We start from the raw sequence: 115,343 nt of genomic DNA, 5'->3' as shown, positions 1-115,343 counted from the left end.
TGTTCTCCGTGGTCGTGCCGATGCTGCGCCCGACCGTGGCGTACTGGAGCGTGCTCTGCGCCTCCGGCGTGCTGATCTGGCTCTTCCCGCTGATCTACGCGCTGACCCAGGGCGGCCCCGGTGACGCCACCATGCTTCCCGAGTACCTGGTCTTCCTCACCACCTTCCAGTTCCTCGACCGGGGTTACGGCTCGGCCATCGGCATCGCCCTGTTCGTCTTCGTCGCCCTGATCTCGGTCTTCAGCGTGCGGCACATGTTCAAAGAGGGGACCCGGAAGCCGCGATGAACCGGCGATACTCCGCCCAGATCGGGCGCTACCTGTTGGTCTTCGCGTTGGTGGTGGTCGCGGTGGCGGCTCTCTACCCGCTGCTGTTCACCGTGGTCAGCTCGCTCAAGACGCAGACCGGGTTCGCCCGCGATCCGCTCGGACTGCCGTCCGGGATCACCTTCGACAACTACGTCGAGGCGTTCAAGCGGATGAACATGCCCCGACTGCTGCTCAACTCGATCATCACCACGGTCGGTGGGCTGGTGCTGTCGGTGCTGGCCGCGATGCTCGTCGCGTACACCGTGACCAAGCTGCGTTTCCGTGGCGGCAAGCTGGTCTTCCTGTTCATCATCGTCACTCTGACCATCCCCAGCCAGGCGATCATCTACCCGCTCTACCAGACGGTGCTGGACCTGGGCATGTCCGGGGAGTACCAGGGCCTGATCCTGGCGTACGCGGCCTTCGGTCTGCCGTTGGGCACCTACCAGCTCGCCGGCTACTTCCAGCAGGTGCCCGACGAGTTGATCGAGGCGGCCCGGGTCGACGGCGCCGGACACTTCACCATCCTGTTCCGGTTGCTCGCCCCGATCGCCACCCCGGCGCTGGCCGCCCTGGCCATCTTCAACTTCGTCTGGATGTGGAACGACCTGCTGCTGCCGCTGGTCATCATGGGCGGCTCGGACTCCAAGACCCTGATGGTCGGCGTCTCCCTGCTCAGCGGCCAGTACGACGTGTCGGTGCCGCTGGTCAGCGCCGGCCTGATCGTGGCCCTGCTGCCGGTGCTGATCATCTACCTGGTGTTCCAGCGGCAACTCATCTCCGGCGCGCTCGCCGGCTCCGGCAAGTGAGCGACCCGGTGCACCGCCCCGACCCGGATACTCCTCATCGTTCGGACACGGGTCACGCCGGTCCCGTCCCCGATCCCGGCACCGGATCGGGAACGGGACCGGCCTGCGGGCCAGGCACGCAGGTGTGTCACCTGTACCGCCTGCGCCCGGGGGCGGAGGCCGAGTACGAGCGCCGGCACGCCGAGTTGTGGCCGGAGATGGCCGCCCTGCTCGACGAGGCGGGGATGTACGACTACCACATCTACCGGCACGGTCTGCTGCTGATCTGCGTGCTGCGTACCCGGTGGGGCTTCGACCACGCCCGTCGGGTCACCGGCGCGTCGTCGGTGCAGGCGCGCTGGAGCGCCTCGCTGGCGCACCTGTTCGCCGAGATCGCCGACGCCGACGGTGAGCCACTGTGGGCGTACCCGGTGTTCCACCATCCCGGCCGTCCGCTGGCCGGCTGAGCCCTCAAACGCCGGTGCGCCGGATCGCCCGTCCTCGGGCGATCCGGCGCACGGTGTTAACAAGGGGCCCGTGCTCTACCGCAGGCGTTAATAAGGTGCCCTTCCTTACACCGCGTACGCGACGGAGCCGTCGGCGCGGTAGGGGATGCGGGTCAGCGGGCGGCCGGTGAGGTCCAGCGGGGTCTCGTCGGCGAGGTCCAGGGTGACGCCCAGGCCGGGCGCCTCGGGCACCGGCAGGAAACCGCCCTGGCGGCGTACGCAGGCGCGGGCCGGGCCGTCGGCGAGGGTGTCGTCGAGAGGGGAGTACTCCTGGGTCACGAAGTTGGGGATCGCGGTGTCCAGCTGCACCGAGGCCATGGTGAGCAGCGGCCCGAGGCAGTTGTGGCTGACCACGGCCGCGTGGTACGACTCGGCCAGTGCGGCGATCTTGCGGGCGTGGCTGATTCCGCCGGCCAGACCGAGGTCGGGACGGACGTACTGGGCGCCGCCCTGGGCCAGCAGTTCCTTGAACTCCCAGATGGTGTGCAGCCGTTCCCCGTTGGCCATCGGCACCCCGAGCGCCCGGCGGGTCACCTCGGCCTGGCTGCTCACGCTGTCGATCTGGATCGGGTCCTCGACCAGCAGCGGATGCAACCGGCCGACCGCCGGCACCACGGCCTCGGCCTGCAACGGGGTGAGCTTGCGGTGCAGTTCGATGAGCAGGTCGACGTCGGGGCCGACGGTGTCCCGGACGGCGGCGGTGGTCGCCTCGGTCTCGGCGACCAGCCGGGCCAGCGACAGGTCACCGTAGTTGGCCGGCAGCGGGTCGAACTTCACCGCGGTGAACCCGTCGGCGGCCGCCGCGGCAGCCTGCTCGGCGAGGGCCTGTGCGCCGGTGCCGGGCAGCAGCAGGTGCAGCCGGATTCGGTCGCGCACCCGGCCGCCGAGCAACTGCCAGACCGGCACCTCCAGGCGCTTGCCGAGCAGGTCCCACAGGGCCAGGTCGATCGCGGAGACGGCGGCGGTGAGCACCGATCCCCGGAACGGACCCATCCGGTAGAGGTGGTGCCAGTGGTGCTCGATCCGGTTCGGGTCGGCGCCGAGCAGGTACGGGCGGAACGTCTCCACGACCGCGTGCACGGCACCCGGATAGCCCCAGCAGGCGGACTGTCCGACGCCGACCAGCCCGGTCGACGTGTGTATCGCGACAAAGTGCGCGTCGCCCCGCACCACCGACTCGACGGCAGTGATCTCCATGCTGCCCCCAAATTAGAGACCTATAACGGCCACAAACTTGCTCCTGCACTCTTCCATAGCATGACGCCCCTGGTCTAGGCTCCAATCCGAACGAGCCGGAATAGGGCTCTAAATCTTCAGGGGGTGTGATGGGTCTGCCGGACGACTACCGGGCGATGGCCCGGATCCGCCGGTTCGAGGAGCGGCTTACCGCCCTCAAGGACGCCGGCGAGATCCCGGGCTCGATCCACCTGTGCAACGGGCAGGAAGCCATCCCGGTCGGTGCCGCGCGCACACTGCGCGACGGTGACTACGTGACGGCGACCTACCGGGGGCACGGCTGGGCGCTGGCCCGCGGCGTGGACATGGCCGGACTGTTCGCCGAGATGATGGGCCGCGACTCGGCCGTCAACGGCGGCCGGGCCGCCTCGCCGTACCTGTCCGACCCGGGCCGCTGGTTCGTGGGGGAGAACTCGATCGTCGGCGCCGGGGTGCCGATCGCCACCGGCGCCGCGCTCACCGCGCAGCGCACCGGCAGCGGTGCGGTCTCGGTGGTCAGCATCGGTGACGGCGCGATGAACCAGGGCAACGTGCACGAGGCGCTCAACATGGCCGCCGTGCTCGATCTGCCGCTGGTCCTGGTGGTGGAGAACAACGTCTACTCGGAGATGTCCCGCATCGAGGACATGGTCCGCGTCCGTCAACTCGCCGAGCGGGCCGCCGGGTACGGGATCCCCGGCCGGGTCGTCGACGGCAACGACCCCGACGCGGTCGCCGAGGCGGTCGGCGAGGCGGTCACCCGCGCCCGGGAGGGCTCCGGTCCGTCCATCGTGGAGGCGATGACCGAACGCCTCGTCGGTCACTACAGCGGCGACGCGCAGCACTACCGGCCGGCCGGTGAGGTGGCAGCCGCCCGGGAACGCGAGCCGCTGGCCCGCATCCGTGCCGCCGCCGACGCCGACCTGGCCGCCCGCCTCGACGTCATCGACGCCGAGGTGGCCGCCGAGGTCGAGGCCGCCATCGCCGCCGCCCGCGCCGTGCCGTACCCGGACCCGGCGACCGTCAAGGAGTACGTCTATGTCTGAGTCGTTGCGGTACATCCAGGCCGTCAACGCCGCGCTCACCTGGGCACTGGACAGCCGGTCCGACACCGTCTACTTCGGTGAGGACGTCGCCCTGCCCGGTGGCCCGTTCGGCGCCACCAAGGGCCTGCACAAGCGGTTCGGCTCCGAGCGGATCTTCGACACCCCGATCTCGGAGACCGGATTCCTCGGCATGGCGCTCGGCGCGGCCATGACCGGCCTGCGGCCGATCGCCGAGATCATGTACGCCGACTTCACCTTCGTGGCGATGGACCAGATCGTCAACCAGATCGCCAACATCCGCTACTCCAGCGCCGGCCGGTGGAAGGCGCCGCTGGTGATCCGGATGCAGCAGGGGTACTCGCCGGGCGCGTGCGCCCAGCACTCCCAGTCGATCGAGGCGTACCTCGCGCACACCCCGGGTCTGCGGGTGGCGCTGCCGTCCACCCCGGACGACGCGTACCAGATGTTGCGGACCGCCGTGGTCAGCGACGACCCGGTGGTGGTCGCGGAGGCCCGGATGCTCTACCCGACCCGCGGTCCGGTCCGCACCGACGCGCCGGTCGAGCCCGTCGGCGGGGCCCGGGTGGTCCGCGACGGCCGGGACGCCACAGTGGTGGCCTGGTCCCGGATGGTCCCGGCAGCACTGGCTGCCGCAGACGAACTCGCCGCCGAGGGCATCGAGGCCGAGGTGATCGATCTGCGCTGGCTCAACCCGCTGGACTTCGAGACCGTCGGCGCCTCGATCTCCCGCACCGGCCGGCTTGTCGTCGCCCACGAGGCGAACCTGACCGGTGGGTTCGGTGCGGAGATCGCCGCACGGGCCGCGTCGGAGTGCTTCACCGACCTGCGTGCCCCGGTCGCCCGGGTGGCCGCGCCGGACGTGCCGATGCCCGCCGCACCGGCGCTGCAGAAGGCCGTCGTACCCGAGGCGGCGCACGTGGTCGAGGCGGTCCGGCGGACGGTCAACCGGTGACCGGCGTCGCCCCGGCGGCCGGCCTGCTCACCGGCCGTCGGGTGGTCGTCGTCGGCGGTGCCTCCGGCATCGGGCTGGCCACCGTGCGGGCCGCTGCCGCGGCCGGCGCGGCCGTCGCCGTGCTCGACGCCGACGCCGCCGGTGCGGCCGACGCCGCCGAGCAGGCCCGAGCCGCCGGGGCGACCGCCTGCGCCCATCCGGTCGACGTGACCGCCGAGGCGCAGGTGTCCGCGGCACTCGACGCGGTCGCCGCCGAGCTGGGCGGAATCGACGCGGTGCTGCACGTCGCGGGCGTCATGCGAGGTCAGGGCACCGAGCTTGCCGACCTGCCACTGGAGCTGTGGCAGCAGGTCATCGCGGTCAACCTCACCGGGCCGTTCCTCGTCGCCAAGCACGCCGTACGGCACCTCGGCGGCGGTGACGGGGTGCTGGTGCTGGTCGGCTCCAAGGCCGGCGTGCTGACCGGATCCGGATCGGTACCCTACGGCGCGAGTAAGGGAGGACTGCACGGCCTGGCCCTGACGCTGGCCCGGCACCTCGGTCCACAGGGGATTCGGGTGCACACCCTGTGCCCCGGCGACATCGACACCCCGCTGATGCGGCGGTCGCTGGACGAGGCGCGGGCCAACGGCGTCAACGGTGCCCAGGTCGCCCGGATCGAGGCGGCCCTGGGCCGCCCCGAGGACGTGGCGTCGGTGCTGGTGCTGCTGGCCTCGCCGGCCAGCGCCGGCATCGCCGGCACCGTCTACACCGGCTGAGCAGCCCGACCGGCAGACAGGGCGACGACGTGGAGGCGGCAGCGTGATCGGGATCATCGGCCCGGAGGACTCGATCCGGCTCGTGCAGGAGGTGGCAGCCGGGGAAGGCCGCGCGGAGGAGGTGAGCGTCCGCACGTACACCGACCCGGAGCAGGCCCCCGAGCTGGCTCGCGAGCTGGACGACGTGTGCCAGGTGCTGCTGTTCACCGGGCGCATCCCGTACAGCTTCGCCGCCGCGGCCGGTGGGCTGCGCGCCGAGATCGACTACATCCGGCACGCCGGGATCGACCTGTACCGCACCCTGTCCCGGATGCTGCTCGCCGGTGCCGGCCAGCTGCCCCGGGTCAGTGTGGACACCATCGAGGCGGACACCGTCCGGGAGACGTACCACGACATCGACCTGGTCCCGCCCACCGAGATCCTGCCCATCGCCGACTCGTCCGGCCTGTTGCTGTCGTCGTTGGCCGAGGTCACCGCCTACCACCGCGAGCGGTACGAGTCCGGAGCGGTCGAGGCGTGCCTGACCTGCCTCGGCGCGGTGCACCGGGAGCTGCGCGAACGCGGGGTGCCGGTGTGGCGCGTCGAGCACACCCGCGCCTCGGTCCGCGACGCGTTGCGCCGGGCCTGGCTCGCCGCCGAGGTACGCCAGTCCCGGGCCACCCAGATCGCGGTGATGATGATCGAGGTGGCCGAGTCGGCCAGCCGACCGCAGGACCCGTACCAGGCGGAACGACAGCGCCTGCGGCTGCGTGAGGCGTTGCTGGAGCACGCCGAGCGGATGCGCGGGCGACTCAACACCATCGACGACCGCACCCTGGTCATCACCACCACCCGGGGCACCGTGGAGAGCGCCATCGCCCGGCACCGGGCCGGACACGCCTCTCTGCTCACCCTGCGCGGGGTGGACGGGGAACACACCGTCGGCTTCGGCGCCGGCACCACCATCGCCGCCGCCGAGGCCAACGCCCGCCAGGCCCTCGCCCTGGGCCGGGGCGGCGGCGACACGCACGTGGTCTTCCCGGACGGCGAGATCTACTCCACCCGGGGCAGCGCGGTCAAGCAGCGGCTGCGCGAGACCGCCCCCGGCGTGCTGCGCGTCTCCGAGCAACTGCGTCTCGGGCCGCTGTCCACCCGGCGGCTGCTGGAGGCGCTGCACCAGATGGACCCGAACCAGGTGACCGCGCGAGGACTGGCCGACGCGTACGGGGTGGAGGCCCGATCGGCGCGCCGGCTGCTCAAGGCGCTGCGCGCCGCCGGGTTCGCCGAGGAGGTCGGGGTGCACGTCAGCACCGGCGCGGGCCGGCCGCAGACCGTCTACCGGGTGGCCCTGCAACGTCTCGTCGGCGCGATCGGGGCGGACGCGTGAGATTCGAACAGACCTGGCTGGTCACCGCCAGGTTCGCCGCCGACGCCGCCGTGCGCCGCGAGCCGCACCGGGCCGCCCACCTGGCGTACGTGCGGCACCTGCTGGCCGACGGCACCGCCCTGATCGCCGGAGCCCACGCCAACCTGCGCGCCTCCGTGCTCGTGCTGCGGGCGGCCGACGCGGCGGCGGCCCGCGCCCTCGTCGAACACGATCCCTACTGGCGCAACGGGGTGTGGACGGCCATCGACGTCGTCGACTACCTCGCCGCCACCCCTTGAGTCCCTCGGGAGGTCATGATGTCGTACCGTCCGTTCTCCGGCGTCCGGGTGCTCGGCGCCGAACACGCGCCGTTCGCGGCCACGCTGCTGGCCGAGGCGCTGGGGCAGGGCACGGAGCCGGTACGGCTCACGCCCGACCCGGCCCTGCCGGAGGGCGGCTTCCGGGTCGAGGTGCCGGCCACCGGGGAGATCCGGATCGTCGGTGACCCGTTCGCCGGGCTGATCTACGGCGTGCGGGACCTGCTGGGCCGGGCCACCCCGGACGGGCTGCCCGTCGGGACCTACGACAGCGCCCCCGGGCTGCCGCTGCGCACCCTCTGGACCTGGGACCACTCCACCAACTGGGACCTGCGTCAACTGGGCCTGCAGGAGATCGGCGCGCTGAACCCGTACGCCAAGGGCGCCGACGCCTTCGGTGCCGACTACCGGCGGCTGGTGGACTTCTGCAGCGCCGAACGCATCGGCGGGATCGTGGTGTACGGGCTGCTGCGCGACGCCCACGGCGGCGTCGACGCGGCCCGCGACCTGTGCGAGTACGCCAACGCCCGGGGTGTGCGGATCATCGCCGGGGTGGGCATCAACGCCTACGGCGGCGTCTACTTCGACGGCCGGCACCGGTACAACCTCGCCACCTGGCTGCGCCAGCGCCCAGACCTGGCGGCGGAGCTGCCGAAGAAGGTCGGCTTCGACATCGACGAGTTCGGCGACCTGCACTTCCCGGCCAGCGAGTACATGATGGCCGCCTGCCCGTCGCAGCCGGAGAACCTGGCCTGGAACCGCGACGCCATCGACTGGCTGCTGGACACCCTGCCGGTCGGCGGGATCAACTTCGAGACCGGCGACTACGGCAGCTGCGCCTGCGCGCGCTGCACCGCGCACACCGGTGGCGAGCGCACCTCCTGGTCGTACGAGGCGATGCGGTCGGTGTATCCGACGCTGCTGGACACCGCCCGGCGTACCGGCCCGGCCGGGGTGCCGCTGCGGCACCTGGTCGAGGTGTACTGGGACAACATCTTCGACCTGGACGCGCAGCGTCCGCTGGCCGACCTGCCCGACGACGTGGCCTACCAGTACTGCATCAACCGGGGCTTCTGGTACGACAACCGGGAGCGGCTGACCGCCGAGCACGTGGCGGCGCTGCCGCACACCACCAACGTGCTGCGCACCCACGCCGGGTCGCAGTGGAACCGGCAGCGCCACTCCTGGGTGCCGGAGATGTACACCGACATGGCGACCCGGACCGCCGCCGCCGGCATGCGCGGGCTGACCATCTTCGCCGAGGCGTCCGCGTACCACCCGACCAACGAGGTCAGCTACCTGGCGTACGCCCGGTTCTCCTGGAACCCGGAGCTGGCCTGGGCCGACTTCTGGCGCGACGAGGTGGCCCCCCGGTTCGGCGGTTCGGCCGAGGCGGAGGCGTTCCGCGACGGCGCGGCCCTGCTCGACGACCCGGCGGCCGACGCCGACGCGCTGGGCAAGGTGCGCGGCGACGCCCTGGCGATGGTCGCCGCCACCAGCGGCGAGGTGCAGCGACGCTGGTTGTGGCTGGCCGAGCGGGCGGCCCGGCACGCGCACTCGGCCGGATAGACCTCTGTCGTTTGACGTATGACGTTTTCATAGTTAACTTTCGATGGCTGGGTTGCCCGGCCGGCGCCACCACCATGCCGGCGCGGCCGGGCCCGCTCGGGCGCACGCCCCGGGTGAGTCCCCGATCGAAGGAGTCGGCCATGAACGTCATCGGTGAGGCTCGTCCCGCCTCCCCACCACGCCGCAGATGGCGGTCGGGACTGGCGGCGGTCGCTGCCGCCGTCCTGACCGCCGGCACACTCGTCGCCGTGCAGGCCGCCCCGGCCGCCGCGGCGACGCCTGACACCAACGCCTGGTACGTCCTGGTGAACCGCAACAGCGGCAAGGCGCTGGATCTGTACGCCTCGGCGACCGGTGACGGCGCGCGGATCAGCCAGTGGACCCGCAACAACGGCGCGAACCAGCAGTGGCAGTTCGTTGACTCCGGCGGCGGCTACTACCGGATCAAGTCCCGGCATTCCGGCAAGGTCCTCGACGTCTACAACTTCTCGACCTCAGACGGCGCCGCGATCGTGCAGTGGTCGGACCACAACGGGACCAACCAGCAGTTCCGGTTGGCCGACTCCGACGGCGGTCACGTCCGGCTGATCAGCCGGCACAGCAACAAGGTCGTGGAGGTGCAGGGCGCGTCCACCGCCGACGGCGGCAACATCGTGCAGTACGCCGACTGGAACGGCGCCAACCAGCAGTGGCAACTCGTCCGCGTCGACGGCGGGGGCAGCACACCGCCACCACCGACGGGCGGTACGGGCTGCGGCAAGGCGCCCACCCTGAACAGCGGCACGCACACGATCTCCAGCGGCGGCAAGAGCCGGTCGTTCATCCTGCGGGTGCCCGCCAACTACAACCAGAACAACCCCTACCGGTTGATCTTCGGCTTCCACTGGCGTGGCGGCACCATGCAGGACGTCTCCTCGGGCGGGACCAGCGGCGCCGCCTGGTCCTACTACGGCCAGCAGGAACAGTCGAACAACTCGGCCATCCTGGTCGCCCCGCAGGGGCTCGGCAACGGCTGGGGCAACGCCGGCGGTGAGGACGTCGTCTTCGTCGACGACATGATCAGGCACATCGAGAGTGCCCTCTGCGTCAACCCGCGCCAGCGCTTCGCGCTCGGCTTCAGCTGGGGTGGCGGCATGAGCTACGCCCTCGCCTGTGCCCGGGCCGACGTGTTCCGGGCCGTTGCGGTGATCGCCGGTGCGCAGATCAGCGGCTGTTCCGGGGGTTCGCAGCCGATCGCGTACTTCGGTCTGCACGGCATCTCGGACAACGTGCTGAGCATCGGCCAGGGGCGGTCGCTGCGCGACACCTTCGTCCGCAACAACGGATGCACCGCGCAGAACCCGCCGGAGCCCGGGGCCGGCAGCCGGACCCACATCACCACCGCGTACTCCGGTTGCCGGGCGGGTTACCCGGTGCAGTGGGCCGCCTTCGACAACGGGCACATGCCCGGCCCGGTGGACGGCACCTACGCCGAGAGCGGCGTCACCACCTGGACCAAGGGTGAGATCTGGCGGTTCTTCGCCCAGTTCTCCTGACCTGCGCCGGCCGGCCGCCGCCACCCGTTGCACGACGGGTGGCGGCGGCCCGGTCGTCGATCAGCGCTGGAGCCGGGGCACCTTGCCGGAGCCCTTGCGGCGGACCAGCCACGCCTCGGTGATGTGGGTGAACATCGCCTCGGCGGCACCCTCGGGGTCCCGGGCGGCGATCCGTTCGTAGATGCGGCGATGCCCGCGGTTGGACGCCACGCACAGCGAACGCTGGGTCCGGCCCATGTAGCGCGCGGTGTTGACGACCTGGCTCTCCAGCGACCGTACGACGCCACGGGCGATGCGGTTGCCCGAGGCCTGCATGATCACGTCGTGGAAGGCCCGGTCGTGGTCGTGGTAGGCGACCTGGTCGTCGACGAGCTCGTCCATCCGGTCCACCAGGGCGCGGAGCCGGTCGAGGGTCTCCTGGTCGGCCTGCCGGGCGGCGACGTGGGCCATGTCCGATTCCAGCAGCCGCCGGGTGACCACGAGGTCGTCGAGGATGGCGAGGCTGTCGTCCTCGGCGATGGTGGCCGCCAGGACCAGTTCGTCGAGCATGTCCCACATCGACTGCGGGGTGACCATCGTGCCGGCACCCTGGCGGACCTGCACCAGGCCCTTCTCCTGGAGCACCTTCACCGCTTCCCGCACCACGGTGCGGCTCACCGAGAAGGTCTCGCAGAGGACCGGTTCCGGTGGCAGGGCCGTGCCGGAGGGGTGCACCCCACGGACGATTCGCTGCACCAGCTCGGCGGTGACCGCCCTGGCGAGGTTTGTGGGTCGCCGGACCCAGGCCGGGGTCACGAGGCCTTCGAGGGTCGTCTCCGGTGGCGTCATGTCCCCTCCGATTTGCTTTGCCGTGGCACGACGTCCAAGAGATCAGTGTACGTCCCGCCTGTTGACCATCAGACGTCATACGAGTTACGTTCCATCGATCGATTGTCGGCGTGGCGGCCGGGCCGTCAGCCAACCCCGTTCAGAGGTGAACAACGATGAAACAGCGCGCGTTATGGTCAGCCGCCCTTGTTGTCGGACTGGTGACGATGGCGGGCTGCGGAAGTGCCACCGGATCGGGCAACTCCTCCGGCGGCTCCGCAGACAAACTGGTGGTGTGGGACTGGAAGTCGGGCGAGGCTTCCGCCGCACAGTACCTCGACAAGGCAAAGGCCGACTTTGCCAAGAAGCACCCCGACGTGACGGTCGAGTTCGTCGCGCAGCCCTTCGACCAGTACTACACCCTGCTCGGTGCCGCGATCCAGGCCGGCAAGGGCCCGGACGTCATGCTCTTCAACGGCGGTGGCCAGATCCGCGACCGGGTGGACGCCCTGGTGCCGCTGGACGAGTACGTGGCCGAGGACAAGCAGCGGCTGGCCGGCTGGGACGCCTTCACCTCCGACGGCAAGACCTATGCCGGCCCGGTGACGTTGCAGGGCCACCCCATCTACTACAACAAGGCGCTCTACGCCAAGGCCGGGCTCGACCCGGCGACGCCGGCCACCACCTGGAGCAAGTTCCTCGCCGACTGCACCGCCATCGCCCGGGCCGGCGCCAAGTGCTTCGCCCTGGGCAACAAGGAAGGCGTGGGCATCCAGTTCTGGCTCTCCGCCCTGGGCTCGGGCATCCTCACCGCCCAGGAGTACGACGACTGGATCGCCGGCAAGCGTGACTGGAACTCGCCGAACGTCAAGCGGGTGTTCGCGCTCTGGAAGGAGGCCGGCGAGGCGGGCCTCAACAACGACGGTGCCAACTCGACCGCCATGTTCAACGACTCCTTCGCCATCTTCCAGTCCGGCAAGGCCGCCCACATCATCGGACTGATGTCCGACGTGGGGCACTGGAAGGACTTCAACGAGTTCCTCACCCCCGAGAACCTCGGCGTGATGAGCGCGCCGGTGGTCACCGAGGGCACCACGCCCAGCCTGGCCTACGACGGCGGCATCGGGTACGCGGTCGCGAAGTGGACGAAGGACCCCAAGATCGCCGCCGACCTGGTGCGCTCCCTGACCTCGACCGACGCGCTCAAGGCGTTCTACGCCGACGCCGGCGCGGTCGCGGCCGACACCACCATCGACGTCTCCCAGGGCGGCGCGGCCGTCGCCGGCATCGTCTCCGAGCTCAAGGGCGGCAAGCCGGCCCTGCACGTGGCGCTCTCCTCCAAGACGATCGACCTGATGGGGCGGCTCTCCCAGCAGCTGCTCAGCGGCTCGATCACCGTCGACGAGGTGGTGAAGCAGTTGGCCGCTTCCGACCAGGCGGGCTGAGCGCGTGCCGATCGGAAACACGCAGCCGTCGGTCCGACCGGCTCTGGCCGGTCGGACCGACGGTCCGGCGGTCGACCCCGCCGCCCGCCGCCGCCCTGCGCGCCGCGCCGGCAGCGGCGGCGGCCTGCGGGCCGAGCGCCTCGCCCCCTACATCCTGGTCGCACCGGCAGTACTGATCATCGTGCTGCTGCGGCTCTACCCGCTGCTGCTCGGCGTCAACTTCTCCTTCACCGGCGACGGGACACGCAACGGAACGGCGGTGGGCATCGACAACTACCGCGAGCTGTTGACGGACCCGCTGTTCCGTACCGCGTTGGGCAACGTCGGGTGGCTGGTGCTGCTGCTGCCGGTGGCGGTGGCGATCCCCGGGCTGCTGGCCACCTTCATCTACCTGCGGGTGCCCGGTCACCGCGTCTACCGCAGCGTCTACTTCTTCCCCGCGGTGCTCTCCCCGGTCATCGTGGGCGCGATCTTCAACCTACTGCTCGCCTTCGACGGCCCGGTGAACGCCGTCCTCGGCGCGGTAGGCGTCCCGCCGACCGACTGGCTGGGCAACCCGGACATCGCCATGTTCGTGGTGGTCGGGGTGCACGTCTGGGCCACGTTCGGCATGTCCCTGGTGGTCTTCCTGGCCGGCTTCGCGACGCTGGACAGCGCCCTGCTGGACGCGGCCCGGGTGGACGGAGCGTCGCTGCCACAGGTGATCCGGCACGTGATCATCCCAGGTCTGTCCCGGACCATCCAGTTCGTCTTCGTGACCACGATGATCGGGATGCTGACCTCGATGTTCGGCCTGCTCTACGTGATGACCAGCGGCGGCCCCGAGGGCTCGACGTATCTGCCGGAGTACTACATCTGGATCCAGCAGGGCCAGATGAACCGCCCCGCCCTCGCCTCGGCGGCCTCGACCGTGCTCTTCGTGATCATGCTCGTCGTCGGGCTGTTGCAGATCCAACTGCTCAGGCGGGCGGGGAAGGAGAGCTGATGTCCCACCTGCGACGCGGGCGATGGCTGATCGCCCTTCCGATGTCGTTGCTGGCCCTGGCGACGATCTACCCCCTGCTGTTCACCGCCAACGTGGCGATGAAGACCCGACGCGACTACATCCTCGACCGGTTCGCCCTCACCGATGCCCTGCGCTGGGAGAACATCAGTACGGCGTGGACCAGCGTCGGGATGGGCCGCTACTTCGTCAACTCGCTGGTCGTGGTGACCTCGTCGGTGATCCTGCTGCTGCTGCTCGGCTCGATGGCCGGTTTCGCCCTGAGCCAACTGCGCTTCCGCGGCTCGTCGGCGCTGTTCCTGGGCTGCCTCGCAGGCCTGTTCGTGCCGTTCCAGGTGATCATGGTGCCGCTGGCCCGGATCATGGCCGACACGGCGCTCATCGACACGTACCCGGGGCTGATCCTCGTCTACGTGGCGCAGTTCCTGCCCTTCACCGTCTTTCTGATGACGAGCTACTACCGGGGCGTGCCACCGGAGATCATCGACGCGGCCCGGATCGACGGCAACAGCATCTACGGCGCGTACCGCCGGATCATGCTGCCCCTGGGCACACCGGCGCTGCTGTCCGTCGGCATCCTCAACGCGCTGTTCTGCTGGAACGACGTACTCATGTCGTTGGTGATGATGCCGTCGGCCGAACACCGCACGCTGATGGTGGGGGTGACCTCGCTGCGGGGGCAGTACTCCGACGACATCCCCACCTTCGCGTCCGGTGTGCTGATCGCCGCCATCCCCGTACTGGTGGTCTACCTCTTCCTCCAGCGCCAGATCGCCGACGGCGTCGCCGCCGGCTCCACGAAGGGTTGACATGCGGATCACCGGATATCGGACGCTCACCACTGTGCAGGAATGGGGGCGCCCCGTCGGCGACGCCAACGGCGTCTTCGCCGACGGGGTGGTCCCGGTGCCGATCGTCGTCGTCGACACCGACGAGGGCATCCGCGGAGTGGGCATCGGCCCGTCCGTGGAGATCGAACGGATCTTCGCGGCGATCGACGGCGAGGATCCCCGCGCCGTCACCACGCTCTACGACCGGATGCTGCGGCACACCTTCAAGGCCGGGCACGCGGGCCCGGTCTTCGGCACCATCGGCGCGCTCGACACCGCCCTGTGGGACATCAAGGCGCAGGCCGCCGGTGAGCCGCTGTGGCGGCTGCTCGGCGGCCGTGACCGGCGGGTCCCGGCCTACGCGTCCGGTCTCGACATCGGCCTCACCGACGACGAACTGGTCATGGCATACCAGGAGTACGCCCAGTACGGCCTACGGGCCGCCAAACTCAAGGGCGGCCTGGACATCGAGCGTGACCGGCGCCGGCTGTGCCTGATCAGGGACGTGCTGACCGAGGCCGGTCAGGGCGGCAGGCCGGGTCTCATGCTCGACGTCAACGAGGCGTGGACCCGCAAACAGGCGGTCCGACACGTCAGCGAGATCGAACGCGTGCTGGACCTGATCTGGATCGAGGAACCCGTCCGACGCTGGGACGCCGAAGGTCTTGCCACGGTCGGCCGGGGCATCCGCGCCTCGGTCGCCACCGGCGAGAACCTCACCGGGCTCGAACAGTACCGCCCGTTGATCGCCGCCGGCGCGGTCGACATCGTCCAGACGGCCGCCGTCTGGGGTGTCACGCACTTCCTGCGGGCCTCGGCCCTGGCCCACGCGCACGACCTGCCGATCAGCCCGATCGGCAACAGCCCGGTCGGGCTGCTGCACGCGGCGACCTCGGTGCCGAACCACCTGACAAGCGAGCTGCAGGATCTGCGTCCACCGGTCGGCCTCACCGTCGACCTGCACGTCGAGGACGGTGCCTTCGTCCTCGGTGACTCGCCGGGGCTCGGCATCCACGTCGACGAGCGGGTGATCGCCGCCGCCGGCCGACGTCCGCAGGCCCACCCGGGTGACAGCCCGAACGTACGGCCGGAGCAGGCCGGACGCCGCCTGCTGGCGGAGGCCGACGGGGTACCTCCCCATCGGCGGTGGCCCGTCGCGGCACCCACCCCAGCGTCCCGTGACAACCACGAGCCCGACGGACAGATCCACCGGACGGTGGCGTCATGAGCGTCCTTGCCGCTGCGGCCGACGGTGCGGCAACGGGGCTGCGGCGCTCGGCGCTGGTGGCAGTACGGGTCTCGGTCGGCAGAGTTCATATCATGGGAATTCTCTACCGAATAATGGGATGGATGGTTACGGTTGCGGTAGTCGATCGAGGGGATTCGTGCATGCCGGCCGCGCCGAACGTCTACACCCACGGACACCACGAGTCGGTGCTGCGCTCACACCGGTGGCGTACCGCCGAGAACTCGGCGGCGTACCTGCTGCCGCACCTCGCGCCGGGCACGTCGGTGCTCGACGTCGGCTGCGGACCGGGCACCATCACCGTCGACCTGGCCGCCCGCGTCGCACCCGGACGAGTCACCGCCGTCGAGATCACCGACGACGCACTCCAACTCGCCCGCACCGAGGCCGACGCCCGTGGTCAGGGCAACATCGACTTCGCGGTCGCCGACGTGCACGCGCTGGATCTCCCCGACGGTACGTTCGACGTCGTCCACGCCCACCAGGTGCTTCAGCATGTCGCCGATCCGGTCCAGGCGCTGCGCGAGATGCGCCGGGTCTGCCGTCCCGGTGGCATCGTCGCCGCGCGGGACAGCGACTATGCGGCGTTCACCTGGTTTCCTCGCGTGCCGGCGCTCGACGATTGGCTCGCCCTGTACCAGCAGGCCGCCCGCGCCAACGGAGGCGAGCCGGACGCCGGGCGGCGTCTGCTCTCCTGGGCGCACGCCGCCGGATTCACCGACGTCAGGGCGACGGCGAGCACCTGGTGCTTCGCCACGCCGGAGGACCGGCAATGGTGGGGCGGGATGTGGGCCGAGCGGATCCTGAATTCGGACCTGGCCCGACAGGTGCTGGCCGCAGGCGTCGCCGCGGCGCAGGACCTACGCAACATCTCGGATGGCTGGCGGGAGTGGGCCGAAGCAGCGGATGCCTGGTTCGCCGTGCTGCACGGCGAGATCGTCTGCCGGGCCTGACGGAGACGCTCGCTCGGCCAGGACATGCGTCGTCGACCCCAGTCGCTGGCTGTGAGGCGGCCACCGACAGAAGGGTCACGCCGACGCCCGGTCGTGCCGAGGTGCGGTCCACCCTCATCCCGGGACAGGGGTGCAGACGATCAGTCGACCACGGAGCGGACGATCTCGGCGATTCGCCTCTCAGTGACGGCATCCACCGTCTCGAAGTACCACGCGGCGGGCATCAGCCCACCGTCCGCGCCGCCTGCCGCGCGGAAGGTGGCCTTCTCGGTGATCGCGAGGTTCAATCGTTCGTCCATGCGCAGCGTGATGAGCGCGGGTGTGCTCGCCGACTTCGCGTAGGCGGGCATGCCGTACCAGATGCGCGGTTTCAGGGTTGGGGCCGCGGCCATGATGATGTCGTGCACCCGCTGCATCGTCGAACGGGTCGGCTCGTCCATCTTCGAGATCCTGTCGACCACCTGCGTCAGGTTCTTTTCGTCCTTCGACGACATGTCATGTCCTTTCGTCTGCCGATGTCGGGCACCGGCGGTATGAAGTCGGCGCAACAGTGCGCCGCACCCCACCCGGACATGTCCTGAACTGCTCAGGTCTCTCCGCGATGATTCACGTGGTCTGTCACGTGGAAGCGCAGTCGGTGGCGGACCACCGCAGTCAGGCTAACGGATCCGCCGCGGCGTGGTCGTCCGGGTCTGCCTCGGACAGGGCGCCACGGAGCATGACGGGGGATCCGGAACCCCACGTCGAACGTACCGATGGGCGGATGAGGCCCCGCCTTGCAAACGAACCTGCGGCTGCGGCTGGACACTGGTAGCGGCCACAACTACTGGAGCGGCCGTTACCAGGAGGTCCGGAGTCAGCCGCTTCGACGGTTGCCGTACTGGCGAGGACTCTGCACCGTGCCGGAGCGGCCGTGGACGCGGCTCGGGGTACCCCCGGTGTGGTTGGCGGTGGCCTTGCCCTTGGACCGGCGTGCCGCGCGGTTCTCGAAGGGCTGTGGCTGTTCCTCGGTGTCCGTTTCGGCGTCGGCGGTGGGATCGGCGTCGCTGGTGGCGTCGGTCATGGGTGTCTCCTCGTGCTGTTTCAGGACTGGGCTGTATCGCGGCGGGTCTGGAAGCGTGGCCGCCGCGATACGCAGACGGTAGCGGGCAGGCTGACCCGAGTCGGGACCGACTGCCCGAGTAAACCATCCAGGCCGGTCGGGAGCCGTCACGTCGCGCCGCCGGTCTGTCAGGCCGGCTGCCGCTGGCGTCCGCAGGCGAGTTGAAGAAACATGACGCAAGGTGTCAGGTTTTGGGTGGAGCATGGGTTCATCGGTCGGCGCCGGTGATAGGCGCGGACCACGGCACAGATAGATGCGGAGAGACAAGGCCTCCATGCGCGAAACCCCACAAGATCTCGAAGAACTCCAAGCCCTGCTTGACGCCTCCCTCGCCCGCTCCACGTCTCACCTTCGCTCGATCATCAACTCCGCGCGCACACTGAACGCGGAGCAGCTCACCCAGGTCCTCACCGGCATGTGCACGCTCGCTCTGTCCAGCGTGACAGCGAAGGGTGAGCCGCGGATCAGCGGTGTCGACGGGCACTTCCTGCGAGGCAAGTGGTACTTCGGCACGGCGCCCGACGCCGCCAAGGCGCGCCACCTCGCGGCGCGGCCCGCCGTCAGCGCCGCACACATGCGCGGTGAGGATCTCGGCGTCTTCACGCACGGCACGGTGGAGATCCTCAACCCCCGCAACGGCGACCAGGCCAGGGACTGGCCGGACGTGCTCGCGTACTTGAAGGACTTCTACGGCGACGACCTCTTCGACTGGGACAACGACGTGGTCTACTACCGGCTGCATCCGCACTGGATGACCGTCTATGCCCCAGACATCGCAAAGCTCACCGTGACGTCCAAGCCCTGACCCACAGCACGGTCTCGCCTTCGGGTGGGGTGCTGGTGATCCAGGCGGGGGGCCGCCCTTCGTAGGGGGCACCCCCTCCGCGTCGGCGCGGCTACAATGAGCTAAACATTCTTGAGCGTCAATGTATATGTGGGACTGTCGATGACCGCTACCCGAGCGGAGGATGCGTCCGCCGCAATGCCCGACCCGGGTCGGGCCCGCACGCTGGATGAGCTGGTCGCAGGGCTGCGGTCGTTGAAGGTCTGGGCGGGAAACCCGTCCTACGAATGGATCACCGGCCAGGTCAACAACGCGTGGCGGGCCGCCGGTCGCCCGACCGGCGAGTTGGCCAAGCGGCCCACGGTCGTGGACTGCTTCAAACCCGGTCGGCGGCGGCTGAACACCGACCTCGTGACCGCAGTCGTGCAGGCACTGCACCCGGACGAGGGGTACGTGCACCAGTGGCGCCAGGCGCTGCGGGTGGTCGGCGGGGAGGCCCTGGCCGCCGTCGTGGTGCAGGTCCAGGACAGGCTTCCACCCGACCTGGCCGGGTTCACCGGTCGTACCGCCGAACTCGATCAGCTCCGCCGCGCTCTCGGCCGCAACGGCGCGGTGGCGATCTCGGCGATAGAGGGAATGGCCGGCGTCGGTAAGACCCAGCTCGCCATTCACGCCGGGCATATCCTCATCCGGGAACGTCAATTTGATCGGGCGCTTTTCGTCAACCTGCGCGGATTTCACCCCGACCCCGCTCGACCTCCAGCGGACCCGGCCGCCGTCCTGGACGGCTTTCTGCGGCTGCTCGGTGTACCGCCGCAGCGCATCCCCCACGCTCTCGAGGCCCGCACCGCGGCCTACCGTGACCGGCTCGCCGGTACCCGCACCCTGATCGTGCTGGACAACGCCGCCGACCTCGACCAACTCCGCCCGCTGCTCGCCGAGGTGCCCGGCTGTCTCACCGTGATCACCAGCCGGCGAAGCCTGTCCGACCTGCCCTCGGCCACGCAGTTGGTGATCGACGTGTTCGCAGCGGACGAGGCCGTTCGATACCTGGCCCACGCCGCTGGCCAGGTCCCGGTGGGCGACGATCGCACCGCTGCCGCCCGTATCGCACGGCGCTGCGGCTACCTGCCGCTGGCGCTGGATCTGACGGCCGGACACATGCGCGCCACACCCGACTGGACCCTCACCGATCACGCCGACCGGCTCGACGAACGCCACGACCAGCGACGCCTGGAAACCGGTGTCGAGCTCGCCCTCGACCTGTCCTACCACCGCCTGCCCGCCGACCAGCGCCAGCTGCTCCGGTTGCTCGCGCTGCACCCCGGGCAGGACAGCGACGCCTACGCTGCGGCTGCCCTGACCGGCGCCGACATCGAGGTCACCCGTGCCCATCTGGACCGCCTGTGCCGCGACCACCTGCTGCACCAGTCCAACGCGGGCCGGTACACCTTCCACGACCTCGTCCGCACGTACGCCACCACCCGAGCCCACGACGAGGTCCGCCCACGCGACCGTCGCGCCGCCCTGACCCGCCTGTTCGACTACTATCTCGCCACGGCCGCCTCCGCGATGGACGCTCTGCACCCCGCCCAGGCGCATCTTCGACCCCACGTCGCCCCGTCCGGTACCTGCGTCCCCGAGCTGACCGACCCGGACACCGCCCGCATCTGGCTCGACACCGAACGGCCAGCCCTGGTCACCGTCGTGGCCCACGCCGCCACCCACGACTGGCCCGCCCACGCCATCCGGCTCTCCCGCGTCCTGGTCCAGTACTTCGCCGGTGGCCACAACAGCGACGCCATCACCGTCCACAGTCATGCCCGCCGTGCCGCCAGCCGCATCGACGACGTCACCGAACAGGCCCACGCCCTCGCCGACCTTGGCGTCGCTTACCTCTGGGGCGGCCAGCACCAAGCCGCAGCCGAACACTTCACCGAGGCTCTACGCCTGTTTGAACAGACCGGCGACGCTCCCGGGCAGGCCCGGACCCGGACCAACCTCGGCATCGCCGAACAGCGGCTCGGCCGCTATCGCGAGGCCGCCGCCCACTTCGCGCAGGGCGAGATCCTGCACCGGCGAGCCGGCAACAAGGTCGGTCAGGCCCGCACGCTGACAAACCTCGGCGACATCGAACAGAAGGCGGGTCGGTACGGCGAGGCCGCCACGCACCTGCGGCAGGCGCTCGCCCTGTTCCGAGAGACCGGAGACCGGGCCGGCGAGGCGGTGTCGCTTGTCAACCTCGCGGAGGTCGACACGCGGTTGGGCCGGCATGGGGCGGCCGCCGAAAGCCTGGCCCAGGCGCTTGTCCTGTTTCGTCATGCCGGCCACCGCAACGGCGAAGCCTGGACGCTGGATGGGCTGGGCACCCTCCACGCTGCTCGCGGCGAGCCCGCCAAGGCCGCCGAGTACCACCAACAGGCCCTGACGATCCTGCGGACGACCGGCGACCGGCACGGCGAGGCGTACGCGCTCAACGGCATCGGCGAGGCCGCGCTCGCCGCAGGCCACCCCGCCGACGCTCATCGCCATCACACCGCCGCGCAGCGGATCGCCGCCGAGATCGGTGCCCGCGACCAGCAGGCCCGCGCCCACACTGGGCTGGCCAATGCCCACCGCGCCCTCGGCCATCTCGACGAGGTCCGTGCTCACTACCACCACGCCCTCGCCATCTTCACGGACCTCGGTACGCCCGAGGTCGACCAGATCCGCGCCTGCCTCGCCGCCCTCGACAACGCCGGCATCCACACCTGAGCGAGATCCCCGGGAAGCCCGCCCGGTGGCTCCCAACCCGGGGATCTCGCGTTACGGGAGTGGTCGAGAATGACCGACCCCCCGTGGGTCAGGTGGTGCAGGGGGAGCCGTTCAGCGTCCACCCCACCGGTGGCGGGTTGGAGATGCCGCTATTGCCCAGGAAGCCGAACGACGTGGAGGCGCCGGGTGCGAGCGTGCCGTTGTGGCTGAGGTTCCGTGCCGTCACCAACGCGTTGGACTGCGTCACGTTGGCGTTCCAACTGCTGGTGATCCGCTGCCCGTTCGTGAACGAGAAAGTCAGAGTCCACCCGTTCACGGGAGTGTTGCTGGTGTTCGTGATGGTCACGTTGCCGGTGAAGCTGGCGGACGCCGCGTTGGAGTTGGCTGTGTAGGCGATCCGGCAGGCACCGTTGCCTCCGGTGGGCGAGGGGGAAGGGGATGGTGGTGCGGGGTTGCCGTCCACCGCGGCCTTGGGAAGTCCGACGAAGATGTCAGCAGCCTGCCGGCCAAGTACGGCGACATCCAGCTCGCACGAGACATTCCACATCGGCTCGAGACGTAGCGTGACGCAGTACTCCTTCGCCGGCTGAAGAACATTCGCGGGGAGACTGTGGGAGTAGAACGACTCTGCCGGGTTGCCCACGCCGACGGCTTCGCAGAAGCGCAACAGTGAGGTGGTGTGGCTGACCCGCCAACTGTTGCCGAAGACCCCGTACAGGTCGGCGAAGGAGGGCGGCACACGCAGGGGGTCGCCGTTGCTGGCTTCGAGGAAGTGGGGGTCACCGTTGTGGTTGCCCAGCAGGCCGCGCACCGCCGGGGTCTCGGAGCCCAGGCTGATGCCCAGGTTCACGTACGGTACGGTGCCGGCGATGGCGGTGCTGCGGACGAGGTTGCCGGACGGGTCCCTGAACGTGTAGACGTTTCCCACCCGGTCGATCGCCACTCCGGTGGAAAGCAGCAGTGATTCGCCGGAGGGCAGGTTGGTGTCGACTCCGTTCACGACCAGACGGGTCCCGGCGCACACCGCCAGCCTGGTGTTGCCCATCCGCACGCCGACTGACTGGTTCATCGATGCGTTGGGCCAGGTCGGGGCGCCAGACTTCTTGCGTGTCTGCACCTCGAACGTGGTACCGGCCCGTGCCTCGACGAAGTCACCCGTAGCCTGGAAGTCGTAGTACGTACCGGCGAAGGTGTACTGGTGAGTGTCGCCGACGGCGACGGCGGCCCTGCAGCCCGCCAGCTCCCGATTCTTGGCTGCCTGGTTGATGATGAGGGCTGGCGCCGGCGATGTGGGGGTCGCACTCGGTTTGGCGAAGTTGAGGTTGTTCCTCTCCTTGCTGTAGCCGACGTCTTTGCATTCGGGCGCCTTCGGACTGCCGTCGACTATCGTCGTGCGAAGGTTGAAGTCGGCCTCCTTGTTGAAGACGGCTGTGGATCCGTTGCCAAAGCCGAACACGTTGAACTCGACCTGCGTCCATCCCGGTCCCGCCTGGTCCGGCAGCGGCTCCCCTGGCACGACGTGAAGGACATCCGAACTGGACGTCGAGGCGGCGTTCTGGTTCCCATCGTTGAACGTGACCACGTCGACGACGGTGTCCGCGCCGATCGTCTGCGTCTGCGCTTCCAGCTTGAAGCCCGGAAGTGCGATGTTCCTGATCGGTACGTAGGGAAGCGGGCCCGCCGCCCTCTCGCGCCTCAGCCAGCAGTGGACCTCGCCGTCGTCCGGGACCTCAGTCCAGTCGTTCGGGCAGGGCTTGCCCTGGCTCGCATCCGGGTTGTAAGCCAGCAACCAGTAGTCGATGTAGAGACGGCTGGGTGGCTCATTCGGAACGGTTTGCGGGGTGTTGGCGAAGATGAACTGCTTCCAGCCCTCACACAGCGCGGGAGTCGGTGAACTGGCGCACTCCCTGACCTTGAGGCGGTTGGTGTTGAGCTGGAGCGTGTAGCTGTTCGCCATCACCGGCCCGCTGGTCGGGGAGGAGTTCACCGTCAGCAGGTCCTTGTCCTTGACATCCTCGAACGTGCCGGTCGCCCTGGTGATGTCACCGGCATCCGCGGGTCGCTCCGTCACGATGCCCATCCCGGTGCCACCACCGATGTCCCTCCGCGCAGCCGGTACACGGTTCGGGGACATCGGGATCGCCGGCTGGTCCACGCACGCGGTCTCCCGCCACACCACCTTGGGATAGGTCGCGTCGAAGCACCCGTCCAGCGATGGCCGCGGGGCCTCGACGATCTGCGCATGCCAGGCCAGGAGATTCTCCTGCGTGGCGGGTTGCTCCGCTTCACTGCCGGCGTGGACGACTCCCATCGTCAGTAGGACAGCCGCGATCGTGGCGCCGACCAGCCCGAGTTGTGCTCGACGTTTTCGCGGTAGCAATCTCAGCATCGTTTCCTCCCCAACGCTTGTGAAACCGCCTGGCGCTCGTCTGCGGGCGGGTCTTGCTGAGGAGGGTCGCGCGGTGGGGGACAGGGTGGGGAAATCCCATACAAACCCATAAACGCCTTCGTGGTGCTGGCACTCCCCGCCATGTGACGCACGGGAGGCGGGTGCGGCGGGCTGTAATGATGGGCCGATGATCCATTCGTTTCATCTCGCACTGCTTCCGCCGGCCTTGACCTTGCGCACCCTGGGTCGTGGGCCTCGGGCGGCTGGGCTGCGGCATGCCGAATGTTTCCCGCTCATGCGACTCGGTTCCCCGGTGCTGTCGGTGGAACGGATGCAGCTGCGACGCCTGGCGATGTTCGCCGAGTGGGACGATGAATCGGCGTTGGAACGGTTCCTCGCAGACGACGCGCTGGGACGGCGGCTCGCCGCCGGATGGCATGTGCGATTGCAGTACCTGCGGCGGTACGGCGAGGTGGCCGCGCTCGCCGGCCTACCGGTGCAGGCGGGCCGGTGGGATCCGGAGGAGCCGATGGTGGCCGTCACCCTCGCCCGGCTCAAGCTCTTCGAACTGCCCCGGTTCCTGAAGTGGGGGCGGCCGGTCGAACGCCTGGTCGCCAGCCACCCTGGCGCCACCTTCGCCACCGCAGCGATGCGCCCGCCCCACACCTTCTCCACCTTCACGATCTGGCGCAGCGTCCGCGAGATGACCGACATGGTCCACGGCCGTAGCGCCGTTCCACAGGCTGACACGCACGCCGTCGCCATGGTCGAACAGAATCGTCGGGACTTCCACCACGAGTCCGCGTTCATGCGATTCCGCCCGTTGTCCGAACACGGAACCTGGGAGGGGCGCCGGCTGCTTCCCTGAGCGACTCGGGAGCCAACGGTGTCGGGACCGGCGCCGTGGTGCGACGCCGGTCCCGATCAGAGGTGTCACTGGCCAGCTGTGGCCGGTCAGGCCGCGCTGAACCGCCACTGCTGGTTGGTGCCACCGTGGCAGGTCCACTGCAACAGTCGGGCCCCGTCCGTGGTGGCGGCGGAGTTGACGTCCAGGCAGAGCCCGCTCGGCACACTCTTCACCGTGTAGACCCCGGAGGTGCCGGTCGGGGTGGCGGTGAACTTCTGTTGGTTGCTGTTGTTGCAGGTGGCCTGCTGGAGGAAAGCCCCCGCTGTGGTGGAGCCGCCGATCACCTCGGCGCACTTGCCACTGTGCACCGCCTTCAGGTAGACCGCGCCATTACCGGCGTCGACGGCCTGCCACTTCTGGTTGTTGCCGCCGGTGGACGCCCACTGATGGATCTGCGCCCCGTCGGCGGTGGAGACACCGTTGACGTCCATCAGCTTGCCGCTGTGCTGCGCGGTAAGCGTCCAGGTCTTGCCCGCCACCCCGTCACCGGGAGGAGGGGTGACCGGGCCGCCGGTGCCGACCCCGGGGCCACCGAAGGTGTGCGAGTCGAGGTCGAACCAGTTGTTGCCGCTGCCCTTGAACACGAGATACAGGGTGTGGGTCCCGGCCAGGGCGGTGACGTTCACCGGTGCTGTGGACTGGTAGTTGTCCCAGCCGCCGGTGGCGGGCACCGGCGTGGTGGCCAGCAGGGTGCCGGTGGGTGAGCCGGCCCGTAGTTCGATCGTGCCGCCGCCCGACGGCGACGACAGCCGGTAGCTGACCGTGTTGATCCCCGACAGGCTCATCGGGGTGAACGCCACCCAGTCGTTGTTGGAGATGTCCCCGATGCGCTTGCCGCTCTGCGCGCCGGCCTGTTCGACGATCCGGGTGCCGGACTGGCTGCTGTAGTACTCGGCCTGCTTGTGCTTGGGCTGGAGGATCACCTGCGCGTGACCGGTGAGCGGCGCCGCGCCACCCGCACCGCCGTTGTCGGTGTAGCGGGCGTTGAGCACGTAGAACAGGTTGGCGCCGTCGGGGTGCCCGCCGAGCAGGTCGGTCGGGATCGTGCCCGAGCAGCCGGGATAGTCGGTGGTCTCGTGGGCGTGGTCGTCGTGCCCGAGAGCCGGGTTGAGGAACACCTTGGAGCAGTCGATCGCCGCGCCACCCGGGTCGGAGACGGAGATCTGGTACGAGACCTGGTCGCCGAAGGTCAGCATGCCTCCGTTGGCCGGGGTGGTGATGGTGACCACCGGAGCGGTGTTGCCGACGGTGATCTGTACGTTGGCGAAGCCGCTCTTGCCCGAACTGTCGGTCACCTTCAACTGGGCGGTGTAGTTGCCGTTGCTGGTGTAGACCTTTGACGGGTTGGCCGCCGTCGAGGTGGTGCCGTCACCGAAGGTCCACTGGTAGCTGAGCGTGTCGCCCGGATCGGGGTCCATCGACCCGGCGCTGGAGAACTGCACGGTCAGCGGGGCGTTGCCGCTTGTCGGCGTCCCGGTCGCCTTCGCGATCGGGGTACGACCGCCCTGGATGTAATCGATCCGGTAGAGACCCGAGTCGCTGTTGCCGCCACCGAAGTTGGTCCCCCACTCCAGCAGGTACAGCGAACCGTCCGGGCCGAACTCCATGTCCATCGGCTTGTTGAACCGGGTGGTCGGCAGGAACGGGTTGGTGCGGGTGACCGCCGTGGCGGAGTCGAAGTGCACCTCCTTTATGTAGTTGCGGGACCACTCGTAGAAGAAGTGCACGCCGTCGTAGTAGGGCGGGAACTTGGTCGCCGACGGGTTCGCCGCGTTGTACCGGTAGACCGGTCCACCCATCGGCGCGGAGCCGCCGGAGCCCAGCTCGGGGAAGGTCTGCGAGGTGCCGTAGCCGTACCAGATGTTGGGTGCGACCACCGGCCGGAGGCTGGTCAGGCCGGTGTTGTTTGGCGAGTTGTTCACCGGCGCCGCGCAGTTGAACTTGGCGCCGACCGCACCGGTGTCCGGGTTGTACGGCGCGTACGGCTGGTTGTCACCGTGGCAGAACGGCCAGCCGTAGTTCCCCGGCGCCTTGATCACGTTGAGTTCGACGAGACCTTCGGGGCCACGGTTGGTGGTCGGGGGATTGCGGTCGGGCCCGTAGTCGGCCAGGTAGACCCAGCCGTTGGACGGATCGATGGAGAAGCGGAAGGGGTTGCGGAAACCCATCGCGTAGATCTCCGGGCGGGTCTGCGCGGTGCCCTGCGGGTAGAGGTTGCCCGACGGGATGGTGTAGCCGCCGCCGGCCGAGGGCCGGATCCGCAGCAGCTTGCCACGCAGGTCGTTGGTGTTGCCGGCGGTACGGGCGGCGTCGAGCATGTGCTTGCCCGACCGCCAGTCCAGCGGGGCGTAGCCCTGCCAGTTGGGGTCGAGGTTCGGTGCCACGTCGTCGCCGGTGCCGATGTAGAGGTTGCCGTCCGGACCGAAGTCGATGTACCCGCCGGTGTGGCCGGGCTCCGGGTAGGTCCGGTCCCGGTACGCCGGGATGTCGATGATGGTGACACCGCTGGACATGTTGAGCGTGTCACCGGTCAGCGTGTATCGGGACACCCGGTTGACGTCCGTGCTGCTGCTGGCCGGTGAGTGGTACAGGTAGACGTACCCGTTGCTGGCGAAGTTCGGGTCCAGGGCCAGCCCGGTGAGCCCGTCCTCGCCGCCGGTGTAGACGCTCAGCGTGCCGGCGGTGACGGTGCTGTTCGTACTCGGCTTGAAGATCTTGACCTGGCCGCCACGTTGCACGTAGAGCACCCGACCGTCGGGTGCTACCGCCAGCGACATCGGGTCGACGGTGTTGTCGTCGAGGGTGCGCTTCTCGAAGTTGCCCCAGACGGTGCCACCGCAGTCGCCGGGCTGGTTGCCGGCGGCCCACTTGACGCCACCGAGGACGTGGTTGCGGAAGTGGGTCTCGCTGTAGGACGCGATGGCGTGACCCATGGCCGTGGCCCAGACCCGACCGCCGCCGACGCTGCGGCACCAGGAGATCGGGTGGTCCGGGCCCATCGCCCGGGAACCGGGGTTGTACGTCCGTTCGTCGGCGGTCACCAGCACGTGCACGTCGCCGCGCGGGTTCTTGTCGAAGTTGTACCACTCCTCGCTGCGGTTCCAGCGGTCCGGCAGGCTGGCCGTGGACGGGTGCTTCTTGTCGGCCACGATCGCGGTGCCGGGCAGCACGCCGGGGGAGTGCTCGGGCATGTGCGCGCCGGCGTTGATGGTCTGGTCCCACCACGGGTATTCGCCCTCGATGCCCATGTCGGTGGCGTTGTGGATGGCGACGATTCCCTTGCCGGAGGCGAGGTAGCCCTCCACCGCCTGGCGTTGGGCGGCCGAGGTCCAGACCATGCCGGAGGTCTGGAACATGATGAGAACGTCGAAGGTGGCCAGGTTGGCCGGGGTGAAGACGCTCGAGTCCTCACTGTGTACGAGCTCGAAGTTGTCGGCTGCCGCCTGCTGCTGGAACATCGACACCCCGGCGGGGATCGAGTCGTGCCGGTAGCCGGTGGTCTTGGTGAACAGCAACGCCCGGAAGGCGGGCGCCGCCGACGCCGGGTTGACCAGCGCGAGCGCCAGTAACAGACCCAGGGTCACACCGATGATTGTTGTCTTACGACGCATTCCGTCTCCTCTGTGGCGGTGCGGGGCGGTGTGGGGCGGGGCAACTGTGGTGCGACCACGGAGCCGGTCACCGGTCCGGGCACGGCGCAGGGTGCCGTGCGGTGGGCGCGAGCCCGGTCGCGTCGTCGTGCCTGGCGTCGCCCGGTCGCACGGCCGGCGGTCACGCAGCGTCATGCCGGATCGGTTGCCGTCCCGTGGTCGGGAGGGCCGGAGCCGGAAGCTCTATATATGGGAAGTCGTTGATGTTAACGACAACATCTGGAGCGGTGTGGTGCGGTAGCGCGCGTCCTGAAGGTGCCCGTATGCACGCTCACCTGGGCGGCAGGATGATCGAAAGCCGCTGCCAGGTAGGGGATTGCGAACTCATACCCGAACATCTATCTTCATACGTGTGATGTTTCGGTTGTGTCAAGCGAAAGTTTGAGCACGACCACAGGAAGTGCCGTGCTCGGCGACGAAAAGGGTCGGGTTGCCAGCGCGGAAGTGCCCTGTGTGCCGCCGACGCACCTTGACTCTGACTACTATCCGTGAGGAATTCCGACGATGCCAGATGGACACCCCGGTGCCCTGCTCGCCCTGCGGGGCATCAGCAAGTCCTTCCTCGGCGTCGGTGTCCTGCACGAGGTCGACCTCGACGTCGCGGCCGGCGAGGTGCACGCGGTCGTCGGCGAGAACGGTGCCGGCAAGTCCACCCTGATGAAGATCGTCTCCGGCGGGTACGCCCCGGACGCCGGCACCATCACCCTGGCCGGGCAGCCGCAGGTGTTCGGCAGCCCACGCGACGCCCAGCGGGCCGGCGTCGGCATCATCCACCAGGAGTTCAACCTGTTGCCGGAGCGCACCGTCGCCGAGAACGTGTACCTGGGTCACGAGCCGGTACGCCGCGGCCTGGTCGACCGGCGTCAGATGCTCGCCTCCACCCGACGCCTGCTGGACTCGATCGGCGAGACGGCCCTACCCGCCGACGCGCCGGTCGGACGCCTCAGCGTCGCCCAGCAACAGGTCGTCGAGATCGTCAAGACGCTCGCCCTCGACGCGCGACTGATCATCATGGACGAACCCACCGCCGCGCTGGCCGACCACGAGGTGGCCCTGCTCTACCGCCTGGTGCGCCGCCTCCAGGAGCAGGGCATCGGCATCCTCTACGTCTCGCACCGGCTTACCGAGGTCTTCGACCTGTCCAGCCGGATCACCGTGCTCAAGGACGGCCGGCGGGTGACCACCGTACCCACCGCCGACACCACCGCCGACGAACTGGTCCGGCACATGGTCGGGCGGGAACTGTCCCACTACTACCCGCCGCGAGCCACCCCGCAGGACATCGGCGAGGTCCGGCTCACCGTCCGCGCGGGCGCCAACCGCAAGCTGCGCGACATCGACCTGACGTTGCGCGCGGGAGAGGTGCTCGGCGTCGGCGGCCTGCAGGGCTCCGGGCGCTCCGCCCTGGCCCGAGCCCTGTTCGGGGTGGCACCGTTCACCGCCGGCGAGGTCGTCGTCGACGGCACCCCGACCCGACTGCGTTCCCCGCGTACGGCGATGCGGGCCGGGGTCGCCTACGTCAGCGAGGACCGCAAGGGCGAGGGGATCGTCGCCCGTCAGTCCGTACTGGACAACGCGCTGCTGGCCAGCCGCGCCGTCTTCGCCCTCCGCTCCGGCCGCACCGCCCGCACCGTACGGGTCCGGGAACTGCTCGCCGCCGTCGAGGTCCGCAGCGCCGGTGACCAGCAGGAGATCCGGTACCTGTCCGGCGGCAACCAGCAGAAGGTGGTGCTGGCCCGCTGGCTCGCCGTGAACCCGCGGATCCTGCTCTTCGACGAACCCACCCGCGGTATCGACGTGGGTGCCAAGTCCGCGATCCACGACCTGGTGCGCCGACTCGCCCGCGACGGCGCGGCGGTACTGATGATCTCGTCGGACCTGCCCGAACTGCTCGGCATGAGCGACCGCATGATCGTCATGCGCGACGGGCGGATCGCCGGCGAACTGCCGGCCGGCGCCACCGAGGAGGACGTCGTCGCCCTCGCCGTCGGCACGGTACGGGAGACGGCCGCGTGAGCGCCCTGCCTCTGTCGCCCGCCCGGCGGCCGGTGCCGGGCGTGTTCGTGGCCCTGGGCCTCACCCTCGCCATCGGCTGGCTGGTCGTCGCGATCGACGGCGGCCAACTGTTCAACCAGTCGACGACGGTGAGTCTGCTGCACGTCGCCGCCGGGCTCGGATTCGTCGCGGTCGGCCAGACCCTGGTCATCCTCGGCGGCTCGCTGGACCTCTCGGTGGCGTACGTGGTCAGCCTCAGCACCCTGGTCGCGGCCGAGACCATGAACGGCAGCAACGCGGCGCTGCTGCCCGCGATCGGCCTCACCCTGCTCGTCAGCGCCGGCATCGGGCTGTTCAACGGGCTGCTCGTCACCACCGGTCAGATCAACCCGTTCATCGCCACCCTCGGTGTCGGGCTGCTGCTCAAGGGCTATCTCGACAGCAGGTACGACGGCCCGGCCGGCAGCACCGCCCCGGCCCTCGTACAGACCCTCGGCTACCAGCGGGTCGGGCCCGTACCGCTGTCCTTCCTGCTGCTGCTCGCGGTCGCCGGGGCCTGCTGGTTCCTGCTGTCGCGGGCCCGGTTCGGTCACCACCTGATCGCCGTCGGCGGTGACCCGGAGGTGGCCCGGCTCTCCGGTGTCCGCAACGACCGGGTACGGGTGACCGCCCACGTGCTCTGCTCCCTGTGCGCCGGGCTCGCCGGGATCTACCTCGCCAGCCGCCTCGGCTCCGGCGCTCCCCGGGTCGGCACCGAGGGCCTCTACGACCTGGAATCGATCGCCGCGGTGGTGATCGGCGGCACCGCCCTCGCCGGCGGCCGGGGCGGGGTCGTCGGCACCGTCGGCGGCGTGCTGCTGCTCGCCGGCATCGACGCCATCTTCAACCAACTCGCGGTGGACGCCTTCGCCAAGCAGGTCGTCCGAGGCGTGATCATCATCGCCGCCGTGGCCGTCTACGCCCGTCGGGCCCTGCGGAAGGCGGACCGGTGACCACACAGACCGTCTCGCGTCGCCTCGCACCGCTGCGGCGGTGGAACAGCGGTGGGATCCTGCCGATCCTCGCGGTGCTGGTGGTGCTCCTGGTCCTCGTCGCCGCCCGCCAACCCGACTTCCTCAGCCCGCCGTCGCTGATGTCGTTCCTCGGCCGCTCGGCGCCGATCATCCTGCTCGCCGCCGGTCAGTACTTCGTGATCGTCTCCGGGGAGTTCGACCTGTCCGTCGGCTCCCTGGTCACCGCGCAGGTGGTGGTCGCCGCCCGGCTCATCGACAGCGACCCGTCGCGGACCTGGCCGGTGGTGCTGGTGCTGCTCGCCGGGGGTGCGCTCGTCGGCCTGGTCAACGGCCTGATCACCACCCGGCTGCGGGTGCCCTCGTTCGTCACCACCCTCGGCATGTTCCTGATCCTCGTCGGCGCGGTCTACCTCTGGTCCGACGGCGCGCCCAAGGGCGGTCTCACCGACCAGTTCCGCCAACTCGGTCGCCGGGCCGTCGAGGACGTACCGGTGTTCGGTCGGCTGCCGTACGCGCTGCTGGTCCTGCTGGTCCTCGCGGTGGCCGCGGTGCTGCTGATGCGCTCCGACTTCGGTCGGACCCTGGTCGCCGTCGGCGACAACCCGCGTACCGCACAGCTGAGCGGGGTGCGGGTGTGGCGTACCCGCACCATCGCCTTCGTCCTCAGTGGCCTCGCCGCGGCGGTCGCCGCGATCCTGATCGGCGGCTACGGCGGCGTCTCCTTCCAGGCCGGCGCGGGCCTGGAGTTCGGCGCCATCACTGCGGTCGTCCTCGGCGGGGTCGCCCTCGGCGGCGGCCGGGGCTCGGTCGTCGGCGCGATGCTCGGCGCGCTGACCCTCGAACTGCTCTTCGCGTTGATGAATTTCTACGGCGTCTCCGGCGCGCTCAGACCGAGCGTGCAAGGCGCCATCATCCTGCTCGCCGTGGCGGTCTCGGCCCGGCGTTTCTCATCCAGATAAAGGGGATTGCCTCATGAAACGTTGCCTGGCCGCGGTCGCCGCGGTGACCTTGTTGACGCTCGCCGGCTGCGCCACGGACACGCCGGTGGCCACCCCGTCCAGCACCGAGTCCGCACCGGCCGGCGCCGGCACCGGCGAGCAGTCGAAGTTCTTCGACCAGACCGACTACGACAACGAGTTGGCGCTGCTCGACGCCATCGCCACCGGGCCGGCGGACAAGCCGTGGGAGCAGGCGCTCAACCCCACGCTTGTGGACACCACGAAGTTCAAGAAGGCCGGCCCGTACAAGATCTGTTTCTCCAACGCGGCGTTGAACAACCCCTGGCGGCAGGTCGGTTACAAGACCATGCAGGCGGAGGTGGCGGCGCAGGGCGACCGGATCAAGGAGTTCGTGCACGTCGAGGCCGAGGGTAAGGACCAGAAGCAGATCGCCGACATCAACGACCTGCTCGGCAAGGACTGCGACGCCCTGATCGTCTCGCCGAACACCACCGCCACCCTCACCCCGGCCGTGGAAGCGGCCTGCCAGACCGGTCTGCCGGTCATCGTCTTCGACCGTGGCGTCGACACCGACTGCCCGGTGACCTTCATCAACCCCATCGGCGGGTACGGCTTCGGTCATGTCGGTGCCGAGTTCGTCAGCCAGCGGATGAAGCCCGGCGGCAAGCTGCTCGCCCTGCGCATCCTGCCCGGCGTGGACGTGCTGGAGACCCGCTGGTCCGCCGCGAAGGTCGCCTTCGACAAGGCCGGCGTCGACGTCGTCGGGGTCGAGTTCACCGACGGTGACCCGGCCAAGACCAAGAAGATCGTCGACGACTACCTCCAGCGGTACGGCACCATCGACGGCGTCTGGATGGACGCCGGGGCGGTCGCGGTCGCGGCGGTCGAGGCGTTCCAGGACGCCGGCAAGCCGGTGCCCCCGATCAACGGCGAGGACCAGCTCGACTTCCTGAAGGTGTGGAAGGAGGCCGGTCTCACCGCGATCGCGCCGACCTACCCGACCTACCAGTGGCGCACCCCGATCATCGCGGCCCTGCGCATCCTCGACGGCCAGCAGGTGTCCAGCCCGTGGAAGCTGCCCCAGCCGACGATCACGCAGGAGAACCTCGACAGCTACCTCGACGCGGACATGCCGCCGCTGCACTACGCGATGTGCGGCTGCACCGACCTGCCCGGATACCCCCAGCGCTGGAAGTAGGCCCGATGTACGAGATCGGCGTCAACCCATGGGTGTGGGCCTCACCGGTCGACGACGCGGCCCTCGCCGACCTGGTGCCCCGGATCGCCCGCTTCGGCTTCGACGCGGTGGAGTTGCCGATCGAGCAGCCCGGGGACTGGGATCCGGCCCGGACCCGGGACCTGCTCACGGCCCACGGCCTGACCGCCGCCGGCGTCTGCGCGGTCACCCCGCCCGGTCGGGACCTGGTCGACGCCACCCCGGAGGTGGTCGAGGCGACCCGGGCGTACCTGCGGGGCTGTGTGGACGCTGCGGTGGCCGTCGGCGCGCCGACGGTCGGCGGTCCGGTCTACGCCTCCGTGGGCCGGACCTGGCGGATGAGCGTGGCCGAGCGCGCCACCTGCTACGCCGACTTCCGTCGGGCGCTGACGCCGGTCGCCGACTACGCCGGCGAGCGGGGCGTGGCCATCGGCGTCGAGGCGCTCAACCGCTACGAGACGAGTGTGGTCAACACCATCGAGCAGACGTTGGACCTGATCGACGGTCTGCCGCCGAACGTCGGCCTCATGATCGACACGTACCACATGAACATCGAGGAGGCCGACCCGTACGCCGCGCTCGCCGCCGCCGGCCCGCACATCAAGCACGTCCAGGTCAGCGGCACCAACCGGGGGGCTCCCGGTGCCGACCACCTGGACTGGCCCCGGTTCCTCGCCGTGCTGGCCACGACCGGATACCGGGGCGCGGTCTGCATCGAGTCGTTCACCCCGGACAACGACACGATCGCCACCGCCGCCTCGATCTGGCGACCGCTGGCTCCCTCACCGGACCGGCTCGCCCTCGACGGCCTGGCCCACCTGCGCGGAATTCTCGGCTGACCTGCCGGCGACATCCCGTGCAGCCCTGAGCACGCACCCCCACCACCACACCCGTCCCCGGTAAGGAGACCTCTGTGTCCGTACCTCCCTTGTCGGCCGCACCCAGAAGGGTGCTGGCCGCGATCGCGGCGGTGACGCTCACCGGCGCGGTCACCGCCACCGTCGTGGCCGCCTCCGCCGCACCCGCCCTCGCGGCCACCACCACCCTGTACGCGTCCCCGTCCGGCAGCGGCAGCAGTTGCAGCGCCGCCCAACCGTGCTCGTTGACCGCCGCGCAGACCGCGGTACGGGCGCAGAACAGCTCGATGTCCGGCGACATCGTCGTGCAACTCGCCGACGGGGTGTACCGGCTGTCCTCGCCACTGCGGTTCACCGCCGCTGACTCCGGCACCAACGGCTACCGGGTGCTGTGGCAGGCGGCACCGTCGGCCCGACCCGTCATCAGCGGCGCGCGGGCGGTCACCGGCTGGTCGCTCGTCGACGCCGGCCGCAACATCTGGCGGGCCAACGTCGGCGCCGGGCTGGACAGCCGGCAGCTCTACGTCGACGGTGCCGTCGCCACCCGGGCCCGTACCCAGGTCAACCGGGCCGACTTCACCGCCGACAGCACCGGCATGCGGTTCACCAGCGGCGCGTTGAGCTACCTGAACAACCTGGCCAACCAGAGCCGCATCCAGATGGAGAGCGTCAACTCCTTCACCGACCGGTACGTGTCGGTGCAGAGCATCAGCGGCAACCAGATCCGGATGCAGCAGCCGGGCTGGAGCAACAACAACTTCGGGTACGACACCTTCACCAGCCCGCACCGGCCCGGCCCGCTCTACCTGAGCAACGCCTACGAGTTCCTGGACTCGCCGGGGGAGTGGTACCTGGACCCGGGCAGCGGCGCGCTGTCCTACATCCCGCTCGCCGGGCAGAACATGAGCACCGCCCGGGTGGAGTTGCCGACCCTGCAGTCCCTGCTCCAGATCGGCGGCACGTACGCCGCGCCCGTGCACCACGTGACGTTCTCCGGGATCACCTTCACCGGCACGAGTTGGCTGGGTGCCAGCAGCAACCAGGGCTACGTGGACCAGCAGACCGGCGCGTACATCTACGGCAACTGGAACTGGCCCGCCTTCAGCTCGTGCCACAACGGCTGCCCGCAGTTCGAGGCGACCCGACCGAACTGGCAGCAGATGCCGGCCGCCGTGCAGATCTCCGCCGCCGACAACATCACCCTCACCGACTCCGCGTTCGTCAACCTGGGGCAGACGGCCATCGGCATCGGCAACGACGCCAACGCCCACGCCAGCGGGGTCGGCCTCGGGACCAGCAACATCACCGTCACCAGGTCCGAGATCGCCCGCAACGCGGCCGGGGGCATCGTCGTCGGCGGCGTACGGGCCGACGCCCATCACCCGAGCGACCAGCGGATGGTCAATCGGGACATCACCATCAGCAACAACCGGCTGCACGACCTGGGCATCGAGTACCGGGGCATCGTGTCGGTGCTGACCACCTACGTCAACAACGCCACCGTCTCGTACAACGAGGTCTACAACATGCCGTACACCGGCATGTCCATCGGCTACGGCTGGGGTTCCAACGACGCCGGCGGCAGCAACCACTACGCCGACCGGGGCCTGTACAACTACCAGCCGCGCTACACCACCGCCACCACGGCGGCCAACAACCGACTGATCGGCAACTACGTGCACGACGTCATGCAGCAGATGAACGACGGCGGCTGCATCTACACCCTGTCGGCGAACCCGGGCGCGCTGATCAGCGACAACTACTGTCTGCGGACCAACGGCCACTTCGGGCTCTACTTCGACGAGGGCTCACGCTTTTTCACCGCCCGCAACAACGTCTTCTCCTCGACCGGCACGTGGGCCACGGCCAACTACTGGTACGCCGAGAACATGGGCAACTTCACCGTCACCAACAACTGGTCGACAAACGGCAGCACCAACGTGACGAACGGCGACCGGGGCAACGTCGTCTCCGGCAACGTGACGGTGACGGGCGGCAACTGGCCCTCGGGCGCCCAGGCCGTGATGGCCGCCGCCGGGCCGCAGGGCGGCGGTGGCACCCCGCAGAGGGTGCAGATCGTCGGTGGGCAGTCCGGCCGCTGCCTGGAGATCGGCGGGTCGAGCACCACCAACGGCACCCAGGCGCAGCTCTGGGACTGCCACGGCGGCACCAACCAGCGGTGGACCTACACCGCCGGCAAGCAACTGATGGTGTACGGCAACAAGTGCCTCGACGCCTCCGGTCAGGGCACCGCCAACGGCACCCTGGCGATCATCTGGGACTGCAACGGCCAGAGCAACCAGCAGTGGAACGTCAACAGCAACGGCACCATCACCGGCGTCGGGTCCGGGCTCTGTCTCGACGCCAGCGGATACGGCACCACCAACGGCACGAAGGTCCACCTCTGGGCCTGCCACGGCGGCACCAACCAGCAGTGGTCCCTGCGTAGCTGATCCCCGCGTGGTGGGGTGGGTCGGGCCACCCCACCACGCGGTCACGCCTCGCCCTGCGTCCGGTCCGGCGCAGCGGGTCGGCGTTCCCGTTCGACGATCGCCCGTACCGCAGGTGCGATCTCGGCGCCGAAGCGCTGCGTCATGCTCGGGTCGTCGCCGCCGATGATGAAGGCGCTGACGCCGTGCCCCAGGGCCAGCTCGGCGATCTGGTCGACCCAGGCCTCGGACGGGCCGTTGAGCAGCCCGCGCGGCGCCGACGAGAACTGCACGTTCATGAAGTTCATCAGCCGTCGTACGGCCGCCGGGTCGCGACCGGCGTCGTGCGCTGCGGCGTCGATCCGGGCATTGAGTTCGGGTAGGGAATCGGCCCCTCGGGGCAGGTATTCGATGGTGGGCAGCCAGCCGTCGCCGACCGCGCCGGTGAGGGCGAGCATCTTCGGCTTGTACGCGCCGACCCAGATCGGGATGTCGTGCGCGGGCCGCGGGCCCCGTCGGGCCCCCTTCACCGAGTAGTACCGCCCGTCGTAGCTCACCGCCCCGGCGGCGTCGGTGTCCCAGATCTCGCGGATGATCTCGATGCCTTCGCCCAGCGCGGTGACGCCCTGGGCGGCGCTCAGCCGACGACCCCCCATGGCGGCGATGCCGTCCCAGAAGGCACCGGCGCCGATGCCGAGTGCGAAGCGGCCGCCGCTGAGGATGTCGAGGGAGGCGGCGGCCCGGGCCAGCACCGCCGGCGGCCGCAGCGGCAGGCTGGCGACGTTGGCGTTGACGTGGATGCGCTCGGTGCGGGCCGCGGTGAAGGCGAGCAGGGTCGAGGTGTCCAGGAACGAGGGCTGGTACGGGTGGTCCTGAAAGCTGACCAGGTCGAGACCGGCCCGGTCGGCGGTGACGGCCAGGTCGACAACCTGTCGGGCCTGCTGCGCGACGGGCGTGGCGAAGACGCCGAAGAGCAGGTCGTGTCCGTAGTCGGTCATGCGCGTGCCTCCTGCACCGCTGCGGGGTCGACCGTCGGGTCGATGTTGAAGTTGTCTCGGAAGAGGTTGTCCGGGTCGTACCGGCGTTTCAACGCGCGCAGGCGCTCCAGCACCGGTGCCGGGAAGGCGTCGAGCAGCCGTTGGGGGCTGCGGTCGGTCTCGAAGCTGAGGTAGAGCCCGTCGAAGTGCCGGCGCAGTGGCTCCCACACCGCGGTGAGGCGCTTGTCGTTCTGACCCATCGCGGCCAGTTGGAAGGCCGGGGTGCGGTGGGTGAAGGCGGTGTCGTCGGGTGCCACGTCGGCGATCGCGCCGCCCATCGCCCGCAGCTCGAAGAAGTACACGGCTCCGCTGCGCAGCATCGCGGCGGCGTCGCGGGCGAACTCGGGGGTCAGGGTGGGCACGAACGCCGACCGGGAGTTCGGCTCACCGAAACCGTGCTGGCCGTCCGGTCCGACGTCGGCGGCGCTTCCCATCACGCCCGCGTACGGCGTCATCACCACCTGCTGGCGGGCGAGCATGCCGAGCTCCAGGAACGGTGTCAGGCGCGCCACGACGATGTCGGGATCCGGGTTGTCGACCACCGCGAAGAGCTGGACGGTCGAGAGGCCGTCGCGGGGTTGCCCGGTGACGAGGAAGACCGTCGTGTCCCTGGGCGCGGCGCTTGCCAGTTCGCCGTAGCGCCGGAGCGACTGCTCGATGTCGGTGGAGACCAGGGCGAGTTGCGCCCAGCCGACCTCGCCCACCTCGTCGACCTCGAACTCGAACGAGGTGGCGATGCCGAAGTTGGCGCCCGCGCCACGTACGGCCCAGAACAGCTCCGGGTGCTGCTCCCTGCTCGCCTGCACCTGCCGGCCGTCGGCGAGCACGAGGTCCACCGACCGGAGATGATCGATCGTCAGGCCGTGGTTGCGGGAGAGCAGGCCGATCCCGCCCGCCGTGGCGAGCCCACCCACGCCGACACCGCCGTAGTCTCCCGAGCCCAGCGCCCACCCGTGCGGGGCCAGGGCAGCGGCGACCTGCTTCCAGGTCGCGGCGGGACCGGTGCGGACGAGTCGACGGGCGGGGTCCACCACCTCGATGGTGTTCATCGCGCCCAGGTCGATCACCAGGCCGCCACGGTTCGTCGAGCGGCCACTGATGCCGTGGCCGGCGCTGCGGATGCCCAGCGGCAGGTGCCGGTGTCGCCGGGCGAACCCGATCGCGTCCGACACCTCCGCCGGTGTCCGGGGTCGCAGCACGAGTCCGGGACCACCACCACGCAGGTAGGTCGAGGACAGGGCGCGGTAGGGCGGGTCGCCGGGCTCGACCACCGTCTCGGCGAGTGACGCCGGTACGCCGTCGTAGTCGATGCCCGGCTTGCGGTGCGCGCGTACCGCCGCCGGGCGTCGGCGTACCCCGGCTCGGTCGTCGCGCCCGGCGACCAGCGCGGCGAGACGCTCGACGTCTTCGCGTGAGTGCACCGGGACCACGACGGGCAGATCGCTCTCGGCGGCGCCGGCCAGATCCTCCGGCTTCGCATCCGGTGGCGCGACGACCCAGCCGGCCGGGTCGGAGATGATCCGACCCGGCGCCAGGATGTCGAGGCTGTCCTCTGCCTTGGCCTGGACCTTCGGGTACGGCGCCTCGGGGTCGGTCGGATCGGGTGGTGACGTGCCGCCGGCGGGGGCGCCGATGGTGATCCGGCTGGTCGATCCGGCGAGCCAGACCGCCGCCGTCCAGGGGTCGAGGCCGGTGGTCCGCTGCGCAGTTCCGTCGGTGACGACCACCAGGTCCAGGCCGCGTTCTTCGGCCAGGCGGGCCAGCGCGACGGTCTCCTGCGGCGCGTGAGCCAACCGTGACACGTCGAGAGCGATGCCGATCTCCATGACCATCAGATGTTCCTCATCCCGGACTCGTGCCCGCGAGGAGTCGCCTCCGCGCGGTTCTGACCTCTGTCGCAGCCGGCCCTCGGCGGGCTGGTGCCGCTGTCTTCGCTCAGTGAAATGCTCGGTGACACCGATAATATTTCAGACAGATGGTCGTCACGCCAGAATTTGTGACGCATGACGACGGCGGGTTGCATGCTCTGCTCCTCCGAGGTTGGCCCTGACGGGCGAGCGCCTGATTACTTCACTGTCGAGACCCCACCCGCGGCGCGAATCAGTCATGTGCCTGCACATCCGCCCGGATCAGGGGCGATACCGCCCGTTGCGGACGTCCCGGACGGGCCGCCCCGGCACCGCAGGGCGGTGTCGGGGCGTTCGGCGGACTAGGTCGTTTGACTCAATCCCGCCGGTGTGGCCGCCGACACCGCACTGCCGAGGGACGGGCATCGAGCCGGATCGGAAGGCAGATGACTGATTCTCGACGCGCCGTCCGACCCCGAGGCTGGGAGCCAACCGGGACGCCCCTGCGGCGCCCCATGACACCGTCTCGAAGGAGCATCCGATGCATCGCAGCACGTTGAGCCGCCTGGTCCTGGCGGCGGCTACCACACTGGGCGCCATCGCCGGCGTGGTCGCGTTTACCGTTTCCAGCTCCACCGCAGTCCCCACCTCGACCGCCAGCCTGAACATCCAGCTCGCCCACGGGGGGCCGAAGGTGGTGAAGAAGCCGACGGTGGTGCTGGTGCACGGTGCTTTCGCCGACTCGTCCAGTTGGAACGACGTCGTCGTGCGGCTGCAACGCGACGGCTATCCGGTGCTCGCCGCGTCCAACCCGCTACGCGACCTGGCCTCCGACGCCGCCTACGTCCGCAGCGTGCTCGACAGCGTGGGCGGCCCGATCGTGCTCGCCGGGCACTCCTACGGCGGCACCGTCCTCAGCTCCGCCGCCGCCGGCCACCCGAACGTCAAGGCCCTGGTCTACCTCGCCGCCCTGGCACCCGACCGGGGCGAGAGCACCGCGGAACTGCTCAGCATGTTCCCCGGCAACACCCTGGGCCAGAACCTGAAGGCCGTGCCGTACCCGCTGCCCGGCGGCGGCACCGGCACCGACCTGTACGTCGATCCCGCCGCCTTCCACAAGCACTTCGCGGCCGACGTGCCGGCCAAGGTCGCCCGGCTGATGGCCGCCACCCAGCGGCCCGCGGCGACCACCGCGCTGGAGACGAAGGCGACCGTGGCGGCCTGGCGGACCATCCCGTCCTGGGCCCTGATCGCCACCGAGGACCGGGCCATCCCGCTGGCCACGCAGCGCTTCATGGCCAGGCGCGCCGGGTCTCACACCGTCGAGGTGAAGGCGTCCCACGCGGTGACCGTTTCGCAGCCCGACCGGGTCGCGAAGCTGATCACGCAGGCCGCCCGCGCCGTCAGCTGACCCGTCCACCTACCGACTGACAACGAGAGGACAGGACCATGATGAGCATCAAGCAGAACACCACCGAGGGCTTCGTCACCACCCCGGACGGCGCGCGGATCTTCTACCAGGACTGGGGTCCGCGATCCGGCCGCCCGGTGGTGTTCAGTCACGGCTGGCCGCTGAACTCGAACAGCTGGGAGTCGCAGATGTTGCACCTGGCCGTCAACGGGTACCGCGTGGTCGCCCACGACCGTCGCGGTCACGGCCGCTCCCCGCAGATGTGGGACGGCAACGACATGGACCACTACGCGGACGACCTGGCCGCCGTGCTGACGGCCCTGGACCTGCGGAGGGCGACGCTTATCGGCTTCTCCACCGGCGGTGGCGAGGTGGCCCGGTACGTCGGCCGGCACGGCACCGACCGGGTCGCCCAGGTGGCTCTGATCAGCGCTGTCACGCCCCAGATGGTCAAGACGCCGAACAACCCCGACGGCGTACCGATCGAGGTGTTCGACGGGATGCGCGCCGCGTCCCTCGCCGACCGTTCGCAGCAGTACCGGGACCTCGCCGAAGGCCCCTTCTTCGGCGCTAACCGCCCGGGGGCGAAGGTGTCACGGGGGATGATGTACACCTTCTGGCTGCAGGGCATGCAGTCCGGGCACAAGGCCGCGTACGACTCGATCAAGGCCTTCTCGGAGACCGACCTGACCGAGGACCTGCAGCGGATCGACGTTCCCACGCTGATCGTGCACGGTGACGACGACCAGATCGTGCCGATCGACGTCTCGGCCCGGCAGGCAGCGAAGATCGTCAAGGACGTCACCCTCACGATCTACCCGGGTGGCCCGCACGGCATCACCGACACCCACAAGCAGCAGCTCAACGACGATCTGCTGGCCTTCGTCAACAGCTGCCGATGAGCCTGTTCAGCAGGCGAGGCTGACCGCCGGCTGACACCTGATCGCCGTGGTCACCGCGTCCGCCACCGGACGCGGGGGCCACGGCGATCGCCTGTCCGTGCAGGCATTCGACGCAGTACGCGGGCTGACACCCGGGGGGCCGGGGGTCACTGGGGTCGGCGAGCGGACTCCGGCGCCGAGTCGATCTGCCGGGTCACGTGGCAGGCGACCTCGCGCAGGACGTCGATCTGGCTCGGGGTGAGACCGTCGATGACGTAGTGGCGCACGGCCGCGACGTGCCCCGGGGCCGCCGCGACCACGAGATCCCACCCGGCGTCGGTGAGCGTGGCCACCGTGTAGCGGGGGCTCTCCGGGTCGGGCGCGCGGCGCAGCAGCCCTCGTTGCTCCATGCGTTTGACGACGTTCGACAGGCGTGACAGCGAGCAGCTGACGAAATTGGCCAGGTCGCTGAGGCGCATGGTCCGGCCGGGTGTCATGGACAGGCCGCTGAGCACGAAGTAGTCGAACAGCGTGAGGTTGCTGTCGCGTAGCAGTTGGGCGTCGAGGGCACTCGGCAGGTTGAACATCAGCTTGGCCAGCGCAAGCCAGGCGTCGCGCTCGTGGTCGGTCAACCACCGAGGTTCGTCAGGCATGTCGCAAGAGTATTCCCCCGGTTCGCTCATGAGTGAGGCATGTCTCAAACTACTTCAACCTTGAAGCATCTGCTCTAGCCTCTGATTCAACCTTGAACCTACATGCCGAGGAGAGAAGTCGTGACCCTGTTCAGACTGGACGCCAGCATCCGTACCCACGGGTCCGCGAGTCGGGAGATCGCGGACATCGTCGAGCAGGAGTGGCTGGCCGGCCGTCCCGGTGACACCGTCGAGCGCCGTCACATCGGCGTGGACACCCTGCCGTCGACCGCCTGGGCGGCGGCTGTGTCCGCCTCGATGACGCCGGCCGAGGAGCACACCCCGGAGCAGCAGGAGGCGGTCGCTCTCGCCGCGACGTTGGTGGACGAGCTGCTGGCCGCCGAGGCGTTGCTGTTCGCCGTGCCGCTCTACAACTACGGGGTCTCCCAGCACTTCAAGACGTACATCGACCTGGTGGTGACGGACCCTCGCGCCTACGGGCAGCCGTTCCTGGCGGGCAAGCCCGTCGTGCTCGCCACGGTGCGTGGCGGCGCGTACGGTGCCGGTACTCCCCGGGAGGGCTGGGACCACTCGACGGCGTACCTGCGCCGGATCCTTGCCGACTGCTGGGGTGCCGATCTCACCGTGATCGAACGGGAGTTCACCCTGGTCGGAGTCGCCCCCGCACTCGACGCCTTCGCCGACGCGGCCGCGGAGATGCATGCCGGGGCCCTGGAGTCGGCGCGGGAGGCCGGTCGCGCCCTCGGCGCGCTGAGCGTCGCGAGCTGAAGGGGCGTCTCGAGAGCGGAACGCGCGAAGCGGCCGGGGCAGTTGAGGGCTGGTGTGCCCGCAGGCTGTCGGCCTCAGCCGGGTGACCCAGGGCTGTCGGTGTTGAGCAGGGGGGCGAGCGTCTCCCAGTTGGCGCGGGTGGCGGCCGCCGCCCCCGCGACATCACCGGCTGCGCACAACGCGATGATCCGATCGTGTTGTGCGACCGAGTCTCGGCCGCTGAGCGAGGAGAAGCGCAGTCGCTCCAGGCGACGCAGCATCGGGGTGAACTGTTCGAGCACGTCGCGCAGGGCCTGGTTGGCGCTGGCCGTCACCAGGACACCGTGGAAATCGTCGTCGGCGGCGGTCGCCGCCTCCACGTCGTTGCGCCGCAACGCGTCGGCGAACCGTGCGTTGGCCTCGCGCATGGCGTCGATCTCGGCGGTGGAGAGGTTGGGCAGGGCCTCCCGAACGGCCAGTTCGTGCATGGCCGCCGTGACCGACTGGGCGTTGCGGGCAGCACGGACGTCCAGCGGGCTGACCATCGTGTATCGGCCGGGCTTGGTCTGGACCAGACCTGCCTGCTCCAGACGGGCCAGCGCCTCCCGGACCGGGGTGCGGCTGACGCCGAGCCACTCGACCAGGTCGCTGTCGTTCAGGCGTTCGCCGGGGGCCAGCGTGCCGCCGACGATGGCGTCGCGGATCGCCCGGTAGGCGTCATCCCGAAGGAGCGATCGGGGAGCGAGTCCGCGACCTTGTGGAACAGGCATGCAATATGTTGTGCACCGGCTCCTCCCACTGTCAACCAGGCCCACCGTGCCACGCCCTGACTTGTCGCGCAGGACACCCCGGTGACACCGGCGTTGCCCCGACCCGGGCAATTGTCATGCACCGGTGGGCGGCAATCGGATCGGGCAGAGCACGGTGTGCGCATTTCGTGGTTCACCGATTCGACAATCAGCGTGCCGAGGCCGGTCGGTGCCCCACGGAATCGTCGGAGTCGAAGACACTGCTGTAGGCGTTCAATGCCAGTTGACCCCCCAGATGGGCATACAGAACGTTCGAGTCCGCCGGAATGTCGTTGTCGCGAACGAGGTCGATGAGGCCGGCCATCGACTTGCCCTCGTACACCGGGTCGAGGATCACGCCCTCCAGGCTCGCGGTCAGCCGGATGGCATCGACAGTGGACTGCACCGGAATGCCGTAGCGGTCCCCGGCCCAGCCCGCCATCACGACGATCTCGTCGTCGCGGAGGTCACGCCCCAGATCGATGAGCGCGGCGGTGTTGCGGGCGATCTTCTCGACCTGACGACGGGTGTCGTCGATCTTCGCGGAGGCGTCGATGCCGATCACCCGTCGCGGTCGATCCTGACCGGCGAACCCGGCGATCATGCCTGCCTGCGTGCTGCCGGTGACACTGCACACCACGATGGTGTCGAAGAAGACGCCGAGTTCGCGTTCCTGTTGCTCGACCTCGTAAGCCCAGTTGGCGAAGCCCAGGCCGCCCAGCGGGTGGTCGGACGCGCCGGCAGGGATCGCGTAGGGCACGCCACCGGCGGCCCGCACCTCGCCCATCGCCTGCTGCCAGCTCTCCTTGAAGCCGATGCCGAAGCCGTCCTTGGCCAGCCGCACGTCGGCGCCCATGATGCGCGACAACAGGATGTTGCCGACCTTGCCGTTGACCGGGTCCGGCCAGTCCACCCAACTCTCCTGCACCAGTACGGCCCGCAGGCCGGCCCGGGCGGCGGCAGCGGCCACCTGCCGAGTGTGGTTGGACTGCACTCCGCCGATGCTGACCAGGGTGTCGGCACCCTTGGCGAGCGCGTCGGCCAACAGGTACTCCAGCTTGCGGGTCTTGTTGCCACCGAAGGCCAACCCGCTGTTGCAGTCCTCCCGCTTGGCCCAGACCCGGGCGCCCCCGAGGTGATCGCTGAGCCGGTCCAGCGGGTGCACCGGGCTGGGGCCGAACAGCAGCGGAAAGCGTGGGAACGCGTCGAGGGTCATGAGGGACTCCTTCAGGGCCGCCCGGTGGGGATGCCGGCGAGAATGCAGAATATTGCACATCGGAGCATCGGATGTTGTCAAGGTGTGCTCGCGACGCAGAGCCGCCAAGCGGCCCCCGGCGGCGCGCGGGTCGGCCGGGCCGGCTGGTCACCGACGGATGGCCGCGGCGAGGGCGGACCGATGACAAAAGTTCAACAACAGGAGTGAGGTGCTTGCCATATTGCCGATGTCCACAATGCGGGTAGCCTGCCGCGGTGCCTGAGATGTCGCCGCCGTTAATTACCGATCGGTACGTTTTCTCGGAGTTGCTCGGTCAGGGCGGGATGGGCCGAGTGTGGAAAGCCCGGGATGTGATGCTCGAACGCGACGTCGCCATCAAGGAAATCGTTTCGCCACCTGGTCTCACGGACCAGGCGCGGCAGGAATTGCGGACCCGGTCGCTACGCGAGGCGCGGGCGATCGCCCGGCTCGACCACGTCAACGCCGTCCGCGTGTTCGACGTGCTGATCGGAGACGGCGGAGACCCCTGGATCGTCATGGAGTACGTCCCGTCGCGGGCGTTCTCCGACCACCTCGCCGTCAACGGTCCGGTGTCACCGACCCGAGCCGCTCAGATCGGGCTGGCGGTGCTGGGCGCACTCCGCGCCGCGCACCGGGTGGGAGTCGTGCACCGCGACGTCAAACCGGCGAACATCCTGATCGGCGTCGACGGTCGGGTCGTACTCACCGACTTCGGCCTGGCCACCGCGGTGGAGGACACCAGTCTGACCCGCACCGGCATCGTCCTCGGTTCGCCCGCGTATCTCTCACCGGAACGGGTCAGGAGGGGCGCCGCCGGGCCGGAAGGTGACCTGTGGTCGCTCGGCGCGACCCTGTTCGCCGCGGTCGAAGGGGAAGCGCCGTACGCCCGGTCGTCCAGCCTGGAGAGCCTCACCGCGCTGGCCACCGAACCACCGCCGGTGGCCCGGCGAGCCGGCGCGTTGGCGCCGATCCTCGAAGGACTGCTCCGCAAGGACCCGGCGGAGCGGATGGACATCGACACGGCAGAGCGACTGCTGACCCAGGTCGCCCACACCGACCTGTCCCACCCATCCGGCTCGTACGCTCTGCCTGAACCGTCCGCTCTGCCCGACCCGTCCGCTCTGCCTGAACCGTCCGTCGGGGATTCCTCGGCCGACCGCATCGTCCCCACGTTCGTGACCGTCGCACCGGCCGGTCCGGCCGGTTCGCAGGAAACCAGGGACGACCTTCCCACGGGCCAGGCGCCCCGCGCCGGTGTGCAGACCGGCCCGGATCCCAGGCCCGAGAAGGGCCCGTCGGCCGCACCGGACCCGTCGGCCGCACCCACCAGGTCGATTCGCATGACACGCGGACGGTGGCTGGTCGGTGGGCTCGCCCTCCTGCTGGTGGCGCTCGGTGTGGGGGTCGGCGTGCCACTGCTCGGCAACCGGGCGGGTGAGCGCGGCGACGACCTGCCGGAGGCGGCGGGCGGGCCGGTGCCGACGCTTGCCGCAACCGGCGTCTCCGCACCAAGTGCCCCGGCAGCCACCCCATTGACCTGGTCCACGTATCGCGACGACAGCGGATTCCGGATGGCGGCGCCCAGAGGATGGCGCGTCGTGCGCAACGACGGCCAGGTCGAGTTCCGCGAGCCGGACGAGGGCCGGTCGCTCGTCGTCCGTCGGTCGGATCCGCCCCCGACCGACCTGGTCGCCGCGTTGACCGCGCAGGAGCGCGCGGCCGAGGGCCGGTACCCCGGCTACCGCCTGCTCAGCATCGGCGCGGTGCACTACCAGCACGGCGCGGCGGACTGGGAATGGCGGCACACCACCGACGGCCGTGCGACACAGGTACGGCAGCGGCTGTTCGTCACCGGCGCGGGCAGGGCGTACACGTTCATCTGGTCGACGCCCGAGGAACTGTGGGCCGACAGCGAGGCGGCATTCGCCCGGATCGTCGACGGTTTCCGACCGACCGGTGACCCGCGGCCGGTCACCTCGTCACCGGCGGCCCCGTCGACGTCCCCCTCGCCGCCGCCACCAACGGCCTCGACCAGCCCGCCGTCGACCGCGCCCACGGTGACGCCGAGCAGTACCCGCCCCCGCCCCTCCGGCGAGCGGATCGTCAGCGTGGCGAGCGGCCGGTGCCTGGACGTCGGAGATCCGGACTCGGCCGCCACCTTGCACGTGCGAATCATGGATTGTGCCGACTCCCGGGACCGCAGCCAGCGGTGGTCGGTCCGTACGGACGGCAGTATGCGGATGGGTTCGCGATGCCTGGACGTGGCCAACGCGTCCGCTGCCGACGGCGCGGTCATCCAGCTCACCGCCTGCAACGGCGGCGGCGCCCAGCGGTTCACCCTCAACGGCGATCGGCAGTTGGTCAACGCGCTCAGTGGGAAATGCCTCGACGTGACCGACTGGGGGACCGCGAACGGCACCCCGGTCCAGCAGTGGACCTGCAACAACACCGCCAGCCACCAGAAGTGGTCGATCCGGTGAGGTCGATCCACAAGGGTGAATCGGTCGCCGACGCCCGGGTGCCCGCGGATGCCGACGGCTTTTCGGCCGGCCCGGCGCACCCGGTTCACGCTGCGTGCCGGGTGCGCCGGGTCCGCTCGGTGGTCAGCCCGCGGTGGCGCGAGCCGCGGTGTCGATGAGTTCCGCGACGGGACCGGGCTGGGAGACCGCCACGGCGTGGGACGCCTCGACCTCGATGGCGGTGGAGCCGGCCCGCTGGGCCATGAAGCGCATCGACTCCGGGGGGATGGCCAGATCCTGGGTGGAGATCACCGCCCATGACGGAATGGTCTTCCAGAGTGCCGCGGTGGCGGTGTCGGTCAGGGCGTTGTCCGCGACCGGCCGTTGGGTGGCGGCCATCTGTTCGGCGACGTCGGCAGCGACGTCGGCGGCGAACACCGCGTGGAACTTGTCCTGCTGGATGTAGAGATCCGTGCCCATGCTGCCGTCGGGCAGGGGGAACGGCACGGGCTGGAGCGCGGAGGAGAGCTCGCTGCCCGGGAACTTGGCGGCCAGATCACCGCAGCTCTCGCCGACGTCGAGCGTGAAGCTGGCGACATACACCAGGGCCTTGACGTTGGCAGCACCCTCCACCGCCTCGGCCATCACCGCCCCGCCGTAGGAGTGCCCCACGATCACGGCCGGCCCGCCGACGCTGTCCACGACAGCGCGGACGTAGGCGGCGTCCGGTTTGAGACCGCGCAGCGGATTGGCGATGGCGATCACCGGGTAGCCCCGACGCCGGAGGTCCGTGACCACGTTGTTCCAACTGGCGGACTCGGCGAACGCGCCGTGCACCAGAAGGACGGTGGGCAGACTGCTCGTGGACTGCTGCGGGTTCGAGCTCACAAATACACTCCCCTGTCTGTCGGGCGGTGCAGGCCCGCCTGTTCGGTGCCGCGGTCAGCGGCACCTTTCGGACAACGTCCCAGGTCACGGTAGTTTCGAGGCGGCTTCCGCCGAGCGCTTATCGGACAATTACGATCTAGGTGGCACTCCGTGATCGGCGTGCCGCCCGCGCGTCCCCGGATGCCGGTCGATCGATGCGGCCCCGGCGTTCGTGAACCCCGACCGACCTCGCGGCGGCGCTCAGGTGCGCCACGGCCGCGCGGCGAAGGCCATCCACCGCAGTGGATGGCTTTCGCTGTTGGGGGTTGTGGGATCGGTGCCCGGCGTCGTCCGGCGTTCGGTGTCGATCTGGCAGGCGCCGCCATCGAAGGGTTGCACATTGTGCAACGAGCTGTATGTCATGTGCAATCAGGTCTTGACAGTGTTGCATATGTCACTACGATCGTTGCAAGTGTGTTACCGGTCTGGACAGTTTGGTCAGTCCGACCGCCAACTCGATGGAGGGAAGGCACATGTCCGTGGCACGTCCCCATCGCACATCTCGAACAGGCAGCCGGCTCACAAGGTCGCTCCTGGCGAGTCTGACGGCTGCCGGAACGCTGGCGGCCGTCGTGGTTTCGGCACCCGCCGTAGCCGCACCACCGGCGCCCCTGGGGCCCAAGGTGATCAAGACGGACCAGGCGCCGGGCGGACACGCGGTGAAGTTCCGCTACGCGGCACCGGCGGGCGTCAACGCCGTCCACGTCTATGGTGACTGGTTCTTCTCCCGGCCGGAGAGCGTTGTCTGCAACGACTGCGGTGACGGCCGCGAGCCCAGCCAGTGGCAGCCGGGTGACATCGCGGCCACCCCGTGGCGCATCCTGCCGATGGAGCGCGGCGACGACGGGGTGTGGGAGGCCACCGTCCCGCTGCCCGCCGGCACCTTCCGGTACGCGTTCACCCACGACTGCACGAACCAGCTGGCCACCGGCTGCACGCTGCACCACGACCCGGCGAACGCGTGGGAGATGATGCCGCAGTATCCGGGTGCGCCGGGTGCCGTGCGCAGCACCATCTTCGTCCCGAGCAGCAAGAAGTTCCCCACCTACGACACCGACTACCAGAAGCCGGCCGCACCCCACCGGGCCGGCACGTTGGAGTCGAGGCGCTACCCCTCACCACTGTCGACCAACCCGGCGGGCGTTCACGACATCGTGGTCTACCTGCCACACGGCTACGACCCGAACCGCGACACGCCCTACCCGACGCTCTACCTGAGCCACGGCGGGGGTGACCACTCGACCGCCTGGACGATGCAGGGGGTGGCGCACCACATCCTGGAAAACGCGATCCGGGATCGGGCGGCGCAGCCGATGGTCATCGTCTCCACCGACTTCAACGGTCTACCGGGCGGCAATCAGGGTTACGCCAACGAGCTTCGCAACAACATCTTCCCGTTCGTGGAGGCGAACTACAACGTCTCCAGCCGCTCCGCGGACCGCGCCTTCGCCGGCTTCTCGGCCGGGGGCAGCCGAGCCTTCACCATCATGTACGACAACACCGACCTGTTCGGCTACCACGCTGGCTGGAGCTCTGGCGGGCCGGCGGCGAACCAGGCACAGATCGACCGCTTGAAGACCGTGCCGGGCGGCATCTACATCGGCACCGGCCTGCAGGACCGCCTGGGCAACATCGGGGAGAACTCCCAACTGCGGGCGGCCGCCCTGCGGGCTGCCGGTGTCAACATCACCGAATACAACGTCCAGGGTGTGCACACCTGGCACGTGTGGCGTCCGCTGTTGAACTACTACCTGCGTAGCCTGGCGTTCCGCACCACCACGACCGAGGTCGAGGTGCAGACCGAACCCGCGGGCAGGTCCGGCAACGTGAAGGTGACCGCGACCGCGACGGTGGCTGCCGTGACCGGCAACGTGTCCACCCCGGCGGGCAAGGTCGACTTCTATGCGGGCGAAACCCACCTCGGGTCGGCGCCGGTGGACAAGCACGGCGTGGCCCGCTTCCACAAGGCGGTCAAGGGCACTGTGCTCGATGGCCCGGTTGTCGCTGCGTACCGCGGCGACAAGCTGTTCAACGATTCCCGTGGCGCTGCGCTGAACGTCGGCTGACCCCGGCGGTCCGACCCCACTTGGCCGGGGCCGGACGCGCCTGAGTCGGCGCGGGGGCTGCGGTGGCAACCTGCTTCGTCGGGTGTCACCGCAGCTTCGCGACTCCTCTCCGTCACTGTGGACGGCGTTCAGTTGGGTGCGGATTCCGCCGTGTGACCGAGCTCCTCGGAGATCAGCGTCGCGGTCTCGATCAGGAGCGGAAGGCTCTCCTTCAACTGCTCCAGGTTCGCGATCACTTCGATCGCCGTGATGGAGATCGCGGCGATGACCCGACCACGGGAGTCCCTGATGGGGGCCGCGACGCACATGACGTACGCGTCATGCTCGCCGTTGTCGGCAGCCCAGCCCTGCTCGGCGACGCGGACGAGTTCCGTTTCCAGCGAGTCACGGTCGGCAAAGGTCGTGTCGGTGTGCCGCTCGAAGACGACGTGTGAGAGCAGGCGATCCCGTTCCTCGCGGGGAAGGTACGCCAGTATCACCTTGCCGACGGCGCTCGCGTAGATCGAGACGGCCCGGCCGACCCGGGAGGGCAGTTTGACCGCGTCGAACGCGGGACTGTCCACCTTGTCGATGTAGACGATCTCGTCGCCGGTCAGCTGCGCCAGGTGCACGGTGTGCCCGGTCTGCCGCTGCAACTGGCGCAGGTGCGCGGCGGCGAACTGACGCAGATCCATCGAGCCGAGTGCGAGCTCCGACAGCTCGATCAGTCCGCTGCCGAAGACGTACGTGCCGGCGCCGGTCTTGCGTACGAACCGGGCGGCCTCCAGGGTCTGAAGGATCCGCAGGGCTGTGGACTTGTGGACGCCGAGGGTCTCCGCAGCCTCGGTCAGTGTCAGCGGATGCTCCGCTGACCGGCGGATCAGATTGATCGCACGCTCTATCGACTGGCCCAATGCCACACCTCCTCGGTTGCGCTATGTGCAATGTAGCCGATTGGGATACGCAACCGCCACTTGACACCGTTGCATATGTCACTACGATCGTTGCAACTGCCTGATGAGTGCCCCGTCCCCGCAAGCTGCGCAACAGGGAGTATCGAATGAGAACTCTGCCTTTTCGTCGCCGCACAACAGCGGTGGTCAGCGTCGTTGCCCTCTCCGCCGCCCTCCTGACCGGCTGCAGCTCGGACGGCGGTTCCGAGGACGGCGTCACCACTGTCACGTTCGCCGCCTCGACCTTCGGCGATCCTGGGCGCGGACCCCAGCTGCTGGAGTGGCTCGACGAGTTCAACACCAGCCAGGACTCGATCCGCGTGGCTGCCGCCGCAGTGCCGTACCCGACCTTCGGGCAAACCGTCCTCACCCAGATGGGCAGCGGCCGGGGGCCCGATTTGATCCGCTTCGATATGCCCGAGTTCGAGGCTGCCTCGGATGCCGGTCTGATCGCACCGCTGGACGATGTGCTCGACGTCAGCAAATACCAGCTGCTCGAGCAGCCCGACAAGTTCATGGTCCATGACGGCGTACGGCACGGGGTCATCTTCGAGGCGTCCAACTACGCCATGTTCTACAACTCCGAGCTGATTCCGAACCCGCCGACGAGCTATCAGGAGTTCTTCGACACGGCCCGGTCCCTGACCAAGGGCGACGTATTCGGGCTGGCGTTCCGGCAGACCGAGGCCGAAGAAGCCGGCGTGTGGCAGGACATCTTCAACTACGTCTACGGCTTCGGCGGGGCCTGGTCCGACGGCACCAATCTGACGATCAACTCGCCGAAGAATCTTGAGGGCCTCCAGGCGTACAAGGACCTCTACGACGCGAACGTGATCCCGCGCGGCGCGGACGCGGCGACCTTCCGGCGGATGTTCGCCGAGGGCAAGGTCGGCATGGAACTCAACAACGGCGGCTACGTGACGGCGACCCGCGGCCAGAACCCGGACCTCAAGTTCAGCGTGGCTCCCATCCCGTTTCCGGTCCGCAGCCAGGGCAGCATCCTCGCACCGATCGTGATCAACAAGGCGAGCCCGGCGCAGGAGGCGGCGGCCACCTTCATCCGTTGGGCGCTGGAGCCCGAGAACCAGGTCAAGCTGCAGGGGATCCTCGGGGCGAGCAGCGTCGCGACGGTCACCGAGCGCAGCGCCGAGTCCCTTGCCGAGACGCCGTTCCTGACGGTCTTCGACGAGCTGACCCCGTCGAGCCTGCCGCAGATCGTGCTCGGCTTCGAGGCCAGGACGCCGGACATCCGCAAGGTGGTCGTGCAGAACGTCATTGCCGCGCTCCAGGGCACGGTCGATCTCAGGACCGCACTGGACCGCGCCCAGCAACAGGCAACCGAACTGGTGGGCTGACCAGCGACGCCGCTGGCGCGGGGCCCCTCTCGCGCCAGCGGCGTACTACCTGACAAGGACCAGACCCGATGACTGTGCTGGAGCAGCAGAGCACCCCGCCACCGTCCGTATCCCGCCGTCGAGGCCGGCGTCGGCCGAGCCCACAGGGCAGCAGATGGACGCCCTACCTGTTCCTGGCGCCGGCGGCCCTGTTCATCTTCGTCTTCCAAGCGGTCCCACTGGCGCAGGAAGTCTTCCTGAGCTTCACCCGGACGACCCTGCTGAACCCCACCGAAAGCACCTGGGTGGGACTGGAGAACTTCGTCCGCATCTTCGGTGACGAGGACTTCCACCGGACCCTGGTCACCACCGTCGTCTACGTCGTCGCCTGTGTGGTCGGCGCGGTCGGCGCCGGGCTCGCCGTCGCACTGCTGCTCAACCGCGGCTTCCGGGGGCGCGGCTGGGCGCGGGCGCTGGTCACGGTGCCGTGGGCGGCACCGGGAATCGCGGTCGCACTCATCGCGACGTGGATGCTCAACCCGCAGTACGGGATCGTGAACCGCTTTCTGGACGCGATCGGTCTCGGCGTACCCGGCGGTGCCATTCTGGACAGTCCCCGCTACGCGCTGCCGGCGATTCTCGCCACGACCATCTGGCAGTTGTTCCCGTTCACCTCGGTGGTCCTGCTCTCGGCGTTGCAGTCCGTCCCACAGGATCTGACCGAGGCCGCGATGGTGGACGGCGCCGGACGGTGGTCGGCCTTCCGGGCCGTCACCTGGCAGGTCATCAAGCCCACCGTCGGGCTGCTCGCCCTGCTGATGACCATCTGGTCGCTGCGGCGCTTCGAACTGATCTGGCTCATGACCAAGGGCGGGCCGGTGGGCGCGACGGAGACGCTCGTGATCGACCTCTACTCCCAGGCCTTCGACTCCAAGGAACTCGGGTCCGCGGCGGCGATCGGCATGGTCGGCGTCGTCATCTCACTCATCGTCATCGCGGGCAGCAGGTTCGTCGCCCGTGCCGCCGAGAAGGAGGACACCCGATGAAGGGATTCCGCATCGGTCTGACTCTGCGCATCGTGGCCGTCCTCGTCGTGCTGGGTCTCGCCGTCTTCCCGTTGTACTGGATGTTCGTCACGGCGTTGACCAGCAACGCGGATCTCTTCGGCCAGGACGCCCGCCTGTTGCCTGACTTCTCCCAGTTCGGGGTCTTCGTCGACGCGCTCACCGACGGCAAGGCGACCGGATGGTTGTTCAACAGCCTGATCATCGCCGCCGGTACGACGGTCCTGTCGATCGGTCTCGGCATCCCGCTGGGGTACGCGCTGTCGAGGTTCACCTTCCGGGGCAAGGCCGTGATGACCCTCGTACTGCTGTTCACCCAGATGCTGCCCGAGGCGCTCATGGTGGTGCCGTTGTTCGCCCTGTTCCGCCGGTTCGAGCTGCTCGACTCGCTGACCGGCCTCATCCTGGCCAACTCGGCCTTCGTCCTGCCGATCGTCGCGCTCATCCTCAAGGGGGCGATCGACGGTATCCCGCACGAACTGGACGAGGCCGGGCGGGTCGACGGCGCGCGACCGCTCACGGTGCTGACCCGCATCAGCATTCCGTTGATCGCACCGTCGATCGCTGCCAGCGCGGTCATCGCGTTCTTCCACGCCTGGAACGAGTACGTCTTCGCGGTGACGTTCATCTTCAACCCGGAGATCCAGCCGGCCTCGGTCGGCATCGCGAATTTCATCGGTGAGCTGGGCACACCGATCCAGACGGTGATGGCGGTCGCCTTCATGTTCACCCTGCCCGCCGTCGCCTTCTACCTGTTCGCGCAGAAGTACGTCGTGGCGGGAATGACCGCCGGTGCGGTGAAGGGTTGATGACGCATGAAGATCACGGCTGTCGACACGCTCGTCGTCGATTTCTACCGCACCAACCTCGTGATCGTCCGGGTGAGGACGGACGAGGGCATCGTGGGGCTGGGGGAGGCCACCCTGGAAGGCAAGGAGCGGGCCGTTCAGGGGGCGATCGCCGAACTCGCCGAGGCGGTGGTCGGGCTCGACCCCACCAGCATCTCGCGCATCATCTACGAGCTGGGCCGGGACTGGTACTGGCGGGGTGGGCCGGTCATCATGACCGCGCTGAGTTCACTGGAGATGGCACTGTGGGACATCTCCGCACGAGAGCTCGGCGTCCCCGTCGCCCGGATGCTCGGCGGCGCCACCCGTGACCGGGTACGTGCCTACGCGAACGGATGGTTCTCCCGCGCCGTCACCCCGGAGGATTACGCGGCCGCGGCGATCAGAACGGTGGACGGCGGCTTTCGGGGCCTGAAGTGGGATCCGTTCGAGAACTACGATCTCACCATCACGACCCGGCAACTGGACCGGGTGCTGGCCCAGATCGACGCGGTTCGTGCCGCCGTCGGGCGGGACGTCGAGCTGTTCATCGAGGGCCACGGTCGGTTCGACGTCCGCCACGCGATCAAGATCGCCCGGGAGATCGCGCAGTTCGACCCGGTGTGGTTCGAGGAGCCCTGCCCGCCGGACAATCTCGACGCCCTCGTCGACATCCGGCGCGCCTCGCCGATACCGATCGCCGCAGGCGAACGCTGGTTCGGACGGCAGGGATTCGCGCCGGCACTCGCCCGGCAGGCAGTCGACTTCATTCAGCCCGACGTCACGCACGCCGGCGGGATCTCCGAACTCGCCTTCCTCTCGACGCTCGCCGCGACCAGCTACGTCGGCTTCGCGCCGCACAACCCCAGCGGGCCGCTGAGCACCGCGGCAACGCTCCAACTCGGGGCGGCGCTACCCAACTTCCGCTACCTGGAGATCATGGCGACCGACGTGCCCTGGCGACCGGAGATCACCAACGAACGACTGGTACTGACCGAGGAGGGCGACATTCTCATTCCGGACGGCATCGGGCTCGGCATCGAACTCAACCTCGAAGCGATTGCCGAGCACCCGTTCACACCGCACCCGCTGCGGATGTTCCGAGACGCCGTCTACGTCATCCGTCCCGCGGACGAGTGCTCCTTCTTCAACCTGGGAGCGACTGCATGAGCGACCCCGGCGAACCCGCCTGGTTCGGCACGGCCGAGGACGCATTGCCGCAGGACGCGCAGGACAGCGTCCTGGTGGGGCGGATCTGGAACCCCGCCGCCGGTGGACCGTCCCCGGTGATCGTCCGCAACGGCGAGCTCTTCGACGTCAGCGCCCACTTTCCCACCGTCAGCGACATCTGTGAACTGCCGGACCCGGCCGCCGCCGTTGCCACGCTCGACGGAGCACGGGTCGGCCGCCTGAGCGACATCCTCGCCAACACCGGCGCGGCCGACCGGGACCGTACCCGTCCCTGGCTTCTCGCACCGGTGGACCTGCAGGCACTCAAGGCGGCCGGGGTGACCTTCGCGGTATCGATGCTGGAGCGGGTCATCGAGGAACGGGCCCGCGGCGACCTCACCCTCGCCGCGGACATCCGCCAACGGATGCTCGCCGACGTCGGCGCGGACCTGCACGACCTGTCGCCCGGATCCGAGGAGGCGGCGCGGCTGAAGAACCAGCTTGTCGCCGAGGGCTTCTGGAGCCAGTACCTTGAGGTGGGCATCGGCCCGGACGCGGAGATCTTCACCAAGGGGCAGATCCTCTCGGCGATGGGCACCGCCGTACCGGTCGGGGTGCTCGCCGCGTCGGCCTGGAACAATCCCGAGCCCGAGGTGGCACTCGTCGTCGCCTCGACCGGTCGGATCGTCGGCGCAACCCTCGGCAACGACGTCAACCTACGCGACGTCGAGGGCCGCTCGGCGCTGCTGCTTCCCTTGGCGAAGGACAACAACGCCTCGTGCGCACTCGGTCCGTTCATCCGACTCTTCGACGAACGTTTCGGTCTGGACCAGGTACGCGGGCTGGAGATCGAGTTGGACATCCGGGGCGAGGACGGCTTCCATCTCCACGCGGGTTCCGAGATGGCCCAGATGTCGCGCGAACCGGAGGCGTTGGTCCGCCAGTTGATCGGCCCCCACCACCACTATCCCGACGGGGTGGTGCTCATGCTCGGCACCATGTTCGCGCCGATTCAGGACCGCGACCATCCCGGCGAGGGGTTCACCCACAAGCTCGACGACGTGGTGCGGATCAGCGCCCCCGCCCTCGGCACCCTGGTCAACCGGGTCCGCCATGCCGAGGAGTGCGAACCGTGGGACTTCGGGGTACGCGACCTGATGCGCAACCTGGTGCGAAGGGGATTGTTGTGAACGTCGTCAGCACGCTCGACCCGAGCAACGGCCAGCGCCGACAGACCCATCTGCGGGAGACCGGCGACGCGGATCTGGAGTCGCTCACCACCATCGCGGCCACTGCCGCAGCGTGGCTCGCCGACCTCGGCAGGTCCGGACGTGCCCGCCTGCTCGACGCGATCGCCAACTCACTCGAGGCCAACCGCGCGAACCTGGTGGCAGTTGCCGACTCGGAAACCGGCCTCGGCCGCGCGCGGCTCGACACCGAACTCACCCGCTCGGCCACCCAGTTCCGGATGTTCGCCGACGTACTGCGCGACGGCGGGTATCTCGAAGCAGCGATCGACCACGCCGCCGATACGGCACTCGGTCCGGCACCGGACGTACGACGCATGCTCGTCGCGTTGGGCCCGGTCGCCGTCTTCGGCGCCAGCAACTTCCCGTTCGCCTTCTCGGTGGCCGGCGGCGACACCGCGTCCGCACTCGCCGCTGGCTGTCCCGTCATCGCGAAGGGGCATCCCTCGCACCCGCTGACCTCCGACGCGTCCGGCGAGGCGATCCGGCAGGCCGTCGGAGAACTGGCCGGGCCCGACGGGGTGGTGGCCGTCGTCTACGGGCAGGAGGCCGGGCGTTCGTTGGTCCGCCACCGGGCCATCCGGGCCGCCGCGTTCACCGGCTCCATCGGCGCGGCTCGCGCCATCCAGGCAGCGATCGACGAGCGCACCGACCCGATTCCGTTCTACGGGGAGTTGAGCAGCGTGAATCCGATCGTCGTGCTGGAGGCGGCGGCGGCCGAACGAGGCCTGACGATCGCCGCTGGGCTGTTCGCCTCGTTCACCGGTTCCGGCGGCCAGCTCTGCACCAAGCCGGGACTGACGTTCATCCCGGCCAGCCCCGCCGGCGACCGGCTGGTCGATGCGCTCGGGGAGCAGGTCGCCGACGCTGCCGGCACGGTGCTGCTCAACGAGCGCATCCAGGACGCCTTCGTCGCCGGTGAGGCATCGCTGGAGAAAGCCGGCGCCCGGGTACTGGCCCGACCCCGGATCACCGCCACCGGCGGATTCACCGTGGCACCGGTGCTCATGGAGGTCGACCTCACCGAGCTGTCCGCCAACCTGACCGACGAGTGTTTCGGCCCAGCCATGATCGTGGTCCGTTACCGGCAGGTCGGTGACCTCGACACGGCGCTGGAGGTCGTACCGCCGTCACTCACCGGGACGATCCACACCGGCGACGGTGACGACCGGACGGTCGTACGCCGGCTCGCCGAACTGCTCGCCGCACGCTCGGGGCGGCTCGTCTTCGACGGCTACCCGACCGGGGTGCGGGTCTCCTGGGCGCAACACCACGGCGGCCCCTGGCCGTCGACCAACTCGCTGCACACCTCCGTCGGCGCCACGGCCATCCGCCGGTTCCTGCGGCCACTGGCCTGGCAGGGCGCGCCGGAGTGGCTGTTACCTGAGGAACTGCGCGACGGCTTCGTCTCGATCCCACGCCGCGTCGACGGGCGACTGGAGCCGGGGCAGGGCGACGCGGCGACGAGCTGACTCGCCGACCCGGGCCCTCGGCCGGCAGTTGACCTGGTCCGACCTGACCGAGCTGCTCGCCGACGAGGGCAGGTGGTCGGCCGGCCTGAACTGAGCCGCTTCGTCGGTTCCCCGCAGATGACGGCCCCCGGACAGCACGGGAGGGCACATCCGACAACGATGTGCCCTCCCGTCGTACGTGTCGCTACAGGTTGGCGCAGTAACCGACGCTGAAGGTGCTGGCCCCCGGCTTCAGGGTGCGGTTCCAGTCCACACCCCTGATCCGGTAGCTACCGTCGTCGAGGCGTTCGCGCTTGAAGTTCCACGCGTCGTAGATGTCGCCTTCGAGTTGCACCACGGCGGACCAGTCGACCGGCTTGTCGCTGGTGTTGGTCGCGGTGATGGTCGCGCAGTAGCCGCCACCGCTGTCGGAGTACCAGCGGGTGATCTGCTTCAGCGCCACATCCACGTTCGACCCGGCCACCAGGCGACCGACCCCCCAGCGCGCGGTGCTCTGGTAGCCCGCGCCCTCCTGCTCGGCCCAGTTGCGGATGCTCGTCCGGGCCCCGTCGGAGGCGTCGTTGACCTGGAAGTCCAGGCCGTGGAAGGTGCCCAGGCCACCATATTCGAGCAGGCTGATCGCCGCCTCGACGGTGTAACCCGTCGGGGTGCGGACCGTCGCGCTCTCCAGTCGGTTCGCCTGGAACCCCTCGTCGCCGGTGCCGAACGACACCACGTTGTCGGCGTTGATCCGGATCTGCGTGTCGTCGTACCGGAAGCTGCCGTTCTTGAAGTTGCCGGCGTCGACGTAGATCTCCACCGAGTCCTGGATCCACGGGTCGGAACCGGAGACGTCCACCACCGGGTCGGTGACCTCGGCCAACACGTAGAGCGTCTGACCCCGCCAGAGGGTACGGACCTGCGCGCTCGCCCCGTCGGTGCCGGAGACCTGCTTGTCCGTGGTCACCGTGGTCGCGTTCGCCCAGGCGGCGTCGACCGAGCCGTCGATCACCGGCGCCTCACCGGCCTCCCGTACCTCCACGTAGGACAGTTCCTCGACCAGGGTCAGGGTGCCCAGCGCGCCCGGAGTGTTCCACCCGGAGGTGGTGTCACCGTCGCGCACCTGCACGTCCAGGGTGCGGGTGTCGCCCTCGGCCGCTGCGGACAGCGGCAGGTGGGCGACCAGGTGGTAACCGCCGTCGCGGGCGGCGGCCACGGCCGGTACGTCACCGCTGCCGTCCCGGGCGACGTGGTAGGTCTCGCCGTCCAGCACGAAGCTGACCCGGTCGGTGCCGGAGACCGTGGTGTCGTCGACCGTGACGTACGCGGTCAGGTGGTCCGGCGCCCAGCGCAGCTGGAACCCGGCGACGTCCTCGACCTGGTGCAGCGGCAGCTTGCGCCAGGTCAGGTCCGTCGGTGCGGCGGCGGCCAGCGGCACGTCACCGGCGAAGACGTTGGCGGTGCGCAGCCGGGCGGGCAGCTCACCGTCGACCGCCCCGTAATAGGCCGGCTTGGCGCGCAGGTTGTCGTCGAACAGCAGCGGCCCGCCGTTGCCGGAGCGCCAGGAACGCCCGTCGGTGAGCCCCCAGACCGTGACGGCCAGCAGATCATCGGCGTACGCCCGGAAGACCCGGAAGGCGTCCCGGTAGTAGTAGCCCTGGTCGATGAACTTCGCCTGGGTGGCCGGGGTGCCCGTGGTGACGTCGAGTTCGGTGACGGCCTGGGTGACCGGCAGATCCGAGAACGTCTCCAACGCGGTCTCCAGGGCGCTGATCGGCATGGCCAGCGACACGTGGAACTGGTGGCCCACCCCGTGCACCGGCACGCCGCGGGCGAGCAGGCGCTGCACCAGGGCCAGGTAACGGGCCTGCTTGCCGCTCTGCTCGGTGTTGTAGTCGTTGATGAACAGGGTGACCGGACGCTCCGCGCCTTCGGCGGCGTACACGTCGTTGAACGCCTCGTCGGCGTAGGTGAAGGTCAGGTCGATGAAGCTCTCACCGAGGATCCGGTACCACTCGCTGCGACGCAGACCGTCGCTGTACTCACCGCTGTCGCTGACCACCTCGTTGACCGCGTCGAAGGCGTACAACGGGTTGGTGGGGGAGCCGAACTTGCCGTACCGCTCGCTCATCGACTCGGCGACGTTGAAGATGTGCGTACGCAGCCGATCCCGCAGCACCTGCTGGTCGGCCGCCGAGGTGCTCAGCGGCTGACCGGCGGAATCGGTGAAGAACCAGGCCGGGGTCTGGCTGTGCCACACCAGCACGTGCCCGTAGACGCGCAGGTCGTTGTCGCGGGCGAAGTCCATCATGGCCAGCGCCTGCTCGTGCGGGCGGAAGTTGCCCGCCTCGTCGTACCAGGCCTCGGGCTTCATGTGGTTTTCCGGCGTGATCTGGTTGAAGTGCCGGGTCAGCAGCTGGGCGGGAGCACCGATCGTCTCCCGGCTGTCGATGGCCACGCCGACCGGGAAGTCGGTGGTCTCGTACAGCGGGGTGAGGTCCTCGATGACCGGCGGCTCAGGCACCTGGACGACGATGTCGTCGGCCAGGAAGTCGCTGGTGTTGCCGGCCACGTCCTCGCCCTGCCAGCGGGTCTCGAAGTAGAGGAAGGCGCTGTCCGCCGCCGGCATGGTGAACCGTGCGGTCACCTCCGTCCAGCCCGAGTTGGTGATCGTCTCGAACTGGGCGAGGGTGGCGAACGACTGGCTGTCCCCGGTGGTGCTGGCCAGGCTGAGCCAGATCTGGTCGGCCGGCTGACCCTCGGCGAACCGCAGCCACGCGCTGAGCTCGTAGGTGACACCCGCGGTGAACAGGCCGGTCACGTCGCGGCCCAGGCCGGCGCCCTGGTTCACCCGGTCGGTGACCAGCGCGGCGGAGGTGCCGCCGTGCGCGACGTCGGTGATGGTGACCGTCGGGGCGCCCGGACCACCGTCGCGGGGTCCCCAACCGTCCAGGCCGTCCTCGAAGTCGGTGTCGATGACGATCGTGCCCGGCTCCGGCCCGCCCCCGCCGCCGTCCAGCGCGGTGATCAGGACGTCGTCGAGCAGGAACGGGGTGTTGCCTTCCGCCTCCACGTAGAGGGTGGCGGCGTCCAGACCGGTGGGCAGGGTGTACTCGCCGCCGATGCGTACCCACTCGTCGGCGGTGGTGGTGACGTTGTCGCCGATCCAGGTGTAGGTGTTCTCACCGCCACCGGCCGGGGTGGACTCGACGGTGAAGTGCACGCCGGCACTGCCGTCGGTGCCGGTCGGAAGTTTCGCCCAGGCGGTGACCGTGTATCGGTTGCCGGGCCGCATCAGCGCCGTCGCGCTCGTGGCCGGTCCCTGCCAGTTGGCGGTACGGCCGGTGACCGACAGGCTGCCGTCGCTGTCGCGCCCCTCGTCGGCGATGGCGAGGGTCACGTCACCACGCGGCCCCCAGGGGGCGTACGAGTCGGACTCGAAGTCGTTGCTGAGCACGACCTCGTCGGCTGCCGCCGGGGTGGGGGCGACGGTGATGGCCGCGACGAGCGCGGCCGAACAGAGTACGGCGAAAGTTCGTGATCGGCGTCGTGATCGTTGGGACGGATTCCACAGGCGCATCGACTGGTCCCTTACGCAAATTGGACAGTGGTGGGGGTGCCTGACGTCGGGTTTCCGGACAGATCCAAGCGCGTGCATGCTATGACGAGCCGATTGGCATAGCCAGAGCTTCCGGAAGTTTTCGGAAACATGTGCGGGCTCGAAGGCGTCCGCGCCCATCGTCGCGCCCGGTTGGGTGATCCGTGCGGCGCGCGCGACGACACAGCATGTGGTGTTGAGGTTCCTGGCCTGTTCCCATATATAGTGGTGTCCGCAGCTGGTTCGGCCGTCACTCCACGACGGCCGAGGCAAGAGGGAACCCGGTGGAATTCCGGGACTGCCCCGCAGCGGTGAGTGGGAACGACCGCCGTCAACGAAGCACTGGATCCGCCAGGTCTGGGAAGCGACGGCCAGTAGGCACGAACACGCCCACGAGTCCGAAGACCTGCCAGCGCGCCGTACGCCTACGCGTGCGGCGGTCGAAGGCCGCGCGGGACGGCCGACGCCATCAGCTGGTCATCGACGGCAGTCAGCCCGTCCGGTGGCCGGCGGCGTCCTCCCGCGTGCCCGTCGACCTTCGCCGACCGGTACGAGGAGGGACCATGACGGTGACCCGGGAACAGGCGGGGCCGGAGCAACGCCGGCACGTGATGCAGGTGCGTAAACGCAACGGCGACACCGAGCCGGTGGATGTCAACAAGATCGTCAAGGCGGTGGAGCGCTGGGTCACCGACCTGGACGAGATCGACCCGTTGCGGGTGGCGACGAAGACGATAAGCGGCCTGTACGACGGTGCGACCACCGCCGAACTGGACAAGTTGTCGATCCAGACGGCCGCCGAACTGATCGGTGAGGAGCCGCAGTACTCCAGGCTCGCGGCGCGGCTGCTGGCCGCGTTCGTCGACAAGGAGGTACGCGGCCAGCAGGTGGCCAGCTTCAGCCAGTCCATCCGGTACGCCCACGGCCTGGGCCTGATCGGCGACGAAACCGCCGCGTTCGTGGCCCGCAACGCCCGCAAGCTGGACGACGCCGTCGACCCGGCGGGGGACCTGCGGTTCGAGTACTTCGGGCTGCGCACCGTCGCCGACCGGTACCTGCTGCGGCACCCGCAGACCCGGCAGGTGGTGGAGACCCCGCAGTACTGGCTGCTGCGGGTCGCCTGCGGGCTGTCCCAGACACCCGGCGAAGCGATCGGCTTCTACCGGCTGATGTCCAGCCTGGCGTACCTGCCGAGCTCGCCGACGCTGTTCAACTCCGGCACCCGACACACCCAGATGTCGTCGTGTTTCCTCGTCGACTCGCCCCGCGACGAACTCGACTCGATCTACGAGCGCTACCACCAGGTGGCGAAGCTGTCGAAGTTCTCCGGTGGGATCGGCATCTCCTGGACGCGGGTGCGGGGTCGAGGGGCGCTGATCCGGGGCACCAACGGGCGCTCGAACGGCATCGTGCCGTTCCTCAAGACCCTCGACGCCGGGGTGGCGGCGGTCAACCAGGGCGGCCGGCGCAAGGGTGCGGCCTGCGTCTACCTGGAACCCTGGCACCCGGACATCGAGGAGTTCCTGGAGCTGCGGGACAACACCGGCGAGGAGTCGAGGCGTACGCACAACCTGAACCTGGCCAACTGGATCCCGGACGAGTTCATGCGCCGGGTGGAAGCCGACGGCGACTGGTCGCTGATCGACCCCTCCGACGCGCCGGAGTTGCCCGACCTGTACGGCGAGGCGTTCGACGAGGCGTACCGGGCGGCGGAGAAGAAGGCGGTCCGCACGGTCAAGGCCCGCGACCTGTACGGGCGGATGATGCGCACCCTCGCGCAGACCGGCAACGGGTGGATGACGTTCAAGGATGCGTCGAACCGGCTGTCCAACCAGACCGGCGCACCGGGCAACACCATCCACCTGTCGAACCTGTGCACCGAGATCCTGGAGGTCAACAGCGACACCGAGACGGCGGTGTGCAACCTCGGATCGATCAACCTGGCCGCGCACCTCACCGCGGACGGCATCGACTGGGACAAGCTGCGCGCGACCGTCCGCACCGCGGTGCTCTTCCTCGACCGGGTCATCGACATCAACTACTACCCGGCGCAGCAGGCGGCGGCGTCGAACCCGCGCTGGCGACCGGTCGGGCTCGGGCTGATGGGCTTGCAGGACGCCTTCTTCACCCTGCGCATGCCGTTCGACTCCACACCGGCCCGGGAACTGTCCAGCCGGGTGCAGGAGGAGATCCTGCTGACCGCCCTGGAGACCTCGGCGCAGCTCGCCCAGCGGTTCGGCCCGCACCCGGCGTACGCCGACACCCGCGCGGCGCGCGGTGAGCTGCACCCGGACCTGTGGGGCGCCGACGTCACCCAGGTGCAGCGGTGGACGGCGCTGCGCGAGACGATCGCCGCGCACGGCCTGCGGAACTCGCTGCTGGTGGCCATCGCGCCGACGGCCACCATCGCCTCGATCGCGGGTTGTTACGAGTGCATCGAGCCGCAGGTGTCCAACCTGTTCAAACGCGAGACGATGTCCGGGGAGTTCCTCCAGATCAACACCTACCTGGTACGCGAACTCAAGGCGCGAGGGCTGTGGACCGCGCCGATCCGCGAGCAGATCAAGCGCGCCGAAGGATCGGTGCAGGGCATCGCCGAGCTGCCCGAAGAGGTACGGGAGTTGTTCCGCACCGCGTGGGAGCTGCCGCAACGGGCGCTGATCGACCTGGCCGCCGCCCGTGCCCCGTTCATCGACCAGTCGCAGTCGCTGAACCTGTTCATGAGCGCGCCGACCATCGGCAAGCTCTCCTCGATGTACCTGTACGCCTGGAAGTCCGGGCTCAAGACCACCTACTACCTGCGCTCGCGTCCCGCGACCCGCATCCAGCAGGCCACCGTCGCCGTCACCCCGACCGTCACGTCGGTCGTCGCGGTGAGTGATGACGAGGCACTTGCCTGCTCCCTGGAAAATCCCGAAAGCTGCGAGGCCTGCCAGTGACCACCGTCTCCGAATCCCACACCAGCACCGGCACCGGCTCGGGGGAGCAGCAGATGCTGCTCGACCCCGGCATGGACCTGACCCTGCGGCCGATGCGCTACCCGCAGTTCTTCGACCGCTTCAAGGACGCGATCAAGAACACCTGGACCGTCGAGGAGGTCGACCTGCACGCCGACCTCGCCGACCTGGCCAAGCTCTCCCCGGCCGAACAGCACCTGGTGTCCCGGCTCGTCGCGTTCTTCGCCACCGGCGACACCATCGTCGCCAACAACCTGGTGCTCAACCTCTACCAGCACATCAACTCCCCGGAAGGCCGGCTCTACCTGTCCCGGCAACTGTTCGAGGAGGCGGTGCACGTCCAGTTCTACCTGAACCTGCTCGACACCTACGTGCCCGACGAGAAGCAACGGTACGAGGCGTTCGCGGCGGTGGAGAACATCCCCTCGATCGCCCGCAAGGCCGAGTTCTGCTTCAAGTGGATCGACTCCATCTTCGAGCTGCGGGAATTGAAAACACGCGCCGACCGGCGGGCGTTCCTGCTCAACCTGATCTGCTTCGCCGCCTGCATCGAAGGACTGTTCTTCTACGGCGCCTTCGCCTACGTCTACTTCCTGCGCTCCCGAGGGCTGCTGCACGGGCTGGCCTCCGGCACCAACTGGGTGTTCCGTGACGAGTCGATGCACATGGCCTTCGCCTTCGACGTGGTCGACGCCGTACGCGCCGAGGAACCCGACCTCTTCGACGCTGAGATGCAGCAGCAGGTGCGCGACATGCTCGCCGAGGCGGTCGACTGCGAGGTCCAGTTCGCGGCCGACCTGCTGGAGCAGGGCGTCTCCGGCATGCCGCTGGCCGACATGCGCCAGTACCTGCAACACGTGGCCGACCGGCGGCTGGCGGTGCTCGGCATCGAACCGATGTACGGCTCGACGAACCCGTTCGCCTTCATGGAACTGCAGGACGTGCAGGAACTGTCCAACTTCTTCGAACGCCGCGTCTCGGCCTACCAGGTCGGCGTCACCGGCACAGTGGCCTTCGACGACGACTTCTGATCCCGGTCTGATCCGATTCGCCGTTTCGGCGGTATGGCGGTCACCCACCCACCCGGATACCGCCATACCGCCGAAACGGCTTCCACACGCTGTAGGGCGAGTAGGCGTCAGGCAGTCAGGACGCAGAACTCGTTCCCGTCGGGGTCGGCCATCGCCACCCGACCGGCGTCGCTCCGACCGGTCTCGCTCCGACCGGCGTCGGCTCGGCCGGTCTCGCTCAGACCGGTGTCGCCTGGGCTCGCACCCGGGTCGGCGTCGATTCGGGTTGCGCCGAGGGCGAGGAGGCGGTCGACCTCTGCCTGCTGGTCACCGCCGGGCGGGGGAACGAGGTCGAAGTGCAGGCGGTTACGGCCCAACCTCGGCATCAGTGGTGGGCCGCCCCAGGTGAGCTTCGGGCCGCCGTGCGGCGATCGGATCGCGGTCTCCTGGTCCTGGTCCCACACCAGCGGCCAGCCGAGCGCAGCAGCCCAGAAGTAGCCGACCTGCTGGGAACCGTCGCAGGCCAGCGCGCCGACGAACCCGCATTCGGCGAGGAAATTGTTGCCGGGCTCGATGACGCAGAACTCGTTGCCCTCGGGATCGGCGAGAACCACGTGCTCATCGTCGGGGCCCTGCCCGACGTCGACGTGCCGCGCGCCGAGCGCCAACGCCCTGGCCACCGTCTGCCGCTGGTCCTCCACGGAGGTGCTGGTCAGGTCGAAGTGCATCAGGTTCTGGCCGATTTTGGGCTCCTGACTCGCGAGGAAGCGAAGCCGGAAGCCGGTGTCGTCGGTGGGCAGAAGGGCGACTCCGTCGAGTGGATCGTCCGTCACGTTCCACCGCAGCAGTTCCGACCAGAAACGCGCGAGCCGCGACGGTTGATGGGCGTCGACGCAGAGCGCGAACAGGTGACATGCCATCTCGTTGCTCATCTCCGTTCCGCAGACCGACCAGGCCGAACCGCAGCGCCGGCCCGGTCACCGTCGACCGACCAGCTCGACCACCGCACCGGCCCGGTCACCGTCGACCGCTGGACGGAAGCGTAGGGCCGAGCCGCGACGGGCGCAGCTGAGTAATTGGCCTGAGCGGTCAGCGTCCGAACCTCCCGAGCAACTCCGACCCGATCGGGTGGTGCAGCAGGTGCAGGGGCGCGGCGTCGATGCCGGCCTCGGTGAGCGCCTGCGCGTACGTCGCCGCGGTCGCGTCGTCCACCAGGCCGTGCACCAGCGGCAGGTCCGCAGCGGTCGACCACAGCAGCGATTCCAACCGGCAGGAGGCGATCGTCCCGGGCAGCCCGAGCACGTTGCCGTCGACCGGCACCGGCGGCAGGTCTCCGGGTATGTCGCGTGCGGTCTCGCCGACGTGCAGGAGTCCACCGCCGACCACCAGGATGTCGTGGTCGCGGCGCATCCGGGTGAGGGCCTTCGTGGTGTCCAGTGCGGGCGGGAACGAGTCGTCCACCACGATGGTGCCGGGTGCCAGCCGGTCGACCTCGATCGGTGCGGTGGCCGCGCTCGTCGCCGCGATGATCACGTCCGCCGTGTAGCCGAGCGGGGCGATTCCCGGTGCCGACGGGCACACCTCGATGGTGCCGGCGAAGCCGTCCGCCCGCAGGCGCGCGGCGTGCTCGCCCAGTCGGGGCGCGGCGGCAGGAACGTCGCAGAGCACGAGTCGCGCGGGCTGCTCGGCACGGGTGAGCAACAGCCGCAGCGCCGAGAACCCGATCGAACCGAGACCCACCACGGCGAGGTCGCGGCCGGCGAGGCTGCGCCCGGTGGCGGCCAGCGCGGCCTGCACCGTGCGGACGACGGAGACGACGGTGACGGCATGGCCGGTGGTCACCGCCACCCCGCTGCGGGTACGGCGCAGCACCCCGACGCCGTAGCCGGTGCGGGCGGGAATCATCCCGGCCAGTGACACGCAGCGGGCGCCGAGGCGGGCGGCCAGGTCCACCGCCTCGGCGGTCTCGTCGGCGAGGGCGTCCCCGGCGGCGGTCAGCTCGTCGGCGAAGCGGGGCAGGCAGACGAAGCCGGAGACGCCCAGCGGTGTGGTCAGCTGCTCCAGCAGACGCGGACGGCCACCGGGAAAGAGCAGTTCGCGTAGCTGGTCCCGGGGCAGGCTGCCGGCGGGCAGCCCGGCGATCGCGGCGAGCTGGGCCGGTGGCGGCAGGTAGCCGACGATGGCCGCAGCCAGCCTGGTCGATCGGCCGGGAATGGCAGTCGTCGCCGGCACGGTGGCGGCGTCACCGGTGACCACGGCAGGTGTGGCCGTCCGGTCCCCACGGGCCGGGTCGGTGTGCGCGGCGGCGGTCAGGTCGGCGCGGAGCCAGTCGGCGAGCCGGCGCAGCTCGGCCGGGGTGACTGTGACAGGACAGCCGCGCAGGGTGACCCGGAGCCCGTCCCGCTCGGGGCGCGCGGTCAGGAACAGGTCGGTGCCGAGGGGCGGTGGCGTCAGTTCACTGTCGGCGTCCCAGTCGAGGCTGAGCCGATCGGCACCACTCGGCACGGCCGGCGGCGCGGTGCGGGCGGAGAAGTCCAGGAAGCTGAAGAAGAACTGCGCTCCGATGGGCGTGCCGCCCGGGCCGGTGGGCACGGCCGCCGCGATCGACGGCGGGTCGTCGTACCGGCGGGCAGTGGCGACCTCGGCCCCGACGTGGGCGAGCTGTTCGGCGAAGTCGGCCGAGCCGCCCAGCCGTAGTGGCAGCATCGCCGCGCACGGGCCGAAGATCCGGTGCAGGTCCGGCAGCGGATGATCCCTTCCGGTCAGCGCCAGGCCGAAGACCAGGTCGTCCTGTCCGGTGAACCGGGCCACCACCCGGTGGTAGGCGGTCAGCACCGGGGCGTACAGGGTGGTCGCCGCCGAGGCGGCCAGCCGGCGCAGCCCGGCGACCACTGTCCCGTCCAGGGTGAAGCCGCAGACCGGCTCGGAGGTACCGCCCGGGTCGGGCGCGCTGCCGGGGGCGGGTAGCACCGGCGGCCGGTACGGGGTGCCGAAGCGTCCGCGCCACCAGCCGTGGGCGTCCGGGTCGGGTGGGCCGGCGGCCCGGTCGGCCAGCAGTTCGACGTAGTCGCGGAAGTGGGTGCGCAGCGGAGGCAGTCCGTCGGGCTGGTCGGCCATCAGCCGGTGGTAGACCGTCAGCAGTTCCTGGCCGAGCAGGGCGGCGCTGTAGCCGTCACCGATCAGGTGGTGGCCGTGCACCAGCAGGATGTGGTCGTCGGGGGCGAGCCCCAGCAGTTGCAGGCGCAGCAGCGGCCAGGCCCACGGCTCGAAGCGACGGCGGCGCTCATCGGCGACCAGGTCGCCCACCTCGGCGGGGTCGGCGACCGCCCGGTAGCCGACCGGTAACCGTAGCGAGGCGGGAAGTTCCTGCTGGACCGGGGGACGGACGCCGGCCGGAAAGACGGTACGCAGCATCGGGTGCCGGGCCACCAGCAGGTCGACGGCGCGTTGGAAGACGTCGCGACGGAGCCGGCCGCGCAGTCGTAGCCGGGCCAGCCAGGCGGTGCCGTCGCCCGGTGCGATGGCATCGGCGAGCAGGAAACCGCGCTGGGTGGCCGTCACCGGGTAGGGCCCGTCCGCGTCGGCGTGCACCGCCGGGCCGGTGACCCGGTCCGTGGCTGCGGCGGTGCGGCCCGTGCCGTCGGTGATGCGGCGCGTGGCGGTGGTGGCGTCGATCTCGGCGGCGAGGTCCCGCAGGGTTCGGTGCTGGTAGATGACGGTGGGGCTCGGTGTGGCCGGGAACTGTTCCTGGACGCGGGCGAAGACCTCCAGCACCAGGATGGAGTCGCCGCCGAGGGCGAAGAAGTCGTCGTCGGGCGCGATCGTCGGCAGGTCGAGCAGCTCACCCCAGATCCGGGCCAGCCTCGCCTCGGTCGCGGTGTATCCGCCAGCAGCGGCATCCGGATCGGCGGGTGTCGGGAGTCGCTGCGGGCCGGCGGTGGGTGCGAAGCCGCCGAGGGCGCGCAGCCGGTCCCGGTCGACCTTCCCGGTGACGGTCAACGGAAGCGTGTCGAGCAGGTGGATGCGCGCCGGAACCAGTGGCTCCGGCAGCCGGGCGGCGAGATGTTCGCGTAACTGGGCCACCGTGGGCCCGGTTCCCGGCGTGGGGGCGACAAAGGCGTGCAGCCGTGGATGCGGCTCGGCCTGGTGCAGCACCGTCGCGGCGGTCACCGCCGGATGGGTACGCAGCACCGCCTCGATCTCACCTGGCTCCAGCCGGTACCCGTGGATCTTCACCTGGTCGTCGAGCCGACCGAGGAACTCCAGGGTGCCGTCGGCGGTGGCGCGTACCCGGTCGCCGCTGCGGTAGTACCGTTCGCCGTCGAGCCGGGTGAAGGCGGCGACGGTCAGCACGGGCTCGTCGAGGTAGCCGGCGGTGACGCCGACGCCGCCGATCAGCAGCTCACCGGCTGTCCCGGGCGGACAGAGGTTGCCGTGCGGGTCGACCACGCGGATCCGGGCCCCGCCGACGGGTCGACCGATCGGCAGTCGGCGTACCGCCTCGTCGGGGCGGTTGTCGATCAGGTGCCAGGTGGTGTTGATCGTCGCCTCGGTGGGGCCGTACAGGTTGCTGATCCGGCAGCCGTCGCCGAACAGGTCGAACCACCGGCGTACCGGCACCGGCGACAACTCCTCCCCGCCGACGTGCACCCACCGCAGGGCCGTCAGATCCGGCCGTACGCCCTCGCGGGTGGTGCGGTCCTCGGCGGCCCGCAGCAGCCGCTCCCACAGGGTGGGCACCGAACTCCACACGGTGAGCCGGTCCCGTTCCAGCCGGGACAGCAGCACCTGCGGGTCGCGCAGTTCCGACCGGGCGAAGGTGACCACCGTGGCCCCGACCAGCAGCGGTGCCAGGATCTGGCGGACCGAGGCGTCGAAGCAGATCGACGAGGTCTGGGCCAGCCGGTCACCGGCGTGATAGCCGAACGTGTCGATGGCCCAGTCGAGGTAGTTCGTCATCGACCGGTGGGTGATCGGCACCCCCTTCGGCCGTCCCGTCGAACCCGACGTGAAGATCACGTACGCGGTGTCGTCCGGCCGGACCGCCGGACCGTCGAACGAGACCGCCGGGCCGTCGAGCGTGGTCGCCGGGCTGTCGAGCAGGGTCATCGGGCCGTCGAGGTTGACCGCTGTGGCGTCGAGTCGGGCGACCGTGGCTGCGCAGTCGTCGTCGTGCAGCACCACCCGGACGCGGGCGCGGCGCAGTTGTCCGTCGAGCCGGGCCGGAGGATGGGCGGCGTCCAGCGGCACCCAGGCCGCTGCCGCGCGCAGGATCCCGACCACCCCGATGATCGAACTCGGGCCGGGGGCGGTGAGCAGCCCGACGTGGTCGCCGGGGCGTACGTCGTGGGCGAGCAGCAGCGCCGCCACCCGGTCGGCGGCCCGGTCCAGTTCCCGGTAGCTGACCGTACGCCGGCCGTCGGTGATCGCCGTCGCGTCCGGGGTACGCCGGCACACCGCCCGGATCCGGGCGCTGACGTCCCCGGCGGCGGGCTCCGGTCGTACGCCGCGATCCTGGTCGTCGGCCCGCTGCCGCCCGGCGGCGAGGTCGACAAGTTCCTGGTGGTGCTCGGCGGCGAGCCGGGCCACCGTCTGCCGCCGGAACAACCGCAGCGGGAAGTTCCAGGACAGCCGCAGTGTCGTCCCGGACTCCCACCACAGCAGGCTGAGCCCGGTGGCGGCGGAACCGGAGCCGGCCGCCGTCGGGGTGACCGTCACCGGGCAGTCGGGATCGGTGTCGACCGGGAACCGGGCGAAGCTGAACCCGGCCGGGCTGGCGGTACGCGGTCCGCTGTCGGTCGCGGGGAGCAGCCGGGCCAGGTCCAGGCTGGACACCGAGCCGTGTCGTTGTGCCTCGGTCCAGGACCGTCGGAGGCGGTCGGCCAGCCGGGCGGCCGGCTCGGTCGGGTCCACCTCGATCAGCAGGGGCAGGGTGTCGGCGAACGGACCGACAAGTTGTTCGATGCCGGGCATCCGGGCGTCCCGGCCGGCCCGCGCCACGTTGACCGGCACCCGGCGCTGCCCGCTCCACCTCGCCAGGCACCGCAGATACCCGGCGAGCAGCAGGTGGAACAGGGAGACACCGGCTTCGGCGGCCCGCTCGCGCAGCCGCGCCACCAGCGCGGCGTCCAGTTCGTCGGTGTGGGTGACGCAGGGCGGGGCGGGCAGGCCCGCCGGGTCACCGTCGTACGGCAGCCGCAGCGTCCATCCCGGATCGTCGAACGCCCGACGCCACCAGGTCAGATCCGTCTCGCGGGGCGGGGCGAGGTCAGCGGCGAAGGCGGCGAAACTGCCGGTGGCGGGCAGCACCGTGGAGGTGCGACCCGTCACCAGTGCGCTGTAGTCCGCCCAGAGTTGTTCGCTGAGCAGGTTGAGACTGAACCCGTCAGCGGCGGCGTGGTGCAGCACCAGGATCAGGTGCAAGCGGTCGGGTCGTTCCTCGGCGAGCACCGCCCGCAGCGGCGGTTGCCGGGTCAGATCCACAGGCGTGTTGCAGAGCTGCTCCTCCAGGGTGGTCAGCTCACCGGCCAGTGGCCGCACGTCCAGGCTGATCGCGGCGGCGGCCGGAGGCACGATCACCTGCCGCGGGGCGGTGACGTCGGCGAGGAACCGTACCCGCAGCATCGGATGCCGGGCGACGAGGCCGGCCAGGGCCCGGTCGAGCAGCCGTACGTCGAGTGGCCCCGTGACGGTCTGCCGGACGAAGGCGTAACCGGCCACGCTCGGATGCAGGCGTTCGTTGACGAACCAGGCCCGCTGCACCGCCGTGAGGGCGAACGGCTCCCCGTCGGCGAGCGGCCCGCTCGGTGATCCCTCGCCCGCCGCCGGTCGTGCCACGCTCGACGGCTGCGCGGCCTGGTAGCCCGAGGGCTGCCCCGGAACGGTTTCCGCCCGCGCGCCGGCCGGATGGGCCGCAGGCTGCCCCGGAACGGTTTCCGCCAGCGCGGCGGCCAACGTGGCGACCGTGGTGTACTCGAAGAACAGGGTGACCGGCAGTTGCCGGCCGAGTTCGTCCTCCAGCCGTTTGACCAGGTCGACTGCGGCCAGCGAGTCCAGTCCGAGGGCGAGGAACGAGTCGTCGTCGGCGATCTCGTCGCCCGGACGGTGCAGGGGCTCCGCGAGCAGTCGGCGCAGCAACCGCGCCAACTCCTCGACGTCCGAACCCTGATGGGATTGCAACCTGAGGGCCGAAACCCCGCCCGCCTTGGCGATTCCGGCGGTCCCGGAAGCGACCGGCTGGGAGGGCCGTTCAGCGTGTGCCTGCGCGCGGCCGTCGACGTGTTGACCCCGTCGCGCGACGCCGGCCGGGGGCACGGTCGACGGTTGCCGGTCCGCGACGATCAGGTGGGCGGCGTCGACGTCCCGAGCAGCAAGCAACGCGTCCAGCACGGTCCGCGCGGTCAGCGAGCCGGCGATGTCGTGGCGGGCGCCGCCTCGGGCCGCCATCCCCGTGTCGTTGACGGCGGCGAGGCCGACGGCCTGGAAGGGGCGGCCGGTCGCCCGCCGGGCGGCGGCGAAGGCGTCGAGGAAGGCGTTGGCCGCTGCGTAGTCGCCGATCGCGGTGGCCAGACCGGGCAGCACCGCGCTGACCGAGGAGAAGCCGACAAGCGCCGCCCGGTCGTGACCGTGCCGCAGCAGTGACTCCGCCACCAGGTAGCTGCCGCGCACCTTGGGTGCCAGCACCGCCAGGATCTCCGGCATCGACTTCGCCGCCAGGGTGCCGACCCGGACCGTGCCGGCGGCGTGCCAGACGGTCCCCACCCGGGGCAGCCCGGCGAGCAGCGCGTCGACGTCGGCCGGCACGGTCACGTCGCATCGCCGGTACGTCGCGGTGGCGCCGGCCGCGGCCAACTCGTCGAGCAGGCCCGCCGGGGCCTGGGCCGACCGCCCGGCCAGCAGCAGGGTGGGTCGTCCCCGGCGAGCGAGGGTACGGGCCAACTCGGCCCCGAGCCCGCCACCACCGCCGAGGATCACGTGGACGTCATCGCAGTGCGCCGCACCCGGCCGCGAGACCGGGACCGACACCAGGTGCCGTTCGAGCCGGCGTCCGGCCCGCCAGGCCAGCCCGGTCACCTGGTCGGCGGGGCGAGCCGTGGCCTCGGCCCGGTGGAGATCGGACAACTCCCGGCACATCGACTCCACTCGAACCGCCAGGTCGTCCACGCTGGAAAGGTCGACCACCCGGGCACGCAGGCCCGGTCGCTCGTCGGCCAACGCCGCGCACAACCCACCCAGCACCGCCTGCACCGGCCGAGGACGCTCGTCGTGCCCGGTGACGTGGACGTCCTCGGTGACCACGAGCAGCCGACCCAGCCGGGTGTCCGGCTCGTCGAGCAGGGAACGCACGGTGCGCACCTGCTCGGCCACGGCGCGATCGAGGTCGGCCACGTCCGACAGGTCGACCGCGGCACCGGCGAGCAGCACTGTCAGCTCCGGCGGCGTACCGTCGTCGACCTGCGGTGCGACCTGGACCGTGACGCCGCGTTCGCGCAGCGCCGTGGCGAGTACGGCGGCCAGGTCACCGTCGGCACCAGGGCCGCGCAACCGCACCCGCGCCGGCAGGTCGCGGCCGGCCGTCGGCCCGCCGGTGGTCGAGGGCGTCTCCCGCCAGGTGACCCGGTGCAGGGGCAGCACCGGCGACGGCGGGTGGGACCGTCGTTGGAACGGGTACGTCGGCACCGGCACCCGCCGTCGACCGGCGTGCAGAGCGGCCCGGTCCAGCGGGCCACCGAGGGCCCACAGCCGTCCCACCGCCGCCAGCAGAGCCCCGGTGGCCTGCGGCCCCTCCAGTACGGTGAACACCCGTGCCGGGTCGACCCCGACGTGCGGCGACACGGCACGCAGCCGACCCGAGGCGCCCAGGTCGACGAAGGTGTCGTACCCGTCGGCGCACAGCTGCTTCAGCGCGACGCGCAAATCCGGCTCGGTCGGCGGGGTGGCCGTGGCGGCGCGGCGGATCGCCTCGGCCGGGTCCAGTTCGCCCCGGCCCGCCGCAGCCGCCAGGTCACCGACGCCGACACCGAGCAGCCGGTCCGGCCGTACGCCCCAGGCGGTGAGCTGACCGACCAGGGCGAGCCCGACCGCCACCGCCACCTGCCGGGCGACCTGTGGATCGTCGGTGCCGGTCAGGCACCAGGTCAGCAGTGGCCGACCCTTAACCGCCGGGGCGGCGACCTCGGTCAGCCGGTCGCGGAAGGCCGGTAGCCGGTCGTAGAGGTCACGTACCGCCGCCGGGGGCACCGTGGCGCCGTGGTCGGGGAGGACGAAAACCGTGCGGGGTCGCCGGCTGACCGGCGCGATCTGCTCGCCCGGCGTCTCGGCGGCCCGGTCGACCCGGGCGGCCAGCTCGCCGTCGGCGATCATCGCCAGCCGGTACGCGGCGTCGTCGCGGGCGCTGCCGGTGCTGGCACAGACGTCCGCCTCGGCCAGGTGCGGGTGCGCCCGCAGGTGGGCGGCGAGGTCCCGAGCCGCCTGCCGAAGCGCCGGCACCGAGTGCGCGCTCAGGGTGACCAGACCGAGTTCCGGCCCGCCAGGCGCGGTGGGCGCGGTGGGCGGGGGTTCCTGCAGGATCGCGTGGGCGTTCGTCCCGCCGAAGCCGAATCCGTTCACCCCGGCCATCAGCGGACCTGACGCGCTCCACCGTCGCCCCTGCGTGACCACGGCGAAGCCGGCTCCGGCGAGGTCACAGCGGTCGGCCGGGCGGGTGTGGTGCAGGGTGGGCGGCAGATACCGGTGCCGCAGGGCCAGCACCACCTTCACCAGCGCCGGCAGGCCGGCGGCGTTGAGCAGGTGACCGAGGTTCGTCTTCACCGAACCCAGCCCGCGCGCCACCCCGTCGACGGGCGGTGGGTACGCCGCCGCCAGCGACCGGACCTCGACCGGGTCACCGAGTTCGGTGCCGGTGCCGTGGGCCTCCACGTACGACACCTGAGCCGGGTCGATGCCCGCCTCCCGGTACGCCCGCGCGATCACCTCCCACTGCCGGTGCGGGTTCGGCGCGAGCATGCTCAGCGCCCGCCCGTCGTTGCCGACGGCGGTCCCGGCGACCACGGCCAGCACCTCGTCCCCGTCGACCTGCGCGTCACCGAGGCGGCGCAACACCAGCGCGGCACCGCCCTCGCCGGGAACGAAACCGTCGGCGTCGGCGGCGAAGGCGCGGCACCGTCCGGTGGGGGAGAGCGCCTCGGCGGCGGCCAGCAGCCGGTATCCGGTCTCGGCGAGGTTGAGGTTCACCCCGCCGACCACCGCGACGTCGCACTCCCCGGCGGCCAGGCTGCGGGCCGCCAGGTGCAGCGCCACCAACGCCGACGAGCACGCCGTGTCCACCGCGATCGCCGGCCCGGTGAGATCCAGCGTCTGCGCCAACCGGGCCGGTATCAGGTTGCGCAGGTTCCCGACCAGCGCCGTCGCCCCGCCGGCCGACCCGTCCGCCGCCACCATCTGCGGGTACGGGCTCTCCCCGACGGCCGCGAAGACGCCGATGCGGTGCCGGTGCCGGCGTGGCCCGGCGTACCCGGCACGTTCCAGCGCCTCGTGGCCGATCTCGAGGAACAGCCTCGCGTGCGGATCGGTGAGCCGCGCTTCCTCGTCGGTGAGGCCGAAGAACCCGGCGTCGAAGAGCATCGGATCGTCGAGGAAGGAACCCCACCGGGCGGTACCGTCCGCCGAGGTCCACCGGTGTGCGGGCACCACGTCGACGCTGTCCACGCCGTCGACCAGCTGCTGCCAGAACTGCTCGGGGGTGTCCGCACCGGGAAATCGGCAGGCCATGCCGATCACCGCGACCGGCACCTGGCCCTGGGCCGGGGCGTCGACGTTGCCACCTGTGAGCCAGCGCAGTGGTGCGTCGGCCAGCCGGTCGGCGAGGCTGGCCACGGTGGGACAGTCCCGCAGGTCCGCCGGGTTCAACGGGATGCCGAGGGCGTCCTCCAGCCCGGCGAGCACCTCCATGGCCTTGAGCGACGACCCGCCGATGGCCAGGAACCGGTCGTGCGGCCCGATCGTGGCAGGTGGACGTCCCAGCACCCGGGCCCAGACATCGCGGACGAGCGCCTCCAGTTCCAGTCCGGAGAGTCTGGCGGTGGACGCAGCGTCGCGCGGTACATCGGCGGGGGCCGGTGGGGTGTCGCGCGGTACATCGGCGGGGGCCGGTGGACACCAGCGCCGCTCGCGGTCGGCGAAGTCGCCGGCCAGGTACCGTTCGCGCATCCGGCGGCGGCGCAACTTCCCGCTGGTGGTCCGGGCGAACGCGCCTGGCGGCAACGGCACCACCCGGACCTCGTCGTGACCGCACGCCTCGGCCACCCGGCCCCGCACCGCGGCGAGCACCGTAGCGGCGTCGGCCGGTGGACGGGCCCACGGCACGAACACCACGATCCGTTCGCCACCGGAATCCGGGTCGGTCGCGCCGACCACCACGCTCACCTCTGCGGGCAGGCCGGGGGTGGCCACCGCCACGGTCTCCAGGTCTGCGGCGTGGAAGGTGCGGCCGTTGACGAACACCACGTCCTTGGCCCGGCCGGTGACGCAGAGCCGACCGTCGCGCAGGAAACCCAGATCGCCGGTACGCAGCCAGCCGTCGACGAAGGTGTCCCGGCTGGCCTGCGGATCGCGATGGTAGCCCCGGGCCACGTTCGGGCCGCGTACCTCGATCTGGCCGACCCGCTGGTCGGCCAGCGGTCGACAGCGGTCGTCGACGACGCGTACCGCGCAGTCGGCCACCGGATGGCCCAGGTCCATCAGTTCGACCGCGTGCGGGCCGGGCCGGGTCGGCACCGCCCGGCCGCGGCTCAACTCGGCGCGGTCCAGCACGTGCGGCACGGCCACCTCGCCCGGTGGGGGAAAGGTCACCGCGAGGGTGGCCTCGGCGAGCCCGTAGACCGGTCGTAGCGCGGCGGGATCGAGCCCGGCGGGACGGGTGTGGGCCAGAAAGGATCGCCAGACCGTCGCAGATATCGGTTCCGCCCCGACCACCACGCACCGCACCGCGCGCAGGTCGAGCCCGGCGAGGATCTCCGCCGGCACCCTGCGCACCGCCAGGGCCAGCGCGAAGTTCGCCGCGGACAGCAGGGTGGCCCGGTGCCGGTGGGCGGTGGTGAACCAGAGGGCGGGGCGCTTGGCGAACGCCAGCGGGGGGATGCGTACCTGCTTGAGGCCGATGGCGAGCGGGGTGAGGTGGGTGCCGATCAATCCCATGTCGTGGAAATACGGCATCCAGCTGACCAGCACGTCGTCCGGGCGGGCCGCGCTGGCCGACCGGGCCTGTTCGAGGTTGGCCAGCACGTTGTCGTGGGTCAGCTCCACGCCCCGGGGCGCGCCGGTGCTGCCGGAGGAGAACTGGAGGAAGGCGATGCCGTCACCGGTGACGGTGGGCAGCTCCGCCGGTGCGGTGCCGGTCCGCAGGTCGGCCAGGCGCAGCACCGGCTCGGGTAGCCCGGCGACCACGGCGGCGGTGGCGTCGTCGGTCACCAGCACGGCGTCGGGCAGCACCTCCCGCACGGCGCGTACCCGCTTCGGTTCGGGCGGCAGAGGCACCGGCACCAGCCCGGCGGCGAGCGCGCCCCAGAACATCGGCTGGAAGTCGTCGCCGGCGTCGGCGAGCAGGAGGGCGGCTGTGCCGGGCGCGATCCCGGCGGCCCGGTAGCCGCCGGCGATCCGCAGCGACTCGTCCCGCAGCTGGCGGAAGCTGACCGTACGCTCCGTGCCATCCTCCCGGACGTGCACGATGACCTGTTGCGGTGTCCGGTCGGCGGCGTCGAGGAGTACGCCCAGCAGGCCGTGGTGGGCGCCGGGCCCGCTCGCAGTCGACACAGCAGGATGGTAGGTGGCTGGGATCTTGGGGCGGGAACCGGAGTTGCCGACCGTCACCGTATGGACGGCGACTGCGCTGCCCTCGGTCAGTGGACGCCGGGAACGGTGGTCGTGAGAACCGTCGGTGGCCGTTCGTCCGCCGAGTGCTGCGGGTCGCCGGGCTCGACCGCGGAACGCACGACCGGACGAGGCACCACCTCGCTGGTCGGGACTGACTCGTCGCAGGACGGGCAGTGCAACACCAGCTCGACCGGGTGTTCGCAGCGGACGTGCACCAGGGTCCGGTTGGGCGAGGGCTGTTCGGTGGGGCAGTTCTTTTCCCCCCACCGCATCAACGCGGCCAGCACGGGTGCCAGCTCACGGCCACGCTCGGTGAGGCGGTACTCGTGACGTACCGGCCGCTCGCGGTAGGGGACACGTTCGAGGACGCCGGCCTCGACCAGTGTGGTGAGTCGCTGGGCGAGCACGTTGCGGGCTATGCCGAGGCTGTCGAGCAGGGACTCGAAGCGGCAGTCACCCACCATTGCATTGCGGACGATGAGCAGCGTCCAACGCTCACCGACGACCTCCAGAGCTCGTGCGATGGAACAGTCCTGACCGTACCTGCGGAGAGCCATTGGGCCATCGTAGAGGCGATCGGCTCGCTCCGGTCGGATGGAAATCTCACCCCTACGTTCCCTGGCTGGGCACCGGCGTACGCTGCTGACCCAACATCAGCAACGCGGCCACCAGACCGACCGCGGCGAGCCCGGCGGTCACCGCGAACGCCATCGGCAGGGCGGCGCCCATCGGCACCGGCAACGCGGCCTGGTTCGCCACGAGCACGGCCGACACCGCGGCCAGCCCGAGCGCCCCGCCCAGGCTGAACGACGCGTCGCTGAGGCCCGAGGCTGCCGCGGAATCGGCATCGGCGGCGCCGAGGGTCACGGCGATCTGCGCGGCGACGAAGGCGGCACCGGCGCCGGCACCGACCACGGGCAGCACACTGAGGAAGTCCGCGGTGTCCAGCGGGCCGTTGACCATGGCCAGCGCCAACAGACCGGCACCGGCCACGGACATGCCTGTCAACGCGACCAGCCGCAGCCCGTGCCGTACCACCACCGCCTGACCCACGTACGAGCCGACGACCGAGGACAGGGTCAGGGTGACCATCAACGCACCGAACCTGGCGGCGGACAGTCCCAGCGCACCCTGTCCGTACAGAGTGACAAGTAGCAGCACCCCGTCGATGAGCGTGCCGGCGGCGAACAGCACCACCAGACCACCCAGCCGGGTGCGGGACCGCAGGAGTCCGGGGCGTACCAGGCGGCGGCCTGTCCGTGCTTCGATGACCAGGAAGAGCAGCAGCAGCACCGCCGCTGCGGCCAACCGTAGGAGCGCCGGGCCGGTCGAGCGTCCGGGAGCGAAGGCTGCGACGACCGTCCAGCCGATCAGGGTCAGGGCACCGACCAGGCTGACCCCGCTGGCAACCTCCAGCGGATGCCCGGATCCGCCGCAGCGGTCGGGCGGCAGGATCGGTGCCAGCAGCGCGGCGACGATCCCCACCGGCACGTTGACGAGGAACACCCACCGCCACCCGAGAGTGTCGGTGAGCAGCCCGCCGAGCAGAAGCCCTGCGGTGCCACCGAAGGCGCCGATCAGCGTCCAGAGGCCGAGCGCGCGGGCCCGGGCCGGACCGGGACCGAGAGCGATGGCGAGCAGCGGCAACGCGGTTGTCGCGATCAGTGCCGCACCGATGCCCTGCAGGACGCGGGCGCCGATGAGCACCTCACCGGCCCAGGCCACCGCCGACAGCAGCGAGGCGGCGGTCATCAGCGCCAGCCCGATGGTGAACAGCCGGCGTCGGCCGAAGAGTTCGGCCAGCCGGCCGCTGAGCAGCAGGACGCCACCGAAGCTGATCAGAAAGGCGGACATGAGCCACTGCACGGTCCCCGTGGAGAGGTCAAGTGTCCGCTGGATGCTCGGGATCGCGGTGTAGACGATTGTGCTGTCCGCTGCCACCACCAGGAACGACGCGCCGAGCGCGCCGAGCGCCAGCCAATGCCGTGCGCCGAGACGGGCTGCCGACGCTCCGCTGAAGTTTTCCACCATCCAGCCCCTTGGTTCCCCCGTGTCGCGGACGCTTGTTGCCTCGGGCGCGTGTCGGGACGTGCCGTCAACAGTTAACGACCACGGTGGCCACGGATAGACGGACCCGGGTGCGAACCGGGTTGTGTCTCGGTGGCCCGGGCGCCGCGCGTGACGGGACCACCCTCAGCCACGTCGGTCCGGTTTTGAAACTTACGTGGGTCAATGAAGATAGCAGCAGTGCGTCCACAGCACGAGCCTGTGTTTCCTGAGTTCCCTGAGCGGTGTCACGCCTGTCGATCGGTCAGGTCTCGCGGTGGACGGCACGGTGCGCACCGGCTGCTGTTCGGGGCGATCTGGACGCCGCTCATGCGGCGGGTCGGCGCTATTCCTTCGCCTGGGATGGTCGCGACTTCTCCGTACGTGTCATGTGCGGCAGGACCGGGCACCCGTCGGCGTCCTCCCGTGGTGGGCGGCCGGCATCGACCGGCCCACCGGGTGGATCCGGCGGGCCGGGCGGGTGTGCTGTCGCGAGTGACCGCGCCGGTTCTGTTGCCGGCGGGTGGGTCCGACACCGGTGGCGGGTCTGGTCCATGTGTCGGAGAACGTCTCCGAGTCCCGGTGTACGCCGCGACGGTGCGGTGGCGACGGGGGCGGGTGCGGAGGTCGACGATGGTTGATTGAGGTGGACGGGTGGTGGTGGACCGGTGGGGGTGCTCCCGAAGCGCGGGCTCAGGGCAGGGGAAGTGCGAGCAGGATCGGTGGGTCGAGCGGGGTCATCCGGCGCAGGTGCAGATCGGCCTCCATGGCGCCGGGTCGGCGGCTGATGGTCATCGGGCCGTGTACGCCGATCAGGGCGTCGTCGTCGCTCCAGTGGGCCTGCCAGTAGTCTTGGCGATCCCGTAGGCGGGAACAGGCCAGCACGTACCACCGCCCGGGTGGTGGACTCTCCAACCGGTACGGTCCGGGCTTTTCCAGTACGGTGCACCGCACCGGACGCCCGAGCGGGACCGGGTCGCGGAAGAGCCCGATGAAGGTTAGCCGGTCCTCGGCCTGTTCGGATTCGGGTGCGTGGAGTATGCCCTGGATCGCCGGGATCGGCGGTTGGGCAACAGCCCGGTTGTCGACGGGGACCTGTGGTGTCACCCCGCGCAGTCTGCGGTAGGTGCTCGGTGAGACCCCCACACTGCTGCTGAAGCGGGAGCTGAAGGTGCCCACGCTCGCGTAGCCAACCTCATGGGTGATCTCGGTGATGCTCATGGAGGTGGACAGCAGCAGCTGTTTAGCTCGGTGCAGCCGCATGACCATGAGGAAGCGTCCGGGGGAGATGCCGGTGGTGCGCTGGAAGATTCGGGTGAAATGGAACTTGCTGAACATGGCTGTTCGGGCCATGCCGTCCACGGTGTGTTGCTCCGCTAGGTCCTCCCGGATGGTTTCGATTACCCGACCGACGGCTCGCTGGATACTGTCTTCCATCGCATCCCCCAATCCGATGGCTGCGCTTGTGGCGACGTTTGTGTGACTGTGGCGTGGCGACGTCAGATGTTGGCGTGTGGCGATACGCCGTTCCGCGCGTGCTGGTTCTGTTAACCCAGCTTTTATTTGCGAGGAAAACATTGACTGTTGACGGAGGGAAGTTGTGCGGTGACGCAGGGTTATGCTATCCGGGCTCAGCGTCGTAATCAACAGCGAATCATGCAGGTCAATTCGAGTTTCCCGCCGACACTGGTCAGGCCGGAAAAAACGGGCGCTTGCATCGTATGTGGCGAAAGCAGCAATTGGTGCGGTGGGTCGAGGAGTGATCATCCAGTTTGTCGGATGCCCGCCCGGCGGAACGTTCGCAAATGGGACGATCCGCCGTTCCGGCGGGCGGACCTGCGCGAGACAGATGTCCGACGCCTTTTCACGTGGTGTGTGCTTGACCTGACCGGTCAGTCCTGATCGGTCTGGGAGAACTGCCCCGGCCGCCGGCCGGGCCCGGCCGGCCCCCGGTACGCCTGGGCGATGTCGAGCCAGTGCTCGGCGTCGCTGCCGACGGCCCGCACCGCGAGGTCGTCGCGGTGCCGCCGGCGCGTGACGAGCAGGCAGAAGTCTTCAGCCGGGCCGGTGATCCGCTGGTTGGCGTCGGGCGGCCCGAACTCCCAGAGTGCGCCGGACGGGGCGGTGATCTCGAAGCGGAACTGGACGTCCGGCGCCGTCCGCCCCCGGGCGAGGTAGCCGAAGTCCCAGGTCCGGACGGCGAACCCGACCAGGTGGCCGAGGCGGTCGGTGTAGGCCGGGCGTACCCCGAGAGCGTCCAGGACGTCCCGGCCGTGCGCGAAGACCTCCATCATGCCGGCCGCGGCGAGCACCGGCGCCGGCAGTGGTCGCACCAGCCAGGGCACCATCTGGCCGGGCGGCACCGCGGCGAGTGCCTTCTCCGCGGTGGCCCGCTCGGTCCGCCACCGGGACAGCAGGACCGTCGGTGGTTCGACGACGAAGTCGGCCATGGCGGCCGCCACGTTGGCGTCGAAGTCGTCGCTGAGCCGGGAGGTCATCTGCTGGAAGGCGGCTGGTTGCGCGGCGGCGAGTCCGGCGAGTCGGAAGGTCGCGGCCAGATGGGCGATCTGGTGTCGGACCGCCCAGCCGTGTGCCGGTGTGCTGGTCTCCCACTGCTCGTCGCTCAGCGTGGCCACGACGGCGTCGAGAGCCTCACTCTCCGCAGTGAGATCGGCGATCACGTCCGGTGCCTGTGTCACGTCGATACCTCTTCCTGAAATGGTTGGTCGGCGGCGGCGTTCCGCCGGGGCCGGCGAATTTTGCTTCTTACCCATCGGTAGGCATCATTGCCTTGGGTGGATATAGTAATTTTCGGTGGAAGTGTCTGCGCGTGGAGAGAATTCTCTGACGTGCGGCGACGCGCCCTGGGTGTGATCACGTCGAATAGACTTTCCGAGTGTGCCCCAGTCGGCGACCGTATTCCTTCTTTGTTCGTGCTTTCAGCCGGTTGGCCCGCGGCGCCAATTGCGTTCGGGTGGCCATCGCCCCGTCGGCCAGCCAGGGAGCGCCTTCCGTGATCGTTCTGTCACTCAGAGCAACTGTGAAGTAGGCGCAGGTCAACTCGTGCCCATAGCCTCGGTTCGTCTGGAGACACCGGACGAGGACCCGGACCCGATCGGGTCCGTCTTCCCTGGGGAGAGCTCATGGCAGGCCTGTGGCGTACCCTCCGCGCGCAGCTGATGACGCCGGACATTGCCGAAACGACGATGAGCCGACGTGGATTTCACGTCAAGGACGAGCCGGCCCGCCAGCGGCTGGAATCCGTCGGTGCCAGCTTCCTCACCGGTTTCCGGACCGCGGTCGAGGCCCGCGAGGAGTCGGACATCGGTCGACTCGATTTGATCGAGCGGCAGTTCCGTGGCTTTGCCTACGAAGGGGCCGCCATGGGCTACGCCGTGCTGGACGGGGTGGCCGGTGGCAACCGCACCACCCGCTTCCTGACCGGCGCCGGCGCGCCCCACATCTACATGGCCTACGTGGGGATCGGCTGGGCGTTCGCCAAGGTCCCGCGCTGGCGCTGGCGGGCGCTGGCCGCGCCTGACCCGTTGCTGCGCTGGCTGGTCCTCGACGGCCTGGGCTTCTACCGCGCCTACTTCGAGACCGACCGGTACGTCCGCCAGCAGACGGTCGCTCCGGTGCCGTGGCCGCCGGATCTGCCGGGCGACTACCCCCGGCGCGCGCTCGACCAGGGCATCGGCCGGGCCAGCTGGTTCGTCGCCGGAGCCGATCCCGACGTCGCTGCGGACATCATCGGTCGCTTCGACGCCGACCGGCACGCCGATCTGTGGAGCGGCATGGGCCTGGCGGCCACCTACGCCGGTGGCGCCGACCCCGACGACCTGAAGAAGCTCGCCGTCCACGCTGGCCGGTACCGTCCGCAACTCGCCCAGGGCGCCACCTTCGGCGCGCAGGCACGACTGCGGGCCGGACTGGTCACCGAGCACACGCCCCTGGCCACCGAGGTGTTCTGCGGGTGCAGCCCGGAGGAGGCGGCGGCGGTCACCGACCGGGCCCGGGAGAACCTCCCGCCCGACAGCGCCGAACCGGCCTACGAGGTGTGGCGTCAGCGGATCCAGGCGCAGTTCGCCTGACCCAGTGACCTACCGCACAGAGTGGACACGGTGCAGCGCATGGCGACAACAGCGGACGGGATGACCCAGCCCTTGGCGTTCGCCGCGCGCTTCACCCGCGTGGTGCTCGTCCACGACCCCGGTCGGCTGCTGGTCACCACCACCACGCTCAGCCCCGGCGAGACACCCGGCCTCGACGAGCCGAGAGACCCCACCGCTCCATTGCTGCCGGCCGCGCACGTGCTGGAAGCGCTCGCGCAGGGGTGGGCCGCGCTCACCGGCCACCGGGGTCCGCCGGTGTTCGAGGCGGTCGAGTTCGGTGCGCCGCTCGCCGTCGGCGAGGACGTCGTCAGGCTGCGACTGACCGCCGCGGCTGAGCCGGTGGCCAACGCCGTCGTGGTCACGTTGCGCGGTGAGCACCGAGGCCGTCAGGTGACCTACGCCCACGCCCGGCTGCGGCACCCGGGCGCCGGACGGTCGGCCGTTCCCGCTTCCGCCGTACCGTCGGCCGCCGATTTGCCGGTGCCCACCGCGCTGCCGATGCCGCCCGCGCGGGTCGGTGGCCTCGCGCCGTACCGGCCTTCTCGCGCCTTCTTCATCCAGGCGGGAGACTCGGGCCGCCGGCTGCGCTACCGCGAGATCACCGCGTCGGGCTGCGTGCTGGAGCTGACCGAAGGCGATGCGGTGGGATCGGTCGCCGCCGTCGCCGGCCCGTTGGTGCTCGGCGACCCCGGTGTGCGGGACGCTTTCCTGCGCGCACTGCGCCCCTGGGCGCCCGACACGGTGCTGCAACCGCTGGGCGTCGACCGGATCTGGCTGGCCGGGGCCGGCCCCTACGAACAGGTGACGCTGCGCGCGACCCGCCGGGTCGAGGACGACGACGTTCACCGGTTCGACCTGGAAACCCTGGCCGGCGGGCGAATCGTGGAACGGTGGACCGGGCTGCGCCTGAGACCGCTGCCGGTACGCCGGGCTACCGGTCCGTGGCCGGCGCAGGTGCTCGGGCCGTACCTGCGCCGCAGGCTCGCCGCCCTGACCGCCCATGACGTGGCCGCCGTGCTGGAGCCGGGCCTGCGCCGGGGGTGGCGGCGGCAGCACACCGCGCTGGCCGTGTCCCGGCTGCTCGGTGACGGTACGACGGTGCGCTACCGACGCGACGGGCGCCCCGAGGTCGGCGGCGGTTGGTGGATCTCGGCCGCGCACGGCGCCGGCCACACCCTCGCGGTGGCGGCGCGTACGCCGGTCGGCTGCGACCTGGAAACCGTCGTCGAGCGTACGCCCGTCGAGTGGCGTCAACTGCTCGGCGCGCACCACGCGCTGGCCGAACTGATCGTCGCCGAGACCGGCGAATCGCTGCACCGGGCGGGCACCCGGGTCTGGTCGGCGCTGGAGTCGCTACACAAGGTCGGCGTCACCGCGTTCACCCCGCTGACCTACGACCGGGACACCTCGGACGGATGGCTGCTGCTCAGCGCCGGCGGCTGGCGGGTGTCCACCTGCGCCACGGGGCTGCGCGGCGGGCCGGACAATCTGGTGGTGGCGGTGGCCGCCCGCCACCAGCCGACCGCCGGCTGACCCGGCGGGATTCCCGGCTGCCACGGATGGTCACCTGGCGCCGGCCGCCGGGACCGGCGGGCGCATTTGTGCGCCCGTGCTATTCCCATCGCCTGAGGGTCCTAAATAGATACGGACAGCATGACACGAGATGCCGACCCGCCGCTCGCCGTACACCATTGGTGTACGCCAGGCTGGATGAATGTAGCGGAGGGCGTCAGGCGCCTTCAGTAGTGACTTGAATTGCCCTCGGTCGCCGATTCGGGCCCTGCGTTTCCTGTCAGTTCGAGTTGAGCGTCAGAGGTGATGCCCGTGCCCCCGGCAATCGAAACCAACCAGGGACGAACAATGGTGCTGGAGGCGTACGCCGACACGATTCTGCCGGGCGAGAAGCGGTGGCCGGGCGATCGTGCCGTGGCCGGCGTCTCGTCCGACGGCGGCGCGGTCGCCGCCGGAGCGTTGCTGGCGCTGGGTTCTCCCGAGGGCGGCCTAGCCCCGGCGCTGGACGCGCTGGCCGACGGACTCGATGAGCACGCCGAGGAGTACGCCGCCGAGGCCGGCATCGAGCTGGACCCGGAGGTGCCGGCGTTCGTCTCGCTCGACTTCCCCGACCGGGTCCGGCTGGTGCAGCGCCTGACCGACCCCACGCACCCGGAACGGGAGGCGTGGATCAGTCTCGCCATGTTCAGCGTCATCGCCTTCGACGCCGCCGCACACTCCCACACCGTGGAGGCGCTCGACGCCGGCCACGTCGGACTGAAAATCATCGGCTTCCGCCAGCCCGACTCCGACGGGCTGTGGCGGTTCGACACCTACAGCTACGGCCGGCAACTTGCCCAGCCACACCCCGACACCACAGCCTCCGGGAGCCCTGCATGACGAGTTCCGAGAGCACTGACGTCCTTGTGATCGGCAGCGGCTTCGGCGGCGCGATCACCGCGTATCATCTCGCCGCGGGCGGCGCGCGCGTGGTCGTGCTCGAGCGCGGGCCGTGGCTGTCCGGTGAGGAGTTCGAGCACGACTTCAAGTTTGGCTCGTCGTCGACGCGGGTCTTCGACTTCGTCGTCGGCGACGGGATGAGTGTGCTCAGCGGCAACTGCGTGGGCGGCGGCAGCGTCGTCTACTTCGCCGCGATGCCCCGCGCGCCCCGCTTCGTCTTCGACCGCAAGGGCCGCTTCGGGCACCGGATGTGGCCGTCCGCCATCTCCCGCAGCACGCTCGACCCCTGGTACGACCGCGTGGCCGAGGCGCTGCCCGTCTCCCAGACGAGCTGGGACACGGTGCCGTTCTCCGGTGGGCTGTTCGGCGCCGCCTGCGACCACGCCGGGCGGACGGCGAACCCGGTGCCGGTGGCGTTGGACCAGGCAAAGTGCACCAACTGCAACTGGATGATGGCTGGTTGCCGGTTCGACGCCAAACGCTCCCTGCTGCTCAACTACCTGCCGGCTGCACTGGCGCACGGCGCGCAGATCCGTCCGCTGCACGAGGTGCAGTACCTCAGCCGTACCGACGACGGTGGCTACCGTGTGCACTACACCGTCCTGGACGACGTCGACTACCGCGTCGAGGTGGACAGCGGCACGATTGACGCGAAGATCGTCATCATCGCGGCCGGTGCCGGCGCCACGCCGGTGATCCTCCAGCGCTCCGAGCCGACCCTCGGCGCCATGCCGCACGCCGTCGGCCGGTACTTCTCCGGCAACGGCGAGCGACTCAACACCGCCATCTTCGACGAGGAGCGCATCCGCGACGTGCTCGGCCTCAGCCGGCCGGACGGGGTGCCGTACGAGGCGTACCAGATCGGCAAGGGCCCCTGCGTGGCCAGCTGGGACCGGCTGGACGGGTCCCTGCCCGAGTACGAGCGGTTCTCGCTGGAGCAGCTGTACTTCCCGCCGGGCTTCGGCACCATCCTGGCCCAGGTGCCCGACGCCGTCGGGCCGACCTGGTTCGGCGCGGAGAAGAAGGAACTGCTGCGCACCTGGCAGTCCTGGCTGACCGTCTTCACGATGAGCGAGGACGACAACGAGGGAGAGTTCGGCGCCGTGCCGCCCAGCGGCAACGCCGTACGGCTGTCCCAGCAGATGCTGGCCCGTGGCTCGCTGCGCTACGAGCCGACCGAGAACACGCTGCGCGGTTGGGCGCTGTCCGACGCGGAGGTGCGCGACATCCTCGAACGCGACGGGCTGTCCCGGGTGATGCCGTGGACCAACGACGTGGTGGGGGCCTACACGGTGCATCCGCTGGCCTCCTGCCGCATCGGCGACAACCCGGCCACCTCGGCCCTGGACGACCGCCACGAACTGCGCAACCACCCGGGCATCTTCGTCACCGACGGCTCCGCCGTACCGGCCGGCCTGACCGTGAACCCGGCGATGACCATCGCCGCGCTGGCCGAGCGGGCGGTGCCCGGCATCGTCGCGGCGGCGCGGGCCCGAGGAGTCGATGTCCAGTACGGTGCTCCCGCCCCCGACGGGGCCACGAGCAGCCGCGACGCGGTGCTGCCGTTGGCGCGCAGCGCACTGCGACGGTGAGTGGCCTCTACGCCAGGGTGGCCCGGCGTCCCTCCCGGGGACACGTACGCCGGGTCACCCCGGTGCCCATCGAGCGAGCCGACGGCCTCACCGCCGTCGTGTACGGCCAGGTGGAGCGGGACTTCGGCATGCTCGCCCCGCCGGTGAGCCTGCACTCGCCCGCGCCACCGGTGCTGGCCGCGTGCTGGATCGTGCTGCGCGAGACGCTTGTCGCCGCCGGCCGGGTGGACCGGGCCACCCGGGAGGCGGTGGCCGCCGCCGTCTCCACGGTCAACTCCTGCCCGTACTGCGTGGAGGTGCACTCGGCCACCATGGCGGGGCTGCTGCGCTCCGCCGCCGACCCGGCCGGTGACGACCAGCGGCGCCGGGTGGCCGAGTGGGCCCGCGCGGGCACCGACCGCACCCAGGCCCGTGACCTCGTGCCGCCGGTTCCCGCCGTCGAGGCCGTCGAACTGCTCGGCGTGGCGTTGGTCTTTCACTACCTCAACCGGATGGTGAACGTCTTCCTCGAACCGTCGCCGCTGCCGGCCGCCCTGCCGTCGGCGCTGCGCGGCGGTGTCCGCCGGGTCTTCGGCCAGTTGATGGCCCGCGGCGCCCGCGGCGACCGGCCGCCCGGCACCGCCCGGGACCTGCTGCCGGCCGCCCCACTGGCCCCGGATCTGGCCTGGAGCAGTTGTCACCCCACGCTGGCCGACGCGCTCGCCCGGGGCGGCGCGGCCATCGACGCCGCCGGGCAGCGGTCGGTGCCCACGTCGGTACGCGACCTGGTCGCCGCCCGGCTCGACGACTGGGACGGCCGACCGACGGGGATCAGCCGCGCCTGGGTCGGCGAGGCGGTGCGTGATCTGCCCACCGTCGACCAACCGGCGGCACGGCTGGCACTGCTCACCGCCTTCGCCTCCTACCAGGTCGACGACCAGGTGGTGGCCGACGTCCGCGCCGCCGGGGCCGACGACCGAGCGCTTGTCGAGCTGACCGCATGGGCCAGCATGGCCGCCGCCCGCCGGGCGGCCGGCTGGGTCCGGGTCGACCCGGACGCCCCCGCATCCTCGTGACCGCCGCAGCGTCGGCGGCCATGCTGTCCGGTACGACTCCGTCGAGGGAGGAACGCGATGTCCACCGTTCTGGGCTCGTTGCGCAGGCTGGCGCTGGCGCCGGCGCTGAGTGAGGTCGGCTTCGCCCGCCGGGGTTTCCCGGGGCCGTCGTCACCGGCCACGGCCCGGCTGGAGGCGATTCCACGGGCCGTGGTCTGCGGCTTCGAGTGGGGGATCGACTGCCGCGGCCTCGAGGAGGTGCAGCAGCGGGTCGAGTTGGTCGACGAGGGCATGCGGGGCTTCGCGTACGAGGGCGTCACGATGGCCTTCACCGTGCTCGACGCGATGGGCAGCGGGCGGCGGCGACGTACCCGTGAGCTGCTGCTCGGCCCGGGTGCGCCGCACCTGTTCCTGGCCTACATCGGCATCGGCTTCGCGATGGCCCGGCTGCCGCGACCGTTGTGGCGCAAGGTGGTGCCGGAGTTGGAACCCGGTCCCTTCCACCCGACGATGACCTGGCTGGCGGTGGACGGGTACGGCTTCGACCTGGCCTACTTCGACGTCGCGAAGTGGGTCGACGAGCAGCGCCGGCCGGCGCCGTACGACTGGCAGGGGCACCGGGACTACTTCGGTCGCGCGGTGGACCAGGGCATCGGGCGGGCCCTGTGGTTCATCCACGGTGCCCGCGTGCTCGATGTCGACGCCGCCGTCCGGCGGTTCGCCCCGGAACGTCACGCCGACCTGTTCAGCGGTGTCGGGCTGGCCGCCACCTTCGCCGGTGGGTGCGGTGAAGCGGACCTGGCCACGCTGCGCCGAGAGGCCGGCGAGCACGCCCCCGAGCTGGCGCTGGGCAGCGTGTTCGCGCTGCGCGCGCGAGTGCACGCGGGGTTCGTGCCGCCGCACTCGGCGGTGGCGGCGGCAGCGCTGTCCGGGCTGTCCGTGCCGGCCGCCGTCGCCCTGGCCGACGACACCGCACCGGCGCCGGACGCCGGCGGATCCGTGCCGCCGTACGAGCGGTGGCGGGCCAACATCCGTCGGCAATTCGAGCAGACGGCGGCCGCCGCAGCCGAGTGATGCCCGACATTTCCACGTCCTTCCACGTCCTTCCCAGTCCTTTTTGGGGACTCAGTTCCGCAGATTGGGAAGCATATCTTTATGTGTCATCAGTTCGATGAGCAGCAATGCTTGGCATTTTTCGAGTAGCCCGGGTTTCTGACCTCCTGTGAGGATCTGCTGACACGCCCTACGAATGGCGGGGCGGCACGAAGAGGGTCCGGACCAGCATCTCGGTCCGGGTCCCGCGTGCCGCCCGTCAATCGGAGAGGGCGCAAGCCACCGGCTATTGCGAGTGGCCGAGCGGCCCGCGGTCCGACCGGCCGGGGCCGGTAGTTCACCGCGACGCGCGGTGGGGTCGCCACCGACGAATCCGTCACCAACGGGAGGTCTTGAGTTCATGTCAATGACGATTGGCTTGCTGCGCCGGCAGTTGGCCGGAATCATCGGCCTCGCACTCGTGGTCGGGATGTTCTTCGCCGTCCGGCTCCCCAGCGCCTCGGCGGCGGAGCGTACGGAGTTGGCGTCCCGGTACGCGTTCGAGCCCATGGGCATCGCGCTGCCGGCCAGCAAGCATCAGCAGACCGTGCGCAAGGTCAACCAGACGTACACCCACATCGACGCCTGGATCTCCTCGGTGGGCGCCGGCATCGCGATGAACGACCTGGACGGTGACGGTCTCGCCAACGACCTGTGCATCACCGACCCGCGCACCGACCAGACGATCGTCACCCCGACTCCGGGTCTGGGCGAGCAGCGGTACCAGCCGTTCGCGCTGGACGCCGCGCCGTTGCCGATCAGCCGGATCACCGCACCGATGGGCTGCGCGCCGGGTGACTTCAACGAGGACGGCCGGATGGACCTGCTGGTCTACTACTGGGCCCGCACGCCGATCCTGTTCCTCAACAACGGCAAGGAACTCAGCTCCGGCACCGCCGCCTACCGCCCCGTCGAGCTGGTGCCCGGCGTCGGTGTCGGCGAGTACAACGGCCCGCTGTGGAACACCAACGCGGTGGCCATCGACGATTTCGACGGTGACGGCCACGTCGACATCTATGTCGGTAACTACTTCCCGCACAGCCCGGTCCTCGACGACACGGTCAAGGGCGGCGTGGAGATGAACGACTCGATGTCCTACGGCCTCAACGGCGGCGAGGACTACGTCTTCCGGTTCACCGAGGGCACCGGGGGCGCCGAGCCCACCGCCGTGTTCCAGCGGGTGGACAACGTGATCCCGCACAGTGCCTCCAAGGGGTGGGCGCTGGCTGCTGCCGCCGTCGACCTCGACGGTGACCTGCTGCCCGAGCTGTACCTGGCGCACGACTTCGGTCCCGACCGGCTGCTCTACAACCGGTCCACCCCGGGCAACATCGAGTTCGCCCTGGTCCAGGGGGCCCGTAGCGCGACCATCCCGAAGTCGAAGGTGCTGGGCCGGGACTCGTTCAAGGGCATGGGCGCCGACTTCGGTGACATCGACGGTGACGGCCTGTACGACCTGTTCGTCAGCAACATCACCACCCCGTTCGGCATCCAGGAGAGCAACTACACGTTCATGAACACCGCCGCCGACCAGAGCGGGGTCAAGACGGCGTTCAGCAGCGGCAAGGCGCCCTTCCGGGACCGTAGCGCCGACCTCGGCCTGGCCTGGTCGGGCTGGGGCTGGGACGTCAAGATGGCCGACTTCGACAACGGCGGCCGGCTCGCCATCGCCCAGGCCACCGGCTTCGTCCGCGGTGAGGTCAACCGCTGGCCCCAGCTGCAGGAACTGGCCACCACCAACGACACGCTGGTGCGCCACACGAGCTGGTGGCCGAACGTGCGTCCCGGTGACGACATCGGCGGCAGTCAGCGTCTGCACTTCTTCGTCGAGGGCAAGGACGGCCGGTACGTCAACATCGCCCCCGAGCTCGGCCTGGACATCCCGCTGCCGACCCGAGGCATCGCCACCGGCGACGCCGACGGCGACGGCCGGCTCGACATGGCGGTGGCCCGGCAGTGGGCCGAGCCGATCTTCTACCGCAACACCAGCCCGGACGCCGGCGCCTTCCTCGGCCTGCGGCTGACCCACGAGACCGCCGATCCGGCCGCTACCGGCTCGCCGGCGGTGGGCGCCCAGGTCATGGTCACCACCCCCGACGGCCGCAAGTTCGTCTCCCGGGTCGACGGCGGCGGCGGGCACTCCGGCAAGCGCAGCAACGAGGTGCACATCGGTCTCGGCGCCGAGGTCACCGGTTCGGTACAGGTCACGCTCTGCTGGCGCGACCGCACCGGGCAAATCCGTAAGCAGGACCTTCAGCTGACCCCGGGCTGGCACGACGTGCAGCTCGGCTCGCAGGCCAACGAGAGGTAACGGAGATGGCCGACACCAAGACCAGCCCCGTCCGGCACGACGCGAAGACGACGACGGCGCTGCGCCGCTTCGCGATCTCGATCACGATCTTCAACATCGTCGGTTACGTCTACCTCGGTTTCGAGCAGCCCTGGCTGTGGCCGTTCATCGCGCTCGCCACCGGCTACACGGTGGAGATTGTGCTGGAGGTGATCGGTGCCCGGGCCGAGGGTCGCGCGCCGCGCTTCCTCGGCGGTGGAAGGCGCGGATTCGTCGAGTTCCTCTTCCCGGCGCACATCACCTCGCTGGCCGTCAACATGCTGACCTACGTCAACGACCGGGTCTGGGTGATGATGTTCGGGGTCACCGTGGCGATCGCCGCGAAGTGGATCCTGCGAGCCCCCGTCCGGGGTCGACTGCGGCACTACATGAACCCGTCGAACTTCGGCATCGCGATGATCCTGATCCTCTTCCCGTGGGCCAGCATCGCGCCGCCGTACCACTTCACCGAGCACACCCCGGCGCTCGGTGACTGGCTGGTGCCGGCGATCATCCTCACCGCCGGCACGATGCTCAACGCCAAGCTCACCGGCCGGACGTGGTTGATCATGGGCTGGCTGTCCGCGTTCGTGCTCCAGGCGGTGATCCGTGGCGTGGTCCTGGACGTCTCCATCCTGGGCGCTCTGGGCATGATGACAAGCGTGGCGTTCGTGCTGTTCACGAACTACATGATCACCGACCCGGGAACCAGCCCGTCCCGCCCGGCGTCACAGATCGCCTTCGGCGCCGGCGTGGCCAGCCTCTACGGGCTCATCACGGGCATGGGCATCGCGTACGGGCTCTTCTTCGCCACCGCGGCGGTCTGCCTCATCCGCGGCATGTTCCTCTGGGCGCTGCACATCTCCAACAAGGCTCGCGAAGAGCGGGAAGCTGCCGCCGCCGCGGCGGCGCCCACCGACGGGGTGCCGGTCCCCGCGACCGCCACCACCGACGCCCACGCCGCGGGCCCCAACTCCCACAAGGAAGCGGTGCCGGCATGAGCAGGATCGCCGTCGTCGGCATGGGATGCCGATATCCCGACGCCGCCTCTCCCGGTGAACTGTGGGAGAACGTGATCACGGGTCGGCGGGCCTTCCGCCGCCTGCCGGACGAACGGATGCGGCTGGCCGACTACTGGGACGCCGACCGCAGCGTCCCGGACCGGTTCTACGCCCGCAACGCCGCGGTCATCGAGGGGTACGAGTTCGACCGGCAGAAGTACCGGATCGCCGGCAGCACGTACCGATCCACCGACCTGACCCACTGGCTGGCCCTGGACACCGCAGCCCGGGCGCTCGGTGACGCCGGTTTCCCAATGGGCGCCGAACTGCCCCGCGAGCGCACCGGCGTGGTGGTCGGCAACACCCTGACCGGGGAGTTCTCCCGGGCGAACGTGATGCGGCTGCGCTGGCCGTACGTCCGGCGGACAGTCGGTGCCGCCCTGCGCGAGCAGGGCTGGGACGACGACCAGCTCGCCGACTTCCTCGGCACCCTGGAACAGCGATACAAAGCGCCGTTCCCGGCCATCGACGAGGACACCCTGGCCGGTGGCCTGTCCAACACCATCGCCGGACGGATCTGCAACTACTTCGACCTCAAAGGCGGCGGCTACACCGTCGACGGCGCCTGCTCATCGTCGCTGCTGTCGGTGCTCACCGCCTGCCGCAGCCTGGTGGAAGGCGAACTGGACGTCGCGGTCGCAGGCGGGGTCGACCTGTCGATCGACCCGTTCGAGATCATCGGCTTCGCCAAGACCGGTGCGCTGGCACGCGGCGAGATGAAGGTCTACGACCAGGGCTCCAACGGCTTCTGGCCCGGCGAGGGCTGCGGCATGGTCGTCCTCATGCGCCACGAGGACGCGGTGGCGCAGGGCCGGCGGATCTACGCCTCCATCGCCGGATGGGGCATGTCCTCCGACGGCAAGGGTGGCATCACCCGGCCGGAGGAGGACGGCTACCGGCTGGCGCTGACCCGGGCGTACGCCCGCGCCGGGTTCGGCATCGAGACCGTGCCGATGTTCGAGGGACACGGCACCGGCACCGAGGTCGGTGACGCGACGGAGCTGCGGGCGCTGACCGAGGCGCGCCGGGCCGCCGGCGCGTCCGGCACCCCGGCCGCGATCAGCTCGATCAAGGCGATGATCGGGCACACCAAGGCAGCGGCCGGGGTCGCCGGCCTGCTCAAGGCGGTCCTCGCGGTGCACCACCAGATGCTGCCGCCGACGGTCGCCTGCGAGGAGCCGCACGAGGTGCTCACCTCGAACGAGGCGAAGCTGCGGGTGCTGCCCACCGCCGAGCCGTGGCCGGCCGACGCGCCGCTGCGCGCCGGGATCACCGCGATGGGCTTCGGTGGCATCAACACCCACCTGGTGGTGTCCGGTGAGGAGACTCCGCGTCGCTCGCCGGACGCCCGGACCCGCACCATCGCCGCCCGCGCCCAGAACGTCGAACTGCTGGTCCTGGACGCGGACACCCCGGCCGAGCTGGCCGAGCGGGTCCAGGCCCTGGCCGCACAGGTGATCCGCCTGTCCTACGCCCAACTCGGCGACCTGGCCGCCAGCATCTACACCGAACTCGGTGACCGGCCGTACCGGGCCGCGGTGGTGGCCCGCTCGCCGGAGGACGCCGAGCGTCAACTGCTGCGGGTGCACGCGGCGCTGCAGGCCGGCGAGAGCCGACTGTACGCCGCAGACGGCCGGGCCTTCCTCGGCCACGTCCGCGGCGCCGCCCGGGTCGGGTTCCTCTTCCCCGGCCAGGGCACCGGCCGGGGTCGACCGGCCGAAGCGCTGCGCCGCCGGTTCAGCCAGGCCGACCGGATCGTCACCGAGGCGGCGCTGCCCACCGGTGACGTGGTGGCCACCGAGGTCGCCCAGCCACGCATCGTCACCGGTTCGGTCGCCGGGCTCAGCGTGCTGAGCGCGCTCGGTATCGAGGCCGACGTGGCCGTCGGGCACAGTCTCGGCGAGCTCACCGCGCTGCACTGGGCCGGGGCGATGGACCTGTCCTCGGTGCTGCGGATGGCCGCCGCCCGGGGACGGACCATGGCCGAGCACGGCCGTCCGGGTGGCACCATGGCCGGTGTCCCGGCCGACCCGGAGACCGCCCGCCGCCTGCTCAGCGGGGAGCCGGTGGTCATCGGCGGCTACAACAGCCAGCGGCAGACGGTGATCTCCGGCCCGATCGACGCCGTCGAGCGGGTGCTGGAACGAGCCGAGGCAGCCGGAATCCCCGGCAAGCGCCTACGGGTCTCGCACGCCTTCCACTCGCCGCTGGTCGCCGAGGCGGCCGAGGCGTTCGGCGGATACCTCGCCGAGGAGCGGTTCCAGCCGTTGCAACGCCAGGTCGTCTCCACCGTGACCGGCACCGTTCTGCCGGCCGGCGTCGACCTGTCGGTGCTGCTGCGTGACCAGATCACCGAGCCGGTGCTGTTCGCGCAGGCCATCGCGATAGCCGCCAAGGAGGTGGACCTGTTCGTCGAGGTCGGACCCGGACGGATCCTGTCCGACCTGGGCCGTACCGACACCTCGGTGCCGACGGTCGCGCTCGACACCGACGACGAGACGCTGGCCAGCGTGCTGCGGGTCGCCGCCGCGGCGTACGTGGTCGGGGCGGCGCGGGTGCATCCTCAGCTCTTCGACGGCCGGCTGGTCCGGCCGGTCAAGGACGTCGACGAATTCAGCTTCTTCGCCAGCCCGTGCGAGACCGACTCCGACGTGGTGCTGCCCGACTCGCCGCAGCCGGTCGCCGCGCCGGCCTCCGTGAACGGTGCCGCACCGACCGGGGAGCCGGCCTCGCTGGTGCTGCGTCAACTCGTCGCCGCCCGGGCGGAACTTCCGCTGGAGATGGTCGGTGAGGACAGCCGACTCCTCGATGACCTGCACCTGAGCTCGATCACGGTCAGCCAGGTGGTGAACCAGGCTGCGCAGCAGCTCGGCGTACCGCCGTCGCGGCTGCCCACCAACGTGGCCACGGCGACCGTACGGGAGGTCGCCGAGGCGATGGAGGCGCTGATCGGCACCGGGTTGGCCGAGGACCTGACGCAGCCGACGTCGGTGCCGGGCGTGGACACCTTCATCCGGGCGTTCGCGGTCGACCTGGTCGAGGCGCCCCCACCGGCGCCGGGAGCGGCCGAGGCGAACGCCGGGTGGCAACTGTTCGGTGGCCACACCGACCCGCGCGCGGAGCAGGCCCGGCAGGCGCTGGCCGCCGGTGGCGTCGGCGGCGGCGTCCTGGTCTGGCTGCCGGCCGACTGCACCCCGGAGCAACTCGAACCGGCGTTGCAGGGAGCCCGGGCGGCGCTGACCGCTTCAGCGGGTGACCGCTTCGTGCTGGTGCAGCACGGCCTGGGCGCCAGCGGCCTGGCCCGGACCCTGCGACTGGAGGACCCCCGGATCCGGACCACTGTGGTGCACCTGCCGGCCACCCTGGACGTCGCCGACCGGGTGCTGGCCGAGGTCGCCGCGACCGACACCTATCACGAGGTTCACTACGACGTGACCGGTGCGCGTCGACAGCAGGTCCTGCGGGCCCTGCCCATCGAAGCCGGTCGGGTCGAACAGCCTCTCGGCGACGGTGACGTGCTGCTGGTCACCGGCGGCGGCAAGGGCATCACCGCGGAGTGTGCGCTCGCCCTGGCCGCCGACGCCGGTGCCAAACTCGCCGTGCTGGGCCGCTCCGACCTGGCCGCAGACGCGGAACTGGCGGCCAACCTGGAACGCTTCGCCGCCGCCGGTGTGCAGGCGCGCTACCTGCGTGCCGACGTCACCGACCCGGTGGCGGTGCGGGCCGCGGTCGACGAGGTCGAGCGCCTGCTCGGCCCGGTGACCGGGGTGCTGCACGGTGCCGGGCGCAACGAACCGGCGGCGTTGACCTCGCTCCACATGGACGCCGTCCACGGCGCGCTGGCACCCAAGGTCGGCGGCCTCGCCGCGGTCCTGGACGCCGTCGACGCCGACCGGCTGAAGCTGCTGGTCACCTTCGGCAGCATCATCGGCCGGGCCGGGCTGCGGGGCGAGGCGCACTACGCCACGGCCAACGACCGGCTGGCCGAGCAGACCCGTCGCTTCGGCGCGGCCCACCCGACCTGCCGCTCGATCTGCCTGGAGTGGTCGGTCTGGTCCGGTGTGGGCATGGGGGAGAAGTTGTCCGTCGTCGAGTCGTTGGCCCGCGACGGCATCACCCCGATCACTCCCGAGCAGGGGGTGGCGGTGCTGCGCCGACTGGTCACCGACCCGGACACCCCGCCCGTGGTGGTGATCAGCGGACGTGCCGACAGCCTGGACACGCTGCGCTTCGAGGAGCCGGAACTGCCGTTGTTGCGCTTCGTGGACCAGCCGCAGGTGCGCTACCACGGCGTGGAGTTGGTCACCGACATCGAACTCACCGCCGGCAGCGACCTGTACCTGCCCGACCATCTGCTCGACGGGAACCTGCTCTTCCCCGCGGTCATGGGCATGGAGGCGATGGCCCAGGCGGCCATGACGGTGACCGGTCGCAGCGAGGTGCCGGTCATCGAGCAGGCCCGCTTCGCCCGGCCGATCGTGGTGCCACCGCACGGCAGCACCACCATCCGGGTCGCGGCCCTGGTGACCGCCGACGACACGGTACGGGCGGTGATCCGTACCGCGGACACCGGATTCGCCGCGGACCACTTCGAGGCGACGTTGCGCTTCGTCGAAGGTCCGGTGCCGGCCGGTCCGCCGGAGCAGGTCGCCGACGATCTGCCGCCGGTGCCGCTGGACCCGGCCCGGGACCTGTACGGCGACACCCTGTTCCAGGGAGCGCGCTTCCAACGGCTGCGCGCCTTCCACCGGGCGGCGGCCCGCGACGTCGACGCCGACGTGGCCACCGTGCCGGAGACCGACTGGTTCAGCGCCTATCTGCCGGACACGCTGGTGCTCGGTGACCCGGGGGTCCGCGACGCGTTGATGCACGGCAACCAGGTCTGCGTACCGGACGCCACGCTGCTGCCGGTGGCGATCGCACGGCTGTACCCGGCCGGGTCCCAGATGGGCACCGGTGAGCCGTTGCGCTACTGCGCCACCGAGCGGGAGCGCGACGGAGACACCTACGTCTACGACATCGCGTTGCGCACCAGCACCGGCGAGGTCGTCGAGCGGTGGGAGGGCCTGCAGCTGCGGGCGGTACGCAAGAAGGACGGCCGGGGCCCCTGGGTGGCGCCGCTGCTCGGCTCCTACCTGGAGCGGACCCTGGGCGACCTGATCGGCACCGCGATCGCGGTGGCGGTGGAGCCGAACGCCGGCGACCAGCCGGAGTTGGCGGTCGGCCGGGCACTCGGGTACGCCGCCGACCTTCGGTACACCCCCGACGGGCAACCGGAGCAGGTGGACGGGCGGTACGTGGCGGTCTCCCACGGCGCGGAGCTCAGCCTCGCCGTGGCGTCCCGTACCCCGGTCGGCTGCGACGTACGGTCCGTCTCGCCGCGACCGGTCGACGGCGGCTCCCCGGTTCTGGGCCGGTACGAGGTGCTGGTCGACCAGGCGGTCACCAGCTTCGGCGTCGACCGGGACACCGCCGCGACCCAGGTGGAGGCGGCGCTGGACTGCTTGCGGCAGGTCGACCTGCCGGAGCACCTCTCGGTGACGCTGACGCCGATCCAACGCGACGGGTGGCTGGTCTTCGCTGCGGGCGCGACGCGGGTGGCGACCTTCGCCACCACCGTGGGCCAAGCGGCCACGCCGGTCGTGTTCACCGTGCGCACCGACGGAGGGCTGTGAGGTGGAGGACTACTACGAGTATCGGCACACGGTCGGTTTCGAGGAGACAAACCTGGTCGGCAACGTCTACTACGTCAACTACCTGCGTTGGCAGGGCCGTTGCCGGGAGATGTTCCTGCACGACAAGGCGAACGATGTCCTCGATGACCTGCGCAGCGATCTCAAGCTGTTCACGTTGAAGGTCGACTGCGAGTTCTTCGCGGAAATCACCGCCTTCGACCAGTTGGCCATTCGTATGCGGCTGGTCGAACTCGCCCAGACACAGATCGAATTCAGCTTCGACTATGTCCGGATGCATCCCGAGGGCGAGGTGCTGGTCGCCCGCGGCCGGCAACGGGTGGCCTGCATGCGGGGGCCGAACAACCGCACCAGCCCGTCCCGGGTGCCGGAGGCGCTGGCCCGGGCACTGGCGCCCTACCGGGTGCGGGCGCGGGCGGCATAGCGATCCACGGGAGGTACACGTGAACGTCCAGCCAGAGCCCACCGCCGAGCCGTGCGATCCGGTCCAGTTGCGCCGTGCGTTCGGCACGTTCGCCACGGGCGTGACCGTGGTGACTGTGGGCGGGGAATGTCCACACGGGATGACCGCGAACTCGTTCACGTCGGTCTCCCTGGATCCGCCCCTGGTGCTCATCTGCGTCGACCAACAGGCGATCATGCATCGCAGCCTGATCGAGTGCGGCCAGTTCGGGGTCTCCGTCCTGGCCGCACACCAGGAGCCGGTGGCCCGGCACTTCGCCGACCGCCGACGCCCGTTGGGCGCCGCTCAGTTCGACGCGGTCGACTGGGTGCCGGGCCGGCTCACCGGCGCCCCGCTGATCGTCGGGGCGCTGGCGCACTTCGAGTGCGAGCTGTGGCGGTCCTACGAGGGTGGGGACCACACCATCTTCGTGGCCAACCTGCTCGCGGTCCGTCGGGAACCCGAGGCCGACGGGGTGCTGTTCGTACGTGGCCGGTTCCGGCAACTCGACCGGAACGGCATCGACGTGGCTGACGGTGTGCCGGCATGGCAGGCCGCGGCCCGAGGCGGGGTGACGGGATGACCATCGCAGGAGCGCGGCGGGTCACGGCGGGACCGACCGGAGCGGCGATGCTGCGTACGCTCTGGCAGCTCGCCCAGGACCGGCTGGGCATGATGCGCACTGCGGCCAGCTACGGCGACGTGGTCCGGCTCGGGCCGAGTTTCAAACGGCTCTACTTTTTCAATCACCCGGACCACGCCAAGTACGTGCTGGCCGACAACAGCCAGAACTACCACAAGGGCGTCGGACTGGCCCAGGCCCGGAGGGCCCTCGGCGACGGCCTGCTCACTAGCGAGGGTGAGCTGTGGCGCAAACAGCGGCGGGTGATCCAACCGGCGTTCCAGGCCAAACGGATCGCCGCTCAGGCCGGCGTGGTCGTCGAGGAGGCCGTCGGGCTGGTGGACCGGCTACGGGCGCACCGCGACGGCGCTCCCGTCGACATCGTCAAGGAGATGACCGGGCTCACCCTTGGTGTGCTCGGTCGTACGCTGCTCGACAGCGACCTCAGCGAGCACCGCTCGGTGGGCCACTCCTTCGAGGTCATGCAGGACCAGGCCATGTTCGAGATGGTCACCATGGGTTCTGTGCCGACCTGGCTGCCGTTGCCGCACCAACTGCGGTTCCGGCGGGCCCGGCGGGACCTGCAACGGGTCGTCGACGCGTTGGTCGCCCAGCGGCGGGCGCGCGGCGAGGAGGGCGACGACGCGCTGTCCCGGCTGATCGTCTCGACGCGGCAGGAGGCCGACCCCCGGGTGGGCCGGCTGCGGATGCGCGACGAACTGGTCACCCTGCTGCTGGCCGGTCACGAGACCACGGCCAGCACGCTGGGCTGGACCTTCCACCTGCTTGACCGGCACCCGGAGGTGCTGGAGCGGGTCCGCGCCGAGGCGGTGGAGGTGCTCGGCGACCGGCAGCCGGTGTACGAGGACCTGGCCCGGCTGCGGTTCACCGCACAGGTGATCAACGAGGCGATGCGGCTGTACCCGCCGGTGTGGATGCTCTCCCGGATCGCCCAGCAGGCCGACGTGATCGGCGGCTACCACGTGCCGGGCGGCTCGGACGTGCTGATCTGCCCGTACACCCTGCACCGGCACCCGGAGTTCTGGGACGACCCGGACCGGTTCGACCCGGACCGGTTCGACCCCGCCCGCCCGAACGACCGGCCGCGCTACGCGTACGTGCCGTTCGGCGCCGGACCACGGTTCTGCGTGGGTAACCACCTGGGACTGATGGAGGCCACCTTCGTGACCGCCATGGTGGTGCGGGAACTGCGGCTGACCGGCGACCCGGCGTACCAGGTGGTGCCCGAACCGATGCTCTCCCTGCGGATCAAGGGCGGCCTGCCGATGCGGGTCACGGGGGTCTCCTGACCGATGGCGCGATGAACGGACGGCGTGCCGCCGCCGACGGCGGCACGCCGGCACAAGCCCGGAACACATTGACGATGCGCACCGTCGCGATGCATTTCGCTGTGCACCAGCAGCGGCCGCACGCGGCGGTAATGCGGTGTGTGCGGGGTCGGAAAAGCAGTCGAAAATGGCCCCATTCTGCCGGCTGAACTGCTCGATGGGGCAACCGTCATAGCCGGTATTCGGGATCGCAATTATTGAGAAGGCCGCCGCAATTCCACATGCCACGATTCGTCCGTGGCAACGAGCGGAGAAACGACGCTGACCGGCGACGCCGAGGTGACGGTCGAGCCAGGCCCCACCTCCTGGGTGCAGGACGGTGTGTGGTTGCTGGAGCAACTCGCCCCGTACCGGGGTGTGCACCGGTTGGTCCGTACCTGGCACGTGCACGGGACGATCGACGTGCCGGCGCTGCGATCGGCCTGGCGCACACTGCTGGATCGGCACGAGGTGCTGCGGACCCGGCTGGTCGAGGTGGACGGCGTCCCGCAGCCGGTGGTCTCCGCCGACACCAACGGCGCGTTCGTCCACGTCGACCTCGGGCACCTGGCCGACGCGGAACGCGAACGCGCCGTCGACCGGGTCTGCGCGGCGGCCGCCTCCGTCCCGGAGCGGGCCACCGACACGCCGCTGGCCCGGTTGACGCTGGTGCGTACCGGCTCCGCCACGCACCGGCTGGTGCTGGCACTGCATCGTGCGGTGGCCGACGACCGGTCGATCTCGATAATCGTGGACGAGCTGTCCATCTGCTACGCCGCGCAGGTGCGCCCCGGGCCGGTCACACCCGCGTCGCTGGCCCCGGTGCTGCGCTACGCCGAGTACGCCCGCTGGCAGCGTGACCTGGTGGACGGTCCCGTCGGTCGCCGGCTGCTGGACTGGTGGACCGCCCACCTCACCCCGCTGCCGCCGCCGGTGCCACTGCCCGTCGACCATGACGGCGCCACCCGCCCGGCCGGGCCCGCCGGCCTGGTGCCGTTCGACTGGGGCACCGCCCTCGCCGACCAGCTGGCCACGTACTGCCGGACCCGGTCGGCCACCCCGGCGGCGGTGCTGCTGGCCGCGGTGCAGGCGGTCCTGCACCGGTACGGCGACGACGACCGGGTGACCGTCGCGATGCCGGTACCGGTGCCACCGCCCGGGTTTCCCGCGCTCGTCGGCCCCTGCGACAACCTGCTGGTCCTTACCGCTGATCTCGGCGGCGGTCCCACCTTCAGCGAGGTGGTCGACCGGGCCGCGGCCGTGCTGCGGGCCGCCACCAGACACCGGGAGCTGCCGTTCGCGCGGCTGGTCCGGGAACTGCCCGTCGAGCGTGACCCGAGGCGGGTGCCGTTCTGCGACGTCCTGCTGGCCCTACCGGGTCCGGAGGCGGACCTGCGGCTGGCCGGTGCCGGTGTCGTGCCGACGGCGGTGACCGACCTCGGCCCCACCGTCGCGGATCTGGCGATCACCGTCCGCAGTACCTGGCCCACGGTCGCCGGCACCCTCAGCCACCGCGCGGACCGGTTCGCCTCCGCCACCGCCGCCGGCCTGCTCGGGCAGGTGCGTACGCTGCTGTCGGCCGCGCTCGACGCGCCGCACACGCCGGTGCATCGGCTCTCCCTGGACGGCCCGACGCTGGTCGGCTCGACCGACGGCCCGCGCGCCGAGGCGCTGCCCGTGCACGAGATCGTCCGACGGCGTGCCGGGCAGACTCCGGAGGCCGTCGCCGTGGCCAGCCGGGACGGCCGGTGGACGTACGGCGAACTGGAGCGCCGCACCGCGGCGGTGGCCACCTACCTGCGCGGGCTGGCCGTCGAGGGCGAGCCCGTGGCAGTGCGGATGACACCCGGGCCATGGCAGCTCGCCGCGTCCCTGGGTGTCCTGCGCGCCGGTGGTCACCTGGTCTGGTTCGGCACCGGCGACGCCGGGCGGCGCGGCCGGGCGATCCTGTCGCAGCTGCGTCCGGTCTGTCTGCTCCGGACGGGGGAGGACCCGGACGACGACCTGGCCCGCTGGTTCCGCGACGAACTCGACGGCCGGCTGCTCAACGTGACGTGCCTGCCCCGCCCGTCGACGACGACGGCGCCGGCACCGACCGACGACCTCACCCGCACGGCCTACGTGGCGTACGCCTCGGAGTGCGCCGGGCGACCGGCGGTCATCGCTCACGACCACGCGGCGCTCGCCCAGTTCGTCACCTGGATGGCCGACGCCCTGGAGTTGACGCCCGGCGCCCGGGTGGCGCAGTGGCTCGCCCCGGAGCACGCCCCGAGCCTGTGCGAGACGGTCGCCACGCTGGTCGGCGGCGGCACCCTGCATCCTGTGCCGGTCCGCATCCGGGCGCACCCGGAGAAGCTGGTCGACTGGTTGGTCCGGGAGCGCATCACCTTCCTCCAGACGGTGCCGAGCCTCGCCCGGGAGCTGCTCGGCGTCCTCGCGGCCCGGGAGCCGACCGACCGGCCCACCAGCCTGCGCCGGCTGGTGCTGACCGGCGAGACACTGTCGGATGAGGTGGTGAACGGCTTCCGGCGGGTGCTGCCGGCGACCCGGCTGGCGACCGTCTACGGCCCCGCCGAGACCATCGCGGCCACCTGGCACGAGATCACCGGCCCGGTGCCGGCGAGCGTGCCGATAGGCCGCCCGATTCCCGGACGGCAGGTGCTGGTCCTCGACGAGGCGGACCAGCCCTGCCCGACGGGCCTCACCGGCGAGATCGTGGTACGCAGCCGCTACGTATGCGACGGCTACCTCGACGACCGCGACGGTGAGCACGACGGCAGCGGCGACGATAGTGGCTGGCGGCGGGCGGCCTTCCGGGCCCCCGACGGGGAGCCGGACGACGACACCGACCTGCGCTGGTACCGCACCGGTGACCTCGGCCGCTGGCGCTGGGACGGCCTGCTGGAGTTGCGTGGTCGCCGCGATCCGGTCGAGGCTCAGCCTCGCTCTGCGGCCGGCGAGGGGAAGCGTCGCCGACCGCCCACACCGAGATCGGCAGCGGCGCGACGGCCGGTGGACAGCCCGGTGCAACGGGGCCTGGCCGAGATCTGGTCGGCGCTGCTGGGCACCGGTCCGTTCGCGGCCGACACCTCGTTCTTCGACGCCGGCGGGCACTCGATGCTCGTCCCCCAGCTCGTCCAGCGGATCCAGCGACGCTTCGGTGTCACGGTTCCGCTGCGCGAGTGCTTCACCCACCACACGTTGGCCGGCATGATCGCCCTGGTCGAGGCAGCGGAAGGTCGGGCAGACCTCGCAGCTGTCGCAGCCGCGGCACCGTAGGCGCGCCGGCGGACCGCCAGGGCGGCCGGCGACGGATCGCCTAGGAGGATGCGCCCGCCGAGGTGACGCCGTCGCCTCGTCAAGCGGCGTCGGCGGCCAGCCCGGCCTGTCGTCGGCTGATGCGACCGGTGCGGTACAACCACGCCACGGTGTCCCGGATCGTCTCGGTGACCGGGCGTGTCGGCGCAGGTACCTCCGGGCCGGTACGCAGGTCGCAGTGACAGGTGTAGACCGCGCCGTACTCGACGGGGACGTGCCAGGGCCAGATCCGCTGGAACGCGGACGCGGCGGCCCCCACCGGCAGCACCGCCGCCGAGGGCAGGTAGCCGACCGGCAACCGGCGGCCGGTGACCTCGCGTACGGCCGCGACGAACTCGCGGGTGGACAGGGTCCGTCCCGGTGCCAGCAGGCGTCGCGGACCCGACCCGGAGCCCAGCGCCGCGACGTGCAGGTCGGCCACCTCGCGGACGTCACCCACCGGAAATCCGCCGCCCGGCCAGATGGGCAGTTGCCCGCGCAGCAGCGCCCGCAACCTGGCGACCTGGTCGCCGACGTACGGGTCGTGTGGGCCCAGCGTGGCCATCGGGTAGGTGATGACCACCGGTGATCCCGCTGCCTGGTGCCGCCGGGCCACCTCCTCGGCAGCCGCCTTGGTGGCCATGTACCGCTCCCGCGGACGGCCGACAGGCAGATCCGTGGCGAGCGGAACCCCTCCGGTCGGTGCCAGGGCCACCACCGAGGACACATGCACGATCGTCTCGACGTCGGCCGCGCGAGCCGCGTCGAGCACCACCTCGGTGCCATCGACGTTCACCTGCCGCATGTGCGCGTGACGGCGGCTGTCGAACGAGTAGACCCCGGCGGCGTGCAGGACCGCGGCGCAGCCGCCCACCGCCCGGCCGACCGACCGCGCGTCGGTGACGTCACCGGCGACGGCCGCCACGTCCGCGGCGGACAATCCGAGTGGTCCGAGGGCACGCCCGACCGTGTCGGGGTCACGAACCAACAGTCGCACCTCGTGCCCGGCACGCAGCAACGCCGCGACCGTGTGCGAGCCGATGAAACCGGTGCCGCCGGTGACCAGTACACGCACGTTCGTTCCTGCCCTTCACTGGAAGCTGGGACACCTTGGACGGCACCGGTCAGCGGGACCTTCGACAAGGCGCCGAAGGACGTGCACGGTCAGCGCGCGTCGCGCGGGCTGTTCTGGTACGCGGTCAACTTCCAGCCGTCCGGGGTACGGACCAGCAGCCAGGAGGCGCGGATGGCCCGCTCGGCCGCCACCTCCGTCTCACCCGGGGCGAGCACGCCGCCCTCGGTGAGCAACAGCGCCACGTCGGGACGGAGGAAGCGGATCTCGAAGGGCTGCCCGGTGACGCGGGTCCCCTTGTAGGGGCCGGCGAAGCCCTGCGCGATGAAGTCGCGGATGTCGTCGCGGCCCTTGCGGGCCACACCGGCCAGGATCATGGTGCCGTCCGGCGTGAAGAGATCGGCGAAGGCGTCGGCGTCGTTCGCCGCCCACGCCCGCACGAGCCGTTCGGGTAGGGCCGCGACAGCGGCTCGGTCGTCGGCGGACACCTGCGGTCCGAGGCTGTTGGTGGTCACGGGTGACTCCTTCCGTCAGAGGCGCGTCAGGCCTCAGATGGTGCGGGTGTCCAGGGCAAGGTTTGCGGCATTCCAGACGTCGGTGGCTGGCACTGCGCTCTCCTTGATGTCGGCTGGTCGGCGACTCCACGCCCTGGGCACCCTGCTGCGTGCTGAGGGCGATCCCGCCGGAAGCGGGTGCCGGACGGCCGCAGCCCGTCACCTGTGAGAATTACAGTGGTGCAGCGGCCGTCGCATCTCTCCGAGTGCGTGACTGGACAGTGCTCCGCCGCACGTCAGCGCAATGATGGTCGCTCGGACCGTTGCCTACGCGCGCCGTCACCGGTCGCCGCTCGACCGAACCGCAGGCTGGGCCACGAATGGACAAGTGATCGATGAACATCGACAGGCCTGCACCGGGTCGGAGGCATTCGCAGGCACCCACCTTCGTCGTGCTCGCGCCTGTGGGACAACCGGTGCGCACACCCGAGGATGCGAGGGTGGATGCCGGCCCTACGGCCGGCGCGCCGACTGCTGATGGATGGCGAAGCACGGCCATCGCGACGTCAGTACACGCAGGACCGGCTCGGTCGGTGATCAGCACCGACCGGGCCGGTCAAGTGGTTCAGCGGCCAGTGGGCTCGTCGGGTGACCCGTCGAGGTGACCGGAGGCGGCCGAGACGGCCGGCGCGCGCCGGTGACGGGCGGGCCGACGCAGCAGCAGCGCGAGGACGACGACCAGTACCAGGCCGTCGATGACGAGGAGCGTCGCGCCCAACGGGTCGATGCCGTGGGCGTGGTCGGCGTCGTCCAGGATCGGGTCGGGGACGTCCACGATGCCCTGGGGCGGGACACCGGTGCCGACGCTGAAGCGCAGGATGCCGGTGGCGTCCTGCCCGTTGGAGAAGGTGATGTGGTAGGCGACGCTGTAGTCGCCCGGGTCGGTGAGCCGCACCGGTTGGCGCAGCCCGGTCTTCCCGTCGGTGCGCACCCGGCCGTCGTTGACCGCGTTGCCGGCGTTGTCGCGCACGGTGACGTGGGACAGCACCGAGTCGGCGCCGGTGGACAACCGGAGAGTGACGGCGTCCGGCGCGGCGGCCAGCGCGGCACCGTCACCCGGGTCGACCGATAGGACCTGGGCGACGGTGCCGTCGGACTGCCGGACGACCGCGGCGACGGTGAGGGCGACCCCCAAGGAGGCGAGGGCGGTGACGATGGCCAGCGTGCGGCGCCCGGCAGACATGATGGCCGGTCAGCTGCCGGAGTTGGTGGCGGCGAGCCGTTGACGGCCTTCCAGGGTGCAGTTGCATCGTTGCAACTGCAACTCCTGCTGGTTGGGGCGCAGGTGCAGGTACATCGCGACAAGCATCGGCAGGAACACGACGGAGTTGTAGAACAGGTGCAGTTCGACCCGGGGGATGAGGAGCTGGGCGAAGCTCGTCGGCACTGACGTACCGGGCAACAGGAAGCCGGCCTGCACCTGCAACAGCAGGAACAGGTGCTCGATGTGGTGCCAGAACTGGATCGCCAGGGCGATCGTCCACCAGGTGCGGGCTCGCCCGACGAAACCGGGACGCAGGGCGAACAGACCGATCAGCATGACGATCGCGTACCCGTAGTGCAGCCACTCGGAGCTGACCAGCCACGGGAACGGCATGCCCAGGACGCCGCGCGCCTGTGGCCGGGCCCAACCCAGCACCCAGATCTGGTACGCCTGAACCAGGTGCTCGGCCCAGTGGGCCAGCACGATGAGCATGTACAGCCCCAGAACCGCACGGTGATGCGCTTCGTTGATCGCGCCGATCACTCCACGCCGAGCGGCATGCTCCTTGGCCACTGTCATGTGGACTCCATCCAGAGAGCTGGGTAATTTGACGATTACGTTAGGTGTACGCGTACGCGATCCGCTTACTCATAATTGCGCATTTATCGATCTTTGCCGGTTGGGCGACGTCGAACTCCGCCAACCGCAGATCCGACGCGGTCGCCTGACAGGAACGCCCCGGTCCGCAGGCGAACGTCTCCGACCCGCCGGTGCCCCGCCGTGACCAGGAACACGTCACGTGTTGGTCTGCTGACCGTTAATCCACGCGAGTTTCGTCGCTGGTGCGGGTTAATCTGCGCTGCGGGTGAGCGCCCAACGGTCATGCCCGCCATCGCCGGCTGGTGCCGCCAGCGACGCCCGACGGGCACTTTCGATTCAGGAGACCTCGTGACACAGCAATCGGTCGCGGCGTCGCAGCCTGTCCCGACATCGGACAAGCTCGACGCGGCGGTTCTCAAGGTGGCGGGCGTCGTCGTACTCGGCGCGATCATGTCGATCCTCGACGTGACGGTGGTCAGCGTCGCCCTGCCGACCTTCCAGAGCGAGTTCGACGCCTCGTACGCCCGCGTCGCCTGGACGATGACCGGCTACACCCTCGCGTTGGCCACGGTCATCCCGCTCAGCGGGTGGGCCGCCGACCGGTTCGGCACCAAACGCCTCTACATGATGGCCCTGGCGCTGTTCACCATCGGCTCCGGGCTCTGCGCCACCGCCGACACCATCGGGGAGTTGATCGCGTACCGGGTGGTGCAGGGCCTCGGCGGCGGAATGCTCATGCCGCTCGGCATGACGATCATGACCCGGGCGGCCGGGCCGCACCGGATCGGCCGGTTGATGGCGGTGCTCGGCATCCCGATGCTGCTCGGCCCGATCGGCGGTCCGATCCTCGGCGGCTGGCTGATCGACGTCGCGAGCTGGCACTGGATCTTCCTGATCAACCTGCCGATCGGCCTGGTGGCCCTCGTGTACGCGCAGAAGGCCCTGCCGAAGGACAACCCCGAGCCCTCCGAGTCGTTCGACTTCCTCGGCATGCTGATGCTCTCGCCGGGACTCGCCCTGTTCCTCTACGGCGTCTCGACGCTGCCCGAGACCGGCACCTTCGCCGACACCGGGGTGTGGCTGCCCATGCTGATCGGTGCGGCCCTGGTGGTGGCGTTCGTCATCTACTCGTTCCGCCCCCGGCACCCGCTGCTGGACCTGCGGCTGTTCCGCAACCGTCGACTGACCGTGGCGGCGGTGACGATGTTCGTGTTCATCATCGCCTTCATGGGCGCCGGGCTGCTGTTCCCGAGCTACTTCCTTCAGGTGCGGGGTGAGTCGACCCTGGCCGCCGGTCTGCTGATCGCGCCGCAGGGCATCGGCGCGATGCTGACCATGCCGATCGCCGGCATGCTCGCCGACAAGGTGCCGGTCGGCCGGACGGTGCCGTTCGCGCTGTTGCTGATCATCGCCGGGTTCGCCACCTTCACCCAGATCGACGCGGACACCTCGTACGTGCTGATCTGCGGCTCGCTGTTCGTGATGGGCCTGGGCATGGGCGGCACCATGATGCCGATCATGACTTCGGCGCTGCGGACGTTGACCGGGCACGAGGTGGCCCGCGGTTCCACCCTGGTGAACATCCTCCAGCAGATCGGCGGATCCATCGGCGCCGCGGTGATGTCGGTGATCCTCACCAACGAGTTGAACAACTCCCGTCCGATCCCGGGCGTGACCGACCCGAACGGCAACCCGGTCACCGAGTCCGGCCTGGCCATCGCCGCGCAACAGCAACCGGAACTGCTCCAGCAGTTCCCGGTCGAGCCGTCGCTGATCCAGCGCGGGTTGGACTTCGCCGCCAACGCCTTCGCCACCACCTTCTGGGTGGCGTTCGCGCTCGTCGTGTTGACGCTCGTCCCGGCGGCGTTCCTGCCCCGGCGGCGCGAGCGGTCCCACCTGCTCGACGACCAGCCCGGCGACCAGCCGAAGGCGCCGGTCGTCATCCACTGATCACCTGCAGCGAAGGGGCCGCCGGAGTGTTCCGGCGGCCCCTTCGGCGTTCGCCCCAGGACCGGCTCCGGCCCGCTGTCAACCCCTCCCGGCACCCGCCAAACTCAAGATTCGGTCAACCAGGCAGGACATGGGCCGGCGAGGGCGGTCGACGCCGATACGTTGCTCCCCACACTTGCTCAAGCAGAAGGAGGGAAGAATGCGGCGCACTCGACAACGCATCGCTCTTCTCGCAGTACCCGTTCTGGTGGGAAGCGTCCTGCTGGCGGGCCAGCCGGCCGTCGCGGAGCCCGCGGCGACGCCGGCGCCGGCTACCGATGCCGAGCGCTCCCACCTGGAGCACGCGGACCACGCTGACGTGGTGCGCGTCCACCTGACCGGCTCCGACATGCTGGACGAGGTGGCGGCCGCCGGTTTCGACCTGGAACACGGCCTGACGCGGGTGCCGGACGGGATCGAGGCCGAGGTGGTGGCGACGCCCGAGCAGGTCGCCGAACTCGAGGCGATGGGCGTCCGGATCCTGGCCGAGGGCGAGGGTTTCACCTGGAGCGATGAGGCTGACGGCGGCTTCGCCGCCGCCGGCGCGCGGGTCGCCGCGAGGTCCGCTGCGGCGACCGCGTCGACCGACAGCACCGCGGCGACGAGCACGTCGACCTACAGCCACGAGACGACGGTACGCATCGCCCGCGCCGACTGGTTCACCACCAAGGGCCAGGGCTTCCTCTACGTCGAGGCGCGCACCACCGAGGGTGCGCAGACCAACCCGATCATCGGCATGCAGGTGGAGAACGACTCCGGGCCGGGCACCGACTTCGCCCTCGCCCGGACGATGAGCCGCTTCATCGACTCCGGCCAGTACATGTTCCACCGGAACCTGTTCAAGCTGGACACCCGTCCGAGCAAGATCCGGGTCACCAGCTCCACCGGTGGGGTCGCGGTCGGCCCGGTGTCCGACTGGTTGGAGGACGGCGAGCCGCCGCTGACCGACAAGCCGGGCTACAAGTGGAACCTGGTCGACGGCTACAAGCACCCGCAGCAGCTGCACGACCGGATGGAGGAGATCGCTCGGGAGAACCCGAAGATCGCCGAGATCGTCTACCTGCCGTACAAGACGAACGGCTACCAGCGTAAGGCGCAGGCCACCATCGGTGGCACCGGTCAGTCTGCGGTCGTCGTCACCTCCGCGGCCTGGGGCCACGAGGGCGGCAACGACATCACCGTCGAGTTCGTCGACCGGCCCGGCGCCAACCTGCCGCTGTCCGTCGAGGTCAACGGCAAGGCCGTACGAGTCCTGCTCGCCAAGGACTCCGCCGGTGCGCTGGCCAGCACCGCCGCCCAGGTGGCGACGGCGCTCAAGACCCAGTCCAACGGGCTGATCGACCGCTCGCACCCGTACCGCACCAACGCCGGCACCGGCATCGTGCAGCCGACGGCGCCGGTGGCGCTGACCGACTTCCTCGACCAGAAGCGCGTCGGTGCCCCCGAGGGCGACGTGCCGCGTGGCCCGAACACCGTTCGTGTTCTGCGGATCGGCAAGCACCGGGACGGCAAGAAGCCCGGCGTGCTGATCCAGGCGCAGGACCACGCCCGCGAGTGGGTGCCGGCGACGACCACCCTGGAGACCGCGGAGCGGCTGGTCGCCAACTACAAGACCGACAAGGAGACCAAGAAGATCGTCGACAACACCGACATCTTCCTGATCCCCAGCAACAACCCCGACGGGGCGAACTACAGCTTCTACAACAACGCCTCGCAGCGTCGTAACCTGACCAACCACTGCGCGGACGACAACGCCGACCCGGGTCGCCGCAACAACTGGGGCGTCGACCTGAACCGCAACTACCGGGTGGGTTCCGCGCAGGACGGTTACTCGGGCGGTTCGTTCAGCTGCACCAGCGACACGTACCAGGGTCCGGAGAAGCTGTCGGAGCCGGAGGCGAAGAACATCGTCTGGCTCGCCGAGACGTACTCGAACATCAAGTTCTTCATGTCGGTGCACTCCAACGGCGGCCAGCTGTTCTGGCAGCCGGGCTCCTACAAGGCCGACGGTCGGGTCACCACCCCTCGTCCGCCGCTGGGTGACGAGATGTTCTACTGGCAGGCCGCCTCGCGCATCCTGTCCCAGGTGAAGGCGTACCGGGAGACCGTGGTCACGCCGCAGAACGTGGGTGGCTCGTCCGACGTGCTCTACTCGTCGGCCGGCAACGTCCGCGAGGACCTGTACCACACCTACGGCATCTTCTCCTTCGGTTGGGAGGTCGGTGGCTCGATCTACAACCCGGCGACCGGCAACTGGCAGGGCGGCTCCTTCCAGCCGCCGTGGGAGGGCAACCCGGAGTTGGTCAGCGGGCACGCCGAGACCATGGAGTACGCCAACGGCATCATGGAGATGTTCCGGATCGCGGCGGAGTGGGGCAAGGACAAGAAGGCCCCCACCTCCACGCTGGTGCCGGGCGCCGGCCGGTTCTCCGGCCCGGTCGACGTGCGGTTCGAGGTCAACGAGCCGGCGACCATCTACTACACCATCGACGGCAGCCGCCCGACCCTCGACTCGCCCCGTTACAAGGCGACCGAGTTCCGGGAGCCGGGCGAGGTGTTCCACGTGACCGAGACGACCACCTTCCACTGGTTCTCGGTCGACTCGGCGGGCAACATCGAGAAGAACTACGACCCGTCGAAGGCCGACAAGCGCAACAACTTCAACAAGGCCACGATCACCATCGGTGACGCGGACCCGGAGAAGCCCAAGAAGGACAAGAAGCCCAAGAAGGACAAGAAGTAGTCCGTTCCTGAGGTATGTCGGTGCCCCGTCGGTGCGAGCTTTCGCACCGGCGGGGCACTGCTCGTCGGCGAGGAAAATTTCTCCGTCGGCTGTCGAATCCCGCCGGGCCCGTTCGACGTTCTGGTGAAGGCACCACAGATCGCCGATGAAGGAGACCCGCGCCATGCGTACGCTGATCGTCACCGAGTTCATGTCCCTCGACGGCGTGATCGACTCGCCGGGCGGTGGCAGCCACCCGCACGCCGGTTGGACGTTCAAGGACGTGCCGATGGACGAGGCCGTGTGGGAGATCAAGGCCCGCGAGGAGCAGGAGGCGGGCGCGTTGCTGATCGGCCGGGTCAGCTACGACGAGTTCGCGCCGGTCTGGCCGACCATGGAGGAGTTCGCCGAGTACAACGCGATGCCGAAGTACGTGGTGTCGACCACGCTCACCGACCCGCAGTGGCACAACACCACTGTGTTGCGGTCGCTCGACGAGGTCGCCGCGCTCAAGCAGGGCGACGGCGGCACGATCCTGGTGCACGGCAGCGCCACCCTCGCCCAGGGGCTCGCCGCAGCCGGCCTGGTCGACCGGTACCACCTGCTCATCTTTCCGCTGCTGCTCGGCGGCGGCCGGCGGCTGTTCGCCCCGGAGGGGGCCGACAAGCAGCGGTTGACCCTTGTCGAGCACGCCACGTACGGCAACGGTGTGCAGTTGGCGGTCTACGACGTCAACCACTGACCCGGTCTCGTCGGCGCACCCCCGGACACGGGGGCCGGGGGCGCGCCGACGCGGTCAGTACCCGTACCGGCTCTTGAGGTAACCCCACGCAATTCCCGGCACTCCTTGCCGAAAACCCTTTCACCCACAACACTGCCACCCCCCACCCC

Annotated in this window: 76 protein-coding genes, 1 pseudogene and 1 riboswitch (1 of these 78 running past the window's edge); of the genes and pseudogenes, 53 read left to right on the top strand and 24 right to left on the bottom strand. The window is 70.3% G+C overall.

Annotated elements, in window-relative coordinates; all coding sequences use genetic code 11:
- The 3 genes from C1A38_RS07620 to C1A38_RS07610 all read left to right on the top strand — a co-directional run.
- On the top strand, window positions 1-287 hold the final stretch of the coding sequence (locus C1A38_RS07620; RefSeq protein WP_102657135.1) for a carbohydrate ABC transporter permease. The gene continues 673 nt to the left of window position 1, outside the view; only the last 287 of its 960 coding nucleotides appear in the window; the start codon falls outside the window, past its left edge; its stop codon occupies window positions 285-287.
- Entirely contained in the window at window positions 284-1,117 is an 834-nt protein-coding gene (locus C1A38_RS07615) for a carbohydrate ABC transporter permease (protein WP_013733402.1), read from the top strand. The genes C1A38_RS07620 and C1A38_RS07615 overlap by 4 nt, the downstream gene beginning before the upstream one ends.
- Window positions 1,118-1,239: 122 nt before the next feature.
- Complete coding sequence (locus tag C1A38_RS07610; protein WP_102657122.1) at window positions 1,240-1,563, top strand: L-rhamnose mutarotase; 324 nt, start codon at window positions 1,240-1,242, stop codon at window positions 1,561-1,563.
- Window positions 1,564-1,668: 105 nt separating this feature from the next.
- On the opposite strand, the gene C1A38_RS07605 is transcribed toward C1A38_RS07610, so the two are convergent.
- The gene (locus C1A38_RS07605) at window positions 1,669-2,799 is read right to left on the bottom strand and encodes a mandelate racemase/muconate lactonizing enzyme family protein (protein WP_102657121.1); all 1,131 of its coding nucleotides are present in this window, start codon (window positions 2,797-2,799) and stop codon (window positions 1,669-1,671) included.
- Window positions 2,800-2,927: 128 nt separating this feature from the next.
- Between C1A38_RS07605 and C1A38_RS07600 the strand changes: the two genes are divergently transcribed.
- From C1A38_RS07600 to C1A38_RS07570, 7 genes are all read left to right on the top strand, one after another.
- Window positions 2,928-3,863 (top strand): thiamine pyrophosphate-dependent dehydrogenase E1 component subunit alpha, encoded by a 936-nt coding sequence (locus C1A38_RS07600; RefSeq protein ID WP_102657120.1) that lies wholly within the window; start codon window positions 2,928-2,930, stop codon window positions 3,861-3,863.
- The gene (locus C1A38_RS07595) at window positions 3,856-4,836 is read left to right on the top strand and encodes an alpha-ketoacid dehydrogenase subunit beta (protein WP_102657119.1); all 981 of its coding nucleotides are present in this window, start codon (window positions 3,856-3,858) and stop codon (window positions 4,834-4,836) included. The genes C1A38_RS07600 and C1A38_RS07595 overlap by 8 nt, the downstream gene beginning before the upstream one ends.
- Window positions 4,833-5,594 carry an SDR family NAD(P)-dependent oxidoreductase gene (locus C1A38_RS07590; RefSeq protein ID WP_102657118.1) on the top strand — a complete coding sequence of 254 codons (762 nt, stop codon included), beginning with the start codon at window positions 4,833-4,835 and terminating at the stop codon, window positions 5,592-5,594. The genes C1A38_RS07595 and C1A38_RS07590 overlap by 4 nt, the downstream gene beginning before the upstream one ends.
- Before the next feature lie 43 nt (window positions 5,595-5,637).
- Complete coding sequence (locus C1A38_RS31120; RefSeq protein ID WP_102657117.1) at window positions 5,638-6,960, top strand: helix-turn-helix domain-containing protein; 1,323 nt, start codon at window positions 5,638-5,640, stop codon at window positions 6,958-6,960.
- A complete protein-coding gene (locus C1A38_RS30725; RefSeq protein ID WP_158244864.1) occupies window positions 6,957-7,238 on the top strand; it encodes a YciI family protein in 282 nt (93 codons plus the stop codon). Before C1A38_RS31120 ends, C1A38_RS30725 begins: the two co-directional genes overlap by 4 nt.
- A gap of 18 nt (window positions 7,239-7,256) precedes the next feature.
- Entirely contained in the window at window positions 7,257-8,825 is a 1,569-nt protein-coding gene (locus C1A38_RS07575; protein ID WP_146017477.1) for a hypothetical protein, read from the top strand.
- Between the two features lie 140 nt (window positions 8,826-8,965).
- On the top strand, window positions 8,966-10,360 hold the full coding sequence (locus C1A38_RS07570; protein WP_102657115.1) for an RICIN domain-containing protein: 1,395 nt from the start codon (window positions 8,966-8,968) through the stop codon (window positions 10,358-10,360).
- Window positions 10,361-10,420: 60 nt separating this feature from the next.
- Here the strand turns inward: C1A38_RS07570 and C1A38_RS07565 are convergent, their stop codons facing one another.
- Window positions 10,421-11,188: a FadR/GntR family transcriptional regulator gene (locus tag C1A38_RS07565; RefSeq protein WP_102657114.1), complete on the bottom strand. Its 768-nt coding sequence runs from the start codon at window positions 11,186-11,188 to the stop codon at window positions 10,421-10,423.
- A 206-nt stretch (window positions 11,189-11,394) separates the two neighbouring features.
- Here C1A38_RS07565 and C1A38_RS07560 point away from each other — a divergent pair, with 206 nt between their 5' ends.
- The 5 genes from C1A38_RS07560 (at window position 11,395) to C1A38_RS07540 (ending at window position 16,644) form a co-directional block, all read left to right on the top strand.
- Window positions 11,395-12,612, top strand: a complete 1,218-nt coding sequence (locus C1A38_RS07560; RefSeq protein WP_233196694.1) for an ABC transporter substrate-binding protein — start codon at window positions 11,395-11,397, stop codon at window positions 12,610-12,612.
- 4 nt (window positions 12,613-12,616) lie between these two features.
- On the top strand, window positions 12,617-13,597 hold the full coding sequence (locus C1A38_RS07555; RefSeq protein WP_199180124.1) for a carbohydrate ABC transporter permease: 981 nt from the start codon (window positions 12,617-12,619) through the stop codon (window positions 13,595-13,597).
- Complete coding sequence (locus C1A38_RS07550; protein ID WP_102657112.1) at window positions 13,597-14,424, top strand: carbohydrate ABC transporter permease; 828 nt, start codon at window positions 13,597-13,599, stop codon at window positions 14,422-14,424. The genes C1A38_RS07555 and C1A38_RS07550 overlap by 1 nt, the downstream gene beginning before the upstream one ends.
- 1 nt (window position 14,425) lies before the next feature.
- Window positions 14,426-15,673, top strand: a complete 1,248-nt coding sequence (locus tag C1A38_RS07545) for a mandelate racemase/muconate lactonizing enzyme family protein (protein ID WP_102657111.1) — start codon at window positions 14,426-14,428, stop codon at window positions 15,671-15,673.
- A 161-nt stretch (window positions 15,674-15,834) separates the two neighbouring features.
- Window positions 15,835-16,644, top strand: a complete 810-nt coding sequence (locus C1A38_RS07540; RefSeq protein WP_102657110.1) for a class I SAM-dependent methyltransferase — start codon at window positions 15,835-15,837, stop codon at window positions 16,642-16,644.
- A 140-nt stretch (window positions 16,645-16,784) separates the two neighbouring features.
- On the opposite strand, the gene C1A38_RS07535 is transcribed toward C1A38_RS07540, so the two are convergent.
- Together C1A38_RS07535 and C1A38_RS07530 are read right to left on the bottom strand one after the other, a co-directional pair.
- Entirely contained in the window at window positions 16,785-17,138 is a 354-nt protein-coding gene (locus tag C1A38_RS07535; RefSeq protein WP_102657109.1) for a DUF1801 domain-containing protein, read from the bottom strand.
- A 362-nt stretch (window positions 17,139-17,500) separates the two neighbouring features.
- Window positions 17,501-17,707 carry a hypothetical protein gene (locus C1A38_RS07530; RefSeq protein ID WP_102657108.1) on the bottom strand — a complete coding sequence of 69 codons (207 nt, stop codon included), beginning with the start codon at window positions 17,705-17,707 and terminating at the stop codon, window positions 17,501-17,503.
- Between the two features lie 292 nt (window positions 17,708-17,999).
- Between C1A38_RS07530 and C1A38_RS07525 the strand changes: the two genes are divergently transcribed.
- Together C1A38_RS07525 and C1A38_RS07520 are read left to right on the top strand one after the other, a co-directional pair.
- Window positions 18,000-18,551 carry a pyridoxamine 5'-phosphate oxidase family protein gene (locus C1A38_RS07525; RefSeq protein WP_233196691.1) on the top strand — a complete coding sequence of 184 codons (552 nt, stop codon included), beginning with the start codon at window positions 18,000-18,002 and terminating at the stop codon, window positions 18,549-18,551.
- Between the two features lie 141 nt (window positions 18,552-18,692).
- Window positions 18,693-21,284 carry a tetratricopeptide repeat protein gene (locus tag C1A38_RS07520; RefSeq protein ID WP_102657106.1) on the top strand — a complete coding sequence of 864 codons (2,592 nt, stop codon included), beginning with the start codon at window positions 18,693-18,695 and terminating at the stop codon, window positions 21,282-21,284.
- An 88-nt stretch (window positions 21,285-21,372) separates the two neighbouring features.
- Here C1A38_RS07520 and C1A38_RS07515 read toward each other — a convergent pair whose 3' ends face one another.
- Window positions 21,373-23,673: a cellulose binding domain-containing protein gene (locus tag C1A38_RS07515; protein WP_102657105.1), complete on the bottom strand. Its 2,301-nt coding sequence runs from the start codon at window positions 23,671-23,673 to the stop codon at window positions 21,373-21,375.
- A gap of 295 nt (window positions 23,674-23,968) precedes the next feature.
- On the opposite strand from C1A38_RS07515, the gene C1A38_RS07510 reads away from it, so the two are divergent.
- Window positions 23,969-24,541 (top strand): hypothetical protein, encoded by a 573-nt coding sequence (locus C1A38_RS07510; RefSeq protein ID WP_199180123.1) that lies wholly within the window; start codon window positions 23,969-23,971, stop codon window positions 24,539-24,541.
- An 86-nt stretch (window positions 24,542-24,627) separates the two neighbouring features.
- Here the strand turns inward: C1A38_RS07510 and C1A38_RS07505 are convergent, their stop codons facing one another.
- Window positions 24,628-28,191, bottom strand: a complete 3,564-nt coding sequence (locus tag C1A38_RS07505; protein WP_102657103.1) for a ThuA domain-containing protein — start codon at window positions 28,189-28,191, stop codon at window positions 24,628-24,630.
- 543 nt (window positions 28,192-28,734) lie between these two features.
- Between C1A38_RS07505 and C1A38_RS07500 the strand changes: the two genes are divergently transcribed.
- The 6 genes from C1A38_RS07500 to C1A38_RS07475 all read left to right on the top strand — a co-directional run bounded on the left by C1A38_RS07500 (window position 28,735) and on the right by C1A38_RS07475 (window position 36,723).
- Window positions 28,735-30,246: a sugar ABC transporter ATP-binding protein gene (locus C1A38_RS07500; RefSeq protein ID WP_102657102.1), complete on the top strand. Its 1,512-nt coding sequence runs from the start codon at window positions 28,735-28,737 to the stop codon at window positions 30,244-30,246.
- Window positions 30,243-31,217 (top strand): ABC transporter permease, encoded by a 975-nt coding sequence (locus tag C1A38_RS07495; RefSeq protein ID WP_102657101.1) that lies wholly within the window; start codon window positions 30,243-30,245, stop codon window positions 31,215-31,217. Before C1A38_RS07500 ends, C1A38_RS07495 begins: the two co-directional genes overlap by 4 nt.
- Complete coding sequence (locus C1A38_RS07490; protein ID WP_102657100.1) at window positions 31,214-32,197, top strand: ABC transporter permease; 984 nt, start codon at window positions 31,214-31,216, stop codon at window positions 32,195-32,197. The genes C1A38_RS07495 and C1A38_RS07490 overlap by 4 nt, the downstream gene beginning before the upstream one ends.
- A 13-nt stretch (window positions 32,198-32,210) precedes the next feature.
- Window positions 32,211-33,395, top strand: coding sequence for a substrate-binding domain-containing protein (locus C1A38_RS07485; protein WP_102657099.1), 1,185 nt, complete (start codon window positions 32,211-32,213; stop codon window positions 33,393-33,395).
- Between the two features lie 5 nt (window positions 33,396-33,400).
- Window positions 33,401-34,252, top strand: a complete 852-nt coding sequence (locus C1A38_RS07480) for a sugar phosphate isomerase/epimerase family protein (protein ID WP_102657098.1) — start codon at window positions 33,401-33,403, stop codon at window positions 34,250-34,252.
- A 74-nt stretch (window positions 34,253-34,326) separates the two neighbouring features.
- Window positions 34,327-36,723, top strand: coding sequence for an RICIN domain-containing protein (locus C1A38_RS07475; protein ID WP_102657097.1), 2,397 nt, complete (start codon window positions 34,327-34,329; stop codon window positions 36,721-36,723).
- A 41-nt stretch (window positions 36,724-36,764) separates the two neighbouring features.
- Here the strand turns inward: C1A38_RS07475 and C1A38_RS07470 are convergent, their stop codons facing one another.
- The gene (locus tag C1A38_RS07470; protein ID WP_102657096.1) at window positions 36,765-37,697 is read right to left on the bottom strand and encodes an LLM class flavin-dependent oxidoreductase; all 933 of its coding nucleotides are present in this window, start codon (window positions 37,695-37,697) and stop codon (window positions 36,765-36,767) included.
- Entirely contained in the window at window positions 37,694-39,568 is a 1,875-nt protein-coding gene (locus C1A38_RS07465; RefSeq protein ID WP_233196690.1) for an LLM class flavin-dependent oxidoreductase, read from the bottom strand. Before C1A38_RS07465 ends, C1A38_RS07470 begins: the two co-directional genes overlap by 4 nt.
- A 556-nt stretch (window positions 39,569-40,124) precedes the next feature.
- Here C1A38_RS07465 and C1A38_RS07460 point away from each other — a divergent pair.
- Both C1A38_RS07460 and C1A38_RS07455 read left to right on the top strand, forming a co-directional pair.
- Window positions 40,125-40,994: an alpha/beta fold hydrolase gene (locus tag C1A38_RS07460; RefSeq protein WP_102657094.1), complete on the top strand. Its 870-nt coding sequence runs from the start codon at window positions 40,125-40,127 to the stop codon at window positions 40,992-40,994.
- A 65-nt stretch (window positions 40,995-41,059) separates the two neighbouring features.
- A pseudogene (locus C1A38_RS07455) lies at window positions 41,060-41,896 on the top strand (alpha/beta fold hydrolase); the annotation flags it as partial.
- A gap of 146 nt (window positions 41,897-42,042) precedes the next feature.
- Here the strand turns inward: C1A38_RS07455 and C1A38_RS07450 are convergent.
- A complete protein-coding gene (locus tag C1A38_RS07450) occupies window positions 42,043-42,528 on the bottom strand; it encodes a MarR family winged helix-turn-helix transcriptional regulator (protein ID WP_233196689.1) in 486 nt (161 codons plus the stop codon).
- 120 nt (window positions 42,529-42,648) lie between these two features.
- Between C1A38_RS07450 and C1A38_RS07445 the strand changes: the two genes are divergently transcribed.
- On the top strand, window positions 42,649-43,296 hold the full coding sequence (locus tag C1A38_RS07445) for an FMN-dependent NADH-azoreductase (RefSeq protein WP_102657091.1): 648 nt from the start codon (window positions 42,649-42,651) through the stop codon (window positions 43,294-43,296).
- Between the two features lie 74 nt (window positions 43,297-43,370).
- On the opposite strand, the gene C1A38_RS07440 is transcribed toward C1A38_RS07445, so the two are convergent.
- Window positions 43,371-44,045 (bottom strand): GntR family transcriptional regulator, encoded by a 675-nt coding sequence (locus tag C1A38_RS07440; RefSeq protein ID WP_102657090.1) that lies wholly within the window; start codon window positions 44,043-44,045, stop codon window positions 43,371-43,373.
- A gap of 187 nt (window positions 44,046-44,232) precedes the next feature.
- The gene (locus tag C1A38_RS07435) at window positions 44,233-45,279 is read right to left on the bottom strand and encodes a 1-aminocyclopropane-1-carboxylate deaminase (RefSeq protein ID WP_102657089.1); all 1,047 of its coding nucleotides are present in this window, start codon (window positions 45,277-45,279) and stop codon (window positions 44,233-44,235) included.
- A gap of 263 nt (window positions 45,280-45,542) precedes the next feature.
- On the opposite strand from C1A38_RS07435, the gene C1A38_RS07430 reads away from it, so the two are divergent.
- Complete coding sequence (locus C1A38_RS07430) at window positions 45,543-47,780, top strand: protein kinase domain-containing protein (RefSeq protein WP_102657088.1); 2,238 nt, start codon at window positions 45,543-45,545, stop codon at window positions 47,778-47,780.
- 123 nt (window positions 47,781-47,903) lie between these two features.
- On the opposite strand, the gene C1A38_RS07425 is transcribed toward C1A38_RS07430, so the two are convergent.
- Window positions 47,904-48,647 (bottom strand): alpha/beta fold hydrolase, encoded by a 744-nt coding sequence (locus C1A38_RS07425; RefSeq protein WP_102657087.1) that lies wholly within the window; start codon window positions 48,645-48,647, stop codon window positions 47,904-47,906.
- 662 nt (window positions 48,648-49,309) lie between these two features.
- On the opposite strand from C1A38_RS07425, the gene C1A38_RS07420 reads away from it, so the two are divergent.
- Window positions 49,310-50,752 carry an alpha/beta hydrolase-fold protein gene (locus tag C1A38_RS07420; protein WP_158244863.1) on the top strand — a complete coding sequence of 481 codons (1,443 nt, stop codon included), beginning with the start codon at window positions 49,310-49,312 and terminating at the stop codon, window positions 50,750-50,752.
- Between the two features lie 128 nt (window positions 50,753-50,880).
- On the opposite strand, the gene C1A38_RS07415 is transcribed toward C1A38_RS07420, so the two are convergent.
- Window positions 50,881-51,645, bottom strand: coding sequence for an IclR family transcriptional regulator (locus tag C1A38_RS07415; RefSeq protein ID WP_158244862.1), 765 nt, complete (start codon window positions 51,643-51,645; stop codon window positions 50,881-50,883).
- 107 nt (window positions 51,646-51,752) lie between these two features.
- On the opposite strand from C1A38_RS07415, the gene C1A38_RS07410 reads away from it, so the two are divergent.
- The 6 genes from C1A38_RS07410 to C1A38_RS07385 all read left to right on the top strand — a co-directional run bounded on the left by C1A38_RS07410 (window position 51,753) and on the right by C1A38_RS07385 (window position 58,798).
- Window positions 51,753-53,039 carry an ABC transporter substrate-binding protein gene (locus C1A38_RS07410; RefSeq protein ID WP_146017474.1) on the top strand — a complete coding sequence of 429 codons (1,287 nt, stop codon included), beginning with the start codon at window positions 51,753-51,755 and terminating at the stop codon, window positions 53,037-53,039.
- Between the two features lie 68 nt (window positions 53,040-53,107).
- The gene (locus tag C1A38_RS07405; RefSeq protein WP_102657083.1) at window positions 53,108-54,064 is read left to right on the top strand and encodes a carbohydrate ABC transporter permease; all 957 of its coding nucleotides are present in this window, start codon (window positions 53,108-53,110) and stop codon (window positions 54,062-54,064) included.
- The gene (locus C1A38_RS07400; protein ID WP_102657082.1) at window positions 54,061-54,891 is read left to right on the top strand and encodes a carbohydrate ABC transporter permease; all 831 of its coding nucleotides are present in this window, start codon (window positions 54,061-54,063) and stop codon (window positions 54,889-54,891) included. The genes C1A38_RS07405 and C1A38_RS07400 overlap by 4 nt, the downstream gene beginning before the upstream one ends.
- A gap of 6 nt (window positions 54,892-54,897) precedes the next feature.
- Window positions 54,898-56,079 (top strand): mandelate racemase/muconate lactonizing enzyme family protein, encoded by a 1,182-nt coding sequence (locus C1A38_RS07395; protein ID WP_102657081.1) that lies wholly within the window; start codon window positions 54,898-54,900, stop codon window positions 56,077-56,079.
- Window positions 56,076-57,269, top strand: a complete 1,194-nt coding sequence (locus C1A38_RS07390; protein WP_146017473.1) for a fumarylacetoacetate hydrolase family protein — start codon at window positions 56,076-56,078, stop codon at window positions 57,267-57,269. The genes C1A38_RS07395 and C1A38_RS07390 overlap by 4 nt, the downstream gene beginning before the upstream one ends.
- Entirely contained in the window at window positions 57,266-58,798 is a 1,533-nt protein-coding gene (locus C1A38_RS07385) for an aldehyde dehydrogenase (NADP(+)) (RefSeq protein WP_102657080.1), read from the top strand. The genes C1A38_RS07390 and C1A38_RS07385 overlap by 4 nt, the downstream gene beginning before the upstream one ends.
- A gap of 184 nt (window positions 58,799-58,982) precedes the next feature.
- Here C1A38_RS07385 and C1A38_RS07380 read toward each other — a convergent pair whose 3' ends face one another.
- Window positions 58,983-62,357 (bottom strand): endo-1,4-beta-xylanase, encoded by a 3,375-nt coding sequence (locus C1A38_RS07380; protein ID WP_158244861.1) that lies wholly within the window; start codon window positions 62,355-62,357, stop codon window positions 58,983-58,985.
- 240 nt (window positions 62,358-62,597) lie between these two features.
- A riboswitch (cobalamin riboswitch) is annotated at window positions 62,598-62,803 on the top strand.
- Window positions 62,804-62,938: 135 nt separating this feature from the next.
- Here C1A38_RS07380 and C1A38_RS07375 point away from each other — a divergent pair.
- On the top strand, window positions 62,939-65,314 hold the full coding sequence (locus C1A38_RS07375; RefSeq protein WP_102657131.1) for a ribonucleoside-diphosphate reductase subunit alpha: 2,376 nt from the start codon (window positions 62,939-62,941) through the stop codon (window positions 65,312-65,314).
- A 53-nt stretch (window positions 65,315-65,367) separates the two neighbouring features.
- Window positions 65,368-66,363, top strand: a complete 996-nt coding sequence (locus tag C1A38_RS07370; RefSeq protein ID WP_199180125.1) for a ribonucleotide-diphosphate reductase subunit beta — start codon at window positions 65,368-65,370, stop codon at window positions 66,361-66,363.
- 107 nt (window positions 66,364-66,470) lie between these two features.
- On the opposite strand, the gene C1A38_RS07365 is transcribed toward C1A38_RS07370, so the two are convergent.
- The 6 genes from C1A38_RS07365 to C1A38_RS07340 form a co-directional block, all read right to left on the bottom strand.
- Window positions 66,471-67,274, bottom strand: coding sequence for a VOC family protein (locus C1A38_RS07365; RefSeq protein ID WP_233196688.1), 804 nt, complete (start codon window positions 67,272-67,274; stop codon window positions 66,471-66,473).
- 157 nt (window positions 67,275-67,431) lie between these two features.
- Window positions 67,432-79,152, bottom strand: coding sequence for a non-ribosomal peptide synthetase (locus C1A38_RS07360; protein WP_199180122.1), 11,721 nt, complete (start codon window positions 79,150-79,152; stop codon window positions 67,432-67,434).
- Window positions 79,153-79,238: 86 nt separating this feature from the next.
- Entirely contained in the window at window positions 79,239-79,769 is a 531-nt protein-coding gene (locus C1A38_RS07355; protein WP_102657077.1) for a winged helix-turn-helix transcriptional regulator, read from the bottom strand.
- 52 nt (window positions 79,770-79,821) lie between these two features.
- Complete coding sequence (locus C1A38_RS07350; RefSeq protein WP_102657076.1) at window positions 79,822-81,243, bottom strand: MFS transporter; 1,422 nt, start codon at window positions 81,241-81,243, stop codon at window positions 79,822-79,824.
- A gap of 708 nt (window positions 81,244-81,951) precedes the next feature.
- Complete coding sequence (locus C1A38_RS07345) at window positions 81,952-82,695, bottom strand: helix-turn-helix domain-containing protein (RefSeq protein ID WP_102657075.1); 744 nt, start codon at window positions 82,693-82,695, stop codon at window positions 81,952-81,954.
- 455 nt (window positions 82,696-83,150) lie between these two features.
- On the bottom strand, window positions 83,151-83,957 hold the full coding sequence (locus C1A38_RS07340) for a TIGR03084 family metal-binding protein (RefSeq protein WP_102657074.1): 807 nt from the start codon (window positions 83,955-83,957) through the stop codon (window positions 83,151-83,153).
- 444 nt (window positions 83,958-84,401) lie between these two features.
- Here C1A38_RS07340 and C1A38_RS07335 point away from each other — a divergent pair, with 444 nt between their 5' ends.
- From C1A38_RS07335 to C1A38_RS07275, 13 genes are all read left to right on the top strand, one after another.
- Window positions 84,402-85,349 carry a DUF1702 family protein gene (locus C1A38_RS07335; RefSeq protein ID WP_102657073.1) on the top strand — a complete coding sequence of 316 codons (948 nt, stop codon included), beginning with the start codon at window positions 84,402-84,404 and terminating at the stop codon, window positions 85,347-85,349.
- Window positions 85,350-85,388: 39 nt separating this feature from the next.
- Window positions 85,389-86,903, top strand: coding sequence for a polyketide synthase dehydratase domain-containing protein (locus C1A38_RS07330; RefSeq protein WP_146017472.1), 1,515 nt, complete (start codon window positions 85,389-85,391; stop codon window positions 86,901-86,903).
- A gap of 327 nt (window positions 86,904-87,230) precedes the next feature.
- Window positions 87,231-87,761 (top strand): DUF5987 family protein, encoded by a 531-nt coding sequence (locus tag C1A38_RS07325; RefSeq protein WP_102657071.1) that lies wholly within the window; start codon window positions 87,231-87,233, stop codon window positions 87,759-87,761.
- On the top strand, window positions 87,758-89,413 hold the full coding sequence (locus C1A38_RS07320) for an FAD-dependent oxidoreductase (RefSeq protein ID WP_102657070.1): 1,656 nt from the start codon (window positions 87,758-87,760) through the stop codon (window positions 89,411-89,413). The genes C1A38_RS07325 and C1A38_RS07320 overlap by 4 nt, the downstream gene beginning before the upstream one ends.
- Window positions 89,410-90,468, top strand: a complete 1,059-nt coding sequence (locus C1A38_RS07315) for a carboxymuconolactone decarboxylase family protein (RefSeq protein WP_043720639.1) — start codon at window positions 89,410-89,412, stop codon at window positions 90,466-90,468. The genes C1A38_RS07320 and C1A38_RS07315 overlap by 4 nt, the downstream gene beginning before the upstream one ends.
- Window positions 90,469-90,525: 57 nt before the next feature.
- Window positions 90,526-91,521 (top strand): DUF1702 family protein, encoded by a 996-nt coding sequence (locus C1A38_RS07310; protein ID WP_102657069.1) that lies wholly within the window; start codon window positions 90,526-90,528, stop codon window positions 91,519-91,521.
- Between the two features lie 379 nt (window positions 91,522-91,900).
- On the top strand, window positions 91,901-93,850 hold the full coding sequence (locus C1A38_RS07305; protein WP_102657068.1) for a CRTAC1 family protein: 1,950 nt from the start codon (window positions 91,901-91,903) through the stop codon (window positions 93,848-93,850).
- Between the two features lie 5 nt (window positions 93,851-93,855).
- Complete coding sequence (locus tag C1A38_RS07300; RefSeq protein ID WP_102657067.1) at window positions 93,856-94,869, top strand: RnfABCDGE type electron transport complex subunit D; 1,014 nt, start codon at window positions 93,856-93,858, stop codon at window positions 94,867-94,869.
- Window positions 94,866-100,604, top strand: coding sequence for a type I polyketide synthase (locus C1A38_RS07295; RefSeq protein ID WP_102657066.1), 5,739 nt, complete (start codon window positions 94,866-94,868; stop codon window positions 100,602-100,604). The genes C1A38_RS07300 and C1A38_RS07295 overlap by 4 nt, the downstream gene beginning before the upstream one ends.
- A 1-nt stretch (window position 100,605) precedes the next feature.
- Window positions 100,606-101,046 (top strand): acyl-CoA thioesterase, encoded by a 441-nt coding sequence (locus tag C1A38_RS07290; protein ID WP_013733448.1) that lies wholly within the window; start codon window positions 100,606-100,608, stop codon window positions 101,044-101,046.
- Window positions 101,047-101,065: 19 nt separating this feature from the next.
- Window positions 101,066-101,647: a flavin reductase family protein gene (locus C1A38_RS07285; RefSeq protein ID WP_102657065.1), complete on the top strand. Its 582-nt coding sequence runs from the start codon at window positions 101,066-101,068 to the stop codon at window positions 101,645-101,647.
- Window positions 101,644-102,996, top strand: coding sequence for a cytochrome P450 (locus C1A38_RS07280; protein ID WP_102657128.1), 1,353 nt, complete (start codon window positions 101,644-101,646; stop codon window positions 102,994-102,996). The genes C1A38_RS07285 and C1A38_RS07280 overlap by 4 nt, the downstream gene beginning before the upstream one ends.
- A 276-nt stretch (window positions 102,997-103,272) precedes the next feature.
- On the top strand, window positions 103,273-106,293 hold the full coding sequence (locus tag C1A38_RS07275) for an AMP-binding protein (RefSeq protein ID WP_102657064.1): 3,021 nt from the start codon (window positions 103,273-103,275) through the stop codon (window positions 106,291-106,293).
- 79 nt (window positions 106,294-106,372) lie between these two features.
- Here C1A38_RS07275 and C1A38_RS07270 read toward each other — a convergent pair whose 3' ends face one another.
- From C1A38_RS07270 to C1A38_RS07255, 4 genes are all read right to left on the bottom strand, one after another.
- A complete protein-coding gene (locus C1A38_RS07270; protein ID WP_102657063.1) occupies window positions 106,373-107,386 on the bottom strand; it encodes an NAD-dependent epimerase/dehydratase family protein in 1,014 nt (337 codons plus the stop codon).
- A gap of 89 nt (window positions 107,387-107,475) precedes the next feature.
- On the bottom strand, window positions 107,476-107,898 hold the full coding sequence (locus C1A38_RS07265) for an SgcJ/EcaC family oxidoreductase (protein ID WP_102657062.1): 423 nt from the start codon (window positions 107,896-107,898) through the stop codon (window positions 107,476-107,478).
- A 604-nt stretch (window positions 107,899-108,502) separates the two neighbouring features.
- The gene (locus C1A38_RS07260; protein WP_102657061.1) at window positions 108,503-109,120 is read right to left on the bottom strand and encodes a copper resistance protein CopC; all 618 of its coding nucleotides are present in this window, start codon (window positions 109,118-109,120) and stop codon (window positions 108,503-108,505) included.
- 9 nt (window positions 109,121-109,129) lie between these two features.
- The gene (locus tag C1A38_RS07255; protein WP_102657060.1) at window positions 109,130-109,720 is read right to left on the bottom strand and encodes a hypothetical protein; all 591 of its coding nucleotides are present in this window, start codon (window positions 109,718-109,720) and stop codon (window positions 109,130-109,132) included.
- Window positions 109,721-110,089: 369 nt separating this feature from the next.
- On the opposite strand from C1A38_RS07255, the gene C1A38_RS07250 reads away from it, so the two are divergent.
- From C1A38_RS07250 to C1A38_RS07240, 3 genes are all read left to right on the top strand, one after another.
- Window positions 110,090-111,691, top strand: coding sequence for a DHA2 family efflux MFS transporter permease subunit (locus C1A38_RS07250; protein ID WP_102657059.1), 1,602 nt, complete (start codon window positions 110,090-110,092; stop codon window positions 111,689-111,691).
- A gap of 199 nt (window positions 111,692-111,890) precedes the next feature.
- Window positions 111,891-114,473 (top strand): M14 family zinc carboxypeptidase, encoded by a 2,583-nt coding sequence (locus tag C1A38_RS07245; protein ID WP_146017471.1) that lies wholly within the window; start codon window positions 111,891-111,893, stop codon window positions 114,471-114,473.
- Between the two features lie 163 nt (window positions 114,474-114,636).
- Window positions 114,637-115,194, top strand: a complete 558-nt coding sequence (locus C1A38_RS07240; RefSeq protein ID WP_102657127.1) for a dihydrofolate reductase family protein — start codon at window positions 114,637-114,639, stop codon at window positions 115,192-115,194.
- The last annotated feature ends 149 nt before the right edge of the window (window positions 115,195-115,343 follow it).

Origin of the sequence: Verrucosispora sp. ts21 (assembly GCF_002879555.1) — a bacterium.
GTDB classification, from domain to species: Bacteria; Actinomycetota; Actinomycetes; order Mycobacteriales; family Micromonosporaceae; genus Micromonospora; species Micromonospora gifhornensis.
Note: the sequence above shows the minus strand (reverse complement) of the source record. Positions and strands in the feature narration are given on the sequence as shown.

What these genes read in the sequence shown, in the direction of transcription:
- C1A38_RS07615 (WP_013733402.1), top strand. Translation starts at nt 284, where the DNA reads ATGAACCGGCGATACTCCGCCCAGATCGGGCGCTACCTGTTGGTCTTC.
- C1A38_RS07605 (WP_102657121.1), bottom strand. Translation starts at nt 2,799, where the DNA reads ATGGAGATCACTGCCGTCGAGTCGGTGGTGCGGGGCGACGCGCACTTT.
- C1A38_RS07600 (WP_102657120.1), top strand. Translation starts at nt 2,928, where the DNA reads ATGGGTCTGCCGGACGACTACCGGGCGATGGCCCGGATCCGCCGGTTC.
- C1A38_RS07595 (WP_102657119.1), top strand. Translation starts at nt 3,856, where the DNA reads ATGTCTGAGTCGTTGCGGTACATCCAGGCCGTCAACGCCGCGCTCACC.
- C1A38_RS07575 (WP_146017477.1), top strand. Translation starts at nt 7,257, where the DNA reads ATGTCGTACCGTCCGTTCTCCGGCGTCCGGGTGCTCGGCGCCGAACAC.
- C1A38_RS07570 (WP_102657115.1), top strand. Translation starts at nt 8,966, where the DNA reads ATGAACGTCATCGGTGAGGCTCGTCCCGCCTCCCCACCACGCCGCAGA.
- C1A38_RS07565 (WP_102657114.1), bottom strand. Translation starts at nt 11,188, where the DNA reads ATGACGCCACCGGAGACGACCCTCGAAGGCCTCGTGACCCCGGCCTGG.
- C1A38_RS07560 (WP_233196694.1), top strand. Translation starts at nt 11,395, where the DNA reads ATGGCGGGCTGCGGAAGTGCCACCGGATCGGGCAACTCCTCCGGCGGC.
- C1A38_RS07550 (WP_102657112.1), top strand. Translation starts at nt 13,597, where the DNA reads ATGTCCCACCTGCGACGCGGGCGATGGCTGATCGCCCTTCCGATGTCG.
- C1A38_RS07545 (WP_102657111.1), top strand. Translation starts at nt 14,426, where the DNA reads ATGCGGATCACCGGATATCGGACGCTCACCACTGTGCAGGAATGGGGG.
- C1A38_RS07540 (WP_102657110.1), top strand. Translation starts at nt 15,835, where the DNA reads ATGCCGGCCGCGCCGAACGTCTACACCCACGGACACCACGAGTCGGTG.
- C1A38_RS07535 (WP_102657109.1), bottom strand. Translation starts at nt 17,138, where the DNA reads ATGTCGTCGAAGGACGAAAAGAACCTGACGCAGGTGGTCGACAGGATC.
- C1A38_RS07530 (WP_102657108.1), bottom strand. Translation starts at nt 17,707, where the DNA reads ATGACCGACGCCACCAGCGACGCCGATCCCACCGCCGACGCCGAAACG.
- C1A38_RS07525 (WP_233196691.1), top strand. Translation starts at nt 18,000, where the DNA reads ATGCGGAGAGACAAGGCCTCCATGCGCGAAACCCCACAAGATCTCGAA.
- C1A38_RS07520 (WP_102657106.1), top strand. Translation starts at nt 18,693, where the DNA reads ATGACCGCTACCCGAGCGGAGGATGCGTCCGCCGCAATGCCCGACCCG.
- C1A38_RS07515 (WP_102657105.1), bottom strand. Translation starts at nt 23,673, where the DNA reads ATGCTGAGATTGCTACCGCGAAAACGTCGAGCACAACTCGGGCTGGTC.
- C1A38_RS07510 (WP_199180123.1), top strand. Translation starts at nt 23,969, where the DNA reads ATGCGACTCGGTTCCCCGGTGCTGTCGGTGGAACGGATGCAGCTGCGA.
- C1A38_RS07505 (WP_102657103.1), bottom strand. Translation starts at nt 28,191, where the DNA reads ATGCGTCGTAAGACAACAATCATCGGTGTGACCCTGGGTCTGTTACTG.
- C1A38_RS07500 (WP_102657102.1), top strand. Translation starts at nt 28,735, where the DNA reads ATGCCAGATGGACACCCCGGTGCCCTGCTCGCCCTGCGGGGCATCAGC.
- C1A38_RS07485 (WP_102657099.1), top strand. Translation starts at nt 32,211, where the DNA reads ATGAAACGTTGCCTGGCCGCGGTCGCCGCGGTGACCTTGTTGACGCTC.
- C1A38_RS07480 (WP_102657098.1), top strand. Translation starts at nt 33,401, where the DNA reads ATGTACGAGATCGGCGTCAACCCATGGGTGTGGGCCTCACCGGTCGAC.
- C1A38_RS07470 (WP_102657096.1), bottom strand. Translation starts at nt 37,697, where the DNA reads ATGACCGACTACGGACACGACCTGCTCTTCGGCGTCTTCGCCACGCCC.
- C1A38_RS07465 (WP_233196690.1), bottom strand. Translation starts at nt 39,568, where the DNA reads ATGGTCATGGAGATCGGCATCGCTCTCGACGTGTCACGGTTGGCTCAC.
- C1A38_RS07460 (WP_102657094.1), top strand. Translation starts at nt 40,125, where the DNA reads ATGCATCGCAGCACGTTGAGCCGCCTGGTCCTGGCGGCGGCTACCACA.
- C1A38_RS07450 (WP_233196689.1), bottom strand. Translation starts at nt 42,528, where the DNA reads ATGCCTGACGAACCTCGGTGGTTGACCGACCACGAGCGCGACGCCTGG.
- C1A38_RS07440 (WP_102657090.1), bottom strand. Translation starts at nt 44,045, where the DNA reads ATGCCTGTTCCACAAGGTCGCGGACTCGCTCCCCGATCGCTCCTTCGG.
- C1A38_RS07435 (WP_102657089.1), bottom strand. Translation starts at nt 45,279, where the DNA reads ATGACCCTCGACGCGTTCCCACGCTTTCCGCTGCTGTTCGGCCCCAGC.
- C1A38_RS07430 (WP_102657088.1), top strand. Translation starts at nt 45,543, where the DNA reads ATGTCGCCGCCGTTAATTACCGATCGGTACGTTTTCTCGGAGTTGCTC.
- C1A38_RS07405 (WP_102657083.1), top strand. Translation starts at nt 53,108, where the DNA reads ATGACTGTGCTGGAGCAGCAGAGCACCCCGCCACCGTCCGTATCCCGC.
- C1A38_RS07400 (WP_102657082.1), top strand. Translation starts at nt 54,061, where the DNA reads ATGAAGGGATTCCGCATCGGTCTGACTCTGCGCATCGTGGCCGTCCTC.
- C1A38_RS07395 (WP_102657081.1), top strand. Translation starts at nt 54,898, where the DNA reads ATGAAGATCACGGCTGTCGACACGCTCGTCGTCGATTTCTACCGCACC.
- C1A38_RS07390 (WP_146017473.1), top strand. Translation starts at nt 56,076, where the DNA reads ATGAGCGACCCCGGCGAACCCGCCTGGTTCGGCACGGCCGAGGACGCA.
- C1A38_RS07380 (WP_158244861.1), bottom strand. Translation starts at nt 62,357, where the DNA reads ATGCGCCTGTGGAATCCGTCCCAACGATCACGACGCCGATCACGAACT.
- C1A38_RS07375 (WP_102657131.1), top strand. Translation starts at nt 62,939, where the DNA reads ATGACGGTGACCCGGGAACAGGCGGGGCCGGAGCAACGCCGGCACGTG.
- C1A38_RS07370 (WP_199180125.1), top strand. Translation starts at nt 65,368, where the DNA reads ATGCTGCTCGACCCCGGCATGGACCTGACCCTGCGGCCGATGCGCTAC.
- C1A38_RS07365 (WP_233196688.1), bottom strand. Translation starts at nt 67,274, where the DNA reads ATGAGCAACGAGATGGCATGTCACCTGTTCGCGCTCTGCGTCGACGCC.
- C1A38_RS07355 (WP_102657077.1), bottom strand. Translation starts at nt 79,769, where the DNA reads ATGGCTCTCCGCAGGTACGGTCAGGACTGTTCCATCGCACGAGCTCTG.
- C1A38_RS07350 (WP_102657076.1), bottom strand. Translation starts at nt 81,243, where the DNA reads ATGGTGGAAAACTTCAGCGGAGCGTCGGCAGCCCGTCTCGGCGCACGG.
- C1A38_RS07345 (WP_102657075.1), bottom strand. Translation starts at nt 82,695, where the DNA reads ATGGAAGACAGTATCCAGCGAGCCGTCGGTCGGGTAATCGAAACCATC.
- C1A38_RS07335 (WP_102657073.1), top strand. Translation starts at nt 84,402, where the DNA reads ATGGCAGGCCTGTGGCGTACCCTCCGCGCGCAGCTGATGACGCCGGAC.
- C1A38_RS07330 (WP_146017472.1), top strand. Translation starts at nt 85,389, where the DNA reads ATGGCGACAACAGCGGACGGGATGACCCAGCCCTTGGCGTTCGCCGCG.
- C1A38_RS07325 (WP_102657071.1), top strand. Translation starts at nt 87,231, where the DNA reads ATGGTGCTGGAGGCGTACGCCGACACGATTCTGCCGGGCGAGAAGCGG.
- C1A38_RS07320 (WP_102657070.1), top strand. Translation starts at nt 87,758, where the DNA reads ATGACGAGTTCCGAGAGCACTGACGTCCTTGTGATCGGCAGCGGCTTC.
- C1A38_RS07310 (WP_102657069.1), top strand. Translation starts at nt 90,526, where the DNA reads ATGTCCACCGTTCTGGGCTCGTTGCGCAGGCTGGCGCTGGCGCCGGCG.
- C1A38_RS07305 (WP_102657068.1), top strand. Translation starts at nt 91,901, where the DNA reads ATGTCAATGACGATTGGCTTGCTGCGCCGGCAGTTGGCCGGAATCATC.
- C1A38_RS07300 (WP_102657067.1), top strand. Translation starts at nt 93,856, where the DNA reads ATGGCCGACACCAAGACCAGCCCCGTCCGGCACGACGCGAAGACGACG.
- C1A38_RS07295 (WP_102657066.1), top strand. Translation starts at nt 94,866, where the DNA reads ATGAGCAGGATCGCCGTCGTCGGCATGGGATGCCGATATCCCGACGCC.
- C1A38_RS07280 (WP_102657128.1), top strand. Translation starts at nt 101,644, where the DNA reads ATGACCATCGCAGGAGCGCGGCGGGTCACGGCGGGACCGACCGGAGCG.
- C1A38_RS07260 (WP_102657061.1), bottom strand. Translation starts at nt 109,120, where the DNA reads ATGTCTGCCGGGCGCCGCACGCTGGCCATCGTCACCGCCCTCGCCTCC.
- C1A38_RS07255 (WP_102657060.1), bottom strand. Translation starts at nt 109,720, where the DNA reads ATGACAGTGGCCAAGGAGCATGCCGCTCGGCGTGGAGTGATCGGCGCG.
- C1A38_RS07245 (WP_146017471.1), top strand. Translation starts at nt 111,891, where the DNA reads ATGCGGCGCACTCGACAACGCATCGCTCTTCTCGCAGTACCCGTTCTG.
- C1A38_RS07240 (WP_102657127.1), top strand. Translation starts at nt 114,637, where the DNA reads ATGCGTACGCTGATCGTCACCGAGTTCATGTCCCTCGACGGCGTGATC.